Below are 115,343 nucleotides of genomic sequence, written 5' to 3' on the forward strand. Positions count from 1 at the left end.
CTAGTGATATGATCCAAAGTAATGATGCGAGTTCCTGAATTGATATGTGAGCCCGGCTCATTGAAACCAACGTGTCCCGTACGACCAATTCCTAACAATTGAAAATCAAGGCCACCTGCGTTTTTTATGTTCATTTCGTAATCAATACAATATTGATTTAACTCCTCAATAGCAACCGTTCCATCAGGTACGTGAACATTGTCTGGATGAATATCAATATGATTGAATAAATGTTGGTGCATAAAGAAATGATAACTTTGCTTGTTTTCTTTATTCATCGGATAGTACTCATCCAAATTGAAAGTGATTACGTTCTTAAAGCTTAACCCTTCCTCTTTGTGCATACGAACCAATTCTTCGTAAACTTTGATAGGCGATGATCCAGTGGCCAATCCTAACACACAATTCTCATTGCTTTCTTGTTTTGAGCGAATCAAATCGGCTATTTCTTGAGCTACTATTTTTGAAGCTTCCACTGAATTTTTAAAAATCTCGTTGTGGATTTTCTCAAATCGTGTTTCTTCGAATTTTCCTGCACTTTTGTAACTAATATCTGGCTTAATCTCTAAAGTGTTTTTCATTGTATTTAAATTTTAATTTTTTTTATTTGACTAAATAGCTACTCATGATTTTTAAATAACATTCTTATATTTTCAAATCTTTAGCTTGTTAATTTATTTGATTTTATGCATTATAAAACCGTTTTAGTATAAATATACATCAAATGTAAACGTAATAGTTCTAGCAAAAAAATAAAAAAAACAAACGGCAAGAGTTTATATACCAACGACAATATTCAATCAATAACAGGTGTTTTTTATCAAAAAACAATAAAAAACCACTCCTTCATTAACTAAATCTTTATTGTTTTCATAATTAAATCTTAACAAAATGATTGATGAATCCTAATTATTACTAATTCAAGGTATTCAAGAATCGAATAAAAATGGAATAAGTAATTTTGAAATTACTTATTCCATTTATTTTATTTCCTACTAGAAGTTTCCTCCAGTAGTATCCCACCATAATCTTGTGCCTCCTGTATCAGGTCCGCCTAATTTGGCTTCACCAGTAGCTACTCCAGCTTTATTTCCTGCAATTTCAGATTGTACAAAATTAACTCTACGTACTCCAAATTCGGTTGTGATTTTTCCTGCACTTTTGTTTACAACAACAGGCAATAATTTTGGATATCCTGTTCTTCTGTATTCAGACCATGCTTCTTGACCTTCTGGGAAACCAGCAATCCATTTTTGTGTAATGATCTTTTGCAATTTCACTTCGTTTGTAGCTGCAGCATCCCAAGCCACAGATACATTATTTACAGCAGTTCCATTGTTAGCTGCGTTTACAGGGTCCACATAATTAATTGGTAAACTTGCATTATCCGCAATGTAATTTGCTGCACCAGCAACTCCATGTTGTGCAAAAGATGCTGCAATACCTTGCTCATATAAACTTTGAGCAGTACCTCCCATGTTCCAACCTCTCAATGCTCCTTCTGCTTTCAAAAAGCAAACTTCCGCAAAAGACATCCAAACATAGACACTAGTTTTCCCAACTTTACCAACTCTTGAAAAATTAGTACGCAAATCTTTACCTACTGCTTGATCTCCTGAAATCTCGATACCGTTTCTAATACCTTTGTATTGTCCTGGGTATTGAGTAGAAGTATCAAAGAAAATCGCTAATCTTGGATCTTTGTACCCTACTAACATGGATTCCATATCTGCAGACATATTTACATCGCCATAAACATTACTACAACCATAAATACCAGTAGTAAATCCGCTATCATAAGAAAAAGTATCCTCTTGACTTTTGAAAACACCATATTTTTGTGCTACCGCTTTTTCAGCTTCCGCTTTAGCTAAAGTTGGATTTTTTTTCACGATACGCATTGCTAATCTCAAACGTAATGAATTAGCATACTTAGCCCATTTTGAATAATTTCCTCCATAAGAAGATTTATCCGAAGACACCAAAATAGATTTTTCTCCCGAATCTGCACTTTTAGACAATTCAGTTACAGCTTCATCTAATTCAGCAAACATTTGTTTGTACACTTCTTCTTGAGAATCGTACTCTTTCACAGCATCAGTAGTACTAAATTTAGAATAAACGATTGGACCATAAGTATCTGTAATTCTATGCATTGCCTGAACTTTCAAGACTAAAGACATAGCATAAATTTGATTGTACTGTCCTTTCTTTTTTGTTAAGTTCTCTACTTTCAAAGCATTAGCCATTACTTCCGTATAGGCTTTTCCCCAAGCCCATCCGTTCCAACCATCGATCAAGTTGTAAGTAGAGTTATTTGAGCCACCAGCAAAACCTGTTGGAATGGCTGCATAACCTGACCACAAATCGGCTTGTAGGTTTTGTTGAATTTGATAACTCCAAATTGGATCGTGATTCCAAACATTATTGAACATCACTTTTATTGGTGCATTGATATTTCCAAAATCTTGGGCTAAAATTTCACCTGTAGCCCCTGCAGTATTAGAATTTAATTCGTCAAAATCTCCAGTACAACTTACTGTCATAGATAATAAACTAAAACATACAGCTGCTTTTTTTATTGTATTTAATTTCATTGTTTTAGTATTTAGAAAGTTACATTTAAATTTAATCCGATACTTCTAGTAGAAGGTAAGCCAAAAATATCTACCCCTTGAAGACCTTCTCCTGTACTTAATGCAATATTTGGATCAAATGGAGCATCTTTGTAGATAAAGAATAAATTTCTACCTACAACTGACATAGAAGCTGACTGTAAAAATGGTAAACTTTTCACGTTGAATGTATAACCAAGTGACAACTCTCTTACACTAATGTTTGTAGCATCATAAACATACTCTCCTAAAGCACCATTTCTACCTCCTACTTTTGCATAATACTTCTCTGCAGCAATACTTGTTACTGGTGTTTTGCCATCAGCCGCAACTGCGTTCACTTTAACTCCTCCTGCATTTTTAGCATCACCAAAAGCTTTAGAAACTCCAGCTTGATCATTTATTGCTTGAGTCATACTCAAAACATTACCTCCAAATCTTCCATCAACTAGAACATTTAATGTAAAGTTTCCAACTTTAAAGTTATTAGCAAAACCTAACATAAAATCAGGATTAGCAATACCTACTTCTTTAAAATTCTGATCTACTTGTACATCACCATTGTTATCCAATAAAAGTCTTCCTTTATCATCTCTAACCGCGGTAAACGCTTCAATTACACCAAAAGGTCTTCCTTCAATTAATGAAAACTGATATCCATTACTACCTGGTAACGTTAAATTGATTCTTCCACCTAACTCAGCAGGAATATTATTCACTTTATTAGTGTTTTTAGAGAAGTTAACTGTAGAATTCCAAGAAAATTTCTCTCCTTCGATAACTTTTCCAGTTAACACCACCTCAATACCTTTATTTTCAATACTTGCTGCATTAAAGGCATAATTAGCATAACCAAAAGGATTCGTTGCTGGTGCTGGAACTTGAACGTATTGGTTTTTGGTGTCTGAATTATAGTAGGATATTTCAAAACCTAATCTATTATTAAACATTCTCCATTCAGTTCCTATTTCAAATTCTGATTTTAACTCAGGTTTCAAAGAAGATCCTGGTCTTGGTCCTACTGAAGGAGCTATAACATTACCCGCAATTATGGTAGCAACTGGAGAAGTAACACCAACAGGAATATCGTTACCTACTTGAGCATAAGTAGCACGAACTTTACCGAAACTAATCCATTCTGGCATTTCGGTCATTTGAGAAATGATGCCAGTCAAACCAACTGATGGGTAGAAAAATGACAAATTATCAGTATTTACAAGAGTAGATGACCAATCATTTCTGGCAGCAACATCTAAAAACAAATAATCTTTATAACCAAATGTACTTGTTGCAAATATAGACTGAACCTCTCTTTCAGCTCCTCCTATTTGTTGGTTCAATTTATTGTTTACAAAATTTCCAAGTGTAAACCAGTTCGTATTTACCAAACCTCCATTATTGATTCCTGAATTCAAAACAGTTGATTTGTTTGCTAATGTACTAGTAACACTAGTACCAAGTATTGCATTAAAAGTAAAGTCAGAATTAAAAGCAGTATTAATTCTTGCTATAAAATCACCATATTTTTGTGAACTTTCATTATTAATGTTCACATAAGTTCCATTTCTATTAACCAAAATTTCACTTGTTGTAGCATGCATTTTTTTATCAAACTCACTATTGATTTTATTATAACTAAATCTAGATGAAAGATTCAACCAATTGTTTACTTTGTAATCTAATGCAATAGATCCATTAAAGAAATTGTTGCTATCTATTGATTTTGCTTTATTAATTAACCAATATGGATTTTGAATGTATTCATTAATCACTGGATAATTTTGAGCATAAATATTTCTAACAGGATCAAAAACTTGATAGTTATTTTTCAAATTAGCAAAATCATTTCCAGCCCCTCTTGGTAATAAGTATGTCCCTAATAATGGATTAAAATACAACCCACTTATTGGTCGGTTTACAATTTCTTGAGTCGTATATTTAGCATCAACTGCTACTGTCAATTTGTTATCAAAAAACTTTCCAGTTTGTCTGATTCCAAAGTTATTTCTTTTCAAACTGTTTCCCGGCATAATACCATCTGCGGAAGTGTTGGCATAAGATAAATTAGTTGAAGCTACATCAGATGCTGATGAAAAACTAACTGAAGAAATTTGAGTATTTCCAGTTTCAAAAAAATCTTTTACGTGATCTCTAGTTTTTTCTTTCTCTCCTTTAAAGTTGTAATCATTTTGAAATTTAGGCAAATAAGCTGCCGTTTCAAAAAGTGTTACAGAAGAACCCGTTATGGTTGATTTTCCTTCTTTAGCTTTTTTAGAAGAAAGCAAGATTACACCATTTGCCCCTTGAGAGCCATACAATACTGATGCTGCTGCACCTTTCAAAACAGTCATTCCATCATAATCCTCAGGATTGATCAATGAAACAACATCACCACCATCGCGGTTACCACCACTTAAATCACCAAAAGTTTCATTAGGCTGACTTGAAGACCCATTAAACAAAGGAATACCATCTATAACATATAAAGGTTGGTTATTACTTACAGAAGAGTTTCCACGGATCGCTACTTTGGTAGATCCACCAGTACCACCCGCACTTCTCGTAACGGCTACACCAGCAATTTTACCTGCTATAGTATTGACAATACTTGCATCTTTTACTCTAGTAAACTCCTCTCCTTTTAGCTCTTGAGCAGCATAGGTGATTGATTTTTTAGATTTCTTGATACCTAATGAAGTTACCACCACTTCAGTTAAAGCAGTAGTAGATTCAGCTTTTAACACGATATCGAGTGTTTCTTCGTCACCTACAACTACAGAATTCGACTCATATCCTAAATAAGATATTACTAATGTTTTACCTTTGCTTACTTTGATGGTAAAAGATCCATCAAAATCAGTAGAGGAACCGTTTGATTCTCCCTGCACTTTAACATTTGCGGATGGAATTGGAGCTCCACTGCGGTCCACTACCTTTCCTTTGACTGTTTTTACTTGCGCGAGTACCAATTGCGAAGTAAAAATCAGCATAACGATTACTAAAATTTTTTTCATTTTTTTAAATGTATTTGTTAGTTATGGTGTAAATCTATTCTTAAGGTTTTGTTAAAAAAAATAAATTATACGAACGGATCTTTTTTTTAAACCAACAGCATTTTTTTTTCAATAATACGCGAAACGAAAACGTTTTCTTAACTAAAGATTCTCATCAAAAAACATCATACCTTACTTTTTACATAGAAAAAAAAGGTTTTTAACAACAAAATGAGTATTGTTGCAAAATATAAATAGCTCCAAAATAATAAACAACATATAATGAATAGAATAAAAAACTTAACATTTGACATAAAAATAAAAAACCATTTTTGGTTTTGGGGCATCTATTTTCTACTTAATTTTTTACGCTGGGGCGCCTACTTTAATGATTATGAATATTCGTTTAAGTCAAATGTTATAGAATTTGCTTTACACATTCCGCTGGTTTATTTCAATTTGTTTTTGTTGGTCCCGAGATATGTTTTAAAATCAAAATATTGGCATTATACACTTTCTCTCATCCTTTCTTTGGCAGTCATTTATATCCTAAAAACAGGACTAACCTATTTTTTAATTTCTAAAAATATATGGCCGGAAGCAAATCGAGATTACGAAGCTTTTGAAATCAATCATATTATTGCTGTTTGCATTGGTGAATTGTATGTGCTAGCCATGGCATCGTCAGTTTACTTGACGCTTACTTGGCTCAAAGAAAGAGAACGAAATAGAATTCTTGAGGAAAATCAATTTAAAATAAAACTCAAATACTTAAAAACTCAAATTCAACCTCATTTTTTCTTCAATACGCTAAACAATCTTTACGCACTTTCCCTAGAATCTTCGGACAAAGTGCCCAATGTTATCATAAAATTATCCCAATTAATGGAATATGTTTTGTACGATATTGAAGGCACCAAATTTGTTCCTCTAATAAAGGAGCTCGATTATATTCAAAATTATATCGAAATAGAAAAACTACGTTTTGAAAACGTACAAGTATATATCAATCTAGAAAACAATATAGAAAACGTCTTTGTCCCTCCGTTACTTTTGATTAATTTAATCGAAAACGCATTCAAACATGGTGGCGCCAATAATACTGACTTAAAAATTAAAATCAATTTCAAAATTATCAATGGAAATATGCTAGATTTTGAAATAATAAATAATTTTGTACATTCACAAAACGAAAACCATAAACACGGCATTGGTCTAACCAATACTAAAGAAAGATTGGAGTTGATTTTTAAAAACAAATATCAATTAAATCATCAAATCAAGTTTAATTTTTTTATAATTCGTTTACAAATTCCCATAAGCAATGAAGATTAAGTGTGTATTGATTGATGATGAACCATTAGCTAGTAAAGTAATACAAAACTACTTTGAAAACTTTCCCGAATTCGAAATCGTAAAAACATTTACCAATCCTATTGAAGCATTAGATTTCATAAACAATACTACCATTGATGCGCTTTTTCTAGACATCAACATGCCATTAATGTCAGGGTTTGAATTGATCCATTTGTATCATAATAAAAAAAATACAAAAATCATCATCACTTCAGCCTTTAGAGAGTTTGCTGCAGAAAGTTATGATTTAGATGTATTAGATTACCTAGTTAAACCCATTCCACTGCCAAGATTCATCAAATGCCTTTCGAAAATAACCAATGAATTTCAAAATAAAAACAGCCCAAAACATGACAACCATCGGGTTGAACCTCATATTTTTATCAAAGTAGATAAAAAAATGGTAAAAGTAAATATTGATGAAATTCTATTCGTTGAAGGCATGAAAGAATACATCAAGGTAGTTACCCAAGAAAAAACGTACATTACCCACAAATCACTCTCTTCACTAACTGATGAACTTCCAGAAGAGCGATTTATGCGTATTCATAAATCGTTCACAATTGCCATTGACAAAGTCAAAACACTTGAAGGCAATCGTATTCAAATTACTTCTTACACCATCCCAATTGGAAGAAACTTTAGCAAAGAAGTGAAAAATAGAATATTGGAATAAACCACCATCATTTGTGATCTACCTGCTCCTATTTTAATTGGTTTAACCAAAGAAAATACGTGTTATTGAAGAAAAAAGGTAGTTCATTTAAAAAAATGTAAAAAATAACCAAAAAATTTTTTTTTCGAAATCGTAAGAGATATATTTACGTCTAATACTTTGTTTAATTAAAAATAAAAATAAATACCTATGTCTAAGAATAAAAGTTATTTACTACCCATTGCAATGATGTTCTTTTTGTTTTTCATCATATCCTTTGTTACAGGCCTTCAAAACCCAATGGGAGGCATCTTAAAAGAACAATTTACTTTAAGTAATTTCGAATCCCAATTAGCCAATATGGCGGTTTTCCTTGCTTATCTTTTTATGGGAATACCCGCTGGTAAAATGATCGAAAAATTAGGGTATAAAAAGTCAGCGTTAATCTCATTAGTTATTGGATTTTCTGGTGTTTTAATTTTGTTTCTTGCTGGAAAAATAGAATCTTTCAATTTTTATTTATTTGGAGCATTTGTTTCAGGGTTTTCAATGTGTATCTTAAATGCAGTTGTAAATCCAATGCTATCCATTTTAGGTGACGAAAAAGGAGCCAATTCAAGACTTAACTTTGGAGGCGCACTAAACTCTTTAGGAGGAACATTAGCGCCAATTTTAGGAGGTGTGGTGGTTGGAAACATCCTTTCGCCAAAAATCTCCGATGCAAATCCTTTGTTATTTATGGCAATGGGAATTTTTGCTTTGGTATTCTTGGTTTTGTATAGCGTACAAATTCCAGAACCAGAAATTTCTGTTGCTGAAAAAGGAAATGAAAAAAATAGCCCTTTATCGTTTACGCACTTCAAAATGGGGTTAATTGCTATTTTCTTATACGTTGGAGTAGAAGTTTCGATCTCAAATACCACTTTGAATTACTTAATCAATGATCTGAAATTTGATAAAGGTGTTGCAGGATCTATTGTAGGATCTTATTGGTTACTTATGCTTGTAGGTCGTTTACTTGGAGGTGTTTTGGGTAAAAAATTCTCTAGTAAACAAATGTTGGTAACTGTATCTTCAGTAGCACTGCTTTTTGTGGTTTCCTCAATACTTATGGGTACAGGTACCTCTGCGTACATGCCTGCCTTTTCTGGCGAAACTTTATCTTTTAGTATGACTCAAGTTCCATTAAGTATTTTGCTTTTGGTACTTTGCGGATTATGCCTATCGGTTATGTGGCCTGGAATCTTCAATCTAGCCACTTCAGGTTTAGGAAAATACACAGCCCAAGGTTCTGGATTTTTTATGACAATGGTATTTGGTGGTGGTATTATTCCATTAGTACAAGCCTACGCAGTAGATGTTACAGGAAGTTTTCCTTCTAGCTACTGGATTGTTGTTTTAAGTTTAGTTTATATCTTATATTTTGCAGTTTCTGGATGCAAAAACATCAACAAAGATATTCCGGTTTAAAATTGATTGTACTAAGCGAAAAGTACATTACACTAAAAACTAAAAGAGCTCGAAAAAATTTCGAGCTCTTTTTTTTATAAAATATTCTAACAGTATTCTAATAGACCACTGGAGCAAAAACGGGGCGATCTCCTAATTTATCTCTTCCATTCAAGAAAGTCAATTCCATTATAAAGTTACACTGTACAATAGTACCGCCTAATCTTTCGACCAATTCACAAACCGCCTTAGCAGTGCCTCCTGTGGCCAAAACATCATCATGTATCAAAACCCTATCACCAGGCTGAATGGCGTCAGTATGGATCTCTAATGTATCCGTTCCATATTCCAAGTCATAAGAAGCCGAAATCGTATCAAAAGGCAGTTTATTGGGTTTACGAACCGGAACAAAACCAGCATTTAACTCTTGAGCAATTAAAGTACCAAAAAAGAAACCTCTACTTTCAACACCAACTACTTTATTTATTGCCTGATCTTTTAATGCCGCAACCAACACATCAAGGCATTTTTTACGAGCAATTGGATCAATTAACAACGGAGTTATGTCTTTAAATGAAATTCCTTCTTTTGGAAAGTCCTGAATATCACGAATATACTTTTTCATCGTATTTTTTTTTAATTTTTATACAAATTCATGCTTGCAATTTACACATTTATTCTTATATTTGCACCCGCAATCAGGTCATCAATCAAACATGATTAAATGACTAAAATGATTCAAAAGGCCTCGTGGCGCAACTGAATAGCGCATCTGATTACGGCTCAGAAGGTTACTGGTTTGAATCCAGTCGAGGTCACTAAAAAAAACGCAATTGTCTCTTGATAATTGCGTTTTTTGCTTTAAAACACTTCCTTTGTGCATGCCAAACTACAATCTAGATCAACATTACCAAAAAATCATTTATAACAGAGACGAATTAAATCACAATGAATTCGAATGTTGCACGTTTGAAAATTGTGATTTTACGGCTTGCAATTTTATGGATGTTACCTTTATTGATTGTGTGTTTACAAAGTGTAATTTTAATGGAGCACACATCAATCACGTGGCATTACGAACCGTTACTTTTAACCATTGTCAAATCAGAGAGGTTAATTTTGCAATGTGCAATAAACTAATTTTTGAAGTGCATTTTCAACATTGTGTATTGGACTTTTCAAAGTTTTACACTTTAAAACTAAAAGGAACCACTTTTATGAATTGTAGTTTAATTGCAGTAGATTTTATGGCAACTGACTTAACCGAAAGTATTTTTGATAATTGTGACCTGTACCGCGCCGAATTTGACAAAGCTATTGCCAACAAAGCGAATTTCAAAACAAGCTATAATTATACTATAGATCCTTCCAAAACCAAACTTAAAAAGGCAACTTTCAGTCTCAACGAAGTAAAAGGCTTACTTTTTAAACACGAAATTCTAGTAGATTAACTTTTTATTATTCGACCGTCTTGCATAGTTATTGTTCTATCTGAACGCTCTGCAAAATCATTATCATGCGTTACAATCAATAGCGTCTGTTTCTGCTCATGGGTCAATTGCTTAAAAATATCAAACACTAGGTCGCTGTTTTTTTTATCTAAATTTCCTGTAGGTTCATCTCCCATAATGATTAAAGGATCATTGATTAACGCTCTCGCTATAGCTACCCTTTGTTTTTGTCCACCGCTCAATTGATTCGGCAACTTCAAAGCATGTTCGTGCATGTCTAATGTTTTCAGATGCTCCATTGCACGATGCTCCACTTCCTTTTCAGAAAACTTAGCCAATTTCAATCCCGGAAGCATTACGTTTTTCAGCACATTATATTCATTGAGCAAATAATGAAATTGAAAAACAAAGCCGATTTTTTCATTGCGAATCAAAGCCAATTCTTTGTCGGATTTTCCAGTAATCAATTCATTATTCACAAACAATTGTCCATCATAATCTGTATCCATGGTCGAAAGCAAATACAACAACGTTGATTTCCCACAGCCTGATTTACCTACAATCGAAACAAACTCGCCATGATTGATACTCATATCGATTTCCTTCAACACTTGAAATTTTACAGGATCATAAAAATATTTACTCAATCCGATAGTTTGCAGTACTTTATTTTCCATTTTATTTTCCTCTAATAATTTCTACTGGATCTACTTTGCTGGCTTTTAAAGCAGGAAACAAACCTGCAATAGTCGTGGTGAACAACGCAAATACAATTCCGATGATATAATACAAAATATTGAAATTAATTGGATACGTTTTGACGGTTGGCAAAGCCGCAGTTTCAAAAGGAATCACATCAATAATTGAAGTAAAAATAAATCCAAAAATGAGACCAAAAATACCTCCAGCCAAACCAATAATTATAGATAACGAAACAAAAATCCACTTGACATCATTTCCTGAAAAGCCAGTCGCTTTCAAAATAGCAATACTGTCCATTTTCTCGTAAATCATCATGTTTAGAATATTGTAAATTCCAAAACCAGCCACTATCAACAATACAATTCCAACGGCATAGGAAATTATTGTTCGCACAGAACTTCCGGTCTCAAATTGTGAATTCGCCGTTTGATAATCGATAGTATCCAATTGATACGTCGCTTGCAATTCTTTGGCTACAAGGGGCGCCGAAGTCATATCAAACAATTTAATCTGAATATCCGTAATGTAATTTGTGGCTTCACCCAACATTTTTTGAGCCGTATCTAAAGAAGTATAAGACATAGTATCGTCTATTTCTGCAATACCAATTTGAGAAATCCCGACTACTTTTAAGGTTGCCAAATTCCCTTTGGATGTAGTAACTTTGATTCGGTCTCCAACAATTAATAGCATTTTATCCGCCAATCCTTTACCAATAATAATGCTATTGTTTTGCACCAAATCGGTTATCTTTCCTTCGATGATATAATCGCTGGTTTGAAACAATCTTTCTTCCGCCAAAATAGCTATCCCATTCACCACTCCAGAAATCTCAATAGTTCCCGAATTAAAAAAAACAGGAGCCACTACCTTTGGAGCAACATCAATGATTCGTTTGTCGTCCTTAAGAGCTTTAATAATTGGAATTCCGTTATATATTGATTTCCCTCTATCTTTAGGTTTGACCGAACGGATAAAGTTGGTAGTATTTTTATAATGATTTGATAAATCAATCGGTTGATTAGCCGTAGGTTTTATTTCGTTATACAAGCGAACATGAGGTGTTCTATTTAGCATCAATCCATCTAATAAATCATTGAGTCCATTCATAAAACTGACCAATGAAATAAACATAGCGATACTAAAGGTAACCCCAATTGCTGCCACAATGGTTTGTTTTAAGCGGGCACGCAACAAATGCAAAGCGATGTTTAAGATAAGTTTGTAGTTCATTAGTTCGGTTTATAAAGCGTTTCGTTGGCTTGTAATCCATCTAAAATCTCTACTTTTTTGTAATCACTTAAGCCGACTTTTACTTTTCGTTTTTCATCTTTATTCACTAAAACATACGTACCTTCTATTAGATACTCTTTCGGAATAGTGAGTGCCTTTTTTTTGGTTTGAATAACGATATTTGCTTCAGCTGTTAAATTAGGATACAACTTGGGCGGAGCTTTTATGAACTGCGCTTCTATCTTGAACGTTCTCGAACGCTCATCCATTATGGGATAAATTTTTGAAACTACTGCATCAAAAACAGTTCCTTTATAGCTATCCATAGTAACAACGATATTTTGTCCCAACACCACTCGAACCATATCGTTTTCATCCACATCTAATTCAAGAATAAAAGTATTGCTTTTCCCAATCGTAGCAATCGGTGTTTGGGGTGTCACCAAAGTTCCTTCTTTAACCGGCAAGTCGAACAATTGACCGTCAAATTCACTTTTTACAGCAAAATCACTTTGACTTTTTTGGCTAATTTTTAAATTGATAGCATTTTTACTTTGGTCATTTTGCAATTGACTTTTGAATTGTGCCAATTGTTTTTGAGCCATTTCAAAATTACTTTTCGAGCTTTTATAGGTTTGCACTACCCTATCAAAATCAATTTGAGAAATTCCTTCATACAGCAATGCTTTTTGATTCCTGTGATAAATAGATTCATCCAAAAGTAGTTTGTCTTTCGCCGCCAAAACTTTCAACTCTAATTCGGCAATTTTATCTTGAATGTAACGACTATCTTTTTTGCTCAATTCATACGCCAATAAAGCGTTTTGAGTATTCAAATCAGCTTTGTCGCTATCTAACTCAAACAATAATTGTCCTTTGCTGATTTTTTGACCAACTACCACTTTTGTTTTTTTCAAAATTCCACTTACTGTAGGATAAACAATGTATTGGTCCTTGGCTTTTATTACGCCAGAAGCATAAACACTTTCGGTAATATCGCTTATGGTAGGTTGAATTTCTTGAGATTCTTTTTTGGAACAATTTACGAGAAGTATCGAAAAAAAGGACACTACTACAACTACTTGTGAACGCATGGTATTTTGTTTATTAAGAAGAAAGTTACCCTATAAATATAAGGTTTTCTAGGTAGTATTTTATTATAATATAAAACAAATTAGTGATAAAAACTCCTTCTATATGGCTCGCTCCATCACATAATCTTCCATCAAGTAACCATGTTCTAGCTCGATATTTACCTCACTAATGATAGAAAAACCCATTCTTTCATAAAAAGCAATCGCTTTATTAAAGCGATTGACATTCAGACACAAGGTAAGAGAACCTTGCTTTCTCGCTTCAGTGGCGATATAATCTATAAGTACTTTACCTACTCCTTTACATTGGGCGGAAGGAAGTATATAAATTTTATGAATTTTAGTTTGTTTTTGATGGTCGTAATTCCATTCAAAAGAAGCAAAACCTAAGGTTTGATTTCCTTCATTTGCCAAAACAAAATGATGTCCTCTTTGTGACACACTTTCCTTTAATGCTGTATCATTATAAAAGGCACCCAACATATAATCTAACTGAGATTTTGACAAAATTTCACCATAAGCTATTGGCCATGTTTCGTAGGCAATAGAACGTATCGTAGCAAAATCGGTTGCTGTTGCTGGGAGAACTGTAATCATAAACGAGTAAATTGGAATTAGACTTAAAAATGGCTGCTATTATTTAAAAATTAACCATGAATGGTTTCGTTCTTTCCATAATTTGAGATGACAGATTCTTCAAAAGCCAACCATTCTCTCCAACGTTTCTCAACATCAATTCCGACTCCGTATTTTCTAGCATAGGTAATAAAAGTAGTGTAATGTCCCGCTTCACTTTCCATCAAATCACGATAAAAAGAAGCTAATTCTTCGTCTTGAATGTTTTCTGAAAGCACTTTAAATCGCTCACAGCTTCTTGCTTCAATCATGGCAGAAAACAATAATCGCTCGACTAAACCAGAAACGCGACTACCATCTATGCTCTTTTTCATGTAAGCATACAGTTCATTAACATAATCATCCTTGCGCTCTCTACCTAGTTTTAATCCTCTTTTAATGATAATGTTATGGACTTGCTCAAAGTGGTCAATTTCTTCTTTGGCTAATGCTAATAAGTCTTGAACCAAATCTTGATGCTCAGAGTTATTCGTTATAATCGTAATAGCATTTGTAGCCGCTTTTTGCTCGCACCAAGCATGATCCGTTAAAATTTCTTCAATATTTTTCTCAACAATATTTACCCATCTCGGGTCAGTTGGTAATTGTAAACGTAATACTCCCATTATTTTATAAATTAAAAGTTTAAAAATTGTTTAAAGAGTTAAAAGTTGTATTAAAAATGAAAAAAAGTTTAAAGTTTTGAAATGCTTTTAAACATCAACAAAACCTTAAACCTTTAAATTTTAAATTTTTAAACAAAAATTTAGAATACAAAAATTGCTCTTTCACTCATCATTTCATTGACTTGAGCAGCCACTTCTTCTATAACATCCTCGTTTGTATGATCCATTAATACTTTATCAATCATAGCAACAATAGTTTCCATATCTTCTTCAACTAAACCACGAGTTGTAATAGCTGCAGTACCTACACGGATACCTGAAGTTACAAAAGGAGATTTATCATCAAATGGAACCATATTTTTATTAACGGTTATTTCAGCTTTTACTAATGCATTTTCTGCGTCTTTTCCTGAAATATTTTTATTTCTTAAGTCAATCAACATCATGTGATTGTCTGTTCCTCCAGAAATGATTTCGTATCCTCTAGCAACAAATGCCTCAGCCATAGCTTTTGCATTTTTCTGCAATTGCATAGCATAAGTAAAGAACTCATCTTGTAAAGCTTCACCAAATGCAACTGCTTTAGCAGCAATAATATGCATTAATGGTCCACCTTGATTACCAGGAAAAACAGCTAAGTCTAATAATGAAGACATCATACGAATTTCACCTTTTGGTGTTTTGTGTCCCCAAGGGTTTTCGAAATCTTTACCCATCATAATCAAACCACCACGTGGTCCACGAAGTGTTTTGTGAGTAGTCGTTGTTACAATATGACAATGAGGAATAGGATCATTCATTAAACCTTTAGCAATCAAACCAGCAGGATGAGAAATATCAGCCATCAAAATTGCACCAACACTATCAGCAATTTGTCTAAAACGAGCAAAATCCATATCACGAGAATAAGCAGATGCTCCAGCGATGATTAATTTAGGCTGCTCTTTCGTAGCAATTTCTTGAATTTTATCGTAATTCAAACGACCAGTTTCCTTATCTACCCCATAAAAAACTGGATTGTACAAACGTCCAGAGAAATTTACTGGAGAACCATGTGTTAAATGCCCACCATGAGACAAATCAAAACCTAAAATTGTATCTCCAGGTTTCAAACAAGCATGATACACTGCTGTATTGGCTTGAGAGCCTGAGTGAGGTTGAACATTAGCATATTCAGCACCAAACAAAGCTTTTGCTCTATCGATAGCAATTTGCTCCACAACATCTACTACTTCACAACCACCGTAGTATCTTTTGCCAGGATATCCTTCTGCATATTTATTGGTTAAAACAGAACCTGCTGCCTCTAAAACTTCATCACTTACGAAGTTTTCTGAAGCAATTAGCTCTAATCCGTGTATTTGTCTCTCTTGTTCTTCAAGAATTAGGTCAAAAATTTGTTCGTCGCGTTGCATTTTTTTGTTTTTCGTTAATTATGGCGCAAAAATACAAAAAAACGTTTGGTTACATCTTAGATTATAATATATTTGGTGTGTAATTTTCAACAAATAATTAACACATTATGCCAATACTAGCAAATAACCCAAATAGAAAATCATGGCTTGAAGTTGCTTCAGATAGTGATTTTCCCATTCAAAACATTCCATTTGGAGTGTTTCTTACCAAAGAGAATATCGTAACTGTGGGTACGCGTATTGGTAATTACGCCATTGATTTAGGCGCTTTACAACAACTCAATTATTTTGAAGGTATCGAATTAACTGACGATATGTTCATGCAAGATACACTGAACGATTTTATCTCTGATGGAAAAAAAACATGGCGTTTAGTTCGTAACAGAATTGCAGAGATTTTTGACGCAACCAATCCTAAATTACGCGATAACGAAAAACATAAAGACATCGTTATTTTTAATGTTGATGAAGTTGAAATGCAGCTCCCTGTATTAATTGGTGATTATACCGATTTCTATTCTAGCAAAGAACACGCCACCAATGTAGGCAAAATGTTTCGTGACCCAGAAAATGCTTTACTTCCAAATTGGCTACACATACCAGTAGGATATCACGGTAGAAGTTCAACCATTATTCCTTCTGGCATTCCAGTACATCGCCCCATGGGACAAACTTTACCAAATGGCGAAACAACACCTGTATTTGGCCCTTCTCGTTTGGTAGATTTTGAATTAGAGACCGCTTTTATCACCACAGATGCCAATATCATGGGTGAAAACATCCCTGTTTATGAAGCCGAAGACTATATTTTCGGAATGGTTTTGCTAAACGACTGGAGCGCTAGAGACATTCAAAAATGGGAATATGTTCCATTAGGCCCTTTTCTAGCTAAGAATTTTGCTTCCTCCATATCACCTTGGATCATCACTCTTGATGCTTTGGAACCTTTTAGAACCAAAGGCCCAAAACAAAGTCCAGCGCCACTTCCCTATTTACAATCAAAAGGGAAACATGCTTTCGATATCAACCTTGAAGTTTCAATAACACCCAAAAATGGAGTGCCAAATATAGTTTCACACACTAATTTCAAATACATGTATTGGTCAATGTGCCAGCAACTAGCACATCATACATCTAATGGTTGTAGAGTTAATTCTGGGGACATGATGGGATCAGGAACCATCTCTGGACCAACTCCTGATAGTTTTGGTTCCATGCTTGAATTGACTTGGGGAGGAAAAGATCCTATCCAGATGAATGATGGAAGCGAAAGAAAATTTATCAATGATTTTGACACAGTAACAATCAAAGGATACAGTAAAAACAATGAAGTCCGAATAGGCTTTGGAGAAGTTTCCAACCAATTGCTACCTCCATTTGTTCGTAAATAATTGAATGTTATTTCAAAATATTAAATCCGTCAAAATTACTTGTCGGATTTTTTTTTGGCATTATCTTTGGCCTGTCCAAAAACAACAAAATCAAACCTTAACCTTTTGAAATTTCATTTAAGCATGAAGAAAATTACTCTTTTTATCGCACTAGTTGCGTTCGTCGCGAGCTGTGGCGTAAAACAAACCCAACAGCTAGTAAACACTGGCAATTATGACGAAGCTATCAATAACGCCTTATCCAACTTAAGAACCAACAAAGACAAAAAAGGGAAACAAGATTACATCTACCTACTCGAAGAAGCCTTTGCAAAAGCAAAAGAAAGAGATTTGAACAACATTCAGATGCTAAACATTGAATCAAATCCGAATCAAATCGAAAAATTGTACAACTACTACGTTCAATTAAACGATCGACAAGAAAAAATAAAACCCGTACTTCCTTTGTTTTTAATAAAAGAAGGTCGCAATGCTATTTTTCCTTTTGACAATTACAACAATCAAATTGTTTCGAGTAAAAATGCTTTAGCTGAATATTTATACAAAAAAGCGCTACAATTGATAAAAACCAATACCAAAGCGAACTTCAGAAACGCTTTTGAAGAATTGACCTATCTCAACAAAATTAGCCCTAATTACAGAGAAGTAAATCGATTATTAGACGAAGCCAAATTCAAAGGAACCGATTTTGTTTTGGTAAAAACGAAAAACGAAACCAACATGGTAATCCCAGAGCAGTTGCAGACCGATTTGCTGGACTTTAGTACTTACCAATTAAATAATCCTTGGATTGTGTATCACAGCACACCACAAAAAGGAAACAAATATGACTACAGTATGAATATTCTTTTCAGAAATATTTCCGTATCGCCTGAACAAATAAAAGAACGTGAATTTGTAAAAGAACGCGATATAAAAGACGGTTATAAGAAAGTAGTCGATGCCAACGGAAAAGTGGTACTAGACGACAAAGGAAAAGAAGTTTTGGTGGACAACCTTAGGAAAGTCTCAATACAGATTTATGAATTTCGTCAATTTAAATCCTGTCAAGTGACCGCAAAAGTTGACTTTATCAACACCAAAAACAATCAATTGATGCAGTCTTACCCTATCACAAGCGAGTTTGTTTTCGAAAATATTTATGCTACTTACAAAGGAGACAGAAGAGCTACGGATGAAAATTACTTCGCCACATTTGATCGTAGAGCCGTTGCTTTTCCATCAACAGAGCAAATGATCTTCGATACAGGAGAAGATTTAAAGTCAAAAATCAAAAATGTAATGAATACCAACCGCTTCGAGTAAAAAAGAAGCTATCCATAAAAAACAATTATTCCCCTTATCGGGCTAAAAAAAGTGATTTTGACTTTCAAAATCACTTTTTTTGCTTTTAAAAATAAATTTTATTTAATTTTAACAATTTAAAATAAAATTTGATTTTTTATAAAAATTATTATCGTAAATTTGCACCGATGAAAAAAACAAGTTTACATATAACTTCTATCTACCGGATAAACTTACTTTGCGCTTCTCCCGAGGTGCGGATGCTATAGCCTACAGTTTCCAAATAAGACTTTCTTACCTTTTATCCTTTCATTACTACCCCATTTGTCATATTTTTTTATTTCAAAATGGAAAAACAACAAAAACCAATTCTAACTACTAAGTAATTGTTATTAAAATAATTACAATAAAATAGTTGAAAATTTTATAGTACTTTTAATAGCACATTGACTATGATTGCATTACAAAAAAAAAGAAAACAATTATTTAACCATAATTCGAATCCAGAAATGAATATTTCTATAGTAGTAGCACAAAAAGAACACTATGTATTTGCTGAAGAAATTTGTGATACCATCGAAACCTCGGCCTTACTAAGAGGAACGGGAATAGCCAAAAGAACCCCAGAATACATCCAAAAGAAAATGGAAACCGAAAATGCGGTTATCGCCATAATCGATGGAAAATTCGCCGGTTTTTGTTATATCGAATCTTGGCAACACGGACAATTCGTAGCCCATTCAGGTTTGATTGTACACCCAGACTTTAGAAATTTAGGATTAGCCAAAAAAATCAAAACATTCGTTTTTGAGTATTCACAACAAAAATACCCAGAAGCCAAAGTTTTCGGTATCACGACTGGATTAGCAGTAATGAAAATCAATTCCGATTTAGGATACAAACCTGTTCCCTTTTCTCAATTGACTACCGACCCTACTTTCTGGAAAGGTTGTCAAACTTGCACCAATTTTGAAATTCTAAAAAGCAAAGACTACAAAATGTGTTTGTGCACAGGAATGCTGTATGACCCCAAAGAAAAACAAAAAAATCCACCCAAACACCCTTTCAATGTCCGGATTTGGAATCGTTTAAAAGAAATCAAACAAGCCCTTTTCTTAAAAAAATAATAGTTCAAAAAATAAAAAACAACGTTTTGTCAGACACAAAACATCAAAAGATATACAATGGAAAATAAAAAAGTAGTATTAGCCTATAGCGGAGGATTAGACACTTCCTATTGTTTAAAATATTTAAAAAACGAAAAAGGATTCGAAGTACATACCGTATTAATTAACACGGGTGGATTTGATGATGCTGAGCTAAAAGCCATCGAAGACAGAGCTTACGAATTAGGAAGCGCCAAACACGCCAACCTTACTATTCTAGACAAATATTATGACAAAGCCATCAAATATTTGATTTATGGGAATGTCTTAAAAAACAACACCTATCCGTTATCAGTTAGTGCTGAGCGTGTTTTTCAAGCTATCGAAGCCATAAAATACGCCAAATCTGTTGGAGCCACAGCCATTGCACACGGAAGCACCGGTGCAGGAAATGACCAAATTCGTTTTGATTTAATTTTCCAAACCATCGCTCCCGAAATAGAAATCATCACTCCTATCCGTGATTTAAAACTATCTCGTCAGGAAGAAGTAGACTATTTAGCCAAAAACGGCGTGCATTATTCTTGGGAAAAAGCACAATATTCTATCAACAAAGGCCTTTGGGGAACCAGTGTGGGCGGAAAAGAAACCTTAACTTCAGGACAACCTTTACCAAGTGAGGCTTACCCTTCGCAATTGCAAAAAGAAGGAGAAGAGAAAGTAACTTTAGAATTCCAAAAAGGGGAATTGGTTGCGATAAATGGCAAAGCAGATAAACCTTCTAATAATATTGTGGCCTTAGAAAAATTGGCTAGCGCTTACGCCATCGGGAGAGACATTCACGTGGGCGACACCATTATCGGTATCAAAGGAAGAGTTGGTTTTGAGGCCGCAGCCCCATTAATCATCATCAAAGCACACCATTTGTTAGAAAAACATACACTCGGCAAATGGCAACAATACTGGAAAGAACAACTGGGCAATTGGTACGGGATGCTATTCCACGAAGGACAATTTTTAGACCCAGTGATGCGCAATATCGAAACGTTCTTAGAAGACACGCAAAAAACAGTCAACGGAACCGTAACGGTCTCTTTAAAACCGTATCATTTCAGCTTAGACGGCATCGAATCACCAAACGATTTAATGAACACCGGCTTCGGTCAATACGGCGAAATGAACAATGCTTGGACCTCTGACGATGCCAAAGGATTCATCAAAATTCTTGGCAATGCGCAAAACATATTTTCATCTGTGAATCAAGAAACTTACGAATAGTATAATTACTGATTAGGATCGAAAGTTCAGGCATTTTTGGAGACATTAGTTCCCGCTATCCGTTGCAATCTTTGTAGGCTGAACCCCAGCCCACAAAGGATTTCCACTACTATCGGGGCTAAAAGAGAAAAAACGGGAACTTTTGAATAACAAACTTACATTTTAAAAACAAACCCTTAGCGCTTTGGCGTCTTTGCGGTGAAACAAAATAAAAATTATGATTACTATTGGAATTATTGGCGGTTCGGGTTATACGGCTGGCGAACTCATCAGAATCTTGATGTTTCATCCCAACGCCAAACTCGACTTTGTGTACAGCACCACCAATGCGGGAAAACCCCTTTCGGTAGCGCATCAAGATGTGTTGGGCGACATCGAAATGAATTTTACGGACACTATCAACCCTAATGTAAACGTTCTATTTCTGTGTCTAGGTCACGGAAAATCCAAAGCCTTTTTATCCGAAAATACATTTGCCAGCCATACCAAAATCATTGATTTAGGCAACGATTTCAGGTTGGAAAAAGACGAAGTGTTTGAGGGCAAAAAATTCATATACGGCTTACCAGAACTGAACAAAAAAGCCATTAAAAATGGACAATTCATTGCCAATCCGGGATGTTTTGCCACCGCGATTCAATTGGCTTTATTGCCTTTGGCGGAAGCCAAATCACTCAACAGCGATGTGCACATCAATGCCACAACCGGAAGTACAGGAGCTGGAGTGAGTCTTTCAGAAACCTCACACTTTAGTTGGAGAAACAACAATATGTCACATTACAAAGCTTTTGAACACCAACATTTGGGAGAAATTGGCGAAAGTTTGCACCAATTACAGGAAGATTTCAAAAACGAATTGATTTTTATTCCTAATCGAGGTGATTTTCCAAGAGGAATTTTTGCCACCTTGTATACCCATTGTGAGGAAAGCTTAGAAGATGTTGTGGCCAAATATGAAGCTTTTTACAAAAACGAACCATTTGTAACTGTTACCACTACCAACATTAATTTAAAACAAGTGGTTCAAACCAATAAATGCATCATTAGTTTGATGAAAAAAGGCAACCGAATTTTGATTACTTCGGTTATTGATAACTTAGTCAAAGGCGCCTCAGGTCAAGCCATTCAGAATATGAACTTGCTCTTTGGACTAGACGAAAGTACCGGATTGCATTTGAAACCAAGTGGATTTTAAAAAAATTGTTTCAAGTTTAAAAGTTTAAAGTTGCTCGTGTAACCTTAAACCTTAAACTTTAAACCATAAACAAAAAACAACAATGAACCTATTCGACGTTTACCCATTATACAACATCACACCAGTAAAAGCAGTAGACTGCACCATTACAGATGAAAACGGTGTGGAATATTTAGATTTATACAGCGGTCACGGAGTCATCTCCATTGGGCACACACAACCGCATTATGTGACGAAAGTAAAAGAACAATTGGACAATATTGGATTTTATTCTAACGCCATCCAAAATCCATTACAAGTAGAATTAGCCCAAAAATTAGGTGAATTATCAGGCTATGATGATTACTCTTTGTTTTTATGCAGCTCAGGAGCCGAAGCCAATGAAAACGCACTAAAATTAGCCTCTTTCCACAACGGAAAATCGAGAGTGATTGCTTTTGACAACTCTTTTCACGGAAGAACATCAGCAGCAGTTGCGGTAACGGACAACAAAAAAATTGTAGCGCCCATTAATGCTCAACAAGTGGTTACTTTTTTACCACTAAACCAAATTGATTTGGTAGAAACCGAATTACAAAAAGGCGATGTCTGCACCGTGATTATTGAAGGGATTCAAGGTGTGGGAGGTTTAGATGAAGGCACAACTGAATTTTTTCAAGCCTTAGAAAAACTGTGCAAACAATACGAAGCAGTTTTGATTCTAGACGAGGTACAATCGGGTTATGGCAGAAGCGGGAAGTTTTTTGCGCATCAGTACCATAACATCAAAGCGGATATCATTTGTTTGGCCAAAGGAATGGGCAACGGTTTCCCGATTGGAGGAATTTTGATTGCTCCACATTTTAAAGCGAGTTATGGCTTGCTAGGCACTACTTTTGGTGGAAGTCATTTGGCTTGTGCCGCTGGAATTGCCGTTTTGGATGTAATCAAGAGCGAGAAGTTAATGGATAATGTAAACGCCGTTAGCGAGTATTTTATGAAAGCCATCCAACAAGTGCCTGAAATCATCAAAGTGAAAGGAAAAGGATTGATGCTAGGCGTAGAATTTGATTTTGACGTGAGCGCCTTACGCAAGAAAATGATTGTAGAAAAACATATTTTTACAGGAAGTGCCAACAATAAAAACTTATTGAGAATTTTACCGCCTTTGACCATTACCACAGCCGCAATTGATACCTTTATCGTTGCCTTGAAAGAGTCGTTGGCTGAATTGAAATAAGAAACTGCGTGAGTATTCCTTGCCAGTCCGCTGCGTGAGGAATAGTCCTGATTTTTTCATCGGGAAGCGGGAAAACCGACCTACTGAGCCTGTCGAAGTATCGGGTGGGGCACGCTCAAAAAATTAACTAACCAAAAACTATGAATACACTACTAACCATCGAAAAGAGAAACGCCGTTTTAACCACGATGACGGCTTTGCTAGCGCAGGAACGAACGGCGTTGAAAAGTAGTAACCAACAAGATTTAGCCAATTATTCCGGAGAAGATTTGGCAATGGAAAAACGTTTGTTGGTCGATGATGCTAAAATTGACAGTATGATTTTGTCCTTACAACAATTGGCCAGTCAAGAAGACCCTGTGGGAAAAATTCGCTTCGAATTTGTTCACGATAATGGTCTTAAAATTTATAATAAGACTGCTGCATTTGGCACTATTTTAATTATTTATGAGTCTCGACCTGATGTAACAGTTGAAGCGGGTGGTATTGCTTTTAAGTCAGGAAATAAAATCCTTTTGAAAGGCGGCAAAGAATCATTATTGTCGAATCAAAAGATTGTAAGTCTTTGGCATCAAGCTTTGGAAAACAATGGTGTAGCAACGGATTGGGTAGAATACCTGAATTACGATAGAGCACAAACCCAAGCTTTTTTGGAAAAACCAACTCAAAAGGTCGATTTGATTGTGCCTCGTGGAGGAGAAAAACTAATTGAATTCACCAAAAAACACGCTACTTGTCCGGTGATTGTAAGTGGACGCGGTAATAATTTTGTGTACGTAAACGCCGATGCCGACTTAGATAAAGCAATGTCAGTTATTATTAACGCAAAAACCTCAAATATATCTGTTTGCAATGCTTTAGATAAAGTATTAATTGATATAAATTTACCGAATTGGGAAGTCTTTGCTAACCAATTAATTCGTGCTTTGCAGGAACGAAAAGTGACTGTTTTGGGAGATGCCACAATTGCCAAAACAACTCATATCCCTCAAATTGATTCAGACGAGATTTGGTATGAAGAATTTTTGGATTATAAAATTGTACTTGGCATTGTTTCTTCTAATCAAGAAGCAATAGCTAAAATCAATAAATATTGCGGAGGTCACTCAGCTGCTATCATCACCGAAAGTGAAACTACAGCCCAAGAATTTATGGATAACGTTGATGCTTCATCCGTTTACCATAATGCTTCGACTCGTTTTACCGACGGAGGGCAATTTGGTTTAGGCGGAGAATTAGCCATCAGCACAGACAAATTACACCAACGCGGCCCAATTGGTTTACAACATTTGGTCACCAACAAATGGTATATTTACGGAGAAGGACAGATTCGGTAGGGACAAGTCGCGACTTGTCCCTACATATCCCAACCCAATGCACAATCTGTTTGTAAAAAAATATAAAATGACAAAAAAAAGAATATTATTAAAATTAGGCAGCAATACCTTAACCAAGGAAACCAATCATATCTCGAGAGGAAAGATTGAGGATATTGGAATGCAAATTGCCGCGCTACAAGACCAATACGAATTCATTATTGTAAGTTCTGGGGCGATTGCCGCTGCCAAACAATTTGTTAAGCTAGACAATAATGACCAAGAAGTCTTTGTAAAACAAGCCTTAGCATCTATTGGGCAACCCCATTTGATGCGTATTTATCACGAAAATTTCAGTGATTTAGGATTGCATATTTCACAATGCCTACTCTCCTATTCTGATTTTGAGAAAGAACAATCCAAAGTCAATATCGTGAATACCATCAATGTTTTGGTCAAAAACAATTACATTCCCATCATCAATGAAAATGACACGGTGGCCACTGACGAAATCAAGTTTGGCGATAACGATAAATTAGCCGCTTTGGCAGCCGTATTGTTAGATGTAGATATTTTGATTATTGCTACCAATACGAATGGTATTTACACCAAAGCGTCTATTAACGATGCACTTCCATCAACGATTGAACTAGTAACCGATTTGTCTTTACTAGAAAAAGAAATAGGCGATAAAAAATCGTCTCACGGAACTGGAGGAATGCAATCTAAAATAGAATCGGCAGCCATTGCCAAAAAAGCCAATATTGAGACTTGGATTGTGAATGGCCTAGAAGATGATTTTATGCGGAAAGCGCTGCGGAATGAAATCCCTTTCACTAAAATTATTTAACTTAGAGCCACTAAAAATCACAAACTACAAATCCGCTTATTCAGCATTCTAATAAAGATAAAGCTATGAATTACACCTCAATAAAAGAAATCGATTCCCTAAAGAAATGGGTAAAACAAGCCCTTAAAATAAAGAAAGACCCATTAAAAAATCAAAGATTGGGTAAAGACAAAACATTGGTTATGCTCTTTTTCAATCCAAGTTTGAGAACGCGTTTGAGTACTCAAAAAGCAGCCATCAATCTAGGAATGAATGTGATGGTGATGAACTTTGGTACTGAAGGATGGACTTTGGAGTTCGAAGACGGCACAATTATGAATCAAGGTGCCTCAGAACACATTAAAGAAGCCGCCGAAGTCGTTTCACAATATTGTGATATTATTGCCATCAGAGCTTTTGCGGGACTAACGGATAAAGAAAAAGATAATGCAGAAACTGTGTTGAATGGTTTTGTAAAATATGCCACTGTGCCAATTGTCAATATGGAAAGCGCAACAGGTCATCCGCTACAATCCTTGGCCGATGCGATTACAATGGCCGAATTCAAAACCAAACACAAACCTAAAGTAGTGCTGACTTGGGCGCCACATCCAAAAGCATTACCTCAAGCTGTGGCCAATTCGTTTGTAGAAATGATGCAACTGCAAAGAGATATGGATTTTGTAATTACGCATCCAGAAGGGTATGAATTGAATCCTGAAATCACCAAGGATTCGGTAATAGAATACAATCAGAATAAAGCTTTTGAAAATGCTGATTTTATTTATGCCAAAAACTGGAGCAATTACAACGACTACGGGAAAGTGACCAATACAGATGAAAATTGGACCGTTACCGCCGATAAAATGAAGTTGACGAACAATGCCAAATTTATGCATTGTCTTCCGGTGCGTCGCAATGTTATTGTAGCCGATGAAGTGATTGATAGCGAAAACTCCATTGTGATTCAGCAAGCCCATAACAGAACCTATTCGGCACAATTGGTTTTACAAAAAATACTGAAAAGATTACCTAATAAAACCAAAAGTTTAGAGTATTAATTCAAAAGAATGGAACAACTAACAATAGTAAAAATCGGTGGTAATATTATAGATAATCCAGCCGAGCTAGAACAGTTCATTGCCGATTTTTCAAAAATTGAAGGCTATAAAGTGTTGGTGCACGGCGGTGGAAAATCAGCTACCAAAATGGCAAAAAGTATTGGTTTAGTCCCCCAAATGATAGATGGAAGACGCATCACCGACCAGCCTATGCTAGACGTTGTCGTGATGATTTATGCGGGCGAAATCAACAAAAATATCGTAGCACAATTACACGCAAATGGAACTAATGCAATGGGCTTTTCTGGGGCGGATGGCAATTTGATTCAGTCCACCAAAAGAAATCATCCCACGATTGATTACGGTTTTGTGGGCGATGTACAAAAAGTAAACACCTCTTTGTTAGAAACATTGCTAAAAAACGAGATAACACCGGTTTTTTGCGCTATTACACACGATAAACAAGGACAATTATTGAATACGAATGCTGATACGATTGCTAGTGAATTGGCCATTGCATTGTCGGAAGTTTTTAAAGTAACTTTGACGTATTGCTTCGAAAAATCGGGAGTTTTGTATGATGCAGAAGACGACACTTCTGTTATCGAAAACATCAATAAAGAACTGTATGACCGATTAAAAACAGAAGGCGCCATACATTCAGGGATGATTCCAAAACTAGACAATTGCTTTAACAGCTTGTCCAAAGGCGTTCATAAAATAAAAATTGGACATCACAAATTATTGAAAGACAACAACGCACTTTGTACCAGTATAACATTATAGATTACTAACAACCCTTTCAGAATTCAAAACTCTGAAAGGGTTAAATTAAAAATTTTGAAAACCATTACAACCCTTACACAAGAAGCCATCGCCTTACTAAAAGCATTGATTGCGACTCCTTCCTTTTCTAGTGAAGAGGAACAAACTGCGCTTTTAATTGAACAATGGTTCCAGCAAAATAACATTCCCTTTGAGCGGGAAAACAATAATATTTGGGCGTATAACCAACACTTTGATGCAGCTAAACCCACTCTTTTACTCAACTCCCATCACGATACGGTAAAACCCAACCAAGGCTATACCAATAATCCTTTTGAACCTATCGAAAAAGACGGGAAGTTATTTGGTCTCGGCAGTAACGATGCTGGAGGTTGTTTAGTGGCTTTATTGGCCACTTTTGTTCATTTTTATGCTCAAGAAAATTTGCCTTACAATTTGGTTATGGTCGCTTCTGCAGAAGAAGAAAGCAGTGGCAAAAACGGATTGAATAGCGTACTAAAACATTTACCAGAAATTGATTGTGCCATCGTGGGCGAACCTACATTAATGCAACTGGCCATTGCCGAAAAAGGACTCTTGGTTTTAGATGTAGTCGTAAAAGGTACCGCAAGCCACGCAGCACATCATAATCCTGACAATCCTATTTACAATGCGATGCCTATCATCAGTTGGTTAAACAGTTACCAATTCGAAAAAGTATCAGAAGTTTTAGGACCTGTAAAAATGACGGTAACCCAAATCAACGCAGGAAAACAACACAATGTAGTACCTGCTGAATGCCATTTGGTAGTCGATATTCGAGTAAATGATTGTTATACCAATGCGGAGATATTAGATACGGTTCGTCAACAAGTGAAAGCTGAGATTACACCGCGTTCTATGCATCTCAATGCTTCTTCTATTCCTCTTTCACACGGATTAGTACAAGCAGGAATCGCGTTAAGCCGCACCACCTATGGCTCTCCTACGCTTTCGGACCAATCGGTGTTGAGTTGCCAGTCGCTAAAACTTGGCCCGGGAGAAACCCTGAGGTCACACTCGGCAGACGAATTTATCTACATCAATGAAATCGAAGAAGGAATTGAATTGTACATTAAAATATTGACAGATTTTTTAAAAAATTAATTGTAGGGACAGGTCGCGACCTGTCCCTACAATTCAAAAAATAAAATAATATGAAACTCTGGGAAAAAGGAATACCAACCGACAAACAAATCGAACATTTTACGGTAGGAAATGACCGTGAATTAGATTTGGTTTTGGCCAAATACGATGCTTTAGGCTCTATCGCTCACGCTAAAATGTTGGCTCAAATAGGATTATTGGAACCAGCAGAAGCTGATGACTTAGTTTTGGCCTTACAAGATATAATTACAACTATCGAAAAAGGAGATTTCGAAATCGAAGACAGTTTTGAAGACGTACATTCCAAAATCGAGTATTTATTGACCGAAAAACTAGGCGACGCTGGTAAAAAAATACACACGGCACGTTCTCGAAACGACCAAGTGTTAGTGGATGTCAATTTATATTTGAAAGACGTTGTCATAGCACTCAAAGAACAAGTAAAAACGCTATTCGATTTGTTGATGGAATCCGCTGAACAGTATCAAAATGTACTATTACCTGGCTATACGCATTTGCAAATTGCTATGCCATCTTCCTTTGGTATGTGGTTTTCTGCTTATGCCGAAACCTTGATAGACGATATCACGATGTTGAATGCTGCCTTGAAAGTGGTAGATCAAAATCCGTTAGGTTCTGCTGCTGGTTATGGTAGTTCCTTCCCCATCAACCGAACCTTTACTACTCGGGAATTAGGCTTTGCCACTTTAAAATTCAATTCGGTAGCAGCACAAATGAGCCGTGGAAAATCTGAAAAAACAGTTGCTTTTGCTATGAGTAGCGTGGCTGCGACTTTGGCAAAATTCTCTATGGATGTGTGTCTATATATGAGCCAAAACTTCGATTTCATTAGTTTACCAGCGCATTTAACGACTGGTTCAAGCATTATGCCGCACAAAAAGAATCCAGATGTTTTTGAATTAATCCGTGGGAAATGCAATAAAATTCAAGCTTTGCCTTATGAAATCACTTTAATCACAAACAACCTTCCTAGTGGCTATCATCGTGAATTTCAATTACTGAAAGAAGGATTATTTCCCGCAATCCAAAATCTAAAAGCGTGTTTGGATATTGCCATTTTTTCCATCAAAGACATCAAGGTAAAAGACAACATTCTAGCCGATCCAAAATACAATTACCTATTTACTGTGGATACATTAAACGAAATGGTAGTAGCAGGAATGCCTTTTAGAGACGCCTACAAAGCGGTGGCAGAACAATTAGAAAATGGTACTTACGAATCACCAAAAGCTACCCAGCATACGCATGAAGGAAGTATCAATAATTTGTGTTTGAAAGAGATTAAAGAGAAAATGCTAAACGCATTTTAAAAAAATATGCTAAATAGCTAAAGCCGTTCTACTTTCTGTTAGAACGGCTTTTTTTGGCTCTTTGTAAAAAAAGAAAGAATAAGAGACTTTTAATGTGACTTCAAAACAAATAGCTTATTTTTGATTAAGCCAGAATCCAAATTATGAAAACAAATACTTACAAGAGTAAAATCGCTGCTACATTGCAAGAAAAAGGTTTTATGACCAATAAACAACTAGGGGCCGTTGAAGTATATCAAAAACTTGGCATTTTTTCTTTGCATACTGAATTAAGACTTCTCCTTTATTTATCAGTGCTTCTTTTTACCTCAGGAGTTGGAATACTAATTTATCAAAACATTGATTCTATTGGTCACGATGCGATAATCATCTGTCTTTTTTTGCTAATTGCCGTTAGTCTTTATTTTTGTTTCAAAAAAGCAAAAGGATTTCATAAAGAAGAAGTTGCCTTTGATAATCCAATCTATGACTATTTAGTCTTACTCATTGCCATTCTAAGTTGTATTTTCATCGGGTATTTACAATTTCAATATACGCTCTTTGGCGAAAATTATGGAATAGCAACGCTTGTCCCAACTATTATTAGCTTTTGTTATGCCTATTATTTTGATAACAAAAGTGTCCTTAGCATTGCAGTTTCCAGTCTCGCAGCTTGCATCGGTCTTACTGTAACGCCGCAGAAAGTTCTAGATACCGAATTTTATTCAAATGACCCCCTAGCATTTTCTGCCATTGGATTAGGACTATTGCTCATTTTATGGACAATTTACAGTTCAAAAATCAAATTGAAAATGCATTTTAATTTGATTTATCTGACTTTCGCTCTACATCTAATTTGTATTGCTACAATTAGCAAACTTTCAGAAAAAGAAGTTCCAATATGTTTTCTATATGCCTTGCTTTTAGGAGGAGCAACTTATTATTTTTACAAAATGAGCAAAGAATATGATGCCATTTCACTTTTTGTATTCGCTTTACTTTACGGTTATGTAGGCTTCAATGTGCTTTTATTCAAAGTAGTTGTTGCTATTGATTTTAATGGATTCTGGCAGCTTTTGATGTATTTGTTTCCTGCTTACTTCATAGGCTCTATCTTTTTATTTATTCAATCGGTAAAAAAGTTTAAACAACAAAAAAACAAGTAAAATGAGAGCTTACGACGAAAACAAATTAACGAACATCATTTTAATTGAGGAAACTGATACTTTTTTGAATGCTGATTTTATCACACAAGAACAAGCACATAGTATAAAAAACAATTTACCGGTTTTTAAGGCACAAAACAACCTACTCCTTCGCTCAGCATTTTTTATACTTGGAAGCCTGCTTTATGCTTCAATTTGCGGCACTATCTCAATCATTGGAGCACAAATTGGAGAATTCTATTTCCACTTTTGTTTTTACTTATTTGCAATTATAGGATGGGCAGGGGCAGAATTTTTAGCTCAAGAAAACTACAAAAATTATGGTGTTGACGACGCTTTTATTTTAGGAAGTATTTTAAACCTTGCTATTGCTGTTGGAATCAATTCAGAGTCTTTTGAACTTTTAATTGCATTCTTTGTTTCAATTAGTGCCTTACTGATGTATAAAAGATTTGTACACAACATATCCCTCCTAGTATTTTGTTTAGCAACAAAAGCAACCTTATTCTATGCTTTGTTGGAAATAGGGACTATTGGCAAGACCATTTTACCTTTTGTAACCCTAATCTTTGCGGTTGTGTGCTACTTTTTTACTAAAAGAAAACTGACACAACTAAATGAGCTCTATTATCATAAAGGATTAGTAATCACAAACAGTTTTTACCTCATCTTAGCCTATCTTTCTTGTAACTATTTTGTAGTTAGAGAACTCTCTGCAGCATTACTTGGAATGCAATTGGGTCCAGATCAAGACATTCCATTTGCTATTTTCTTTTACTTTTTTACAATTGCAGTTCCTATTCTCTATACTATGATTGCATTAAAAACAAAAGATCGTTACTTATTATGGATTGGTGCTTTGTGCATTGGTTTTTCCTTTTTTACGATTCGCTATTACCACTCAATTCTACCAGTTGAAGTTGCTATGACATTAGGAGGTATAATTCTTTTTGTAATTGCTTATTTTTCAATACAAAAATTAAAAGATAAAACAAGTGGAATCACATTTGAAGTAGATCGACTAACTGAGAAAAAAGATCTTAAAAGTGCTGAAGCATTAGTGGCTGTTGCTACGTTTGGAATAAAACCAGAAGCCAAAATAGAGGAATCGCCTATGAAATTTGGTGGAGGTGATTATAGTGGTGGTGGCGCTTCTGGAAGTTTTTAAATAAAAAAAGCACTCTTTTAAAATTTAAAAAAGAGTACTTTATTATTAGTTATTTAACTTCAAGCGCATCATAATATCAGTCTGCTCGTCATCGCCTAACTTAAAAATGTGTTCATCAAAAGCCACAAAACCATTTTTGGTATAGAATCGAATCGCTTTCACATTTTCTTCCCAAACACCAAGCCATACATACTCCACACCTTTTTCTTTGGCAATTGTGATGGCATTATCATAAAGCAATTGTCCCACATGCTTCCCGTGAAAGGCATTTACAACATAAATCCGTTCAATTTCAAGCGCTTTATGATCTTTTAACTCCGTTTGAGCTTCTGCAAAATTGATTTTCAAATACCCAATGATGTCATTTTCATGGATAGCAAAATAGAACTCAGAATCTGGATTATGTAACTCTAAAGTAAGCTTTTCAACAGAAAAACCTTCCTCCAAATAGTTTTTCATATTCTCCTCAGAATTGGAATCAGAAAACGTCTCCTGAAAAGTCTGTCTCCCTATTTTTTGCAATGCCCCAATTTCATGAGGCTTAACTTTTACAATTGAAATAGCATCCATAAATTAATAGAAAATATATTGAGACACTTAGGCAATGTATTTTTTCAAAACCAAGGCATCAATACTATCATGTGAGGTATCATAAATGGCTTTTCCGCCCTTAATCAAAATCAATTGAGGCGATTGATGTGGCACACCAAAACGAGCAGCAATTTCATTTGAAATCTCACGATACGTAATTAAATCCAAGAAATAGGCATTCATAACATCGTGCAAATCAAACTCGTTTTCAAATTGTTTCAAGGCAAATCGACTAATACTACAACGGGTACTGTGTTTGAAGATAAGTACAGGCTTTTCATTAGAAAGCGCCGTTAACTCGTCCAATTGTCCCATCGATTGCAACGGAATCCAATTGACTTTACTAACCGACTCTTTTTTTTCTTCTGAACTACCAAATATGGAATTAAATAGGCTCATTTTGTCTCTTTTTATGTCTTTTTGTCGTTAAATAATACTCAAATTCAAACAAAAACAGTCAAAATGTCCGTAAATTTATATTGGAATACCATTTGACGATTTTCAACAAAATTAGCTAATAATTCACAAACAATAATCATCAAATCCATCAATCATGAACATTAACAAATTTACCATCAAATCCCAAGAGGCCATTCAGCACTCCCAACAACTGGTGCAAAGCCTAGGGCAACAACAAATAGAAAACGAGCATCTGTTTAAAGCTATTTTTGAAGTTGACGAGAATGTAGCGCCTTTTATTTTGAAAAAACTAAACGTAAACGTGCCGTTGTTCCTTCAAATTTTAGACAGTCAAATTCAAAATTTCCCTAAAGTAACAGGTGGAGAAATTCAATTGTCTAGAAGTGCCAACACCGCACTTAACGAAGCCGAAATTATTGCCAAAAAAATGAACGATGAGTTCGTTAGTATTGAGCATTTAATCCTAGCGATTTTTGCTTCTAAAAGTAAAGTTGCCCAAATCCTAAAAGATCAAGGCGTGACCGAAAAAGGACTCAAAGCTGCCATAGAAGAATTACGCAAAGGCGAACGTGTCACCTCAGCTTCTGCGGAAGAAACCTATAATTCCTTGAACAAATTTGCCAAAAACCTCAACGAATTAGCCAAAAACGGCAAATTAGATCCCGTGATTGGGCGTGACGAAGAAATTCGTCGTGTCCTTCAAATTTTAACGCGTAGAACCAAGAACAATCCGATGTTAGTGGGAGAACCTGGTGTGGGTAAAACCGCCATTGCCGAAGGCTTAGCGCACCGAATCGTAGCAGGTGATGTTCCCGAAAACTTAAAAAACAAAATTGTTTTCTCTCTAGACATGGGAGCTCTTATCGCGGGTGCCAAATACAAAGGAGAATTCGAAGAGCGTTTGAAATCGGTAGTCAAAGAAGTCATTGCTTCTGAAGGAGATATTGTATTATTCATAGACGAAATTCACACGCTGGTAGGAGCTGGCGGTGGCGAAGGCGCTATGGATGCCGCCAATATTTTGAAACCGGCTTTGGCTCGTGGCGAATTGCGTGCGATTGGAGCTACCACTTTGGACGAATACCAAAAATACTTTGAAAAAGACAAAGCTTTAGAACGCCGTTTTCAAAAAATAATGGTAGAAGAACCCGATACCGAGAGTGCTATTTCTATTTTGCGCGGTATCAAAGAAAAATACGAAACACACCACCAAGTGCAAATCAAAGATGAAGCCATTATCGCTTCGGTGGAATTGTCGCAACGTTACATTACCAACCGATTCTTGCCAGACAAGGCTATCGATTTGATGGACGAAGCGGCTTCTAAGTTACGCATGGAAATCAACTCTAAACCCGAAGAACTCGATGTATTGGATCGAAAAGTCATGCAGCTAGAAATTGAAATCGAAGCGATCAAACGGGAAAAAGACGAAAGCAAGCTAAAAGTTTTAGGATTGGACTTAGCCAATTTAAAAGAAGACCGCAACGAAATTTATGCCAAATGGAAATCTGAAAAAGATGTGGTAGACAATATTCAGTTAGTAAAAACCGAAATCGAAAACTTCAAACACGAAGCCGAACGCGCCGAACGTGAGGGCGATTACGGAAAAGTAGCCGAAATTCGTTACGGTAAAATCAAAGAAGCGCAAGAAAAATTAGCTGTCCTTACCCATCAATTACAGGAAAATCAATCCGGAACTTCTTTGATTAAAGAAGAAGTAACTCGAGAGGATATTGCCGAAGTCGTAGCCAAATGGACTGGAATTCCAGTCATGAAAATGCTACAAGGAGAACGCGAAAAACTATTAAAATTAGAAGATGAGCTTCACAAACGCGTGGTAGGACAAGAAGAAGCCATCGAGGCGGTGAGCGACGCTGTTCGCAGAAGTCGTGCGGGTTTGCAGGATATGAAAAAACCCGTGGGAACTTTTCTATTCTTAGGAACTACCGGTGTGGGTAAAACTGAGTTGGCAAAAGCCTTAGCTGAATATCTATTCGACGATGAAAATGCCATGACCCGAATCGACATGAGCGAATACCAAGAACGTCACAGCGTGAGCCGATTGGTGGGTGCGCCTCCGGGCTACGTGGGCTATGACGAAGGAGGACAATTGACCGAAGCTGTGCGAAGAAAACCGTATTCTGTGATTCTGCTAGACGAAATTGAAAAAGCACATCCAGATACGTTCAATATTTTGCTGCAAGTGCTGGACGAAGGTCGATTGACGGACAACAAAGGACGCTTGGCCGATTTCAAAAACACCATTATCATCATGACCTCGAATATGGGAAGCCAAATTATTCAGGATAAATTTGAAAACTTAAATGGAAGTGTAGAGGCCGCGACAGAAGCCGCCAAAGTAGAAGTGTTGGGATTACTAAGACAAACCGTTCGTCCAGAGTTCATCAACCGTATCGACGAAATCGTGATGTTTACCCCGTTGACCAACGCTAATATTGCGCAAATTGTAGGCTTGCAAATGAAAAGTGTGACCAAAATGTTGGCACAACAAGGCATCACCATGGACGCTACTCCCGAAGCGATAAGCTATTTGTCTCAAAAAGGCTACGATCCGCAATTTGGAGCCAGACCAGTAAAACGCGTCATTCAGCGTGAAGTGCTCAACGAATTATCGAAAGAAATTCTGTCGGGTAAAATCACCACCGATAGTATCGTTTTGATTGACGCCTTCAATAATCAATTGGTTTTCAGAAATCAAACAGAATTGGTAAATTAATCAATGCTTACTAACAACTTCAACCTTGTCAGAGTTTTGAACTCTGATTGGGTTATTCAACAACACCAGTCGAAAGATTGGTGTTTTTTTTAGGAGCAGTAACACCTTTTTTCATAATAACTTTCCCTCCCGCTGTCCGCAGTATCTTTAGGGCTGAACCCCAGCCCTAAAGGATACTTGCTCCCATCGGGGCTGAATAGAAAAAATGCTTTGCATCACTACATTTTCAAAAGATTGATAGAATCAACTTAAACAAAATAAATACAAAATGACCCTTATTTTATTCCTATAATTTGGTGTTTTTCTTTAGATTTGCCTCACTCATTTGTAAACACATAGTCAAGCAAATAATTGGAGAAGAAATGCTTTTTATAAATCAATAGCCAAAAAATGGATATCGTCAAATTCAAAATCACCCCAAAAACCATCAAAGTAGAAGTACGTAATTCCAATAATTACGTGTTTAATTTTAACAGTGCGGTGGAAATCGATAAACAAGACCGAGACGTTTTATTAAAATTATACAATGCATTAGATCTTCTTTTCAAAAAAGAAACCACAAACGAAACCAAAAACTTTATCGCTCCCAATCAAACTAATATCTTAGATCAAATCAAAGAAGTGAGTGAAACAGAAAAGCCATAAATCAAAACAAATTAAAAATTAAACTAAATTAAATAAAAAATGGGATCAGGATTTTTTGCACTTTTAGATGATATCGCAGCAATAATGGATGATGTGGCAGCAATGAGTAAAATTGCTACCAAAAAAACAGCTGGAATTTTAGGAGACGACCTAGCTGTCAATGCCGAAAAAGCTTCAGGATTTGTTTCCTCACGTGAGCTACCAGTATTGTGGGCCATTACTAAAGGTTCGTTTTTAAACAAACTAATCATTCTTCCAATAGCCTTTGTGCTTAGTGCTTTTTCGCCTTTGGCCATTAAAGTAATTTTAGTTTTGGGAGGTCTTTATTTAGCCTACGAAGGTGCCGAAAAAATTTATGAATATTTCTTTCCGCATCATCATCACGAAGCTGAGATTTCATTAACCCAATCTTTTACCGAAGAAGAGATTCTTGCACAAGAAAAAGGAAAAATAAAAGCAGCTATTGTTACAGATTTTATCCTCTCTGTTGAGATTGTAATCATTGCCTTAGGAACCGTTTTAGAGAAATCAGTCCCCACTCAAATTGCAGTAGTGTCTATTGTTGCCATTATTGCTACTATCGGTGTATACGGTATAGTAGCTTTAATTGTTCGTATGGATGATATGGGATTCAAACTAATGCAACTAAGCAGTAAAGAAAATGGCTTTTTAACCAAAATTGGAAACTTTTTGGTAAACGCTTTACCTAAAGTCATTAAAAGTTTAGCCGTAATCGGAACTATTGCTTTGATTATGGTAGCTGGTGGAATTTTTGCCCACCAAATCGACTATTTACATCACGTGCTACCAAAAGTTCCTAGTTTCATCAAAGAGCCTTTATTTGGCTTAGTGTTTGGTGGAATTACACTACTTATCGTAACCATCATAAAGAAAATTTTGGGTAAAAAATAAACAAAACCTTTATTTTCAATTAATTACAAGTTAGCTTTTGTTTTATTTACAAAATAAAAGCTAACTTTATTTTTTATATTAATTTTAAAGAAGATGGCACAAAAAACTATCGAAACAGATCAAAATGTAGCTGATTTTATTGAAAAATTTGCCGATTCAGAACAAAAGAAAAAAGACAGCCAAAAATTAGTTGAAATTATGCAGGCTGTTTCTGGATGTGAAGCTATAATGTGGGGAGCATCAATCATTGGCTTTGGCAAATATCACTACAAATACGAAAGCGGACACGAAGGAAATGCACCGCTATTGGGTTTTTCTCCAAGAAAATCGGCGATTTCGTTATATGTTTTTACTGGACTCGAAGAGCACGAATCACTTTTAACAAGTTTAGGGAAATTCAAAAGAGGAAAAGCGTGTTTGTATGTAAATAAGCTCAGCGATATCGATTTGGATCAATTGCAAAAAATTATGAAAGCCAATATCGAATACTTAAAAACTCGGTTCGAGTTATAGCACTAATTCAAACTGAATTTTGGTAATCTTTCGAAATCATTATGACAGCTTACAATTCTTAGAATTATAATAAATAAAAAAAGCAACACGTTATTAAAAACGAAGTAACTAGATTCAGTCTCATGAAAAAAATAATTTTTGTTGTATTATCAACACTCTGCTCTGCTCTTATTTTTAGTCAAAATAAGAAAGAAAAAGATAGTTTATACATTGAAGCAGTAGAAAACAAACTACATCCAGATAAAGTTCTTCACGCCGAGCCCCTTTATATTGATTTAATTAGAGATTTAGGTGCCCGAAAAGGAGAAAAAGAATGGAACGTTGGATTTGAATTAAAAGACAACAATACATTTGATTCATACAATGGATTTGTAGAATACGAGTGGGCAGTCATCGATCGTTTAGGTTTAGAAATTGAGGTCCCATTCACTTTTTATTCTCCAAACAACAGCGGCGCAACCATTCCGAAAAATGCCATAGATGGATTAAAACTAGCTACACAATACTCGTTTTATGTTTCTGAAAAAAACAAAACCACACTGGCCATTGCTTACTTAAACGAATTCGAACTACCCAATTTTTCAGATTATGGCAAATCGAAAGCCATAATTGGTAACATTTACAATCCTTTTTTTGTTGCTGCAAAACGATGGGGAAACAATTTTCATACTTTACTTTACATTGGGCCAGTGATAGAACACGAATTTGAAAACAATCATATCGAAACTACGTGGCAAATCAATACTAATTTCCATTATATGATTCCTGGAACTAGTAACTTTATTGGAATAGAATTGAATAAAGAGATTCATAATGGTGCTTTCGATATGGTCATAAGGCCTCAAATGCGTGTTGGAATAATTGATAATTTATTGATTGGAATTGTAACTGGAATCCCAATAAGCAAAGAAAACGAACGCTTTAGTACTTTCTTACGACTCATTTATGAACCCAAAGGCATACATTAAAAAAAATAAAAAAAAATGCAATTCAAAACCAAATCCATCCGCCCATTTATAGGATCTAAAAACTTCGCGGAATCTAGACAGTTTTATAAAGAGCTAGGTTTTAATGAAAGTATTCTTTCTAGCAATATGAGTTATTTCAGTACCGAAAATTTTGGTTTCTACCTACAAGATGCTTATGTAAAAGACTGGATTGACAATACTATGGTTTTTATGGAGGTTGAAAATGTAGAAGAATTTTGGGAATCATTAGTAGCATTACACCTGACGAAAAAGTATCCTACTGCCAAATTAGTCCCTATTCGCCATCTCGACTGGGGAAAGGAATGTTTTTTACACGATCCTTCTGGTATTCTTTGGCATTTTGGAGCATTTAATCCTCAATAAAAAAAAGAATTCTATTTACAATTGCACTTCAACAAAACCAATGATAGCTTGATTACAAACCAAACTTTCATTTTACCTCATTAGAACTCTTTAGAAAAAATAACTACTTTTGCACTCTAAATTTTAAGTTATGCCTAATAAAAAATACAAAATAGCGGTTATTCAATTAAACCTCAACGATGTTGCTGAAAACAACTTAAAAAAATGTTTACACTGGGTTCGAGAGGCAGCAAAACAAGGCGCAGAGGTTATTTCGTTACCAGAATTATATAGCAGTCATTATTTTTGTCAAAGTGAAGACGTGGATAATTTTGCCTTGGCAGAACCATTGTACAGTACTTCATTTATCGCTTTTTCGGCATTAGCCAAAGAATTAGGCGTGGTAATCATTGTTCCTTTCTTCGAAAAGAGAATGGCGGGAATTTACCACAACAGTGCTTACATCATTGATACCGATGGAACCGAAGCAGGACTGTATCGCAAAATGCACATTCCAGACGATCCGCATTTCTATGAAAAGTTCTACTTTACGCCAGGCGATATTGGTTTCAAAGCATTCCCTACTCAAAAAGGAAAAATTGGAACCTTAATATGTTGGGACCAATGGTATCCAGAAGGCGCAAGACTAACTGCTTTGCAAGGAGCTGAAGTGTTGTTTTACCCAACCGCAATTGGATGGCATCCTTTAGAAAAAGAACAATATGGCGAAAACCAACACGGCGCTTGGATGAATGTGATGAAAGGTCACGCGGTAGCCAATGGTGTGTATGTAGCCGCAGCCAACCGTATTGGTTTGGAACAATACATCGAAGGAACAGCTGGAATTGAATTCTGGGGTTCGTCATTTATTGCAGGACCACAAGGCGAAATTTTAGCACAAGCTTCACACGATAAAGAAGAAATACTAATTGCTGAAGTTGATTTGGATTTACAAGAAAACGTACGTCAGAATTGGCCGTTTTTCAGAGACAGACGAATCGATGCTTTTGGGGATATTACTAAAAGAGCAATAGACTAAAGATGACTACAACCTCAAGAAGATTTCCCGCAGAATGGGAAAAACAACAAGGAATCCTATTATGTTTTCCACATAACGGAAAAGACTGGCCTGGAAAATACGAAGCGGTACAATGGGCTTTCGTAGAATTCATCAAAAAAGTAGCCACCTACGAAACTGTTTTTTTAGTAGTTGCCGATGAAAAACAACAAGAGAAAGTCACTGAATTGCTAACAATGGCTACCGTAAATTTAGAGCAGATATCCTTCATCATTCATAAAACCAATAGAAGTTGGATGCGTGATTCTGGTCCAATCATTGTGAAGAATGGTAATCAAAGAGAAGCCTTGAATTTCAATTTTAACGGTTGGGCAAAGTACAAAAACATCAATTTAGATAAACACGTACCGAGTAAAGTCGCTGAACATTTACAACTTTCCTTAACTCAAGTTACCTACAAAGGAAAGCCCGTAATTGTAGAAGGTGGTGCTATTGATGTAAACGGACGTGGTACCTTGTTAACTTCAGAAGAATGCTTAATGCATCCTACGATTCAGGTGCGTAATGAAAGCTTTACCAAAGAAGATTATGAAACCGTTTTTAAAGAGTACTTAGGCATTACCAATGTCATTTGGCTAGGAGATGGTATCGAAGGTGATGATACACACGGACACATCGATGATTTATGCCGATTTGTAAATGAGGACACTATTGTCACCATTATAGAGACTAATCCAGAAGACAGCAATTACAAACCTTTGCAAGACAACTTAAAACGTTTGCAAAATGCGAAACTAGAAAACGGTCAAGCACCTGTAATTGTTACTTTACCTATGCCGAAACGCATTGATTTTGATGGATTGCGTTTACCTGCGAGTTATGCTAATTTTTTGATTTTAAATAACTGTGTTTTAGTACCTACTTTCAATGATGCAAATGACAGAGTAGCTTTGAATATTCTTTCAGAATGTTTCCCTGATAGAGAAATCATTGGCATTAGCGCCATCGATTTTATTTGGGGATTTGGAACTTTACATTGCTTGAGTCAACAAATTCCTGAGTAATTTTTTACTTTAAAAAGATGAAAAACGAATGCTGCAATATCAATGAAGTAGTAGATGAATTTTATTCTTTTCTAAAAAATTATATTCTTAAGAAAGTACAAAATCCAACGGTGGCTGAAGACATCGTTCAAGAAGTGATGCTACAACTCATTGAATCGCATCAAAAAAATAGAGCCATTGCCAATTTAAAGGCTTGGTTGTTTCAAGTAGCAAGAAATACGATTCACGATTATTTCAACAAGAATAGCATCGACAGTATCGAGATTGATGAAATCCTTCTGGACAAAAACGCACAAGCATTTGAATTATCGGTATATGATTACATTATACCGATGATTCAATTACTTCCTAAAAAATATGCTGAACCTTTGTATTGGAGTGATATTGACAAAATCCCTCAAATCGAAATCGCCAAAAAACTGAATATAACTCTTTCAGCGGCAAAAATGAGAATTCAAAGGGCAAGAATCCAATTGCGAGAACTCTTTGTTGACAGTTGTGATATTGTATATGATGCGAATGGCAACTTTGTCACTTGCACTGTTAAAAAAAACTGCACTACCGTTCAAAATCACTTGAATGATTTTAAAGCTGAAGTAAAAAAATATTTTTTTTTTCAAAAAAAATGTGTCTTTTGCTTTATTTCAAAGACTACATAGTAGAGTTTAATCTTAAAAAACAATACTATGAGTACTGAAATCAAAATTTTACATTCGTCATGCTGTGGTACTAAATCACCAATTAAAGAACAATTAACAGCAATTGCAGAAAAAAACAATCTTGATATTTCGATCACCGAGTTATCCGATTTACAAGAAACTATGGCTTTTGGAACAATGACTTTTCCTTCTTTAGTTATCAAAGGAAAAGTTTATGATTACAAAAAAATAAATAGTGAAGAGTTACTAATATCCATTCTATAATACCTTGTAAAATGGAAACCTTAGCACAACTCCTCACCTATTTGGCCGATTTATTGGTTTATAATTGCTTGGGACTTAGCGGTACCGATAAATTTGGTGCTGCTTTACATTATTTCATTATCACTTTTAGCGAAATTTCAATTTTGGTGCTTCTGGTTACCTACCTTATGGGCATTGTAACCAATTATTTGCCATTAGATAGTATTCGGATTTATTTAGAAAAAAATAAAAAAACGGGGATTGGGAATCTAGCAGCATCAACTTTGGGGGCCATTACTCCATTTTGTTCTTGTTCTTCTATACCGCTTTTTGTTGGAATGCTTAAAGCAAGAATACCTTTTGGAATAACACTTTCATTTTTGATCACATCTCCATTAGTGAATGAAATTGCAATTGCACTATTTTGGGTAACCTATGGTTGGAAAGTGGCCGTGATATACATTATAACCGGAATCGTTTTAGGTGTTGTTGGAGGTATCGTATTAGAAAAATTAGGAATGGCTAAACATGTAGCCGATTGGTTAAAAACCCCCAACTCCTTTCAGTTATCACAAGAAGAAAACAATAGAACGCTTCTTCAACGTCTTCCTGAAATTAACACAGAAGCCATTCAAACCTTGAAAAAACTAGTGGTATATGTATTTATCGGCATCGCTATTGGTTCTTTTATTCACGGATATGTACCGCAATCCTTCTTTGAAAGTTATTTATCAAAATCCAATGTTTTTGCAGTACCTATTGCAGTTTTGGCGGGTATTCCACTTTATATTGATGCCGTAGGAGTTTTGCCTGTTTTAGAATCGTTGGTTAGTAAAGGAGTACCATTGGGAACTGGAATTGCATTTATGATGGGAGCCATTGGTTTATCCATACCCGAAACCTTACTGCTTAAAAAAGTAATGAAAAAAAAGTTGATCATTACCTTTTATTGCACCATCGGTATTGGAATGATGCTTGCTGGATTTATGTTTAATATTTTTTTTTAATACAAAAAAAGACATGCAGTACACCACATACTACAAGTCTTTTTTTGTAATATCAAAGCCTTTTACTCTCTTGTAAAAGCAATTTTTTCTGTTGGACTGATGATCATATCCACTCCCGTTTTAGCTTCATTAAATTGAAACGTAACACCCGCTTCTTTAGACTCAAATGTATCTTTTCCTATCTGAGATAAACCAAATTTTGGATAATCGGTAATTTCAGCAAATAGGACACTGTTTTTTTGTGTAAACTCAATTTTTAAAGGAGCTGCTTTAGTAGAGAATTTACCCAAATAACCATCCAAAATCACATCTTTTTCAATTGTACCTGAACTTGCATTCCAAATATTATTAGCAGTATTAGAATCAGGAAAAACGTAATCTGGATCTATCACAACACTTTCAATTTCCTCAGTTGAATTGTGCTGAAATGACCATTCTTTATTGCGCTGCCAAATTTCGACTGGCAATTTCACTCGTGTCACTTTACCACTTTTTGTTTTTACATCAATTACAATAGGCATCGCCATTTTTTCAAGGTTTTCGATCGTAATGATTGCTCCGTTCTTAGGCTCATTTTTCACGTATTTTACACTATTCACACTTTGATCCAAACGCCAATTGTTTTGAAACCATGCTCGCCAAAACCAATTCAAATCTTCGCCAGAAACATTCTCCATTGTTCTAAAAAAATCATCTGGTGTAGGATGTTTAAAAGCCCATCTTTCGATATACTTTTTAAAAGCGGCATCAAAACGTTCGGCCCCCAATACTTGTTCTCTCAAAATCACTAAACCTTCACTGGGTTTAAAATAACAAAGGATACCAATGTTCTTTTCTTTCATATTATCCGGAGAACTCATAACTGGTTCTAATTTCGGACTGGTCAACATTTCACTTATAGCATGCAAATCATTTGGTCTGTCCTTGAATTCACCTTTATTAAATTCAGCTCCACTTAATGAATTGATAAAAGTGTTAAACCCTTCGTCCATCCAAGCAAACAAACGTTCGTTAGAACCAACAATCATTGGAAACCAAATGTGTCCAAACTCATGGTCTGTAACGCCCCATAAATCTTTACCTTTGGATTCCCAACTACAAAAAACAATCCCTGGATATTCCATTCCGCCTTCGTTACCCGCTACATTTGTAGCAACTGGATAAGGATATTCTAACCATTTTTTAGAGTAATGCTCTATCGAACCTTTTACATACTCTGTTGAGCGTCCCCAAGCTGCATTTCCAGCAGATTCTACTGGATAAGCAGATAATGCCAAGGCTTTTTTTCCACTCGGTAAATTGATTTTTGCGCCATCTAAAATAAATGCAGCTGACGAAGCCCAAGAAACATCGCGGGAATTTTTAATTTGATAATGCCACGTTTTCGTAGCAGTTGTGGTGTTTTTTGCGGTTGCATTCACCTCGGCTTCGGAACGAATGACTATGGTTTTATCACTGGTTAATGCTGTTTTGTATTGTTTGAATTGCTCTGCAGTATACACTTCTGCTGGGTTCAACAACTCACCTGAACATACTACAAAATGATTCGCGGGTGCAGTAATTTTAACATCAAAATTACCGTATCCTAAGTAAAATTCTGAAGCACCAAGGTAAGGATGAACATTCCACCCTCTCACATCATCGTACACACACATTCTTGGATACCACTGCGCCATGGTAAAAATTTTTCCATTTTTGGTTCCCAAAACGCCCATTCTATCCGAACCTTCATTGGGAGCTATAAAAGAAAATTCAATAACTAATTTGACACTTCCTCCTTTAGCTGTAAGAGCTTCCGGCAGAAAAACTTGCATTCGAGTATCAGTAATTACAAATTTTACGTCGGTTGCTGTTTTAGCTTTTCCTGAAATAGCTTTAACGGATTTGATTTTAAAACCTCCATCAAAAACTTGTCCTTGGCCTCCATTTCTACTTCCTGTTAACGGAACAAGCGCGGCACCTCTAGAATCTTCTTTGAATAAATTTTGTTCTAAGTTCAACCACAAAAACTCTAACTTATCTGGACTGTTGTTGGTGTATGTAATTTCATCCGTCCCCACCACTTCATTGGTAGCGTCATTCAATTTTACCTTCAACTGATAATCCGCCCGATTTTGCCAATACTCAGGGCCTGGCTGACCACTAGCTGAGCGGGTAGGCGTTCCGTTTTTAGTATAAAAATTAGGACCAAACGTATCATGATAATCGTATTTTGATACGGTGCTTTTGCTTTCAGATGATGTAGGTTGCTGCCCAAAAACGGATAAAACCCCGAAAAAGAGCCCCAAGCATGAAATCCAATTTGCTTTCATAATGTGCATGTTTTTATTAGTATGAACACAAATTAAATGAAAAAATAATAGTTTTCACTACTAAAAATATATAAATTAAGATAATTCTTAAGGTTTCTAGCCATCTATTTCTACATGTATTGTAATATCAATATATTTACACCTCATTATTAAAAATAAACATCGTGACTACCATTTCTATAAGCAATTCAAAAATTACTGCTCAATTCAAAACATTGGGTGCCGAATTATTTTCTTTAAAAGATACAAACAACAAAGAATTCATTTGGGAAGGCAACCCAAAACATTGGGGAAAACACTCCCCTATTTTATTCCCAATAGTAGGCTCATTAAAAAACAATTCCTTTGAATACGAAGAAGCCTCTTATTCTCTACCACGCCATGGTTTTGCTCGCGAATTAACCTTTGAAGTAATTGACAAAAAAGAAGATAGTGTTCTTTTTTCATTACAATCCAATGAAGAAACATTAAAAAAATATCCGTTCTCGTTTGAACTTCAATTGAGCTATACCTTAATTGGTAGTTCATTACATTTAGGATACAAAGTCATCAACACTTCGAATACTGTGCTTCCGTTTTCTATAGGTGGACATCCTGCCTTTGCCTTACCCAAAGCTTTTGAAAAATATAGTTTACAATTTGATACTTCAAATTCACTAACCTATCATTTACTGGAGGAGGGCTTGATTTCAAATCAAACGAAAACCATAGAAATCCCAAATCAACAATTGAATTTGGAGTATCCGTTATTTGAAAATGATGCTTTGGTGTTCAAAAATATACCTTCAAAATCAGTAACAATTTTAGAAGAAAACCAACCCATACTCAAAGTAGATTATACCGATTTTCCAGATCTTGGCGTTTGGACTCCAGTAAATGCTCCTTTTATTTGTATTGAACCTTGGTTTGGTTATTCAGACACACCAAATAATTCAGGAAAAATTATTGAAAAAGAGGGCATTCAATTGGTCGAGCCAAATTCTTTTTTTCAGTCAAATTATACAATAACGCTCCTTTAAATTAAATAAAATGTTAACCATCAACTTCTCTCCTTTTCCGAATTTAGAAACCGAAAGACTCATCTTAAGAAGGGTTTCTACCGATGATATCAATGAGATATTTGCCTTGCGTTCGAATCCAGAAACTATGAAATACATCCCGAGACCATTAGTAACCAATGAAGAAGAGGCTTTGGCACACTTTAAAATGATTGATGATAAAATTGAAACCAACGAAGGCATCAATTGGGCAATTACCTTAAAAGGAAATAACACTATGATCGGACTCATTGGACATTATCGCATCAAACCTGAACATTATAGAGCCGAAGTTGGGTATATGATTTTACCTGAATATCATGGAAAAGGAATTACTACAGAAGCAGTTCAATGCGTAGTAGATTATGGCTTCACTAGAATGAAATTACATTCTATTGAAGGGGTTATTGACCCTGAAAATGAAGCTTCTCAGAAAGTTTTACAAAAATGTGGTTTCGTTAAAGAAGCACATTTTAAAGAAAATGAATACTTTGACGGTAAATTTATTGATGCGGTGGTATATAGTATATTGAACAAGTAAAAAAATGAAACAAGTTATCATCACCTTGTTTTGTCTATGCTCTTTTATGGGCTTTTCGCAAGTAACAAAAGATAGCGTGAATGCCGTTGAATTAAACGAACTAGTGGTTAGCGCTAGACGTTTTGCACAACCTAAAAAGAAAATGACACAGCAATTAGAAACGCTGTCCAAAAAGCAAATCGAGTTTCAAAATTTTCAAACCAGCTCTGATGCACTTGCGAATTCTGGAACATTGGCAGTTCAAAAATCACAACAAGGTGGCGGAAGTCCAATTATTAGAGGATTTGAATCCAGTAGAATTCTATTACTTGTAGACGGAATCCGAATGAACAACCTTATTTATCGAGCTGGTCATTTGCAAAATATTATCACCGTTGATAAAAATATGCTCGATAACATTGATGTGCTCTTTGGTCCTTCTTCTACCGTCTATGGAAGTGATGCAATGGGTGGAGCTATTTTTCTTCAAACCAAAAACCCCCGTTTACTTGACGAAAATGACAATAAAAAGTTTTCTGGAAACGTATTGTCTTCTTATAGCACTGTAAACGAAGGCAAATCTGGTCATTTTGATTTTAATTATGCTGGCAATCGATGGGCGAGCCTAACCTCTTTTTCTTATAATGAATTTGGAGATTTAAGAATGGGAAAAAACAAAAATGGTAACAATGCTTTCTTTGGAGAACGCCCTTTTTATGTAGTAACCAATAACGAAGTAGACACTCAAGTGGCTAACACAAATAAATACATTCAGAAATTCTCTGGCTACTCCCAATATGATTTTATGCAAAAAGTAGTTTTTAAGCAAAACGAATCTACTAAACATCAATTGAATATTCAATATTCCACTACTTCTGATATTCCAAGATACGACCGTTTGACGGACACGAATACATCAGGGAAATTAAGGTCGGCTGTTTGGAATTACGGTCCACAAGACAGATTTTTATCAGCCTATAAACTTGTAAAAAAAGACATTTTTGGCTCCACAACCTTGAATTTGAACGCTAGTTATCAAAAAGTAGAAGAAAGCAGGATTACCAGAAGTTTTGGTAGCGCCAATCAAACTTCTAGAATTGAAAAAGTAAATGTGTATGCTTTGACTTCTGATTTTAAAACTAAAATTGGCAATGGAGATTTGGTATACGGTGCCGACTTTTATTATGATGATTTACAATCAAAAGGAATTCGAAAAAACATCTTAACTGGCGCGGAATCCGTTACAGATTCCCGTTATCCTGATGGAAAAAACAATACACTTAGAGCCGAAGCATTTGCTTATTTCAATAATGACATTACTGATTTGACAACATTCAATACTAGCTTTAGAGGTGGTTATACACAATTGAATAGCGAAGCAAATACTAATTTTTTCAAACTTCCTTACACCACTGTAAAACAAGAAAGTTTTACCTACAGCGGAGCTATTGGAATTGCTCATAACCCTAGTAAGAATTTGAAATTAGCATTCAATTTAGCCTCTGCTTTTCGAGTACCGAATATTGATGATTTGGCTAAAATTTTCGAATCCATTCCCGGAAGAGTCATTGTTCCCAATCAAAACATAAAACCAGAACAATCTGTCACTGCTGATATGGGAATCACCTTTTGGGAAGGCAAACGGTTTCAACTAGAAAACACCTTCTTTTATACTCGTTTGTATGATGCTATCGTGACCTCACCTTTTGAACTCAATGGACAAAATAGTCTCATTTATGAAGGACAATTAAGTCAAATCTACGCGAATCAAAATCAAGGAAAAGGGGAAATTGTAGGGCTTTCCACTTCTCTAAAATGGTATTTGTTTCCAAAATTGCTTTTGTATGGTAACTTCAATTACACCAACGGAAGAGTTGAAAACAATTCAGGCCGCTTTCCGTTAGACCATATAGCTCCAACCTATGGAAAAGTAGGCTTGAGTTATGAAGCCGATAAGTGGATGGTGGATACCTATGTTTTATACAATGGCAAAAAAAGACTAAAAGAGTATTCTCCAAGTGGAGAAGATAATTTACAATATGCGCCAGCCAACGGAATGCCTGCTTGGGAAACCTATAATTTGAAAGGAGCGTATAAATTAATAAATAATCTTACCCTCTTTTCTGGTATAGAAAACTTATTGGACACACAATACAGAACTTTTGCTTCTGGAATAAATGCTGGAGGACGAAATTTTTATTTGGGAGGAAAGTATACGTTTTAACCAATTGAAATACCAAGTGTTGCTTTTTTTATATTTAAAAAACCAATGCTTGGTTATCATTAATCCATATTCGGCTCAGAATTTTCCCAAAAATAGATTTACCTTTACCGTAAATTAAACAAACATGAAAAAAACAATTGCATTTCTTTTATTATTAGTAGTCACAACAAGTTTTGGCCAAACATACGTCAAATTTAATGGTGCAACAGCTTTAGTTGGCGTTCCAAATATTGGGATTGAAACAAGCATTGGAAAAAAATTGACATTTAATTTTGATGTAATGGCTTCATTCTGGAAATCTTTTGATGGTCATCATCCTATGCAATTTTACACTTTTACTCCAGAGGTTCGTTATCACTTTAAAGAAAAATATAACGGCTGGTATTTTGGTGGACACGCAGGACCTGATATTTATAAAATTCAGAAATGGAATTATTGGAACACTAATAAATACGAAGAAGGATTTGGCTATCGATTAGGAGCTACCATTGGATATAACTTTAAAATCTCTGACAAGATTGTCTTAGATGCATTTGTTGGCGGTGGTTGGCATCAAGGTTTTTATAAAGGATATTACAATGATGGCACACCCGGACGCTATGAAAAGGCTAAAGATTGGAACAAAAGTGGCGAGTGGTTGCCGTATCGTGGTGGACTAATGCTCTCTTATAAATTAAATTAAAACTTAGAGAGCGATCGTATATACAACTCTTCTACTTGTTTGCGAGCCCAATCTGTTTTTCGTAAAAAGGTTAAGCTGGACTTGATACTTGGATTATTTGTAAAGCACTTTATTTTTATCAATTCGCTCAAAGTATCAAATCCGTATAAACCGACTAATTGCTCTACCATCTTTTGAAGGGTGATACCGTGTAATGGATCGTTTGATTTTTTATTTTCCATAAGGCAAATGTATAGCATTTTTGTAAAAAGAATTGTGCTTTCATTAATTTGTACCTAAATTTGCTGACCTATGCAAAAAACAGTCAACATACTTAATAAAAGAGCGCGTTTTGATTATGAAATAATCGAAACTTTTACTGCTGGAATTGTTTTGGCAGGCACCGAGATAAAATCCATTCGTTTGGGTAAAGCCAATATTACTGAAAGTTTTTGTGAATTTAACAACAATGAACTATTCGCTATCAATACCTATATTGAAGAATATGCCTTTGGAAACCAATTCAATCACAAAGCCAGAAGTGAACGCAAATTATTACTGAATAAACGAGAATTAAAATCCTTAGCAAGAAGTGTACAAGCCAAAGGTTTAACCATTGTGCCCTTAAAAATGTTCACCAATGAAAAAGGAATGGCAAAACTACAAATTGGCCTTTGCAGAGGTAAAAAAACATACGACAAAAGGGAATCACTCAAAGAACAAGACACCAAACGTGATTTGGATCGGATTAAGAAGGCTTTTTAATTTCACTATTCTTTTGTAATTTTCAAAGTTAAAATCATTATTTTTACTATACTAACCTTAAAAAAATGATTTTGAAAAAACTATTATTATCCTTACTCGCATTAACTTTTTTCAGTTGTGGAACCAATACTGCCATTGTTAACAGTTGGAGCGATCCGACAACAACTATTGAACAACAACATTTCAAAAAAATACTAGTTGTTGCATTAGTCAAAGACGAAGCTACTCGCCGAGTAACTGAAAACCGAATCTCTTCCTCCAATCCAGTATTTGTGACTTCTTTTCAATATTTGAATGGAACAAATTTAGAATTAAGCAAAGAACAAAAACTCAAAATCCTTAAAGATGAGAATTTTGATGGGGTACTTACCATGCGCTTGGTGAGCAAAGAAAAAGAGACCAATTATGTTCCAGGTACTAACACTTCTCTTTTTTATGGTGGCTTTAATGGCATGTATTCTGGTATCTACGGCTATGGTTTTGGCAATTGGTACGGAATGTATTCGCCTAATTTTTATACTCCTGGATACTACCAAGAAAACACCTATTATATGGTAGAAACCAATATCTTTTCCTTAAATCAAAACAAATTAATTTGGACAGGAACTACAAAATCTTCTAACGCATCAGACTTAGGGCTTAAAGTAGACGAAATAATGAAAACACTTTATGGTCAAATGATCAAAGACAAAACGGTCATTAAAAAATAAAAAAAAACGGTTAGTGAAAAATCTAACCGCTTTTTTTATCTAATTTTTATCTTCTAGCAAAGGAACAAAACGAAATTCTCCAAACTCATGTTTTTCAAATTGCGTAGCATTTTTCCTAATGAGCAAAGTCATAATTTGAACTTCTTCTCCCAAAGGAATAACTAACCTTCCTCCTATTTTTAGTTGAGCCATCAAAGGCTTAGGAATAAATGGTGCTCCTGCTGTAACAATAATACTATCAAATGGTGCGTGTAATGGCAACCCCTTGTAACCATCACCAAAAGACACATGCTTAGGTCTGATTCCTAATTTTCGGAACAAAACAGACGTTTTTTTAAACAATTCACTTTGGCGTTCTACGCTATACACTTTAGCTCCTAAAGCACATAATACTGCCGTTTGATACCCAGAACCTGTTCCTATTTCAAGTACTTTATCTTCTTTTTTTACTTCCAATAATTGAGACTGAAAAGCAACCGTGTAGGGCTGAGAAATGGTTTGATCAGCACCAATTGGAAATGCCTTATCTTGATAAGCATACGCCTCAAAACTAGAATCTAAAAAAAGGTGTCTTGGTATTTTTCCGATAGCCTCTAATACAGCCATATCCGTAATTCCTTTTTCTTTTAAAAGAGTAACCAATTGATTTCTAAGTCCTTGATGTTTAGCAGTATCTTTCAATGTTGTTTATAATTATTTCGGCAAAAATAAACTAAAAATTCAAATTCCAAATGGAAAATAAAACCAATTAAAAGTACAATTAACCAACTTTTATCAGTAGGATTTAGATAGATTACCATTGGTAATTCTCATTAAATTGCTATTTTTGTAAAAAGAACATTCTTATGCTAAAAATTGGAGTATTAGGTGCTGGTCACTTAGGAAAGATACATTTGCGTTTACTGCAACAGTCAGAAAAATATGAATTAGTAGGTTTTTATGATGAAAACCTTGAAAATGGCCAAAAGATAGAAAAAGAATTTGGTTACAAACAATTCAAAACTATAGCCTCTCTAATTCATGCTGTAGATGTGGTCGATATTGTAACCCCTACCTTGTCTCACTTTAAATGCGCCAAAGTAGCCATTAAGTCAGGCAAACACGTTTTTATAGAAAAACCCATTTCAAATACAGTTGAAGAAGCTCTAGAGATTATCGCCTTAGCCAAAGAGTATAATGTAAAAGGTCAAGTGGGGCATGTAGAACGCTTCAATCCAGCATTTATCGCAACTAAAAACATGATTGAAAACCCCATGTTTATTGAAGCCCACCGTTTGGCCGAATTCAATCCTCGCGGAACCGATGTGCCTGTAGTCTTGGATTTGATGATACACGATATTGATGCTATTTTAAGTGTAGTACAGTCGAAAGTCAAAAACGTAAGCGCAAGTGGTGTATCTGTCATTAGCGAAACTCCCGATATTGCCAATGCAAGAATTGAATTTGAAAATGGTTGCGTGGCCAATCTAACCGCCAGCCGTATTTCGATGAAAAACATGCGCAAATCAAGATTCTTTCAAAAAGACGCGTATATCTCGGTTGACTTTCTAGAAAAAAGATGTGAGGTAGTAAAAATGAAAGATGCACCAGAAGTCCCAGGTGATTTCGATATGATATTACAAAATGCAGAAGGCGTAAAAAAGCAAATCTATTTTTCTAATCCTGATGTCGCCCAAAACAACGCCATCTTAGACGAATTAAATTCCTTCGCAGACGCCATCAACAACAATACGACTCCTGTTGTTACCTTAGAGCAAGCAACAGAAGCCCTAAGTGTAGCCTATCAAATTATCGATTGTTTTAATAAGCAGTAAGCTTGAATGGAAAACAAATTAGAAATTAAATTCAGGAACCAAAAACAATCCTTTGAAATTATTGAGGAGGAAATTATAGTTGATTTAAAAACTTCAAAACATAAATTAAAATATAATGTTCCTCTCGAAGAAATTAAGAAAACTCATTTTGTAACTAAATCAAAGGAAGACGGATTCTTTTTAATTTCTCTATTCTCATTTATTTTAAATTTTTTACTTCTGAGTTATTTCATTATTGATAATTATAAATTAGGAAATATGTTCTTACAGAGTACTCTTTTAACAATTTCTCTTGTATTTATAGCAATCATTAAAGCCTTTTTTGACGGACATGATGAAAAACATTTAGATGCATCCAAGCTTTTGTATTTTATATATACAAAAAAAAATGCTACCGAAGTTGATCAGTTTATAGAATTGATTTACAACAAACAAAAAGACTGTTTTCGAAAAAAATATTTTGTAATTGATACGGTGCTTCCTTACAATGTCCAATACGAAAGATATCTTTGGTTATATACCAATAATTATATCAATGAATACGAATACGAAATCATAAAGGAAGACTTAGGTAAGTATTTCAATTTTAATCCAACCATTTAATTATGAAAACAATAGCTGTCATAGGTTCTGGCACCATGGGCAACGGAATTGCCCACACTTTCGCACAAAGCGGATTTACAGTAAAATTAATTGATGTTTCTGAAAAAGCATTAGATAAAGGAATGGCTACCATCGCTGCCAATTTGGACCGAATGGTAAGCAAAGGCAGCATTACAGAAGAAGACAAAGCCAAAACCATTACCAATATCATTACGTATACGGATATCAAAGACGGAGTAGTTGGTGTAGATTTAGTAGTAGAAGCCGCTACAGAAAACGTAGATTTAAAACTGAATATCTTCAAACAATTAAATGAAGTTTGTTCCCACAATACCATTTTAGCGACTAATACCTCATCAATTTCCATCACACAAATTGGAGCTGTGGTAAGTCATCCAGAGCGTGTTATCGGTATGCATTTTATGAATCCGGTGCCTATTATGAAATTAGTTGAAATCATTAGAGGATACAACACTTCTGATGAGGTTACCGAAATAATCATGAAATTGTCTGAAAAACTAGGAAAAGTTCCTGTTGAAGTAAACGATTATCCTGGTTTTGTGGCGAACCGAATTTTGATGCCTATGCTAAATGAAGCAATAGAAACATTGTACAATAAAGTAGCAGGTGTTTACGAAATAGATACGGTAATGAAACTTGGTATGGGACATCCAATGGGACCATTACAGTTAGCTGATTTTATTGGCTTGGATGTGTGTTTAGCCATTTTAAATGTAATGTACGAAGGATTCAAAAACCCAAAATACGCTCCTTGCCCGCTATTGGTCAATATGGTGCGCGCTGGAAAGTTAGGCGTAAAATCGGGCGAAGGATTCTACGATTACAGTGAAAGCAAAAAAGCAGAAAAAATTTCAAAAATGTTCTTGTAATTTTCTTTACTTGCACAAAAAAACAAACCCCAAAATCATTAGATTTTGGGGTTTCCTATTTTAAAATATTGTCTTACAACAAAGAATGACTAGTCATAACTTCAGGTTTCTCAACACCCATCAATTCTAAAATGGTTGGAGCAATATCCCCTAACACACCATCATTGATGTTTTTCAAATCCTTATCCACTAAAATAATAGGCACTGGATTTGTCGTGTGAGCTGTGTTTGGACTTCCATCAGGATTGATCATCGTTTCACAGTTACCGTGATCCGCAATTACAATAGTAGTATAATCATTAGCTAAAGCCGCTTCAATCACTTCTTTCACACAAGCATCAACTGCTTCACAGGCTTGGATGGCAGCGCTCATTACTCCTGTATGCCCAACCATATCACCGTTGGCAAAATTCAAACAAACGAAATCTACCTCACCTTTATGCAATTCAGGAACCAAAGCATCTTTCAATTCATAAGCACTCATTTCTGGTTTCAAATCATAAGTGGCTACTTTTGGAGAATTTCTTAAGATACGTGTTTCGCCCTCAAAAGGAACTTCTCTTCCTCCTGAGAAAAAGAACGTAACATGTGGATATTTTTCTGTTTCAGCAATACGAATTTGTTTTTTATTGGCTTTTTCTAAAACCTCACCCAAAGTTTCAGTGATGTTGTCTTTGTTGTACACCACTTTCACATTTTCATACGTTTCATCGTAATTGGTCAAAGTAACATAATACAAAGACAATTTGTGCATATTTTGCTCATGAAAATCTTTTTGCGATAAAGCTTCTGTCAATTCACGTCCTCTGTCTGTTCTGAAGTTAAAGAAAATAACTACGTCATCTTCTTCTATTTTAGCCAATGGTTGACCTGCTTCGTCTACAACAACCAAAGGATCTATAAATTCATCCGTCACATCTTTAGCATAGCTTTCTTCAATTGCTGCCACTGGATTTTGAGTAGCCGTTCCTGTTCCATTTACAACTAAATCATAGGCTAACTTTACACGCTCCCATCTTTTATCACGATCCATAGCATAATATCTACCTACAACCGACGCTAATTTAGCTGTTGTTGGCGCCATGAAATCTTGTAAATCTTGAATGTATTGTTTTCCTGATTTTGGATCTACATCACGTCCGTCAGTAAAAGCATGCACAAAAACATCTTGCAAACCATAAGTTTGTGATGCTTCAATTAATCCTCTTAAATGTGAAGTATGTGAATGCACTCCACCATCAGAAACTAATCCTAAGAAATGTACTTTTTTGTTGTTTTCTTTAGCATAAGTAAAGGCATCAACTAAAACAGATTCTTTAGCTAAAGTATGATTTGCCACAGCCAAATTGATTTTTGCCAAATCTTGATATACAATTCTACCAGCACCCAAATTCATGTGTCCCACTTCACTATTCCCCATTTGCCCCTCTGGCAAACCAACATTTAAACCATCGGTTCTAAGTTGTGCACTAGGATATTTTTCGTAAAGACTATTGATAAAAGGTACATTGGCATTGTCTATTGCAGACACCTTAGGATCAGGAGATTTCCCCCATCCATCAAGTATCATAAGGATAACTTTCTTGTTCATAATTATTTTTTTATCAAATATAAAGAATTTTGAAGCGCCGAAAAAGGATTCTAAAATTCGCTTTTTCATTTCAATCGATGTAGGTGATAAAAATTCACAAAAAAGACCCTAAAATTTCGATTTTAACTTTTTATAAACAAATTCTTCGCTTCATTATAATCAATAAAATAGCGTACACTGATCGATAAAGTGTGTTGCAATTTCTCATTGGTTAAAATGGTATTCAGATTATCGCTATAATTTTTATTGATAAGGTTCTCAAAATTAGCCGAACTGTTGCGATACAAAAACGAAACCTGACTTCCGGGTGCAAACCACCAAGAACAAGACAAGTCCATATTCCAAGAATAAAAACTTGAATTCTTATTCAGATTATACCCCATAAATTCAACCAATCTTCCATTGGGAGCTAGTTGAAGTATGTTTTTGTTTTCTGCATAAGACCAATATTGTCTCACCAATAAATTAAAATTAACCTGACTATTTATGGAATATTTCCCAGAAATATTATGAGAATAAGTAACTACATTTCGATTAGCAAAAAGAATCATTTTATCTAAAGAAGCGTCAATCGTATTCTCAACTTTATCAATATACCCTTTATTATTATTTCGTCTTGAAAATCCAAAATCATACACTACCGCCATTTTATCATTAAAACGATATCTTGGGCTCACAGTCACGCCGATAAAATCTCTTCCAGGTTCATCTGAACGAAAATACTCTGGATTAATATCAAAGGCAAATTTGTAGTTGTAATTACGAGAATAGTATGCCCAAAAGCCATAACTCGTAGGGGTGATGACATATCGACCTGACTGACGAGGTTCATAATAATCATAATTTTCAAAGGGATTAAAAACAATGCCAAGACCATATGAATTATTCTTTTTGGTTTCGATATTGGTGTTTATATTGATGTTATTGCCTTGCACCTGCCCTGTTTCTTTATTGAATTGGAGGAAATTATTATAATTCACTCGAAATCCATTGAAGTTTTTGGTCGGATTTAAAATTCTATAATTCGCATTTCCGTAAAAACTATAATAATTGGTTTGAAAATTAATCCCTAGATCGTTATTATCAAAGTCTTTGGTGTATAAATCTGTCCCCAAACTATAGCGATAATTCCCTGAAGTTTCGGCAAAATTAAGTTGTGTAGCTATGCCTTTTTTTACTATTTCATCATTAACATAACTGTATTTAAAATCACCCGACAAGTTATAGGTATTGGCTTTGGTATTCAAATCCCAAACTAGGGCCGAAACATTTCCATCTCTAAAACTTCCGTTTCTAGTTACGTTGGTATTGACAAAAGTGACTGATGAATTTTTACGAAATCGTTGATCCAAAACCAATACATTATAATTAGCCAAAGGCTCCACTAATTCTCTTCGAATCGCACCGGTTTTAGTGTTTTGCAAGGTTGAATTTGTTTTTTCGGTCACTGCATTCAACACGCCAATTCCTAATCCTCCTTTGGTTCTTCCCGATATTTTTAAAGCATTTAATAAATTTACACTGGCAGGGTTATCGATAATAATCTCATCTTTTTCTTTGGTTGGATACAAGGTTGGCGCACCCCCAATTCTTCTGGAGTATAATAAATTCCCTTTGCTAAACAAGTCAGTCCCTTCGGTGAAAAATGGTCTATTTTCATTGAATTGTTGTTCAAAAGGACCCAAATTTAAAATCTGATCATCGTATTTGGTTTGCCCAAAATCTGGAATTAAAATGGCATCAAGTGTAAATGCGTCGTTAATGCCGTATTTGATATCCAAACCTCCTTTCAACGTTCCTTTTGTTTTTTGTTGGTCGTTGGCATTTAAATAAAACGAAGAATAAGGTAATAAAAAAAGTCGTGTAGGGGTTTTAATATTTTCAATTCCGGTCAGTATGCCATTTTGTTGAGTAAAAGTCCCCAGTTTTGAATCGATAAAATTCCATGAATATTTTTGACGATCTCTTCGTATCTCTCTAAAGAAATTAACCCCCCAAGTTTGAATTTTCTCAGGCGAAAAACGTAAGGCAGCATACGGAATACGCATTTCAACTGTCCAACCAAAATCTGTAATAATCGCTTTGCTATCCCAAACCGCATCCCAAGAATAATCTTCACCATTAGTATCCGTAGTAATACAATCCGCTTGCCCATCGGCCGCATTGACAAAAAATTGAAAATCTTGTTGACCATCATTATAGCCATTTATAAAAACACCAAAAAGATCAGCCGTACCAAAATCGTCTCGTTTAGAAATTTCCTTTAGAATTTTTTGAGGCTGATCATCGAACATTTTAGCCGAAATATAAATGGCATTGTTATCAAACAAAACTTTTACTTCAGAACGTTTTTCAGGAGCTACTGCCTTTCCGTTATCTGGCTGAAACATAATAAAATCCGTGGCCGGCTGCACCGTTTCCCATACCTTCTCCTCTACTTTTCCATCAACAGTAATGGGTTCCGTAATCAACTTAGTAGCAATGCTCTTCTTTTGACCATGAGCAAAAAAAGAAAAAAACAAAACAAAAAACAGTACAATTGATTTCATAGGAATAGATTAAAAAGCCGAAACGAAACAGCTCCTTAATAGACATAAAAAAGAAAAAAATGTTACAGTTCTAGCAAAAAACCTTTTAAAAAAACAGGAATCAATTATTTAAAACCCAAAAAATGAAGAAAACATATTAAAATTTATTCTTTACCGTATTATAATCAATGAAATAACGCACGCTTACAGATAAAATGGACGTCAAGTTGTTGTTCCAAACATTTTTAAAATTTGTTGGAAAATCTCGCTCTACAAGATTTGTTCTTTCTAAGGCATAGTTTCGATATAAAAAGGACAATTGGCTACCAGGAGCAAACCACCAACTGTAAGAAAAATCAAAATTCCAGGAATTAAAATTTCGATCTTTATTTTCAACATAAGTAGTATTTGTAACAAGTCGCCCATCATTTTGTAAGCTAAAAAAATCATGATTCTTGGCATAGGACCAATAATATCTTGCCGTCAAATTAAGAGTCATCTTTTCGTTCAAAGCATATTTTCCGGTAAAATCATGCTGGAAATACTCTCTGTTTCGTTCTGCAAAAACTATAGCATCATCTGTTGTTTCAACCCAACCACGATCATTTTTTTTATTCAAATAATCCAAAGCATAGGCAAGTGAAAATTTATCATTAAAACGGTATTTTGGACTTGCAAAAAAACCATAATTGTGCCTGCCTTCTTCATCATACCAAGCACCAGAAACGGTAACATCCATAGTAAACGCATGATTCCTATTCATCTCAACACCAAAATAGGAAGACATTCTTTTGGGAATAAATACATATCTATTGTGTTCACGAGGCTCATAAAAATCATAATTAACGAATGGATTAGCAAAAAAGGCAAATTCAAAATAATCATTATTCAAATTTGTTCCTTTAATGAGTGCTTTGTACCACGCTTCTTGTAATTTTCCAAAAGTGTTTTGTACCTCGACATTCACTTCTTGTTCTACTTTGAATGTATTAAAATACCGTGTTGGATTTAGAATTCTATAACTACCATTCGCTAAAAAACCGTGGTAATTCGTAAAGAAAATAATACCCAAATCATTTACATCATAGTTTTCAGAAATATATTTACCAGAAAGCAAATAACGATATTTACCACTCGTCTTTGCAAAATTTAAAGACGTTTTAAAACCATTATAATCCTGAATATCATTAATGGTACTGTATTTAAAATCACCATAAAGATTATAACTATTGGCTTGAGTATTCAAATCAAACAACAATCCCGAAACATTGGCATCTCTAAAACTTCCGTTTCGAGTTGTGTTGGTATTAATAAAGGTAACCGATGAATTTTGATTAAAACGCTGGTCAAAAACCAATACGTTATAATTAGTCAAAGGTTCCAATATTTCTTTTCTTCTAAATTGAGTGATCGTGTCTTTTAGGGTGGCGAAAGTTTTTTCGGTAACGGCATTCAAAAAACCTACTCCGAGCCCTTTTTTAGTACGTCCAGAAATTTTAACAGCATTGATCAAATCAACAGTATTGGGATAATTATCGATGACTTCATTGTCTTTGGTCGTTACTTCTGTCGTGGATCCCAATCCAATTCGACGGGAATAAAACAAGTTTCCCTTGGTAAACATATCCGTCCCTTCGGTAAAAAAAGGTCTATTTTCTTGAAATTGTTGTTCAAAAGGCTCCAAGATTAAAATGGCATTATCGAACTTAGTTTGACCAAAATCAGGAACCAAAATAGCATCTAAAGTAAAAGAATCATTGATACCATATTTCAAATCTAAACCAGCTTTAAAAGTAGTTTCAGAACCAATATCGTTATGCTGATAATAAGCAGACGAATAAGGAATCAAAAACAATCGCGTGGGCGTATCAATATTTTCAATCCCTTCCAAAACTCCAGCTTGCGGAATAACCGCTCCAATGCTAGCATCTACTAAATTCCAAGTGTATTTTTGAACATCTCTTTTTATCTCTCTCATAAAATTAATGCCCCAAGTTTGCTTTTTGGCAGCAGAAAATCGCAAGGCTGCATATGGAATCTTCATTTCAACCGTCCAACCAAAACTGGTTTGTAACACTTTGCTATCCCAAATGGCATCCCAACTAAAATCTTCAAAGTCTTCTGTAGCCAAACAATCCATTTGAACACCAGCTGCACTTACAAAAAATCGAAAATCTTGTTGCCCATCATTGAAGCCATTAATGTAAACACCAAAATGGTCCGACACCCCAAAAACATCTCTATTAGTAATTTCTCGCTGAATTTTCAAAGGATCTTCATCGTACATTGTTGCAGCGATATAAATCGCATTATCATCATAAAGAATTTTGACTTCTGTTTTTTTACTTGAACTAATTGGCTTACCATTGTCGGGTTCAAACATCACAAAATCAGTAGCTGCTTCGGCTGTACTCCAAGCCTCTTCATTGAATTTTCCATCAACACTAATGGTTTCTTTAATAAAACTTGTGTGTAGTGACTTTTTTTGTGACCAAATTGTGCTATTTATTAAAAGCATCAAAAAAGGAATAAAAATGTATTTTTTACTCATAAAGCGAATTGATTTGGAGTAAATGTATGGATTTTAACACAAATACAACTAAAAACTACGCTTTTATCTTAAATAAAACCAAATACAACATCGACTAAGTGTTAAATTTTACCGACAAAATACATTTTAGCATTGTTTTATTGCTTAATCATAGTATATTTGCGACCACGACAATTCTTTCTAACTAAAAGATTTACAATGTATTACAACGTAGCTTTTCTCTTGTTATATTTATTCGGCAATAGCTTTTCTTTTAATTCCAATAGTGTAAAAGAGAGTAATTTTCTTCTTAATAAAAACAAAAAAACTAGTAGCTATAGATCTGACTCCCACACAATGATTGCATCGATCTATCAAAATTTAAATGCCAACCAATTTGAATTACCTAATTATGATAGTTTTGCAGAAGGACTAAAAGGCTACTACACTTTAAAAGAAAAAGGATTAATCAAAAAAGAAATCCTTACTCTAATTGATTTTAGTCTTTCAGCGAACACCAAACGTCTTTGGGTAATTGATTTGGCTACCAATACCATTTTACACCATTCACTTGTTGCGCATGGCAAGAATACTGGCGATGAATTTGCAACAAAATTCTCCAATCAAAATTCATCTTTCCAAAGCAGCCTAGGTTTTTATAGTACTGGCGAAATCTACCAAGGAAAACATGGCGCTTCATTAAAACTTGATGGTTTAGAAGAAGGACTCAATAGCAATGCTAGATCTAGAGCGATTGTCATTCACGGCGCTGACTATGTTTCAGATAAATTCATCAAACAAAACAAACGATTGGGAAGAAGTTTAGGATGTCCTGCTTTACCAAAGGAACTCAATATGCCTATCATTACCACTATTAAAGACAAATCACTTCTCTTTATCTATCATCCGTCAAGAAAAAAAGAAGAAAACAATCAAGCCTTAACGTCGTAAACTATCATACAACGCTAAATCATAGTCATAAATATCTTTTCTAAAAAAAAGCCGCCCTTTTTGGCTCCAAGCCGTCCAATACCAAACATGAAGGTTGTATTTTTTTTCAATTTTGATATAGTGTGTTTTTCTAGTTGCTACTACTGAATCCATTTTTTCTTTGGGCCATTGTTCTGAATGATTTAAAAAATATTCAGCCAATTCCAGCGGTTTCTCCACTCTTATACATCCCGAACTCAGCGAACGATTGCTCAAACCAAACAAATTGCGATGATTGGTATCGTGCAAATAAATACTGTGACGATTTGGAAAAAGTATTTTCATTTCCCCCAAAGTGTTATCGGGTCCTGGACCTTGCACATAGCGATAAGCATGCGGTTTTGTAGCATTCCAAGCATGGGGAGCAACCACTTCATTAGTACTACTATATATGGTGATATTTTTATTCAATAAATAATTCCTATTCTTTAACATAGCCGGCACAATGTCTTCCACTAAAATAGTTGGAGGTATCGTCCAAGTCGGATTCAATACAATTGTTCTTAAATACGAATCTAAAATTGGTGTCTTCCTTTTTGAAGTCCCAACTACAATTTTATGCACCAAAGTGGTATCTTGATTTTCAACCACCCACAATTTATAATCAGGAATATTTATAAAAACAGCATCTTCGTTCTGTAAAGCTTCAAACCATCTCCATCTTTCCAAATTAGCAATAATCTGTTTTTCTCTAATCGCTTTTGAAACATTCAATGCTTCAATAGTACCTTGTCCAATTACACCATCTTGCACTAAACCATGACGTTCCTGAAAACGTTTAATTGCCGCTAACGTCTGTCCATCGTATTTTGAAGTCAACGAATCCCTTGTTTTCAAATCTCCCCAATACCTGAGAATTTTTTTAATGGTTTTCATTTCAACCACATTATCATTAACTTGAATATTTTTAGAATATACTATTGGTGCAAATTCTTGATCATCATATTGACGAATAATTTTCAACGCTTCGAGTAACTGATGATAGACTTCAGTAGTAGGCCTGCACTTTTCGACTAAATCTTTGAAAGATTTTTTTTGAAAAGCCTCAGACAACAACAGATTGACATTAAAAGGAGTTTTCTTTAAATCCCAAGTATCATAGACAATTTTAGGATCAAGTTTACCGTTTTTTAATTGCGATAACAACTGTTGAATATTTGAGGTAATCAAAATATCATATTCAATTAATTCCTTTTCGGTCAAATCAGCATGTCTTTTTTCATATAATTCTAAAGTACTCCATTGATAATCATTTGGTACCAATCCATCAATATTTGATGTTTTAATCATCGAAAGAACTGTTTCACGTAAACTATCCGATTGCCAAACTGTAGAAAACCCCGCAGCACTGTAAAACTGAATTAAGGATTGATTTTTGGTAGCCATGACCAAAGAGCTATCGAACGGTATAGCATTGTTCTCAACTTTCAAGTCAGGTATAGGCGCTAAACTTGAGGTAACCACCGGAGTCGATTGCTCTTCAAAATAGTGCTTACAGCTAGTACAACATAAAAAAAATAGGATCAAGTAAAATGGTTTCATGTTGATTAGGGTATAAATCAATCAGCTATAGCATGAATAACAACAGCTATTTCCGATATCTGACAAATAAAAGACTTTTAATTCAAAAGAAATACAAAATATAACTTTTTAGTTTTAAAACAATTACAAAATTAACGGAATTTTATATCATTTTTTTGGTTTGAAAATTTGCAATTAAACGAAATGTTTCCCTATATTTGCACCTCAATAATGCGAAAGTAGCTCAGTTGGTAGAGCTCCAGCCTTCCAAGCTGGTTGTCGCGAGTTCGAGCCTCGTCTTTCGCTCTAAGCTAGAATTTTTCTAGTCGTTCTTAGAGTTTTTATTCAATTAACAACTCATTATTTAATGCGAAAGTAGCTCAGTTGGTAGAGCTCCAGCCTTCCAAGCTGGTTGTCGCGAGTTCGAGCCTCGTCTTTCGCTCTAAGCTAGAATTTTCTAGTCGTTTTTAGAGTTTTAATTCAATTAACAACTCATTATTTAATGCGAAAGTAGCTCAGTTGGTAGAGCTCCAGCCTTCCAAGCTGGTTGTCGCGAGTTCGAGCCTCGTCTTTCGCTCTAAAAAGCCGAAACAAAATTTGTTTCGGCTTTTTTATTTCTCTTAATTCAACTGACTTAAATCAGCTCCTGCACTCATTTCTACGGGCTCTTGATGTTGCAAAAACAAACGCGCACTCAAATTGCCTTTTAAAACCACCGAATCTCCTTTTACTTCTAGCCAACTTCCTTCTCGCAATCCCAATACAGGAACTGCATTAAAAGCATGAAATTCTTTAATCCGAGTTTCACGAGTTTCTCCCATGTGGGTAGAATCAGGCATTGGATCTAAATAATGTGGATTTAAATTAAAAGGAATCAATCCCAAAGTTTGAAAACTTGGAGGATATACAATTGGCATATCATTGGTGGTTTGCATACTCAATCCGCAAATATTACTTCCAGCACTAGTGCCCAGATAAGGCGTACCATTCTTAACAGTATCAGACAAGAGTTGCATTAACTCATATTGATACAGTTGTGACACCAATAAAAAAGTATTACCTCCGCCAGTAAAAATTCCTTTCGCCTGCTGAACGGCTTGCTTTTTGTCTTCAAATTCATGAATTCCTTGTACTTGAAGCTGAATTCTAGCAAAAGCCCCTCGTACTTTTGCCGTGTATTCGTCATGCGAAATACCTCCAGGACGCGCAAAAGGAATAAACAAAATAGTTTGACAACCTTCAAAATGATGTTGTAATTCTGATAATAAATAATCCAAATACTCTCCCTCGTGTAGCGTTGAAGTACTAGCTATGATAACTTTTTTCATTATAATAAATTTAAAGAGCTAAGATATTAAAATGAGCGCTATTTATTGTTGAAAAAACAGAATATCAAAAGACCAATTCTTCTTGTAAATTAACATATTTTTACCAATCTATTAGTGTTTTATTAGCAAGGACTTACAATACTTTTACTTCAAATCATCATCGGTACAAAAATGAGAATTTGGTTAGCTCTTTTTTTTCAAATATCAACTATAATACACTTGAAGGCTCAACCAAAAAACGAAGTAGTCCTTTCTGGTCGTATTATTAGCTCAAACACCAACACCGAAGATGTAGTTGTACGCAATGAAAATTCAAACACAACTACGAAAACAAATCAAAACGGATCTTTTCGTATCGCATGTAAAATGGGTGATGTTTTGAATTTTAGCGCTACTCACTTAGAAACCAAAAGAAAAAAAATAACCCTAAAAGAATATGAATCACAAACCGTTTTTGTAGAAATGACATCAAAAATCATTGCTTTAGACGAAGTAATCATTTCAACAAACCAAGCAATTACCGCCGAAAAACTACATATTATTCCTGAAAATCAAAAAAAATATACCCCAGCGGAAAGAAGATTAAAAACTGCGGGGGATTTTAAACCCATACATTTGTTAGCAATTCTAGGTGGAGGAATGCCATTGGATCCTGTAATCAATAAGATCAGTGGCCGAACCAAAAAATTAAAAAAGGAGCTTGAAATAGAAAAAAAGGAAAAAATTCTAGAACGCTTAAAAATACTTTATCCCAATGATTACATCCAAAAAAAACTAAGCATTCCAAGCAAGTACATCGATGCTTTTAGATATTTTTGTATTGAAGACAGTACGTTTGTCTCTCATTTCACTGATGGAAATCAAAAATTAACAGCATTAACACTATCAGAATTGGCCATTACCTTTAACAAAAACATACTGAGTGAAGAATAATTTCATACTCTTACTATTGCTTTTTTTCGCTATCCCACAACTTTTCGGTCAAATAAGTACAGAAAGAGTCGTTCAGGGACGAATTATGGTAGCATCCAATTTTATAGATGGGATAAATATCAAAAACGAAACCACCGGAGCCTCTACGTCAAGCCGAATTCAAGGTTTTTTTAGGATTCCGGCTAACGAAGGAGATGTCTTACTTTTTACTGCGGTTAATTTGGAAACCCTTACCAAAATTGTAACCAAATTAGATTTAATCCAAAAAGATTTAAAAATTGAAATGAATCTAAAAAGTATTGTTTTAAAAAACATCATTATTGGTGGAGACAATGATATTTCCCCTCAAAAACTTGGAATTCCAATGGCTACCAAACATTTCACCCCAGCCGAAAGAAAATTGCAAACCGCAACCAAAGGCAGTTTAGATGGGATTTTAAATGGTCTTTCTGGAAGAACCGAAATGCTCAAAAAAGAAGTAGTCATTGAAAGAAAACAAACATATTTAGAAAAATTAGAGTACTTATTTGAAGAAGAGTATTACACAAATAAGCTCAATATCCCGAAAGAATACATCAAAGGATTCCAATACTATTGCATTGAAGACATGGGATTTACCAACTCATTAAAAGCAAAAAACAAAACCATGAGCGAATTTTTGATCATTAAACTCGCTGAACAGTATATTCAAATCATTACTGATGAAAAAAACTAAAGCCAAAACACTATTCCTGTTCTTGAGCACACAGTTACTTCTGGGACAAGTACAAGAAGAGGGTAAAATGATCAAAGGAAAAATCATCACCAACTCTGGTATTTTTACTGAAATTGAAGTAGTGAACCTCGCTTCGGAAAAAAGCACAAAAGTAGATACCAACGGTGAATTTGAAATAAAGGTAAACATCGCAGATGTTTTGATATTTGCTTCTAAAAACTTTCAAGCCTATAAAAAGATCATCCATAAAGAGGATCTTTTAAATGATTATGTTACTATTAAAATGACTCCAAAAGCCATTGAATTAGATGAAGTAGTGATCAATCAATATGCTAATATTAATAGCCGAGCATTGGGCATAATCCCAAAAAACCAGCGAACTTATACTGTTGCTGAAAGAAGATTAGCCTCAGGATCTGGTGGCATAAGCGGTATAATCAATACCCTTTCTGGCCGAAAAGACATGCTCAAAAAAAACCTTGAAGTAGAAAAGAAAGAAACCAATCTAGAAAAAATAAAACGATGGTTTACGACTGAGGACTATCAAAAAACGTTTCATATTACCGATGATAAAATCAATGCCTTTCAATATTATTGTATCGAAAACAGTGCATTGGCAAAGCTTATAGAAAGCAATAACAAAGCACAAATTCTACTAGCAATGTTACAATTAGCCGTCACTTTTAACGAACTACAAACCAATGATCACCAAAACTAAAATCTTATATCTTTTTTTATTATTTGTGTCTCTTGCGTATTCCCAAGAACGAACAAGACTTCACGGAAAAGTTTCTACACAGTTTGGAGTAGTAGCCAATGGAACCGTTTTAAACTTGAACTCCAAAACAAGGCAACCTATTTCAGAGGTCGGATATTTCGAAATTTTAGCCAAACCAAAAGACACTTTACTTTTTACCGGTTTAGCCTGTTTGCCCAAAACAATAGTACTGAATACATCCAATTTCAATCCTGCCGTTTTAGAAGTAACGCTAGAAATGTTTGACAATGAACTCAAAGAAGTCATCATTCTCAATCAAAAGGAAATTCGCCCAACTAGTGCTAATTCTCAAAAATACGTTGACAAAAAGTACTTTGCCGATAAGCAATCGTCGCCAACAAACCCATTAATGCCTTCGTCCCCCATTCCAAACGGAACCGATTTAGTACGCTTGTTCAAAGAGTTCAAAAAAATTATTAAAAAGAAAGAACCTGTTTTAGAAGAAAAACAAAGAACGATAAATTTCTACAAGGAAGTAACTCGAAAAACGCCAACTTCTTTCTTTGTTAATACGTTAAAAATAAAAGAAAGTGAAATCTTGCTCTTTCTCTCTTTTTGCGAAAAAGATAAAAAAGCAACACAAGTCATTACTGAATATGATGATTTTTTTCTCTATGATTTTCTAATAAGTAAGAATATAGAATTTAAAAGTTTCAGTACTTTTGAGCAATGAAAAAAACAGTTTTAACCTTTGCCTTACTATTTCTAGCGCTAAGTCTATCTTCATTTGAACTTCATAAATTTTATGTTGCCATTTTTCAGGTGCAATTTGTTCCTGAGAAAAAAAGAGTGCAAATCACTTCTCGCATCTTTCTAGATGACATCAACCAAACTTTAGAAAAAAAATATCACAAAGCAACTCAAATTGGATTCGGCCCCGAAAAACCAGAAGAAATTGTTTTACTAAAAAAGTATTTTACTGACAACTTAGTAATAAAAATAAACGGGCAGTTGCACCATTTGAATTACCTATCGAGTGATGTTGAAGAAGATGTATTGGTCAGCTATTGGAGCATCACCAACATCTCAAAGGTCAAAAGTTTCAACATTCAAAATACAATTTTAATGGATGGGAATGCTGACCAACAAAATATCATGCATTTTACCGCAAACAACACCAAAAAAAGCTTGAATTTTACGGACTCATCCAAAACACAAATGTTAAACTATAACTAATTGTAGTGCCGTTTCGTTAAAATAATTATTTTCACCAGCTTAAAACGCCAAACTATATATGAAAAAAACCATCTTTCTTTTATTACTACCCGCAATACTTATTGCCCAAGAAAAAACCACCACCACAACCCAAAAACAACAAGGCGCATACGACACCAATAAATTTAGTCAAATGTACGATTTGTTAGCTACGCCAAATATGTTTCGTACAGCCTCTGGTGCACCTGGTCCGGCCTACTACCAACAACAAGCCGATTATAAAATTGATCTTGAATTAGATGACAAAAACGCAAAAGTAAGCGGAGCTGAAACCATTACGTATCACAATAACTCTCCCGATAAACTCGAGTATTTATGGTTACAATTGGATCAAAACCAAGCAGCCAAAAATTCGCAAACACCCTTAGCTGAAAACGAAAGAATTGAACAAGTACTAACACCCAATAAATTCACCAACGAATATTTAAAACAGGGGCTAGATCGTGGATTCAAAATAGAATACGTAAAAGATGCTAAAGGCAACCCCATGAAATACACCGTAAATCAAACCATGATGCGTATTGATTTACCTATTGCCATGAAACCTGGTGAAAAAATATCATTTTCAATAAAGTGGTGGTATAATATCAATAATTACCAACAAGATGGATTTCGATCAGGTTATGAATTTTTTGAAAAAGATGGCAATCGTCTATATGTAATTGCCCAATTTTATCCAAGAATGGCCGTGTACAATGATGTAGAAGGATGGCAAAATCAACAATTTTGGGGTACAGGAGAATTTGCGCTCCCTTTTGGAAATTTTGATGTAAATATCACTGTGCCTGCAGACCACGTTATGGAAGCCACAGGAGAATTACAAAATCCAGCCGAAGTTTTCTCCCCTGCCCAATTCAAACGATATGAACTAGCAAAAAAGAGTTTTGATAATCCCGTTATAATTGTTACTCAGGCAGAAGCAGAAGCAGCTGAAAAAGGCTTTGCAACACAAAAGAAAACCTGGAAATTTAGTGCTAAAAACGTACGTGATTTTGGAATAGCAACCTCTAGAAAATTCATATTTGATGCAATGGCTGTCCAGTTAGGTGGTAAAGTCGTTATGGCTACTTCTGTCTATCCAAAAGAAGCCAACCCGCTTTGGGAAGAAACCTCTACAAGAACTGTTGCGCATACCCTAAAGAGCTATTCCGCTCACACTTTTGATTATCCTTATCCAAAAGCAGTTTCCGTTTCGGCAGAAGACCAAGGTATGGAATACCCTATGATTTGTTGGAATTTTGGGCGTCCCGATGCTAACGGTGTCATCAATCCGCAGATTAAAAACGGAATGATTGGAGTAATTATTCATGAAGTAGGGCATAACTTCTTTCCAATGATTGTGAACTCAGATGAACGCCAATGGTCTTGGATGGATGAAGGTTTGAATACCTTTATGCAATACATGGCCGAACAAGAAATGGGTACTAACTTCCCATCAAGACGTGGACCTGCCAAAAACATTGTTCCTTACATGAGTGGTGATCAAAAAATGCTAGAGCCTATCATGAGCAACTCTGAAAGCATAATCAATTTCGGAAATAACGCTTACGGTAAGCCCGCTACAGCCCTCAATATTTTGAGAGAGACCGTAATGGGTCGTGAATTATTTGACCATGCTTTTAAAACCTATGCCAATCGTTGGAAATTCAAACATCCAACACCTGAGGACTTTTTCAGAACAATGGAAGACGCCTCTGCCTTTGACCTTGACTGGTTCTGGAGAGGTTGGTTTTACTCAACCGATGTTGTAGATATTGGCATTACAGAAGTAAAACAATATTACGTAACCGACACACCAACTACCGAATTAAAAAATTCCAAACTAAGAAAAGGGCGTTTCGGAGAAGAAAAAGGACCTTTTGTTTATTTAGTAAATGGAACAAATCAAGAATTAAAAGAAGCTGACAAGAAAGCGTTGAAAATCGACGAATTCAAATTGCTTTCGGATTATGTGAATGAAAAACTAACAGCCGAGGAAAAAGCATCATTAAATGCACCAAAATATTTTTATGAAGTGGCATTCAATAAACCCGGAGGCTTAATCATGCCAATTTTAGTGGAAATCACTTATGAAGATGGCACGACAGAAAATTTCAAATATCCAGCACAAATTTGGAGAAAAAACAACGATACAGCCAAGAAAGTATATGCTACTACCAAAGCAATCAAAAAAATTGAAATCGATCCAAAATTAGAAACTGCCGATATTGATGTCACTAACAATAGCTGGCCAAAAGCAGAAGTAAAATCAAAATTTGATTAATCAATTAAAGAACAATACGAAATAAGCCTGACGAACTCAGGCTTATTTTTTTTTAAAACAAATCGATTACACATTGGCACCAATACTAAATGGTTAAATAAAGAATAAAATTAAACACCCCATAAAAAGAAGACCCTACTCCATGCGTAAAAAGAAGTATTAATTTAATAAGTTTGCTTAAGGATAACAAAGCCGGAAGATCTATAAAAAATTACATCATGCCAATAGCTGAAAATTTACTAAAAATAAAGGAATCACTTCCAGAACAAGTAACACTAGTAGCGGTTTCAAAAACCAAACCCGTATCAGATTTGATGCAAGCTTACAATGCAGGACAACGTATTTTTGGCGAAAATAAAATCCAAGAAATGGTGGATAAATGGGAACAAATGCCCAAGAATATCGCTTGGCATATGATTGGTCATGTTCAAACTAATAAAGTCAAATATATGGCGCCCTTTGTTTCACTAATTCACGGTGTAGATAGCCTTAAATTATTAGTAGAAATCAACAAACAAGCGCTAAAAAACAACCGAATTATTGATTGCTTATTACAAATTTATATCGCCGAGGAAGAATCAAAATTTGGTTTGGACGAACAAGAATTACAACAACTCCTCTCCTCTCCTACTTTTACCCAAATGAAAAACATTAAAATTGTTGGACTCATGGGGATGGCAACCTTTACCAATGATCAAAACCAAATCAAAAAAGAATTCACCCACTTAAAATCTATGTTTGATAACATACAAAAACTGGAAACAACAAACTGCCAACTGAGCACTATTTCTATGGGAATGTCTGGCGATTACTCATTAGCTATCGAATGTGGTAGTACTATGGTTAGAATAGGAAGTAGTATCTTTGGCGGTAGATAATTATCAATGATTCTAGATTAAGGATATATGATGTATAAACTGATTACTATAAACTGAAAACTGAACACTGAATTTGTACGCAATACTTGACATAGAAACCACAGGAGGACAATTTAACGAAGAAGGAATCACCGAGATTGCTATTTATAAATTTGACGGTCACGAAATAGTAGATCAATTTATTAGTTTGGTTAATCCTGAAATCCCCATACAGCCTTTTGTGGTAAAATTGACTGGGATTAATAATGCCATGTTAACTTCGGCTCCTAAATTTTTTGAAATCGCCAAACGTATCATCGAAATCACTAACGATTGCATTTTAGTAGCACACAATGCTAGTTTTGATTGTAGAATATTACGAACTGAGTTTCGTCGTTTAGGCTATGATTTCAACATCAAATCATTGTGCACTGTTGAGTTGTCTCAAAAATTACTACCCGAACAACCTTCACATAGTTTAGGAAAATTAGTGCGAGCACTTGGCATCCCAATGGCTGACAGACATCGTGCGAGTGGCGATGCATTGGCTACCGTAAAACTCTTTAAACTTTTATTAGAAAAAGATATTGAAAAAACCATCATCAAACAGTTGATCAAAACTGAAATTGAGAAAGGAATCGCACCAAAACTCTTAGATATTGTTCAAAATATGCCCTCAAAGACGGGGATCTATTATATTCATAACGATAAAGGCAACCTGATTTATATTGGTAAAAGCCGAAATATAAAAAAGAGAATTAACCAACATTTTACTGGAAAGTCAAACAAGTGCAAGAAAATTCAAGCCGAAGTATTTACTGTAACGTATGAAGAAACCGGAAGTGAATTGATTGCTTTACTCAAAGAAAGTGAAGAAATCAAAATCAACAAACCCATTTTGAATCGTGCCCAACGTAAAAGTATTTTTCAATTGGCACTCTATTCCGAAAAAGATAAAAATGGCTACTTGAACCTAAAAATTCAAAAATACGATGGGCGAAAAAAAGAAATTACATCCTTTTCATCCTTGCAAGAAGCTAAAAACACAGTTCTTAAAATTACATCCAAATATCATCTTTGCCAGAAATTAACCGGACTATATCAAACTAAGAAAGAGTGTTTTCAATATACTATAAAAGAGTGTGATGGCGCCTGTGTTGGCGAAGTTTCAGCGGAAGACTACAACCAAAGAGTAGAACTTTTCATAAAAGAGCACGACTTTGAAAGTCAAAACATGATTATTCTTGACAAAGGACGCAAGTATAGCGAACGATCTGCGGTGCTAATAGAAAACGGTATTTACAAAGGTTATGCTTTTTATGACTTAAATTACCAAATCACAAATCCGGAGATATTGGCTAATATTTTAATTCCGATGCAAAACAATCGCGATGCTAAAAACATTATTCAGAGCCATATTCGAAAAAGCAAAACACTGAAAGTGATTCATTTTTAGAGATTCAAAACAATGAAATATTTAATTACTATTGTGGGGCCAACAGCTATTGGAAAAACAGCTTTAAGCATTCTACTGGCTCAGCATTATAACTGTGAAATTGTTTCGTGCGATAGTAGGCAATTTTTTAAAGAAATGCGTATTGGGACGGCGGTACCTTCACTTGAGGAACTCAAATCGGCTCGGCACCATTGTATTCAAAACAAATCTATTTTTGAAAATTATACGGTTGGAGATTATGAAAAAGAAGCGCTATCAAAAATAGACGAATTATTTACGACCAATGATTATGTGGTTTTTGTAGGAGGTTCTGGGCTTTATGTTGACGCGGTTTTAACAGGTTTCGATACTTTTCCTGAAATTGACCCTGCGGTGCGAACAAGCATTCAATTGCAGTATGAAAAAGAAGGTATAGCTTATTTACAAGAGCAACTAAAGGCGCTAGATCACTATTATTTTGAAAAAATAACGCTTGAAAATCCCCAAACACTATTGAATCCTCAGCGGATGATGCGTTTTGTTGAAGTGTGTATGGGTAGTGGAAAACCTTATTCTTCTTTCTTAAATCAAAAGAAAAACAACCGAAATTTTATTCCGATCATCATTGGTCTTGAAGCCGAAAGAGCTCTTATGTACGACCGCATCAATCAACGCGTGGATATCATGATCGAGGAAGGTTTACTGGATGAAGCTAGAAGTTTGTATCCTCATAAAGCCTTGAATGCTCTGCAAACGGTGGGTTATAGAGAGTTATTCAGCCATTTTGATGGCGAATGCGAGTTGGCATTTGCTATTGAGGAAATAAAGAAGAATACCCGACGTTTTTCAAAACGACAACTTACTTGGTTTAAACGAAAAGAAAATACTAAATGGTTTGATTTTACAACCGATAAAAATGTTATTATCGAACATATTGACTCAAAAATGACATAATAAAAAATCCTAAATGCTGCTCATTTAGCCCCGACAGAAGGGATAAACCTTGTGCACCGGGGTTCGGCGGACAAGTTTAGGAATGATGGCGGGTACGATGTTTATTAAAATGCCGAATGTTTTGCTCCTAATTTTTACGAATACACTTTGTTTACCTCTTAAAACTTTTTTGAATGCCTATATCCCCAAATTTCTCTTCGATCTTGTCTAAAGACTGGGAGATCAATTTTACACAATGTGCGCCTAATGGCTTTTTGAAATATACGGAATTATGCAATTTGTTGCAATTGACTGCGGCGGCACACTCAGAATTGGGTGGTATTAGTTTTGCCGACATGCAGGAGTTTCACCAAGCGTGGGTCTTGAGCAGAATGCGAGTTGAAATTGAGTCTTTACCTAAATGGGGAGACACGGTAACGGTGAGTACTTGGATAAATTCTCTCGAAAATTCGCGTTCCGTACGGGCTTTAGAAGTACATGTTAACGGAAAAAAAATTGTAGGATCAGAAACGTTTTGGGCGGTTTTTAATACTCAAAAGCGTCGACCTGAAGCCTTGGCCTTGCCTTATGAACATTTTGAGCTGTATCCGGATAAAAAGGCCACAAAGGATAGTTTTTCAAAAATAGACATTCATCACGAAAAAGAGATTTTGTTTGAAAAAACGGTTTGTCTTTCAGATTTAGACATTGTAAACCATGTTAACAACGTAAAATATTTTGAATGGTGCCTTGATTTGGTGGACACTGAGCTTATTTTAAAACAAAGATTGGATAGTTTTGAGATGAATTTTTTGAAAGAATTATCACTGAAGGATTCGGTTCAAATTCACGAAAATAGCAAAGAGGAGGAAACTATTTTTTCTATTACCAAAGAGGACAAAACCTGCTTTGCGTTGCAATTACATTTTAAATAAAAAAAAAGCTTCGAAACATTTCGAAGCTTTTTTTGTTATGCTGTAGTGTTACTTTTTACTACTAGTCTAAATCCTTCACCGTGGATGTTTAAAATTTCAACATCTTCGTCTGGTTTTAGGTATTTTCTTAATTTGGCGATGTACACGTCCATACTTCTTGAAGTAAAGTAGTTATCATCTCTCCAGATTTTGGTCAAGGCTAATTCTCTTGGCATCAAATCATTTTCATGCAGAATTAACATCTTAAGTAATTCATTCTCTTTTGGTGATAATTTCACCGGCTCTTCATCTTGAAAAGTCAAAAATCTCAATTTTGAATTCAAGTGGAATTTACCAATATTGAATTCAAATTGAATCTGATCTGTTTTCACTTCAGAAGATTTTCTTTGAATGATGGCTTTAATTTTCATTAACAACACTTCTGAGTCAAAAGGTTTGTTAAGGTAATCATCGGCACCTGCTTTGTAACCTTTCATCACATCTTCTTTCATCGTTTTTGCGGTTAAGAATATGATTGGCACTTCGCTGTTTTTTTCACGGATTTCTTTGGCAAGTGTGTATCCGTCTTTGTATGGCATCATTACGTCTAAAATACAAAGATCGTAACTATCTTTTTTAAACTTCTCAAAACCTTCCATTCCATTTTTAGCTAAAACAACCTCAAAGTCATTTAGCATTAAATAGTCTTTTAAAACAGCTCCAAAATTCAAATCGTCTTCTACAAGTAGAATTTTTTTATTTACATTTTCCATTTGCTAATTTATTAGTGGTATTTTTATTATAAAGGTACTCCCTTTTCCTTTTTCACTTTCTACGTATACTTGACCGTTATGGTCTTCTACTATTTGTTTTACATAGGCTAATCCAAGACCGTGCCCTTTTACATTGTGCAAATCGCCCGTATGCTCTCGATAAAATTTTTCAAATACTCTTTTTTGAGCGGCTTTGCTCATCCCAAGACCATTATCTTTAATTTTTATTAAAAGCATGTCCTTGATGTTTTCGGTATAAACATCAATTTTAGGTGGCCCTTGGGTGTATTTGATCGCGTTTTCTAAAATATTCACAATTACATTGGTGAAATGAAAATCATTTAATAAAACCGTAGTTCTATTGGCACCAAAATGCAATTTCAAACTTCCTTCTCTGTCTTCCAAAATCAAATTAACATGTTCGATAGCATCCTCAATGATTTCTTCTGCATTAGTGGACTCTTTAATAATATCCAACTCCTTTTTTTCTAATTTCGAAATTCGAAGTACGTTTTCTACTTGAGCATGCATTCGCTTGTTTTCTTCCCGAATCATTCCAAGGTACTTAAACACTTTTTCTTTGTCATCAATAATCTTTGGATTCCGAATTGCATCTAAAGCTAAATTTATCGTAGCAATAGGTGTTTTAAATTCATGTGTCATATTATTGATGAAATCGGTTTTGATCTCTGAAATTTGTCTTTGACGAATCAATTGATTCAAAGCCGATGTATAAGCAATCAAAATAATCAACGTAAAAATGACCGATAAAACGGTAATACTTACCAACTCTGACAATAAAAACTTCTTTTTATTCGGGAACGTTACCAATAACTTATACTTCTCTGTTCCTTCATTATCGGTGAAAATCGGCGTTGTATACGTTGCATTTTTCTCGTAGGTAAAATTCTCAGATCGAATTTTGGTTGCTAATCCATTACTATACACCCCAAATTCAAAATGAGTATTAACCCCATTTGCTTCCAATTCTTTTTTAATCAATTTAGTAAGAACGTCATTCGATACTCGTTCATGTATCGGCAAAGCGGCAGCAAAATCTTTATAGGTAATTTCTAATTGGGCATTATCTAAAATTGCTAAACTACCTGACTTTTCAATTTTCACATCAGGTATTAAACTTTTTTGATAGTCGTAATCATCAATACCATTGTTATTATAAATCTCCGTCTTTCGCTTGGAATTAAAACTTTTAAATTTTAAATCATCTTTTTCACCTGAAGAAAAAGTTGGATTAATATTATAGTCTTCAGAAATAATACTATTGGAATACACAATAGTTTTATTGGTTTTTTTATTCTTTTGAACTAGGGTGAATTCCAAAATATCTTCACGTTGAGGAATCTTACCTGTACTATCTTTTAGTTTATTAATGTTGTTGTAGAAATTATAAGCTTCTTGCTTTTCGAGTTTTTCGGCTACATTTCCAATTACTTGTTTGACATGAAATTTAAATTGCTCATCGTTATTGTTAAAGGAAGAGTTAAACCAATACACTTGAACAAGAATAATCCCAATTAGGGACAAACTCATTAACAATACCAATAATCTAAAAAACATTCTATTCATGCCACAAAATTAACATTTTAACAATATAATAAATAATGCATTAACCAAATATTAACAATTAATCCTCAAATTGTTGTTTCTATAAAATATTAAGAATTTTAACAACTTGCTTTTCTGTATTAACAAGGGAGTCATTATTAATTACAAATTGACTTTTTTCGAGGCGTTGTTCATCCGTCCATTGCGCCTTCATCCGTTGAATAATTTGTTCTTTGGAAGCAGCATCCCTTTGCATAACTCTTTGAATTCTAACAGATTCAGAAGCAATAACAGTAATTACAGCATGACATTTTGTATCGCCACCACTTTCAAATAAAATGGCCGATTCATAAATTACATAGTCAAAATTTTGATGATTTTCTAGCCAAGAAGCAAAGTGTCTGGCCACTGCGGGATGTACAATAGCATTTAACTGTTGTAATTTATCTTTGTCTGAAAAAACAAGAGAAGCTAATTTTTTACGATCAAGAACACCATTTTCAAATATAGTTTGTCCAAACGCTTTTTGAATGGCTAATAGAATACTAGGGTCTTTCATGACCTCTTTCCCAGCTTCGTCAGCAATATAAACAGGTAAACCATGCGCTTTAAAAATAGTCGCTACAGTTGTTTTACCGCTTCCAATACCACCTGTTAAGCCAATAATTTTGGTCATTTAAAGTTTAAAAAAAAGTTCAGGAAAAGCCTCCTGCGGTTTTTGTTTCAACACAATGATTTTTAAATACGAAAGCAAAAAACCTGTACCATAGCCCCAAAACTGTTTCCAAACGGCTACTACAGACAAATATCCAATTTTAATGTTTTTGTTTTGAATAGAAGAGGTAATAAAAAGTACTAGAAAATAAACAAAGTACAATTGCAGTAAAAAATCAAAATGTTGACTGAACAAATACAAAAACACTGATAGTAAAAAGCCTAGTATAAATAGACTTGGAAAAAAGAAGGTCAATTTATTGTATTTAGGATACCAGCTGTTTAAAATTGGTCTTGCTTTTCCAAATTTATTAACTTGGATTGAAAATTTTTCCCAATCTATTCGACGTTTATGATACACGTAAGCCGAAGGAATCAATTTAGTATCAAAACCTAATTCCCATAAACGAATCGATAAGTCGGGATCTTCACCAGGATGAATATCACCAAATCCTTTAGATAATTCAAAAGCCTTGCGCGACAATCCCATATTAAAACTTCTTGGCTGGAATTTTCCAATTTTTTCAGAACCGCCACGAATACCACCGGTAGTTAAAAAAGAAGTCATGGCAAAATTGATTGCTTTTTGAATGTCCGAAAAACTATCTAATGCTTTATCCGGCCCACCAAAACAATCTACATAGTGCTCTTGCAATGAATTAGACACTTCCTGTAAATAGTTCGAAGGAATAATACAATCCGAATCAAAAATGATAAAATAATTTCCTCTTGCTTTTTGCATACCAAAATTCCTAGAATCACCAGGCCCTGAATTGGGTTTAAAGTAGTAAGAAATATTCAATGAAGTAGCATATTTTTCGAGAACTTCCTGACATCGAATTGTTGAACCATCTTCTACAATAACAATTTCATAAACGTCTGGGTACTCCATTTTAGTTAAACTCATTAAAAGTTCATCAATTTCATCAGGACGATTATAAACCGGGATTATTAACGAAAAAAACATATAAAAAAAGTGGTATTAAACTTGTTGTTACTTTAAAAAGGGATGCAAAGATACTATTTATTCAAACATTTCCATTATTTCTTGACTGACTCCTACATTAGAAAATCCGCCATCGTGCATTAAATTTTGCAGCGTAACTTTTCGGGTAAGATCAGAAAAAAGTGTGACAGTATAATTAGCACAATCCAACGCAGAAGCATTGCCTAAAGGAGCCATTTTTTCAGCATAGTTGATAAAACCATTAAAACCTTTTACTCCATGCCCCGCTTTGGTTGCTGTGGGAGATTGCGAAATGGTATTGACTCTAACTTTGGACTTCTTTCCAAAAAAATAGCCAAAACTACGCGCTATAGACTCTAAAAAAGCTTTATTGTCTGCCATGTCATTATAGTCAGGAAAAACGCGCTGAGCTGCCATATACGACAAAGCTACGATACTCCCCCACTCATTCATGGCGTCTTTATGGTACAAAACCTGTAACACTTTATGAAAAGAAACAGCCGAAACATCCCAACCTTTTTGAGTAAAGTCATAATTCTGTTGCGTGTAATGATTGCCTTTACGCACATTGACAGACATACCGATAGAATGTAACACAAAGTCAATCTTTCCCCCTAAATGTATCATTGCTTGCTCTACTAAATTTTCCAAATCAGCTACCGATGTAGCATCAGCAGGAACAACTAGCGCTCCGGTTTTTTTCGCTAAAGCATCTATTGAACCCATTCTAATAGAAGCAGGCGCATTACTTAATACAAAAACACCACCTTCTTCATGGACTCTCTCAGCGGTTTTCCAGGCAATAGAATTTTCATCTAAAGCCCCAAAAATAATACCTCTTTTTCCTTTCAATAAATTGTACATATCTTGTGATTTTTTTCCAACAAAAAACACCTTATTTGATTTTACATTACATAAAACAAATAAGGTGTTACTCTTTTTTTATCAATTAAACGATACTTGAAACATTTACCATTTCGTTAGTATCCGCTTTATAATCTACTTGATCAAACTCGAAGCCAAAAAGATTATAAAAATCATGACGGTATCCTTCAAGATCACCAATTTCAGCAAGGTTCTCAGTAGTAGCCTGAGGCCATAATTCAGCAATTAAGGCTTGAACATCTTCACGCATTTCCCAATCGTCAATACGAATACGTCCTTTGTCATCTGTAGCAATTGCGTTTCCAGTAAACAAACGCTCGCTATACAAACGCTGTATTTGTTCAATACAACCCTCATGAATTCCTTTTTCTTTCATGATTTTGTACAACAAAGAAATATATAAAGGAATCACTGGAATAGCTGAACTCGCTTGTGTTACTAGGGCTTTATTTACAGAGACAAAAGCTTGTCCGTTGATTTCTTTTAAACTATCGGCAATAGTAAAAGCAGTAGCTTCTAGATGATCTTTTGCACGACCAATCGTTCCTTTTCTATACACAGCTTCCGTTAATGAAGGTCCTATGTAAGAATATGCTACTGTCATTGCACCATCAGCTAATAAATTTTCAGCTTTTAAGGCCTCAATCCACATACTCCAATCCTCTCCACCCATCACAGCTACAGTGTTTTCGATATCATCACCCTCACAAGGTTGAATCGAAATTTCAGATACATTTCCTGTATGAAAATCAACGGTTTTATTTGAATATACCCCGCCAATTGGTTTTAATGTAGAACGATGCAACACGCCAGTTACTGGATGTTGACGCACTGGAGAAGCCAAACTATACACCACTAAATCTACTTGACCTAAATCCTTTTTGATTAAATCTAAGGTTTGTTGTTTTACTTCATTTGAAAAGGCATCACCGTTAATACTTTTGGCATACAAACCCGCTTTATGTGCTTCTTTTTCAAAGGCGGCCGAATTGTACCATCCTGGCGATGCGGTTTTACCTTCTGCTGATGGTTTTTCAAAAAACACACCAATGGTAGCTGCATCAGATCCAAAAGCACTCGAAATTCTAGACGCTAATCCAAAACCTGTAGAAGCTCCGATAACCAACACTTTTTTTGCTCCTGCAATTGGTCCTTTTGATTTGATGTATTCTATTTGATTTTTTACGTTTTGTTCGCATCCTTCTGGGTGTGATGTCAAACAAATAAATCCTCTCATTCTTGGTTCAATAATCATAGTATTGGATTTTCTTTTTAAAAATATAAAAAGCTATTAATAAAATTTTGAATTGAAATTGCTTTTATTGATCGGCAAATATAGCCCATTTTTTTAGTTGAGCAAGGCTTTGGCGTGATTTAAAGCGGATTCAGAAATGGAGGCTCCCGAAAGCATTTGTGCAATCTCTACCACTCGTTCTTCTTCCGTTAGTAATCGTAATTCGGAGGTAGTTCCTTCTCCAACCGTAGTTTTGAGTACTTTAAAATGAGAATCCCCTTTTGCTGCAATTTGTGGCAAGTGTGTGATAGCAAAAACCTGCATCGAAGCACTCATTTGCTTCATAATTTCACCCATTCGAATAGCGATTTCACCAGAAACACCAGTGTCAATTTCATCAAAAATCAAGGTAGGCATTTTGGAATACTGTGCTAAAATTGCTTTTACAGCCAACATAATTCTGGACATTTCACCGCCTGAAGCCACTTTTTTAAGCAACCCGAAATCACCTCCTTTATTGGCCGAAAATAAAAATTGCAATTCATCTTTTCCATTGGCAAAATAAGTAGCACCAAAACTCAAATCAATATTAAAACGAACGTTTGGCATACCTAATTTATCTAGAATAAAAGTAAGCTTCTCTGTTAATATTGGTATAGAATCCATTCTTTTTTCATGAATCGCTGTAGCCAATACATCAAGCTCTTCTTCGTTTTTAGCAATAGTAGCTTTTAGCGATTCCATTTCAGACTCTAAATTACTAATTGACAACAAAGATTGATCTAATTGCTCTTGAATAGCCAATAGTTCAGCTACAGAATTGACTTGATGTTTTTTTTGTAAGTTATAAATCAACTGCAGTTTTTGATTGGTGTACTCCAATTTCTCAGGATCATTCAAAAGCTGCTCCGACTGTTGATCCAATTCGCTACTTATATCATCAAACTCAATAATCACACTATTGATTCGCTCTAGCAATTCTTGATATTTGATCCCAAAAGGTGCAACGCGTTGTAACGAAGATTTTATTTCTTTTAAGTGATGTAAAACCCCGATTTCTTCTTCATTAGCAATCAACAAGCATTTGTCTATTGCTTCCTTTATCACTTCTACGTTATTTAATCGTTCAAAATCCTCTTCCAATAGTTCTTGTTCTCCATTGACCAACTTGGCTGATAATAATTCTTCTAACAAAAAAGTATGGTATTCTTGCTCTTTGATCGACTCTCCCTGTTTTTTCTGCAATGAAGCCAATTGCGATTTACTAGATCGAAACACTTTCATCACCTCTTGATAGCTCACAAGTTCTGATTTATTATTTGCAATGGCATCTATAATTGCAAACTGCACTCCTTCTTCAGATAATTCTTGGGTTTGTTGCTGGGAATGTATATCGATCAAAAACAAACTCAATTCTTGTAATTCTTGAAGATTAACCGGACTATCATTGATAAAAGCACGTGATTTTCCAGAAGGTAAAATCTCTCTACGAATGATGGTTTCAGGCTCATAATCTAAATCATGAGCCTCAAAAAAAGGCTTAAGATTATATTTTGATATCTCAAAATGAGCTTCAATCACACATTTTTCGTTGGCATTTTTCAAAGAGGACAAGTCGGCTCTCTTTCCTAACACCAATCCTAAAGCGCCTAAAATAATAGATTTACCGGCACCAGTTTCTCCTGTTATGATAGAAAAACCAGAAGTAAAATTAATAGTTAATTGATCAATTAAAGCGAAATTCTTTATAGAAAGTGAAATTATCATTACAATAGGTTTTGAATACAGCTATTAATATAAGGCAAATATAAAGGAAAAAATTAGTACTTAATTTGCCCCCATTTAGTAGCATTCATTGGGGAAATTTTATTTAAAGTTTCTAACAAATCTGAAACAGTGATACTTGGACCACCTGAAAATATAGAAGCAATTTCATCCGCCTTTGCATCAAAGAAAACACGTGTCAAAAAAGCATTTGGACGAGTTTGATGGACTTTAGACAGATTTAAAATAGAAGTCTTTACTTTTTCTTTAGACAATTTCAAATCTGAACTCATTCCATCTAAACCTTGGTGATATTCAATTAACGCTTGACGATATGCTGCAAAAGTGGGTGATAGTAAATCATTAATCAGAAAAAAACGATTCTGCGTACCATCGGACTGACTCCATCCTTTGTAGCTACCTTGTTGAGCTACGTTTAAAATATTTTGTGCCGTCTCAAGATAGGAATTCCCACCAAAAGACTTAAACGTATCCATATTTAAACCCAAAATAATATAACTGTAATAGGCCAACACCGATACTAAATTAGAGTCGAAAACATTAGGATTATACACTAAGTTTTCAAACTCCACATACTTAAAATTAAAGTCTTTATCGTTATAATTAAATATTGGAGAACTATAAGTTGAATTAAATACCAAACGAGAAGACTGTACTTGTATTGTGCCTGAGAACTGATCAGAAGAAACCGCTGATAACGTAATAAACATAGAGCATTTTATCTTTTCATTTTGCTTTAATTCCTGACCAGTCCAATCGGTTTTGTTTACAAATTCATTGAGTGCAATTTCTAAATTCTTTATCAATTGCTGATTGGTATTGGTTACTTTTTGCGCATTGATTACAACTGAACAATTTAATTGCTGAGCATACAAAAAACTAGCATTGAATAGCACTAAAAAAAAGAAGCATAAAGATCTGTACATAATCAAGAGAATTTGTAAATTAAAACGACCAAAAAAACAAAAAAGTATATCTTTAGTAATGCTATTTCACTACTAAGTGTTCGCAAACCATCTTCATTATATCTTCTGCTACTGCAACTTTAGATTTTAATTCCATTGGAGTTATAGTACTATTTTTATCAATAAAGGTAACCTTATTCGTGGATTTACCAAAACCAGCTCCTGCATCTTGCAAAGAATTCAACACAATCAAATCAAGATTTTTCTTTTGAATTTTGAGCTTGGCATTTTCAATTTCATTTTCAGTTTCTAACGCGAAACCTACTAAAAATTGTTGTTGCTTAATACCTCCTAAAGCCGCAAGAATATCTTGTGTTTTTTCAAGTTCTAAAACAAATTGATCTGTGTTCTTTTTAATTTTTTGAGTTGCTACATTTTTAGGTCGATAATCTGCCACAGCTGCCGCTGCGATGGCAACATCAACAGTAGGAAAAATTTCCATGCAAGCATCGTACATTTCTTTTGCCGAAACGATTGGAAAAAGGCGTATGGAATCATATTCCGTTTGACAATGCGTAGGCCCAGCAACCAAAAAAACTTGAGCCCCTAAAGCAGCTGCTCTGTTCGCAATATCAAAACCCATTTTTCCTGAAGAATGATTACCTATAAAACGAACTGGATCAATAGCTTCATAAGTTGGTCCAGCGGTAATTAAAATTGATTTTCCACGCAAGGGTAACTGCTTTTCAATATCTTTTTCGATAAAAGTAAGAATGTTTTCAGGTTCAGCCATACGACCTTCACCAGAAAGTCCACTAGCTAACTCGCCACTTTCTGCTGGAATCATGATATTCCCATAAGATTGTAACTTTTGAAAACTCTGAAGTGTCGAAGGATGCTTGTACATATCCAAATCCATTGCTGGCGCAAAATATACAGGGCATTTAGAGGAAAGATAAACAGCAAGCAACAGATTATCACAAGTGCCATTGGCCATTTTTGACAAAGTGTTGGCCGTTGCTGGTGCGATAACCATTATATCGCCCCAAAGTCCAAGATCAACATGATTGTTCCATAACTCTTTGGCTTCTGGATTATGATCAACAGTATCGGCTACTTCTTTATCATAAAAAGTAGAATATACTGGGTTTTTGGATAAAGCGGATAATGTTAATGGGGTTACAAAATCCTTAGAAGCAGGTGTCATGACCACTTGGACTTGAGCACCTGCTTTTATAAATAGACGTACTAACGAGGCGGTTTTATAGGCAGCAATTCCACCAGAAACACCTAGTAAAACCTTTTTGCCTTTTAAAACAGACATCAGTACTATTATTTGTTTGTATCTCTGTGGTAAATTTTACCGTCTAACCATTCTTGTACGGCTAATGCGTGAGGTTTAGGTAATTTTTCATAAAATTTAGAAACTTCAATTTGTTCTTTATTTTCAAAAACTTCCTCAAGACTGTCATTATAAGTAGCAAATTCTTCAAGCTTTTCTGTCAATTCTTTTTTAATTTCAGAATTGATTTGGTTCGCTCTTTTAGCCATAATGGTTATTGCTTCATATACATTACCAGTAGGTTCTTCAATTACAGTTTTATTGTAGGTAATTGTATTTACTGGAGCATTCGTCTTCTTTAAATCCATGACTTTATTTTATTTAGTAAATTTTTGTAACTCGTTTTCAATTTTAGCCAACATTTCATCAGCTTTTTCTTTATATTCTGTATCGGCTTTATAGCGTATCAAAGTAGCATGAGCCAATTTAGCTGCTTGCAATCTTTCTTCCATTTTTTGCGAAATACTATTGATTGCTAGGTTATATGCCGAATCTAATTTATAATATAAAGCTTTCTCTTTATAGGTAGTACCTGGATAATCAGCAATAAAATTATCTAATGAAATCAATGCTGATTTGTAATCCATAATTTTATTATATCCAATAGCATTTTCATAAACCTTCTTTTCGATCTTTTCGTTTAGCGTACGCATCGTTGCATTAGCTTCTTTTAAATACTCCGAATTCGGATAATTATCTATGAAATTCTGCAACTTTTCAATGGCTTTAAAAGTATCCACTTGATCCAAACTGTACACTGGAGAAAGCATAGAGTAACATTTTGCCCCTAAAAAAGAAGCTTCTTGCACTTTCTCACTTCTAGGATAATTAGAAGCAAAACTTTCAAACTGATACCCAGCTAATACATATTGTTTGGTTTTGTAATAGGCTTGAGCATACATATAAAACATTTTCTCGGCCTGTGGCTTTCCACGATACGCTGGTGCAATTTGTTCAAAAAGTCGGATAGATTTAGAATATTTACCTGCATCATATAGCTTCTCAGCTAACTCATATTTCACTCCAACATCCTCGGTTTTTAAAGCTTTTTGATATTCTCCGCAAGAACCCAAAACTAGAGCAAGAATTAACAATGCAACTATTTTCTTCATTTAATTTTCTTTTTATTACAATTTAACACCAAATAGTTAAAAATCAAACACAACTTTGGCTGGCAAATTTAGTTATTAATTTAGCGACTACAAAATATATTTTTATTTAAAAAAAAGCTTACTTTTTAAAGTGCCTTTTTAAAACTTTTTTATAAAATCATGAATTCTTTTTGAAAGATTCTCATCAACCGAAACTAATGGAAGACGTACCACATTCTCTGCAATAGCAAATGCTTTAAAAACTTCTTTAATTCCTGCAGGATTACCTTGTTCAAAAATCATATCAATACTATCTGCTAATTTATAGTGTAAATCAAACGCAGCATCTACTTTTTTATTTAAACCAAGACGAATCATTTCTGAAAATTCTTTAGGAAAACCTTGCCCAATTACTGAAATCACTCCTGCTCCACCTGCTAAAACCATCGGCAAGGCGATCATATCGTCACCGGAAATCACCAAAAAATCTTTCGGTTTGTGTTGAATAATTTTCATAGCCTGAACCAAATCACCAGCGGCTTCCTTTATACCTATAATATTAGGGAAATCAAAAGCCAATCTCAGTACTGTTGAAGGCAACATATTGCTTGATGTTCTGCCTGGTACATTGTACAATACAACTGGGACAGGAGAAGCTTCAGCTATAGCTTTAAAATGCTGATAAATTCCTTCTTGGGTTGGTTTATTATAATATGGAGAAACCGACAGTATTGCCTGAAATGCAGATAAATCTCTAGTCTTTAATTCCTCAACTATTTGCAATGTATTGTTCCCTCCTACCCCTAAAACCAAAGGCAACCTGCCGTTGTTTGCGGTAACTATGGTTTCGATAACTAATTCTTTTTCTTGAGCGCTTAAGGTCGCGTTTTCAGCTGTGGTTCCCATAACCACTAAGTATTCAATTCCATTTTCAATAGAATAGTTTACTATAGTATTTAAAGCCTCAATATCAACGGAAAAATCTGACTTAAAAGGCGTGACTAAAGCAACACCGGTGCCTAATAATGCTTGCATAATGAAAATAAATGGTATTAGTTTGTATTAATTTGTTTCAAAACTCGAACAAATTCTTGCACGAATTGATTGTAATTGTTTGCATTTGTATTGATCATTAGATCATTCAACCTTTGGTTTGCGGCGTAAAAACCAACTTTAAACCGAGCTTTTGACTGATAAGTAATCCACTCGAGCAATCCATTGCTAGTTTCGTAGTAACTTAATAGGACATCAAAAGGATTTTGAACAAACTCATTGACACATTTCTCTTGAATTTTCATGTCGAAACTAACACTATTCCAACCAAAAACTGGATATTGACGTACTGACTTCAAATCTTTTGAGTTATTAAAAGCCAACACAGCAATGTTGTCACCATGAAATCCTTTCTCAATTAAGGCATTTATCAAAGCACTAGTTTCAGTAAAAAAAACCTCATCCACCAATATGCCAATCGTTTGCACCTTTTGTTCTACAGTAAATCCTCCTGATTTTAACAAGCTATTTTTTAACTTCTTTTTTAAGTAAAAATCTTTAAGATAATTGAAAAACATACTACTTTTACGGTGGCACAAAATTAATTAATAAAGTCACATTATACATGGTAAAACTAAAAAACTATATTCGAATTTTTAAACTTTTTGTTATATCCTTAACATTTTTTTCAATATTTTCATGCGCTTCAAAAACTTATCAAGTAACAAAGATTGAAGGCAAAAGAGTGTCTGTTACTAATGCTTTATCCCCTACTGAAAGTATTGAAAACTACATTAAACCGTACCGCGAAAATATTGACAAAGATTTGAACACCGTTTTAGCCTATTGTCCTGAAACACTAGACAAAAGTAGCGGCAAATGGCAAACTACAATTGGTAATTTAATGGCAGATGCTTGTGTGGATCGAGGCAATATTATCCTAGAGGCAAGAGAAAATAAAAAAATAGATATTTGTTTATTGAATCACGGTGGTATTCGAGCCGCATTGCCAAAAGGAAACGTTACTACAAGAACTGCCTTTCAAATTATGCCTTTTGAAAATAGTTTGGTAGTCATTACTTTAAAAGGAGAAACCGTACAAGAATTGATTCAATATTTTATCAAAACAAAAAAGCCACAACCCTTGTCGGGACTTACTTTTACCATAGACAAAAACGAGCAAGCCAAAGACATCAAGATAAATGGAATCCCTTTTGATCTTTCAAAAGAATATCAGGTAGCTACTAACGATTATCTTGCAAGCGGAGGTGACGAGATGAGTTTTTTCAAGAAAGGCATCAAAACTTACGATTTGAATTACAAACTACGCAATGTGTTAATTGATTATTTTAAAATGATAAAAACTATACCGGTTTTAAAAGACACTCGAATTACAGAAGAATAACTATCAGTTGTATCAAAAAAATAAATTATGAAAAGAAGAGATTTTATTCAAAAAACTGCTGCTAGTTCTGCTTTATTAGCCTTACCAAGCTTGCCATTATTAAGTTTTTCAAAACCTGATATAAAAAAAATCACCATACTACATACCAACGATGTACACAGTCATATCGATCCATTTCCAGCTGATGATCCTAGAAATGCTAATATGGGTGGTGTTTCAAGAAGAGCAGCTTTAATTGATTCAATCCGAAAAGAAAATCCTAATGTCTTGTTATTAGATGCTGGCGACGTTTTTCAAGGTACTCCTTACTTCAATTATTATGGAGGTGAATTAGAATTGAAATTAATGAGCATGATGCAGTACGATTTGGCTACTTTAGGCAATCATGATTTTGACAATGGATTAGAAGGGTTTTATGCCCAAATGCATCATGCTAAATTCGATTTTATTTCTGCTAATTATGATTTTAAAAATACTATTTTAAACTCACACATCAAACCTTATAAAATATTCCACAAAGATGGGATAAAAATTGGCGTTTTTGGTTTAGGAATTGAACTTCAAGGTCTAGTGGACAAAAAAAATTACAAAGAAACAGTGTACTTAGATCCAGTTGAAATCGCACAAGATATGACACGTATTCTTAAACATGAACAAAAATGCGACTTGGTAATTTGCTTATCACATCTAGGTTACGATTACAGAAAAGGTGCTGATGATGCTAAAATTTCAGATATAAAATTAGCTCAAAAAACTCAAGATATTGATTTGATCATTGGTGGACACACTCATACTTTCTTAGAAAAGCCAACCATTGTTAAGAATGCCATTGGCAATGAAGTATTAGTCAATCAAGTGGGCGCTTATGGTATCCACCTTGGACGCATTGACTTTTATTTTGATTCCAATAAACAAAATACCGCTAAAGGAAGAGCGATCGTTGTTTAACGATAGCTACAAATCAATTAAAATTCAACAAAGAAATACCTGTTATTGGGTATTTCTTTGTTTTAGAAAACCACCTCAACCAAACCTCACCATCTATACTTTTATATTGAATACCTCAGCAATATAAGAGACCAACACAAGTAGAAACATCTCTAAACAGTTAAAATGCAAGAGCTTTTCAAATTAAATCAAAAGTCATAACAGACAACTTTAAAGAAGTGATCTAAAAAATAGAATTTACTTCAACAACACACCATATGTCATTTAACTCATTAGGTCTATCTGATGCTTTATTAAAAGCCATCAGCAAAAAAGGATACACTACCCCATCGCCAATTCAACAAAAAGCTATTCCTCCAGTTTTAGAAGGCAAAGACGTATTAGCATCTGCACAAACAGGAACAGGAAAAACTGCGGGTTTTACGTTACCCATCTTACAATTATTATCTCAAGGCCAACACTTGCGACACCGCCCCATTAGGGCTTTAATATTAACTCCAACTCGAGAATTGGCAGCTCAAATTCTTTCCAACATCAAAGAATACAGTGAGTTTTTAGATTTACGAAGTGCAGTTATCTTTGGAGGTGTCAATCAAAATCCTCAAGTTAGTCAATTGCGTCAGGGTGTGGATATTTTAGTAGCAACTCCAGGACGTTTAATTGATTTACAAAATCAAGGCCTAATATCACTTTCCAAAGTAGAAATTTTAGTTTTGGATGAAGCAGACCGCATGCTCGACATGGGTTTCTTGCGAGATATTGAACGTATTTTAAAGATACTTCCTGTAAAAAGACAAAACCTAATGTTCTCGGCAACCTTCTCCAAAGACATTAAGAAATTGGCTATGGGTATTTTGCACCACCCTGTTCAGGTCGAAGCTACTCCAGAAAACACAACAGTAGAAGCGATCATTCAAAAAGTATTTCCAACTGCAAAAGAAAAGAAAACTGAATTGATTATTAAACTTATTTCCGAAGGCAACTGGAAGCAGGTTCTAGTCTTTACCCGAACTAAACAAGGCGCCAACAAGCTCACCGAAAGCATGATTAGTGCTGGTATTAAAGCTGCTGCTATCCATGGCAATAAAGGGCAAGGAGCTAGAACCAAAGCCTTAGCGGGTTTCAAAAACGGAAGTCTAACCGCTTTAGTTGCTACAGATATTGCAGCTCGTGGTTTGGACATCCCCTTGTTACCTCATGTTGTTAATTTTGAATTACCTAACATTCCCGAAGATTACGTGCACCGTATTGGTAGAACTGGACGCGCTGGAGCCAATGGCGAAGCGATTTCTTTATTTAGTCCTGACGAAACTGTTTTCTTACGAGATATCGAGAAATTGATTGGCATCAAACTGCCCAAAGAAAACATTAAAGGTTTTGAACCCGATCCCAATGCCTCTACCGAGCCCATCAAACAAGGACAAGGAAGACAACAGCGCCACTCTACTCCAAAAAAACCAAAAACAGATACTCCAAACAGAAGTAGTTCTACTAGTTTTGGTACGAGACGTCCTTCTCAAAATAATGACAGACGTTCTAATAGATAAGTAATTGATATTTTTCTTAGGAGCAGAAGGATTTCGTTTTTTGAAGAAAGCCTCCTCCCGCTATACTCTACAATCCTTGTGAGGGCTAAACGCAAGCCCTCACAAGGATTTTCGTTACTATCGGGGCAGTAAAGAAACCCAAAACCTTTGGTTGGAAGTATAACCCGAAAAGAAACAGTTTTTATCTATTTTTGTAAGTAAATTTTGTTATATTTGAAAAAACAAAGAGATTTTTTTTTGCTTAGTTACCCCGGTTGTTGGTGAGTAGTTGAAAAATTGTTTCGCTTATATACGAGTTATGCGACAGCCAAAAAAAACAGCCGAACTTAAAGATAACATTTAAAAAATGAACGAACATCTGAAAGAGTTACTAACTCCAGAAAACGTATTATCATATTCCAATGCCTGTTACAAAGTTTGTGAGATTCTTATAGAATTAAAAGATGAAAATTATAAAAGATTAATAATACCTAGCAGAGGTGCTTATCCTTTTTATAATGGAGCATTAACTTCGATAAACTTTCTAACAGATTCAAGAAGTGAAAGAATGAATTTTAATCTTCATTTCGACTTATGGTTATTACCATACACATCAGATTGGGGTCAAGCTGATATAAAAACAAACTCTAAAGCAGTTAGAAAATTTTGGTCAAAAATTCTTGCTGATTCTATTAGAAAAGAATCTACTCCTTACACCTTTTTTTACAATAAATTGGTTGACTTAATAGGTAGTAGATTAACAATCAATACAACAGATTTAAAAGTTGACAAGTATTATAAGAATAACAATATTGATAATGAAAAATTCATTTTCATAGATACTGCAATATCTGGAAAAGCAATTTGTGATATTATTGAATCTTTCTACGAATTTAATTTGACAGATTTTTTCATAATTATGATTACTGATTGTGATGGAAATAAATTAAAACCTGAATACAAAAAAATCATTGAAAAAGAAAAACAATTAAATAGATTAATTCAAATAAACGTTAAAAACATTTACTCTGAAGATGCTAGTCCTTTATTAAACACTGGTATATCGAGTATTGTTTTTCCTTCACTAATAGAAAGAGCTTACAACGAAATCGATGAGTTTAAAAAAAATCAATTTGTAGGTGCTGGTTTGTGGTTTATCGATTCAGTTTCTCATTTAAAAGAACTAAATCCAAAAATTAATGGAGTTAGAGGAATATTAGCTACATTAAATTACAGAGGTTTATCAAATATTTTTGGAAAAGAAGATATTTGGTTTGAAGAATCTACAAAAGATGAAGTTGAAAATATGATTAAAAGATTAGGCAATTTTAATTTGTTAGACGGAAGTTCAACTAAAGAACTCATTTACGATAGAATATCATCAAGGAAAACAAAATTTGAAGAAGATGTTGACGTTTCTAGTTCTCATATAATTAGGATTAATTTACATCAAGACATAATTACGGAATTGATTAAACCAATTAAATACAAATAAACTACACATAAATGATTTACTAATACAACAAATTATAAACTGGAAAATAAAAACTAATGTGGCCGTCGCATAACAAGCGTTTGGTAAGATTGCGAATTTTGTAGTAAATACACGTTTATTTCTCGCAAGAAATTTTATCTTTGATAGAAAATAATCGGTTCCGAAGTTCGCAACCTCGCCAAGCGCCGGAACGTTGGCAGTAATCTTACCAAAAAACAGGAGAATTCAAAAATAACTAATTACACAGAATTCATTTATGACAATGATAAGTCGGTTGGGATTTAAACCAAACAAAATAAAAAATATTAAATCAGAAATACTGAAATCAACAAATGAAATTACAATCGTAATTCCAGTTAAGAATAATCAAAAAGGAATTGAATTATTTTTAGAAGAATTTTTAAAAACTCAAAAAATAGAAAATTATCCTAATGAGATAATAATAGTTGACAATAATTCTGAACCAAGTTTAAAAATCGAAAAAAATAATTATCCTTTTTCTCTGAAAATTTTAAGTTGCACTAAAATTGGACCTGCAAGCGCAAGAAATTTTGGAGTTAAAAACTCAAGAACAGAATGGATACTTTTTACTGATAGCGATTGTATTCCAACTGAAAATTTATTAATAGGATATTTGAAAAAACAAAATAATTCGGTTGGATACGCTGGAAATATTATTTCTGAAAGTAGCGATTTAATTTCAAAGTATTATGAAAATCAAGAAATACTTATTCCACCAGAAGTTTATGAAAAAGGAAAAGAACCAAGACCAGATTATTTAGTAACAGCAAATTGTTTGGTTTGGAAAAAAGCGTTTGAAATCGTTGGAGGTTTTAATGAAGAAATTAAAATTGCAGGGGGTGAAGATATTGATTTAGGATTTAAACTTTTAAATATCGGTCAGCTTTCATATGCTTTAGAAAGTATTTCAAAACATAATTTTGGAGGTGGAATAAAAGATTTTAAAGAACGATTTATTCGTTATGGATTTGGAAACAAAATTATAAGCGAAATATATAATTTAGATTTAGAACCAAAATTATTTAAACCAAATAAAAAAACTTTAGCGAATTATTTTTTAGCGTATTTACAATATAAGTGGTTAAAAAAAGGATATAAAAAGAAAATTAGTTAAACAAAAAAGACTACTGCCAACAGTTAGGGTTTCGTTGCGGCTGCAAGCCGAACAATGAAACCCGTGTTGAACGGAACCGCTCTACTTCCATGATACTATGGGTTTATCGAAAAAATTTTATAGAGAATACAAGAGGCAACTGCGCCTCTTTTTTTTGGAGAGTAGGTTTTCATTGGTTTTTCTAGTGTTTTCCTTCACTTTTAGACATACAACCCTAACGCGCGGATTTAAAAAAAAGTCTCTCAATAATACGATAGCCAGGATTTGCACACGAACGAAGTGAACTGACGAAGTAATCCCTGCCCACATAGTATAACAACAAACTCAAAGTAAAGGCAAAGTCTCAAGAATAGATCAAAAATTCTAAAATGGTAACTCAGTTTCTCTTAATTCTTCAAATAGTAGTTTTACAAGACAATAACATTTTATAGTATTAATTAATCATTCATACTTTTTCAAATCTAGAGTAAGAATAGCCCCTACTCTACTAAACTCTTCATTAATCTTTGCATTCAAGATGAGTTGCTCATTGGTTATGGGATGATTAAAAATTAACTGATGCGCATGCAACATCATTCCTTTGAGGTCATAATTTTCTAACCATAACTTATTTTGTTTGTTACATCCATGTGGCCGACTTCCTAAAATGGGATGAAAAATATGTTTGAAATGTTTTCGCAATTGATGCATGCGTCCTGTTTCAGGAATCGCTTCTACCAAACAATATCGCGAGGTGGGTTTATTGTTAAATGCTAACGCAACTTCGGCATTTTGCAAACGATGAAAATAGGTTATTGCAGTTTGTTTAACCTCATCATCATTTATTAAATCATAATCTATGGTAAGCTCCTCGGGCGACCAACCCCGTAAAATGGCCAAATATTTTTTTTCGACTTCGCGTGTAGCAAAACGATCATTCATAATTTTCAAAACCTCTTTATCCAATGCAAACAACAAAACCCCAGAAGTTTTGCGATCCAACCGATGAATAGGATACACATGTTGCCCTCCTATTTGATTTCTCAATTCTTGAATAGCATAGACTTTTGCATCGCGTGCATAAAATGATTTGTGGACCAACAACCCACTTGGCTTATTAATGGCTATAATAAATTCGTCTCGATAAAGAATTTCTAACATTTGGCAAAAGTAAAAGAGATTACTATTGAAATCTCTTTTACACCTTATTTATTTCTAAGCCTTTCTCGTATTTTCAAGAGCCCACAAATCTGCCATCAAAAATCGTTAATCAAAAATCTTAAATCCATTTTAACCCAACCACCCATCTCTATCCAAACTTCTATATTGTATCGCTTCGGCTATATGCGAAGCCATTACATTGGGAGACGCTTCAAGGTCAGCAATAGTTCTAGAAACTTTCAAAATTCTATCATAAGCTCGTGCCGAGAGATTCAAACGCTCCATGGCCGTTTTCAACAACTCTTTTGACGCAGCATCCAAAGCACAAAACTCCCGAATATGCTTCGTGTTCATTTGAGCGTTATAATGAATGTTTTCTAACGATGCAAAACGTTGACTTTGCAATTCTCTAGCAGCCGTAACTCGTTGTCTAATATCCACACTACTCTCAGCTTTTCTGTCATCCGACAATTTCTCAAAAGGAACAGGAGTTACTTCAATATGAATATCAATTCTATCCAAAAGCGGTCCGGAAATTTTACTCAAATAGCGTTGCATTTCATGTGGAGAAGACGTTTGAGGAGCACTAGGGTCATTAAAAAATCCACTCGGACTTGGATTCATACTCGCTACCAACATAAACGAGGAAGGATAAGTCACTGTAAACTTTGCTCTAGAAATCGTTACTTCCCTATCTTCCAAAGGCTGACGCATCACTTCTAAAACATCTCTTTTAAACTCGGGCAATTCATCCAAAAACAACACCCCATTATGCGCCATCGAAATCTCACCGGGCTGCGGATAACTTCCCCCACCTACCAAAGCCACATTCGAAATAGTGTGATGCGGACTCCTAAAAGGCCTTTGATTCATTAGTCCCACTTCTTTCAATTTGCCTGCAACACTATGAATTTTAGTGGTCTCAAGTGCTTCTCTGAGTGTCATTGGAGGTAAAATACTAGGCAAGCGCTTCGCCAGCATCGTTTTTCCCGCTCCAGGAGGTCCAATCAAAATGATATTATGCCCGCCAGCAGCAGCGATTTCCATACAACGCTTAATACTTTCTTGCCCCTTCACATCCGAAAAATCAAATTCAGGAAAATCTAAGGTTTTATAAAATTCTGCTCTTGTATCAATTCTAGTGGGTTCAAGCGTTCCTTTTCCTTCCAAAAAATCAATAACTTCTTGTACATTTTCGACGCCATACACATCCAATCCTGCAACTATAGCAGCTTCTTTTACATTTTGCTTTGGCAGAAAAAAACCTTTAAAACCCTCTTCTTTGGCTTTTATAGCAATAGGCAATGCACCTTTAATAGGTTGTAAACTTCCATCCAAAGACAATTCACCCATAATGACATACTCGTCCAAAACAGCAGTAGAAATCTGAGTGGAAGCCACTAAAATACCCACCGCCAAGGTCAAATCGTAAGCAGAACCTTCTTTTCGTAAATCGGCCGGAGCCATATTAATCGTAATCTTTTTTCCGGGCAAGGCATACCCATTATTTTTGAGCGCTGCCGCAATGCGATAACTACTTTCTTTAATCGCATTATCTGGCAAACCCACCAAATGATAGCCTACCCCATTATCAATATTAACCTCTACAGTGATAGTTGTAGCTTCGACTCCAAAAACGGCACTTCCAAAAACTTTAACGAGCATATAAATAATCTTTTGAATAAAAGTAAAATAAAAATAGACACCACAACAGTAATAAACTTGTTAAATTTAAAAAGTATTCTCAAAAACTTAAAAAAATAAGCTACAAAAAAATAAAATTTTAGCATAAAATAGTATTCACCTATAAAACAGACGTTAAAATTTAAATAGCCCTTCCAAGTGTTATTAATTTTAGTATTTTTAAAAAAATTAACTAACCCATTATGAAAAAACTTATAATCCTACTCTTTTTTGGTGTTTTTGTAGCAAAAACACAAGCACAAGAGTACTTTCCGAATAACGAAAGTATTCCAAACAAAAACAATTATTACACTGCTTTTACCAACGCAAAAATCTATGTTACCCCTACTCAAGTCATTGAAAAAGGAACTTTACTCATTCAAAATGGTAAAGTAGTAGCATCAGGAAACTCAGTTGCTATCCCTAAAAACGCGATGATAATTGACGCTGAAGGAAAATCAATTTATCCTTCCTTCATCGATATGTATACTAGTTTTGGTGCTGAAAAACCAAAAAGAGCGGCATCTGGCGAAAGAGGTTCTTCTTATGACACCAAACGAGCAGGCTATTATTGGAACGAAAATATTCGCTCAGAGATCAACGCTTACGAAACTTTCGCTTACGACGAAACCAAAGCTGAAGAATTATTAAAGGCTGGGTTTGGCGTAGTAGGCACTCACATTCAAGATGGAATTGCCAGAGGAACTGGAGCCATAGTTGCTTTGAATAACAGCGATAAAACCAATCGAATTTTGAGCAACAAAGCCAGCCAACACTTTGGTTTTACTCGTAGTGTAACTACCAATCAGTCCTACCCTTCTTCTTTGATGGGAATGATGGCTTTGCTTCGCCAAATGTATCACGACAAAGAATGGTACAAAAATGGAAATGCAACAAACAAAGACTTATCCTTAGAAGCTTTGATTGCTAACGAAAAATTAGTTCAAATTTTTACAGCAGAAGACAAATTGAATAGTTTAAGAGCCTCAAAAATTGCAAAAGAATTTGGCTTAAATTATATCCTCAAAGGTGCTGGAAACGAATTTGAACGCATTCAAGAAATCAAAAAAACGAATGCTAGTTTTATCATCCCGATTAACTTCCCAGAAGCTTACGATGTTTCAAATCCGTTCAATGCGAACCAAATGGAGTTGGCCGACTTACGTTTTTGGAATCAAGCACCTAGCAACTTAAAAGTACTATCTGAAAACGGAATTACTTTCGCATTAACTACAGATAAATTAAAAAAGATAGAGGACTTTAGAGGGAATTTATTAAAAGCCATTCAATTTGGCTTTGACCCGACCAAAGCGTTAGAAGCTTTGACTACTACTCCAGCTGCTTTACTTGGAAAAAGCAATGAAATTGGAAGCTTAAAAACAGGAAGTTATGCCAACTTCATCATTACCTCTGGTGCTATTTTTGACGAAAAAACCATCGTTTTCGAAAACTGGGTACAAGGCAATAAATATGTGATTAACGATTGGACTGTAAAAGATATTCGTGGAGAGTACGATTTGACCGTAAGTAATGAAACCTATAAGTTAAAAATTGAAGGAGAAGTTGCCAAACCAAAATCAGATATTACAACCGCTGATAAAAAGAAAGTAAAATCGAATTTGACTTTTGCGAATCAATGGGTTACGCTATTAATCAAATCTAATGACGATGTAAAAACTAATTTTTCAAGATTAAATGGCTTGGTAGACACTACCGAAAACTTATCTGGAAAAGCCATTTTAAACAATGGCTCAGAAGTGACTTGGTATGCAAAAAAAACTGCGCCATTTAAGATTGTAAAAGACTCAAGCGCCGTTGAAAAACCATTCGCGGTTCAGCCTGTTACTTATCCAAACATTGCTTACGGAAATACTGAAATCCCAAAAGCACAAACGCTATTGTTCAAAAATGCAACGGTTTGGACCAACGAAAAAGAAGGAATTCTAGAACAAACCGACGTATTGGTTAAAAACGGTAAAATTGCTGCCATTGGAAAAAATCTTTCAGATGGTGGAGCTACTGTCATTGATGCCAAAGGAAAACACTTAACTAGCGGTATCATTGACGAACACTCTCACATTGCTATTTCGAATGGTGTAAATGAGGGCGGACACAACTCAAGTGCTGAAGTAACTATCGAAGACGTAGTTAACTCCGAAGACATTAATATTTACAGAGATTTAGCAGGTGGTGTTACTACATCACAATTACTACACGGTTCCGCTAACCCAATCGGTGGTCGCTCGGCAATCGTAAAATGGAAATGGGGAATGGAACCAGAAGAATTGTTATACAAAAACCAACCAAAATTCATCAAATTTGCCTTGGGTGAAAACGTAAAACAATCCAACTGGGGCAACGTAAATCCAACTCGTTTTCCTCAAACACGTATGGGAGTAGAACAAGTATTTACGGATTATTTCCAAAGAGCCAAAGAATACGACTTAGCTTGGAAAAAATTCAATGCAAGCGGCAAAAAAGACAAAGCAAAAGCACCAAGAACCGATTTGGAATTACAGACTTTAGCCGAAATTTTGAACAACAAACGATTCATAAGCTGTCATTCTTATGTACAATCAGAAATCTTGATGTTGATGAATGTGGCAGACAAAATGGGCTTCAAAGTTAACACCTATACCCACATTCTTGAAGGATACAAAGTGGCTGACAAAATGAAAGAACACGGTGTTGGAGCCTCAACTTTCTCTGACTGGTGGGCTTATAAATTCGAAGTAAACGATGCTATTCCACAAAACGGTCCGATTATGCATAACCACGGATTAGTAGTAGCCTACAATTCAGATGATGCAGAAATGTCAAGAAGATTGAACCAAGAAGCTGCAAAAGCAGTTAAATATGGTAATATTTCTGAGGAAGAGGCTTGGAAATTTGTGACTTTAAATCCTGCAAAATTATTACACATAGACGACAAAGTAGGAAGTATTAAAGTAGGTAAAGATGCCGATGTAGTACTTTGGAACAACAATCCTTTGTCTATTTATGCCAAAGCAGAAAAAACGTTAATCGAAGGTGTAGTATATTTTGACAGCCAAGTAGATGAAGCCAAAAGAGCTGCAAATGCTAAAGAAAGAGCTCAATTGATTGGTCAGTTATTGTTAGAAAAAAACAAAGGAATGGCCACACAAACTCCTAAAAAAACAATCAAACCTGAGTACGAATGCGATACAATGGAAGAATTGTAATCCAAACTAGTATGCACTACGAACACCAAATTTTAAAAAAGATGAACATAAAAATAGCACTTTTATTGGCCACTCTAGGTTTTTCAACACTTAGTCAAGCCCAACAAATACCTGCGCCACCACAATCTCAATCGATACTTATCCTTAATGCCACAGCTCATTTAGGAACAGGTGAAGTTATTGAAAATGCAGCCATTGGTTTTAAAGATGGAAAAATTACTTTGGTAGCCAATGCACAACAAATAAAATTAGCCAAAGATGCGTACAATACAACAATAGATGCCACTGGAAAACACGTATATCCGGGATTTATTGTACCCAATTCAACTTTGGGATTGGTAGAAATAGACGCGGTAAAATCTTCGGATGATGAGGAAGAAATTGGAACTTTTAACCCCAACGTTAGAAGTATTGTGGCCTACACTGCCGATTCAAAAGTGATTGAAACCGTTCGCCCAAACGGAATTTTGATGGCTCAAATCACACCAAGAGGAGGACGAATCTCTGGTAGTTCTTCTATTGTACAATTAGATGCTTGGCACTGGAAAGAAGCACTAATAAAAGAGAACGATGGTATCCACATTAATCTTCCTGCTACTTTTAGAAGAGGTGGCTGGTGGGCAGAACCAGGTTCTATCGAGCCAAATAAAGAGTACAACAAACAACTGCAAGAATTAAATGCTTTTTTCAAAAGTGCGAAAGCTTATTTAGGCGGTACCTCAGACAGCAGAAATTTAGTTACTGAAGCTACGAAAGGCCTATTCGACGGAACTCAAACCTTGTTCATTCACGCGGATGAAGAAAAACAAATAACGGATGGTATTCAATTAGCTCTTGAGAACGGAATTAAAAAAATGGTGATTGTTGGCGGATTTGAAGCCTATAAAGTAGCGCCACTTTTGCTTAAAAACAATATTGGTGTACTTTTAAGAAGAATTCACGATATGCCTACCAACGAAGACCAAGATATCGATTTACCCTATAAAATGGCCAAAATATTAACTGATAAAGGAATTCTGGTTGGTCTAGAAAATAGCGGAAGTAAAGAAAGAATGAGTTCAAGAAACCTTCCCTTTTTGGCAGGAACTTGTGTAGCTTATGGCTTAGACAAAGAAAAAGCGTTACAATTAATCACTTTGAATACCGCTAAGTTATTAGGCATTGACCAACAATGTGGTTCATTAGAAGAAGGCAAAGATGCTACACTTTTCATCTCAGAAGGCGATGCTTTAGATATGAGAACTAACAAATTAACCCATGCCTTTATCCAAGGAAGAATGATTAGTTTAGCGACGCATCAAACAAAACTTAGTGATAAATACAAAGCAAAATACAATCAAAAATAAACACTATGGGACTATTCAATGCCATTTTAGGAAACGCCTCAGAAGTAACTATCGAAAGTGCTTCTAAAGAGTTTGAACCAATATTAATTGAAGGCGAAGTAATCGAAAAAGCCTTTAGATTACTAAAAGATATGTTTGTTTTTACCAACAAAAGATTAATACTAGTCGAAAAACAATTAGTGGGTTCAAAAGTGGATTACTTATCCATTCCCTACCAAAACATCAAAAAATTCTCTAAAGAAAGTGCCGGAATCTTAGACATGGATGCCGATTTAAAAATTTGGCTGAACAACGAACCTATTCCTATTACCAAACAATTTGGTAAAGGTGGCAATAATATCAACGAAGTATATCGTATTTTGAGTGAGCATACTTTATAAATAAAGGTTTTTTTTTTTGAATTTAAAAAGGAGACATTTCGCAAAATGTCTCCTTTCTTTTTATACAAAAAAGAGAACATCAAGGCCTTGACCACTCAAAATTTTACTTTTTTTCATTTAAAGAAAAAAAACTCGCATTAATAAAATGCAAAATAATTCATCAAAAATAAAAACTACCCTTAAAATTCAAGGGGGTAAACTATCAAATTAATAAAAATTAATTTTTAATTATGATTTTTTATAGGGGTTTAAAATGATTTTATATTTTTAGCCTATAATTAAACTAAAACTAAAAAATATGCGAAAAATTATTTTGAGTGTGATACTGATCACAATTTTGGTATTATCCATTTTTTCAATCTATTTCCAAACCGAAGCTGCAACATTAGGCGCTCACGTGGTAGCCTTAAAATTAGATACCGGTGATACCGCATGGATGATTGTTGCCTCAGCTCTAGTACTATTAATGACACCAGGTCTTGGATTTTTTTACGGAGGTATGGTTGGCAAAAAGAATGTAATTAGTACTATGTTACAGAGTTTCATGGCTATGGTCATTGTTACTGTATTATGGGTAGTAGTTGGATTCGGATTATGCTTCGGTCCTTCTGTAGGAGGAATTATTGGAGATCCTTCAAGTAACTTTATGTTTCAAGGAGTTAACGCTTCAACCGCTTGGGAATTAGCACCAACTATCCCGTTTATATTATTTGCCTTCTTCCAAGCCAAATTTGCGATTATCACACCCGCATTAATCACTGGCGCATTTGCAGAGCGTGTTCGCTTCTGGGCTTACTTATTATTCATGGTTTTATTCATATTATTCATATACGCTCCATTATGTCACATGACTTGGCATCCTGATGGATTATTCTTCGGATGGGGAGTTTTAGACTTTGCTGGAGGAACTGTAGTTCACATGAGCGCTGGATGGGCTGCTTTGGCAGGTGCCATGTTCTTAGGCAAAAGAAAAGTACAAAAAGTCAACCCAGCTCGTATCACTTATGTATTACTAGGAACTGGTTTATTATGGTTTGGCTGGTTTGGTTTCAATGCAGGTTCTGCAGTTGGAGCTAGTGGCTTAGCTTCGCAAGCTTTGGGAACTACAACTGTTGCTGCTGCTGCTGCCGCTATGACATGGGTGTTTTTTGATAAAATTCAAGGACATAAATTATCAGCTATGGGTGCGTGTATTGGAGCTGTTGTTGGTCTAGTAGCCGTAACACCTGCTGCAGGTTTCGTAACTATTCCTCATGCAATTGCCATTGGAATCATTGCTAGCGTGGTAAGTAATGTTGTTTGTAGCAAATTCCCTAAAGGAAAAATTGATGACGCTTTAGACGTATTTGCTTGTCATGGTGTTGGTGGTATGGTAGGAATGCTTTTAACTGGTGTTTTTGCATCAAAAGCAGTAAACCCAATAGTTGGTGACAACGAAGGTCTTTTATTTGGTGACGCAACTTTATTTTTAATTCAATTAAAAGCTTTGGTACTAGTGTCTGTTTTCGCTTTTGCTGCTTCTTATGCTTTATTCTTTATTGTAAACAAAATTACTCCATTACGTGTAAGTGAAGATAAAGAAGAACTAGGATTAGACATTTCTCAACACGGAGAATTTCTATAAACTACAATGTCCCAAAAACCAAAAAAATAGCTGTTTCAAAAGAGACAGCTATTTTTTTTATTTCAAGTATGTAGCAATTACAATCTTGATTTTGCGATAAAAATTTAAGTAATCAAGACCACACCAAAAACAACCTTCTTGAATAAGTTGTAAACCACAGGTAAAATCACCAATTTTCATCTCAATTTTCTACTTTTGTAAATTGAACACTATACAGATGAATATCAAATTAATCACTATTGGAAAAACGGATAATAAATCACTTCAAACTTTGATTGATGATTATACCAAAAGATTGTCTTTTTACATCAAATTTGAACTTGAAATCATTCCAGACATTAAGAATGTAAAAAACTTATCCGAAAGTCAACAAAAAGAAAAAGAAGGACAACTTATTTTATCCAAAATATCACCAACCGACCAACTACTACTTTTGGACGAAAATGGCAAAAAATTTTCAAGCGTTGCATTTTCTCTTGAACTTCAAAAAAAAATGAATTCAGGTATTAAAACCTTGGTTTTTGTAATTGGAGGCCCCTACGGATTCTCTGATACGGTTTACGCAGCAGCACAAGGCAAAATATCTCTCTCAGACATGACCTTTTCGCATCAAATGGCTCGACTTTTCTTTATTGAGCAATTGTATCGTGGCTATACTATTTTGCGAAACGAACCCTATCATCATCAATAAATTTTAATTCTTATAAAAAAAGCTGTCCGAAAATTACTTCTTGGACAGCTTTTTTTGTTGCTTTATGAATACTACGCTTAATTCTATCTAGCACGGAATTTTGCGTTAGGGATTACTTCACTTATACTATTTTCATAGGAATTCAGCGAACTTCGTTTGCAGTGAAAATCCTTTTTGAGGCTTTTTCTGCCTCAAAAAGATTGTAACGTAAAGCCCGACTCTTGTGGTAACGCCCAAAAAGTACGATTTAAAAAAAACTTTGTGCTGAAATATCAATGTATTACAATATATAATCGGTATTAATAAAATTGGATTCTTTACTATTCAATAATTCTTGCAGAATTGCATTGTTATAGGCATTGTCTTTAGAAGCCACAAAGGTGCGGATAGAGAAAGAACGCAAAGCATCATGAATACTCAAGGTACCTACAGCAGAATCTTTACGACCTGTAAATGGAAACACATCCGGACCTCTTTGACAAGAACTATTCAAATTCACTCTACACACTAAATTAACCAAAGCATCAATTAGCGGGGCAATGGTTTTGATATCTTGACCAAAAAGACTCACTTGTTGTCCATAACTAGATGCTGCCATGTCATTTAAAGGTTCTTGAATATCTTTGAAAGTCAAAATAGGAACGATAGGACCAAATTGCTCTTCGTGATATACACGCATGTCTTTATTTACTGGAAAAACAACCGCTGGAAAAATTGAATTCTCTGTTCTTCGACCTCCTTTTGCATTGATCACTTTAGCACCTTTTGCGGTAGCGTCATCAATTAATTCTTGAATATAATTTGGCTTTTCTACTTCAGGCAGTGGTGTTAACATTACACCTTTCTCCCAAGGATTTCCGTATTTCAATTCATCGACTTTGGCTGCAAAACGAGCATTAAACTCTTCTGCAATAGATTCGTGTACATATAACACTTTCAAAGCGGTGCATCGTTGTCCATTAAAAGAAAGCGATCCTGCGATACATTCTTGAATTGCTAAATCCAAATCGGCATCTGGCAAAACAATTGCTGGATTCTTGGCTTCTAATCCTAAGATTAAACGTAAGCGATTCTTGTTGGGATGCTGGTCCTGTAAAGCTATCGCAGATTTACTATTTCCAATCAGAGCCAACAAATCTACTTTACCGGATTGCATTACTGGCGTAGCCACTTCTCGGCCTCTACCATACAAAATATTAATAACCCCTTTTGGGAAACTATTTCTAAACGCTTCCAACAAAGGAGATATTAACAAAACACCATGTTTTGCTGGCTTAAAGATTACAGGATTCCCCATTATCAATGCAGGAATCAGCAATGAAAAAGTCTCATTTAAAGGATAATTGTAAGGACCTAAACAAAGAACCACTCCTAATGGCCCTCTTCGTACCATTGCATTTACTCCCTGTACTTTTTCAAAATGAGCACTGTGACTATTCAATTCCTTAAGACTTTCAATGGTATCATAAATATATTCTACCGTTCTATCAAATTCTTTTTCGGAATCCCCTAAGGATTTTCCTATTTCCCACATCAACAACTTGACAACTTCTGTTCTGGTGCTTTTCATTTGCCCCACGAAGTTTTCCATACACTTAATACGATCCGAAACTTTCATAGTAGGCCATAAACCTTGCCCATTTTTGTACGCATTATAAGCCGCATCAACTGCCTCTAGGGCTTCTGTTTCACCCATAAAAGGTATAGATCCCAATAAAGTAGGCTCATAATTTGGTGTAGAAGAAATGGTAGAATAAACTGGAGTTGTTTTCCCTGTCCACTTTTTCAATTCTCCATTCACCAAAAAGGTGTCTTGATGTATTACATTTTTTATTTGATATTCTTCAGGAATCATAGTCATTACTTCATTTTGTTTAAATTGATTTTTTTTGATGGAGCTTCAATACTTCTTATTCTGGAGCAACCACCTCGCCATTCCAGTCCAAAATACCTCCCATTAAATTGAAAGCATTTTCAAAACCTAGTTCGTTCATGATTTCACAAGCCTTTGCACTTCTTGCTCCCGAACGACAATATACATAGTAGCTTTTGGTTTTATCTAACGCTTCAAGAGCCGAAATAAAAATGGGACCTTGATGAATATCAATATTTATAGCTGATGCTATAATACCATCATTGTATTCTTGTTCAGTTCTTACATCTAGTATAACTGCATTTGAATCGGCTTCTAATTGCTCAATCCAATCTTCTTGTGTTAAATTCATAGTTGTCTTTTTGGTAAAAATACAATGTTTTACAAAAACAAAAAGGGGCAAAATTGTTAAATGGATAATAATTCAATGAAAACGATATCGTAAAATACAAACAATAATAAAACTTATTTTTTTGCCATTTTACAAACAATAAAGCAAAATAAATCCCAAATTTTAAAACTCTTATTTAAAAAATAACAGATTATCAATTGCATAAGCAAAAATCAACAAAAATAGCACTAAATTATTTCCATTATATTTGTATGGACAAGAACAACCAATCCGTATTTTAAAATGAGTACCCATATAAAACAAACCTTTCCTTCTTTTTCTAATTCATTACTTGAGCAAATTGACCAAAATGCAAAAGAACAAGTTTTTCCGGCAGGAACAGTAATCATGCGCACAGGACAATACATTAAAAATACAATGCTTGTCATTAGTGGTAAAATTAAAATCTACCGTGAAGATGAGGATGGTGGCGAATTTTTCATGTATTATTTACAACCCGGTCAAGCTTGTGCGCTTTCAATGGTTTGTGCCACACGAAGCGAAAAGAGCCAAATAATGGCCAAAGTAGTCGAAGAAGCCGAAGTCATAACGATACCTTTGAGCTTAATGGACAAATGGATGATGGAGCACCGCTCTTGGTACGAATTTGTTGTAGCCACCTATCGCAACCGTTTTGAAGAAGTTTTAGAAGTATTGGACAGTGTGGCTTTTAGAGCGATGGATGAACGCTTGGAATTTTACTTAAAACGTCAAGTAGCCTCATGCGGATGTAACGATTTAAAATTATCACATCAAGAAATTGGTAGTGATTTAAACACCTCTAGAGAAGTAATTTCTCGACTGCTAAAAAAAATGGAACAAAGAGGGTTGTTAAAACTTCATCGCAACCATATTGAACTTTTGACTTTATAAAACCAATTACAACTCTATACACAAATATACCATAAAGATTCATAGACAAACCCATAGTTTACCTATTGTTTTTTCTTTTAGCAACATGTCACTTATTTGAGACAATCGACAACAAAATACGACACTATACTAAGTGTATTGTTGTCATTGCCCAGTAATGTGACTAAAATTACACTATCCACCAAAGTAAAGTAACATCTTTGCATCATAAAATCTAATTATGGAATATATCGGCTATTTAGCGTCTATTATTATTGGTTTATCCTTGGGGCTTATTGGAGGTGGAGGATCTATTTTGACCATACCAATTTTGGTATATTTATTCAAAATCAACCCGGAATTAGCCACTAGTTATTCTTTATTTATTGTTGGGTTATCTTCCTTATTTGGGTGTTTTAGCCATTATCGAATGGGGCATTTAAAAATCAAAGCCGCTTTGTATTTTGCAGTACCGTCAGTGGTTTCTATCTTGATAATAAGAGAAGTCATTTTTCCAAAAATCGCTTCAACCTTATTCTCGATTGCAAGTTATCAAGTCTCAAAAGACTTTTTAATTATGATTGTTTTTTCGGTTTTAATGATTTTAGCCGCCGTTTCTATGATCCGAAAAAATCTTCCTGAAATTACAGCTACAACCACCAATTACTCACAATTGAGTTTTATTGGTTTTATTGTTGGCATTATTACGGGCTTTTTGGGCGCTGGTGGCGGTTTTTTAATCATACCCGCTTTACTTTTTTTTGCTAATCTCCCCATGAAACAAGCCGTTGGCACTTCATTGTTAATTATTTTTATTAATTCAGCCATTGGTTTTGCAGGTGATGTATATATAGGCACGCCAATCAATTATGCTTTTTTACTAACCATCGCTGCGATGGCCTTTATCGGAATTTTGATAGGTACGCGACTCTCTAAAAAAATAGATGGCACCAAACTCAAACCTCTTTTCGGCTGGTTCATATTAGTAATGGGAATTTACATCATTTCAAAAGAGCTCTTTTTTTAGTCATAACTTAGTAACATTTATCACATTATTTATCAAAATTCAATGCTACTTTTGTATAGCAAATAAATCCAAATACCATGCAAATAGAACAAATTTATACCGGTTGCTTAGCGCAAGGAGCGTATTACATTACTTCAAATGGCGAAGCGGCCATTATAGACCCGTTACGTGAGGTACAACCCTATTTATCTCGTTTAGAACGCGATCGTGTACAGCTAAAATACATTTTCGAAACTCATTTTCATGCAGATTTTGTATCAGGTCACCTAGATTTAAGTAAGGCTACTGGCGCACCTATTGTTTATGGACCCACTGCTAAACCAGAATTCGAGGCGCTAGTTGCCAAAGATCATCAGGTTTTTGAAATCGGAAACATCAAAATCAAAGTATTGCACACCCCTGGTCACACCATGGAAAGTTCCACTTACTTGCTGTTGGATGAAAACGGCAAAGAACACGCTATTTTCTCTGGCGACACCTTATTTATTGGCGATGTTGGACGCCCAGATTTAGCTCAAAAAGCAGCAGCAATGACACAAGAACAATTGGCTGGTATTCTTTTTCATTCTTTAAGAGACAAAGTAATGACCTTGCCTGACGATGTTATTGTGTATCCCGCTCATGGCGCCGGCAGTGCGTGTGGCAAAAACATGAGTAAAGAAACCGTTTCCACCATTGGACAACAAAAAGCGACCAACTATGCTTTGAGAGCTAACATGACCGAAGCTGAATTTATCAAAGAGGTAACCGATGGATTATTACCTCCACCCGCTTATTTCGGAATGAACGTTGCTATGAACAAAAAGGGATACGAAAGTTTTGAAAAGGTATTACATAATGGAATGAGAGCGCTATCGGTAGCCGACTTTGAAAGAATAGCCGAAGAAACTGGCGCTTTGATTTTAGACACCCGAAACAATGGTGATTTTTACAAAGCCTTCATTCCACAATCCATAAATATAGGCATTAATGGTGATTTTGCTCCTTGGGTAGGTGCAATGATTGCCGATGTACAGCAACCTATTCTTTTGGTAACAGAACTCGAAAAAGAAGAAGAAACCGTCACTCGATTAAGTCGTGTAGGTTTTGACCAAATTTTAGGGCACTTAGAAGGGGGATTTGAATCGTGGGTAAAAGCAAATAAAGAAATTGACACCATTAATAGAATTACTCCTACGGTGTTTGAAGAAAAATTAAATACGGCAAACGACCTAATCATAGACATTAGAAAGGAAAGCGAGTACAGTGCTGAGCATGTTGCAGAAGCCTATAACAAACCCTTGTCTGCTATCAACGATTGGATTACAACTATAGATCCGAAACAACATTTTTACATGCATTGTGCCGGTGGTTACCGAAGCATGATTGCTGCCTCAATCTTACAAGCACGCGGCTTTAGAAACTTCACCGAAATTGAAGGGGGCTTTAATGCTATTGCCAAAACAACGGTCCCAAAAACAGATTTTGTTTGCCAAAGTAAAGTGTTGAAGTAAAAATAAGACAATAGATTAAAAACCAAGAAGCAAAACAAGTGAGGAAAATATAATTGAAACTCCCACACTTATTTTATAATACACTGAAATTAAACCATTAACTCAATCAAAGTATCATGAAAAAAAACATGGGAATAACCGATAAAAGAATTCGAGTGTTGATCGCAATTGTAATTGCTTCGCTTTATTATACTAAAGTGATTGACGGAACCATGGCTATAGTATTATTAGCACTGGCTATTGTGTTTTTGTTGACTAGTTTTATTAGTTTTTGTCCATTGTATTTACCCTTCGGGATATCGACCATTAAGAAAAAATAAGCATGAAAGACTTGAATTGTTGCGTAACGAGTTGCGAGAAACCGTTAGACGAATCCTATTGGAATATGCAATACCAATCTCAAACTACAGGTTGGGATTTGGGCGCGGTTTCGCCTCCTATTAAAGAATATATCGATCAGTTGAAGGATCCCAGTATTTCGATACTAATTCCGGGCTGTGGCAATACGTATGAAGCTGAATACCTCTTAGAAAAAGGGTTTACCAATATCACCGTAATTGATATTGCGCCAACTTTGGTTGAAAAATTAAAACGAAAATTTAAAAATACTACTGCTATACGAGTACTTTTGGGTGATTTTTTCGAACTTCAAGATCGTTATGATTTGATTCTGGAACAAACTTTTTTCTGTGCTTTGCCCCCGCACATGCGTCAGCAATACGTTTGGAAAATGCATCAACTTTTGACAGAAAATGGCAAAATAGTAGGATTATTTTTTAATCGTGATTTCGAAATAAGTCCGCCTTTTGGCGGCAATCAGAAAGAGTATGAAAAATTATTTGCACCAGCTTTTGATCTAAAAACACTCTCGGTGTGTGTAAACTCGGCTTCACCAAGAGCTGCTACAGAACTGTTTTTTATTTTTCAAAAAAAGGCAAAAGTAATTGTACAATACTTTACACTACAAGGTGTTACTTGCTCGAATTGCACTAAAACGATTCTTGATAAAATACACGCTATTCCGGGTGTAATTGATGCACAAATCAATGCTTCTTTTTCGGATTTGATTGTCACTAGTACCAATGAAATTGCATTAAAAACCCTAGTTGACTTACTAGCCTATGAGCCCGAATATAGTATTGCATTACAACTGTAAATTGGAGTATTAGCATAATGCTTTGTGTTCTTTTATACAAAAAGTCTATCTTTTAGAGTAGAACAAGAATGAGTTGATACCATTTAACAATAGTGATTTCAATAACAGATAGAAAAAATGATACTAGAAAAGCAAATTGTATCTCTATAACCCCGGTAGGAGCGGCATCCTTTGCTTTTTTGATTAAAAAAAAGCAAAGATATAGCGGATAACGGGACGATGTTGCCTAAGAAGCCTCATATGCCCGTTTCAAAAAATTAATAAAAATTACACTTTAAGATAATAATGAAGAGACAATTATTTAGCAACTGGCACTTGATGCGCTGGATTAGATTGGCTTTTGCCTTGTTTTTGTTAGGAGAGGCGTATGCTACACGAGAATGGTTTTTTATCATTTTCGGCTTGTTTTTCCTGCTTCAAGCTTTGTTTAACGCAGGTTGTGGTGCCAATGGTTGCGCTATGCCAAAAAAATAATTTGAGATACCATGAATAATTTTCAACAACTGATAGCTTCAGACCAAGCTGTTTTGGTCGATTTTTTTGCTACTTGGTGCGGGCCTTGTCAAATGCTAAGTCCAATTTTGAAACAAGTAAAAGAAACACTTGGAGAACGCATTACGATTATCAAAATTGATGTGGATAAAAACCAAGCGATCGCTTCGCAGTTTCAAGTACGCGGGGTACCCACAATGATTTTGTTTCAAAACGGTAAGCAATTGTGGCGTCAATCGGGTGTGGTAAGCAAGGACGAATTGATCCAAATTATCATAGCGAAAAGCAACACATGAGCAAGCAAGGAATTGTGGCCGCCGGGATTGGAATTTTGGTGGGCTTAGTAGCTGGTTATTGGTATTATTCGGCTATTGGATGTGCTTCTGGAAGCTGTTCTATCACCTCGAATCCTGTCAATAGCACCTTGTACGGAGGACTCATTGGAGGGCTAATCGGAAGTTTTTTTGAGAAAAAACGAACAAAATAGGGTTTTCTCAATCGTTTTCTTAAGTTTTTATTGCTATATCTCAAAAAAAAATGAAACTTTCTGTATTCTGATTTATCTTTGTGTGTATAAAAAACACAGAAAATGGACGTAGAAATTTTAGCTCGTATCCAATTTGCCTTTACTATTGCCTTTCATTATATCTACCCCCCGTTAAGTATTGGTCTTGGACTTCTTATTGTACTTTTTGAAAGTATTTACCTAAAAACAGGAAACAAAGAATATGAAATTCTGACTCGTTTTTGGATTAAAATCTTTGCCTTAACCTTTGGAATTGGTGTGGCTACAGGAATTATCATGGAGTTTGAATTTGGTACCAATTGGGCCGTTTATTCAAGGTACGTTGGAGATATTTTTGGAAGTGCTTTAGCTGCCGAAGGATTATTCGCATTTGGATTAGAAAGTACCTTTTTGGGGATTTTACTTTTTGGTTGGAATCGAGTAAAACCTTGGGTACATTTGGTTTCAACTATTGGTGTGTTCTTAGGATCTATGTTTTCGGCCGTTTGGATTGTTGTGGCTAACTCTTGGCAACAAACTCCAGCAGGCTATCACATTGTAGGTGAAGGACTCAATGCCCGAGCTGAAGTCACTGACTTTTGGGCAATGGTTTTCAATCCTTCTAGCGTAGACCGATTAATTCATACTTGGCAAGGCGCTTTCTTGGCTGGTGCTTTTTTAGTGTTAAGTGTTCATGCTTATTACTTGCGAAAAGGACGTTTTGTAGCTATTTCAAAAAAAGCTTTTCCTATTGCTTTGGTTGTGGCCACCGTTTTCTCTTTCGCCCAATTACTTTCTGGTCATAGCTCAGCTGATGGTGTAGCGGTAAATCAACCCGCAAAATTAGCAGCCATGGAAGGGCATTTCGAAAAAGAAGCCCCAGCAGACCTATATCTTTTCGGTTGGGTAAATAAAAAAGATCAAACTGTAACGGGACTAAGTATTCCGGGAGGTTTATCCTTTTTAGTACATCAAGATTTTGAGGCGCCCATAAAAGGTTTAAACGATTTTCCTGAAGAAGATCGACCAGGGCAAATCAACGCCGTATTTCAGTTTTATCATATCATGATTTCTATTGGTATGTTCTTGATTGCACTTACCTTTTTTGCCTGTTATAAATGGTACCGAGGCACATTGTATGAAACAAAATGGCTTTTAGGTGTTTTTGCTTACGCTGTACTCTTACCACAAATTGCCAATCAAGTTGGGTGGTTTGCAGCCGAAATGGGGCGCCAACCTTGGGTGGTGTATGGCCATTTAAGAACCAGTCAAGCGTTTTCTCAAGAAGTTTCATCGCAACAAATTCTATTTTCTTTGATTCTTTTTACCTTGGTGTACACACTTTTATTGCTTTTATTTATTTATTCTGTAAATAAAAAAATAAAACACGGCCCTTACGAACATTCAGATATTGCTTTAAATTAACCCTTTTTATTACAAAACAAATGGAATATTTTTTAGGTATTGATTATCCTACCCTTTGGTATTTAGTTATTGGCTTATTATTTTCTGGTTATGCTATTTTAGAAGGATTTGATTTTGGAGCGGGCGCTTGGCATTTATTTTTCAGAAAAGACATCAGTCGTCGAATTGCCATCAACGCCATTGGTCCTGTTTGGGATGCGAATCAAGTTTGGCTGGTTATAGGTGGAGGCGCATTATTTGCTGGTTTTCCGGTAATGTATGCCACCATGCTTTCGGCAATGTATGTTCCGTTTATGATTTTTTTATTTTTTAATATTTTACGCGCTGCAGCCATCAAATTTAGAAGTGCTGAAGAAATGCTCTGGTGGCGTAAAACTTGGGATATTATATACTGTACCTCTAGCAGTATGATTGCTTTTTTACTTGGAGTTGTTCTTGGAAATATTTTACAAGGATTAGCCTTAGGACCCAATTTTAGTTATAAAGGTGGAGTGATTCTTTCATTTTTGAATCCCTATGCTATCATGGTTGGGTTTACCACCCTATCATTATTCATGACGCAAGGTGCTATTTATTTGTTGCTAAAAACCGAGGGTACACTACATCAACGATTAACTTTTCTATTAAGAAAAGGAATGATTTTTTTCATTGTTAGTTTTGGTATCACTTCTTTGTACACTCTGATTTTTATTCCTGGAGTAACCGAAAATTTCAGACAAAATCCACTCTATTTTGCTGTGCCTGTAATTTCATTTTTAGCCGTAGCCAACGTCCCCCGATTGGTTTCAAAAAAAGAATACATGAAAGCATTAATATTTTCGTCGTTAACTATGTCTTTATTGCTAATGTTGGTGGCTCTTCACCTCTACCCAACCTTGCTCTTATCAACTATTAATCCAGAGTATAGTGTTACTATTTACAATGCTGCATCGTCTCAAAAATCATTAGGGATTATGCTTACCATCGTTGCCATTGGTGCGCCGCTGTTAGGAGCATATTTCTTTTTTCTCTATAAAACCTTTAATGGAAAAGTAAAATTAGACGATACTAGTTATTAATCAATATAAGATATTATTGAATCCATTTTTGAATAATTTGTTGAAAATCTTGTACCAAAATAGGTTTAGAAAGATAGTCATTCATGCCAAATTCAATACATTTTTCACGCTCACCATTTAAGATTCCAGCCGTTAAAGCAATGATAGGAATGTTTTTATATTGCGGTAATTTTCGGATTTCGGCAGTAGCCTCATAACCATTTTTCAGGGGCATTTGAATATCCATTAATATCAAATCAAAAAGTTTGTTTTGAGCTAACTGAATCGCTTCGTCTCCATCATTTGCCTCAGAGATGATAGCATTTGGAAATATTTTTTTTGTCAGTGTTACAGCCAGATAGCGATTTACTTTGTTATCTTCTACAATCAAGACCTTAAAATCATCCCAATTGATTTCATTCGTTTTCTCCATTACAATAGTATCATAATTATTTTGTGTCTGATTTGGTAATTCCTTCAAATTTACGGTAAAATAAAAAACACTTCCTACTCCAACTTGGCTATTTACCTTAAGCTCACTTCCCATTAATCCTAATAACTGATTGCAAATCGTTAACCCAAGACCTGTCCCACCAAATACTCTTGAAGTTGTGGT

General features: G+C 34.9%; 107 protein-coding genes and 4 tRNA genes (1 of these 111 running past the window's edge). 73 read left to right on the top strand and 38 right to left on the bottom strand.

The window, feature by feature from the left end:
• From AO58_RS16975 to AO58_RS0105540, 3 genes are all read right to left on the bottom strand, one after another.
• Positions 1 to 581: 6-phosphogluconolactonase (locus AO58_RS16975; RefSeq protein ID WP_035717412.1), on the bottom strand; the 581-nt coding region annotated here is incomplete at its 3' end.
• Positions 582 to 995: 414 nt separating this feature from the next.
• Positions 996 to 2,597, bottom strand: a complete 1,602-nt coding sequence (locus AO58_RS0105535; RefSeq protein WP_024980751.1) for a RagB/SusD family nutrient uptake outer membrane protein — start codon at positions 2,595 to 2,597, stop codon at positions 996 to 998.
• An 11-nt stretch (positions 2,598 to 2,608) separates the two neighbouring features.
• A complete protein-coding gene (locus AO58_RS0105540) occupies positions 2,609 to 5,629 on the bottom strand; it encodes a carboxypeptidase-like regulatory domain-containing protein (protein ID WP_024980752.1) in 3,021 nt (1,006 codons plus the stop codon).
• A gap of 261 nt (positions 5,630 to 5,890) precedes the next feature.
• Here AO58_RS0105540 and AO58_RS0105545 point away from each other — a divergent pair, with 261 nt between their 5' ends.
• From AO58_RS0105545 to AO58_RS0105555, 3 genes are all read left to right on the top strand, one after another.
• Positions 5,891 to 6,943 (top strand): sensor histidine kinase, encoded by a 1,053-nt coding sequence (locus AO58_RS0105545; protein WP_024980753.1) that lies wholly within the window; start codon positions 5,891 to 5,893, stop codon positions 6,941 to 6,943.
• Positions 6,933 to 7,640 carry a LytR/AlgR family response regulator transcription factor gene (locus AO58_RS0105550; RefSeq protein WP_024980754.1) on the top strand — a complete coding sequence of 236 codons (708 nt, stop codon included), beginning with the start codon at positions 6,933 to 6,935 and terminating at the stop codon, positions 7,638 to 7,640. Before AO58_RS0105545 ends, AO58_RS0105550 begins: the two co-directional genes overlap by 11 nt.
• A 189-nt stretch (positions 7,641 to 7,829) precedes the next feature.
• Positions 7,830 to 9,089 (top strand): MFS transporter, encoded by a 1,260-nt coding sequence (locus AO58_RS0105555; RefSeq protein WP_024980755.1) that lies wholly within the window; start codon positions 7,830 to 7,832, stop codon positions 9,087 to 9,089.
• A 97-nt stretch (positions 9,090 to 9,186) separates the two neighbouring features.
• Here the strand turns inward: AO58_RS0105555 and AO58_RS0105560 are convergent, their stop codons facing one another.
• On the bottom strand, positions 9,187 to 9,693 hold the full coding sequence (locus tag AO58_RS0105560; protein ID WP_024980756.1) for an adenine phosphoribosyltransferase: 507 nt from the start codon (positions 9,691 to 9,693) through the stop codon (positions 9,187 to 9,189).
• A gap of 119 nt (positions 9,694 to 9,812) precedes the next feature.
• Here AO58_RS0105560 and AO58_RS0105565 point away from each other — a divergent pair.
• Positions 9,813 to 9,886, top strand: a tRNA-Arg gene (locus tag AO58_RS0105565).
• A gap of 63 nt (positions 9,887 to 9,949) precedes the next feature.
• Positions 9,950 to 10,519, top strand: coding sequence for a pentapeptide repeat-containing protein (locus AO58_RS0105570; protein WP_024980757.1), 570 nt, complete (start codon positions 9,950 to 9,952; stop codon positions 10,517 to 10,519).
• Here the strand turns inward: AO58_RS0105570 and AO58_RS0105575 are convergent.
• The 6 genes from AO58_RS0105575 to glyA form a co-directional block, all read right to left on the bottom strand.
• Positions 10,516 to 11,196 (bottom strand): ABC transporter ATP-binding protein, encoded by a 681-nt coding sequence (locus tag AO58_RS0105575; RefSeq protein WP_024980758.1) that lies wholly within the window; start codon positions 11,194 to 11,196, stop codon positions 10,516 to 10,518. The genes AO58_RS0105570 and AO58_RS0105575 overlap by 4 nt on opposite strands.
• Before the next feature lies 1 nt (position 11,197).
• Complete coding sequence (locus AO58_RS0105580) at positions 11,198 to 12,454, bottom strand: ABC transporter permease (protein ID WP_024980759.1); 1,257 nt, start codon at positions 12,452 to 12,454, stop codon at positions 11,198 to 11,200.
• A complete protein-coding gene (locus AO58_RS0105585) occupies positions 12,454 to 13,548 on the bottom strand; it encodes an efflux RND transporter periplasmic adaptor subunit (RefSeq protein WP_024980760.1) in 1,095 nt (364 codons plus the stop codon). Before AO58_RS0105585 ends, AO58_RS0105580 begins: the two co-directional genes overlap by 1 nt.
• Positions 13,549 to 13,647: 99 nt before the next feature.
• Positions 13,648 to 14,145: a GNAT family N-acetyltransferase gene (locus AO58_RS0105590; RefSeq protein WP_024980761.1), complete on the bottom strand. Its 498-nt coding sequence runs from the start codon at positions 14,143 to 14,145 to the stop codon at positions 13,648 to 13,650.
• A 50-nt stretch (positions 14,146 to 14,195) separates the two neighbouring features.
• The gene (locus AO58_RS0105595) at positions 14,196 to 14,789 is read right to left on the bottom strand and encodes a MiaE family protein (RefSeq protein WP_024980762.1); all 594 of its coding nucleotides are present in this window, start codon (positions 14,787 to 14,789) and stop codon (positions 14,196 to 14,198) included.
• Between the two features lie 140 nt (positions 14,790 to 14,929).
• The gene (gene glyA / locus AO58_RS0105600; protein ID WP_024980763.1) at positions 14,930 to 16,204 is read right to left on the bottom strand and encodes a serine hydroxymethyltransferase; all 1,275 of its coding nucleotides are present in this window, start codon (positions 16,202 to 16,204) and stop codon (positions 14,930 to 14,932) included.
• Between the two features lie 107 nt (positions 16,205 to 16,311).
• Here glyA and fahA point away from each other — a divergent pair, with 107 nt between their 5' ends.
• The 14 genes from fahA to AO58_RS0105670 all read left to right on the top strand — a co-directional run bounded on the left by fahA (position 16,312) and on the right by AO58_RS0105670 (position 32,438).
• Complete coding sequence (gene fahA / locus AO58_RS0105605) at positions 16,312 to 17,595, top strand: fumarylacetoacetase (RefSeq protein WP_024980764.1); 1,284 nt, start codon at positions 16,312 to 16,314, stop codon at positions 17,593 to 17,595.
• 123 nt (positions 17,596 to 17,718) lie between these two features.
• Positions 17,719 to 18,900, top strand: coding sequence for a hypothetical protein (locus AO58_RS0105610; RefSeq protein ID WP_024980765.1), 1,182 nt, complete (start codon positions 17,719 to 17,721; stop codon positions 18,898 to 18,900).
• Between the two features lie 488 nt (positions 18,901 to 19,388).
• On the top strand, positions 19,389 to 20,006 hold the full coding sequence (locus AO58_RS0105615; protein WP_024980766.1) for a GNAT family N-acetyltransferase: 618 nt from the start codon (positions 19,389 to 19,391) through the stop codon (positions 20,004 to 20,006).
• 57 nt (positions 20,007 to 20,063) lie between these two features.
• On the top strand, positions 20,064 to 21,263 hold the full coding sequence (locus AO58_RS0105620) for an argininosuccinate synthase (RefSeq protein ID WP_024980767.1): 1,200 nt from the start codon (positions 20,064 to 20,066) through the stop codon (positions 21,261 to 21,263).
• Positions 21,264 to 21,480: 217 nt separating this feature from the next.
• The gene (argC, locus tag AO58_RS0105625) at positions 21,481 to 22,458 is read left to right on the top strand and encodes an N-acetyl-gamma-glutamyl-phosphate reductase (protein WP_024980768.1); all 978 of its coding nucleotides are present in this window, start codon (positions 21,481 to 21,483) and stop codon (positions 22,456 to 22,458) included.
• Positions 22,459 to 22,540: 82 nt separating this feature from the next.
• Positions 22,541 to 23,677: an aspartate aminotransferase family protein gene (locus tag AO58_RS0105630; RefSeq protein ID WP_024980769.1), complete on the top strand. Its 1,137-nt coding sequence runs from the start codon at positions 22,541 to 22,543 to the stop codon at positions 23,675 to 23,677.
• A 140-nt stretch (positions 23,678 to 23,817) separates the two neighbouring features.
• Complete coding sequence (locus AO58_RS0105635) at positions 23,818 to 25,014, top strand: glutamate-5-semialdehyde dehydrogenase (RefSeq protein WP_024980770.1); 1,197 nt, start codon at positions 23,818 to 23,820, stop codon at positions 25,012 to 25,014.
• A 67-nt stretch (positions 25,015 to 25,081) separates the two neighbouring features.
• Positions 25,082 to 25,843 carry a glutamate 5-kinase gene (gene proB / locus AO58_RS0105640; RefSeq protein ID WP_024980771.1) on the top strand — a complete coding sequence of 254 codons (762 nt, stop codon included), beginning with the start codon at positions 25,082 to 25,084 and terminating at the stop codon, positions 25,841 to 25,843.
• Between the two features lie 65 nt (positions 25,844 to 25,908).
• Entirely contained in the window at positions 25,909 to 26,883 is a 975-nt protein-coding gene (locus tag AO58_RS0105645) for an N-acetylornithine carbamoyltransferase (RefSeq protein ID WP_024980772.1), read from the top strand.
• A 9-nt stretch (positions 26,884 to 26,892) separates the two neighbouring features.
• Positions 26,893 to 27,669 (top strand): acetylglutamate kinase, encoded by a 777-nt coding sequence (gene argB / locus AO58_RS0105650; RefSeq protein WP_024980773.1) that lies wholly within the window; start codon positions 26,893 to 26,895, stop codon positions 27,667 to 27,669.
• 54 nt (positions 27,670 to 27,723) lie between these two features.
• Entirely contained in the window at positions 27,724 to 28,794 is a 1,071-nt protein-coding gene (locus AO58_RS0105655; protein WP_024980774.1) for a M20 family metallo-hydrolase, read from the top strand.
• Positions 28,795 to 28,844: 50 nt separating this feature from the next.
• Positions 28,845 to 30,125: an argininosuccinate lyase gene (argH, locus tag AO58_RS0105660; protein ID WP_024980775.1), complete on the top strand. Its 1,281-nt coding sequence runs from the start codon at positions 28,845 to 28,847 to the stop codon at positions 30,123 to 30,125.
• A gap of 143 nt (positions 30,126 to 30,268) precedes the next feature.
• Positions 30,269 to 31,270: a DUF2157 domain-containing protein gene (locus tag AO58_RS0105665; protein ID WP_024980776.1), complete on the top strand. Its 1,002-nt coding sequence runs from the start codon at positions 30,269 to 30,271 to the stop codon at positions 31,268 to 31,270.
• 1 nt (position 31,271) lies between these two features.
• Entirely contained in the window at positions 31,272 to 32,438 is a 1,167-nt protein-coding gene (locus tag AO58_RS0105670) for a hypothetical protein (protein WP_024980777.1), read from the top strand.
• A gap of 45 nt (positions 32,439 to 32,483) precedes the next feature.
• Here the strand turns inward: AO58_RS0105670 and AO58_RS0105675 are convergent, their stop codons facing one another.
• Positions 32,484 to 33,008 (bottom strand): GNAT family N-acetyltransferase, encoded by a 525-nt coding sequence (locus AO58_RS0105675; protein ID WP_024980778.1) that lies wholly within the window; start codon positions 33,006 to 33,008, stop codon positions 32,484 to 32,486.
• A gap of 27 nt (positions 33,009 to 33,035) precedes the next feature.
• Entirely contained in the window at positions 33,036 to 33,428 is a 393-nt protein-coding gene (gene ytxJ, locus AO58_RS0105680) for a bacillithiol system redox-active protein YtxJ (protein ID WP_024980779.1), read from the bottom strand.
• Between the two features lie 154 nt (positions 33,429 to 33,582).
• On the opposite strand from ytxJ, the gene clpB reads away from it, so the two are divergent.
• The 11 genes from clpB (at position 33,583) to AO58_RS0105740 (ending at position 43,578) form a co-directional block, all read left to right on the top strand.
• Complete coding sequence (gene clpB / locus AO58_RS0105690) at positions 33,583 to 36,186, top strand: ATP-dependent chaperone ClpB (protein WP_024980780.1); 2,604 nt, start codon at positions 33,583 to 33,585, stop codon at positions 36,184 to 36,186.
• 390 nt (positions 36,187 to 36,576) lie between these two features.
• Entirely contained in the window at positions 36,577 to 36,831 is a 255-nt protein-coding gene (locus AO58_RS0105695; RefSeq protein ID WP_024980781.1) for a hypothetical protein, read from the top strand.
• Positions 36,832 to 36,870: 39 nt separating this feature from the next.
• A complete protein-coding gene (locus AO58_RS0105700) occupies positions 36,871 to 37,743 on the top strand; it encodes a DUF808 domain-containing protein (protein ID WP_024980782.1) in 873 nt (290 codons plus the stop codon).
• Positions 37,744 to 37,836: 93 nt separating this feature from the next.
• Positions 37,837 to 38,256: a DUF1801 domain-containing protein gene (locus tag AO58_RS0105705; RefSeq protein WP_024980783.1), complete on the top strand. Its 420-nt coding sequence runs from the start codon at positions 37,837 to 37,839 to the stop codon at positions 38,254 to 38,256.
• A 122-nt stretch (positions 38,257 to 38,378) separates the two neighbouring features.
• Positions 38,379 to 39,224, top strand: coding sequence for an HAEPLYID family protein (locus tag AO58_RS16980; RefSeq protein ID WP_035717413.1), 846 nt, complete (start codon positions 38,379 to 38,381; stop codon positions 39,222 to 39,224).
• Positions 39,225 to 39,239: 15 nt separating this feature from the next.
• Positions 39,240 to 39,608 carry a VOC family protein gene (locus AO58_RS0105715; protein WP_024980784.1) on the top strand — a complete coding sequence of 123 codons (369 nt, stop codon included), beginning with the start codon at positions 39,240 to 39,242 and terminating at the stop codon, positions 39,606 to 39,608.
• Positions 39,609 to 39,738: 130 nt separating this feature from the next.
• Positions 39,739 to 40,626, top strand: a complete 888-nt coding sequence (locus tag AO58_RS0105720) for a carbon-nitrogen hydrolase (RefSeq protein ID WP_024980785.1) — start codon at positions 39,739 to 39,741, stop codon at positions 40,624 to 40,626.
• 2 nt (positions 40,627 to 40,628) lie between these two features.
• Complete coding sequence (locus AO58_RS0105725) at positions 40,629 to 41,669, top strand: agmatine deiminase family protein (protein WP_024980786.1); 1,041 nt, start codon at positions 40,629 to 40,631, stop codon at positions 41,667 to 41,669.
• A gap of 17 nt (positions 41,670 to 41,686) precedes the next feature.
• Positions 41,687 to 42,328 carry a sigma-70 family RNA polymerase sigma factor gene (locus AO58_RS0105730; protein WP_024980787.1) on the top strand — a complete coding sequence of 214 codons (642 nt, stop codon included), beginning with the start codon at positions 41,687 to 41,689 and terminating at the stop codon, positions 42,326 to 42,328.
• A gap of 27 nt (positions 42,329 to 42,355) precedes the next feature.
• Positions 42,356 to 42,592: a thioredoxin family protein gene (locus AO58_RS0105735; protein ID WP_024980788.1), complete on the top strand. Its 237-nt coding sequence runs from the start codon at positions 42,356 to 42,358 to the stop codon at positions 42,590 to 42,592.
• 11 nt (positions 42,593 to 42,603) lie between these two features.
• Positions 42,604 to 43,578, top strand: coding sequence for a permease (locus AO58_RS0105740; RefSeq protein WP_024980789.1), 975 nt, complete (start codon positions 42,604 to 42,606; stop codon positions 43,576 to 43,578).
• A gap of 62 nt (positions 43,579 to 43,640) precedes the next feature.
• On the opposite strand, the gene AO58_RS0105745 is transcribed toward AO58_RS0105740, so the two are convergent.
• On the bottom strand, positions 43,641 to 45,899 hold the full coding sequence (locus AO58_RS0105745; protein ID WP_024980790.1) for a M1 family metallopeptidase: 2,259 nt from the start codon (positions 45,897 to 45,899) through the stop codon (positions 43,641 to 43,643).
• Between the two features lie 155 nt (positions 45,900 to 46,054).
• Between AO58_RS0105745 and AO58_RS0105750 the strand changes: the two genes are divergently transcribed.
• The 4 genes from AO58_RS0105750 (at position 46,055) to AO58_RS0105765 (ending at position 50,353) form a co-directional block, all read left to right on the top strand.
• The gene (locus tag AO58_RS0105750; protein WP_024980791.1) at positions 46,055 to 46,909 is read left to right on the top strand and encodes an aldose 1-epimerase family protein; all 855 of its coding nucleotides are present in this window, start codon (positions 46,055 to 46,057) and stop codon (positions 46,907 to 46,909) included.
• Positions 46,910 to 46,919: 10 nt separating this feature from the next.
• A complete protein-coding gene (locus tag AO58_RS0105755; protein ID WP_024980792.1) occupies positions 46,920 to 47,468 on the top strand; it encodes a GNAT family N-acetyltransferase in 549 nt (182 codons plus the stop codon).
• A 4-nt stretch (positions 47,469 to 47,472) separates the two neighbouring features.
• Complete coding sequence (locus AO58_RS0105760; RefSeq protein WP_024980793.1) at positions 47,473 to 49,671, top strand: TonB-dependent receptor plug domain-containing protein; 2,199 nt, start codon at positions 47,473 to 47,475, stop codon at positions 49,669 to 49,671.
• Between the two features lie 124 nt (positions 49,672 to 49,795).
• Positions 49,796 to 50,353, top strand: coding sequence for a DUF3575 domain-containing protein (locus AO58_RS0105765; RefSeq protein WP_024980794.1), 558 nt, complete (start codon positions 49,796 to 49,798; stop codon positions 50,351 to 50,353).
• On the opposite strand, the gene AO58_RS0105770 is transcribed toward AO58_RS0105765, so the two are convergent.
• Complete coding sequence (locus AO58_RS0105770) at positions 50,350 to 50,574, bottom strand: VF530 family protein (RefSeq protein WP_024980795.1); 225 nt, start codon at positions 50,572 to 50,574, stop codon at positions 50,350 to 50,352. The two genes, AO58_RS0105765 and AO58_RS0105770, sit on opposite strands and share 4 nt — an antisense overlap.
• Positions 50,575 to 50,644: 70 nt before the next feature.
• Between AO58_RS0105770 and smpB the strand changes: the two genes are divergently transcribed.
• Positions 50,645 to 51,097: an SsrA-binding protein SmpB gene (gene smpB / locus AO58_RS0105775; protein WP_024980796.1), complete on the top strand. Its 453-nt coding sequence runs from the start codon at positions 50,645 to 50,647 to the stop codon at positions 51,095 to 51,097.
• Positions 51,098 to 51,162: 65 nt separating this feature from the next.
• The gene (locus tag AO58_RS0105780) at positions 51,163 to 51,807 is read left to right on the top strand and encodes a hypothetical protein (protein WP_024980797.1); all 645 of its coding nucleotides are present in this window, start codon (positions 51,163 to 51,165) and stop codon (positions 51,805 to 51,807) included.
• Positions 51,808 to 51,846: 39 nt separating this feature from the next.
• Here the strand turns inward: AO58_RS0105780 and AO58_RS0105785 are convergent, their stop codons facing one another.
• Entirely contained in the window at positions 51,847 to 52,488 is a 642-nt protein-coding gene (locus tag AO58_RS0105785; protein ID WP_024980798.1) for a protein-L-isoaspartate(D-aspartate) O-methyltransferase, read from the bottom strand.
• 164 nt (positions 52,489 to 52,652) lie between these two features.
• On the opposite strand from AO58_RS0105785, the gene AO58_RS0105795 reads away from it, so the two are divergent.
• Genes AO58_RS0105795 through AO58_RS0105805 form a run of 3 tightly spaced genes read left to right on the top strand, consistent with a single transcriptional unit; the run spans position 52,653 to position 55,114 of the window.
• Entirely contained in the window at positions 52,653 to 53,621 is a 969-nt protein-coding gene (locus tag AO58_RS0105795; RefSeq protein ID WP_024980799.1) for a Gfo/Idh/MocA family oxidoreductase, read from the top strand.
• Between the two features lie 6 nt (positions 53,622 to 53,627).
• Positions 53,628 to 54,224, top strand: a complete 597-nt coding sequence (locus AO58_RS0105800; RefSeq protein WP_024980800.1) for a hypothetical protein — start codon at positions 53,628 to 53,630, stop codon at positions 54,222 to 54,224.
• A 2-nt stretch (positions 54,225 to 54,226) separates the two neighbouring features.
• A complete protein-coding gene (locus AO58_RS0105805; RefSeq protein WP_024980801.1) occupies positions 54,227 to 55,114 on the top strand; it encodes a 3-hydroxyacyl-CoA dehydrogenase family protein in 888 nt (295 codons plus the stop codon).
• A gap of 73 nt (positions 55,115 to 55,187) precedes the next feature.
• On the opposite strand, the gene gpmI is transcribed toward AO58_RS0105805, so the two are convergent.
• The 3 genes from gpmI to AO58_RS0105820 all read right to left on the bottom strand — a co-directional run bounded on the left by gpmI (position 55,188) and on the right by AO58_RS0105820 (position 61,784).
• On the bottom strand, positions 55,188 to 56,705 hold the full coding sequence (gene gpmI / locus AO58_RS0105810) for a 2,3-bisphosphoglycerate-independent phosphoglycerate mutase (protein ID WP_024980802.1): 1,518 nt from the start codon (positions 56,703 to 56,705) through the stop codon (positions 55,188 to 55,190).
• A gap of 122 nt (positions 56,706 to 56,827) precedes the next feature.
• A complete protein-coding gene (locus AO58_RS0105815; RefSeq protein WP_024980803.1) occupies positions 56,828 to 59,254 on the bottom strand; it encodes a DUF5916 domain-containing protein in 2,427 nt (808 codons plus the stop codon).
• Between the two features lie 136 nt (positions 59,255 to 59,390).
• Positions 59,391 to 61,784, bottom strand: coding sequence for a DUF5916 domain-containing protein (locus AO58_RS0105820; protein WP_024980804.1), 2,394 nt, complete (start codon positions 61,782 to 61,784; stop codon positions 59,391 to 59,393).
• A gap of 198 nt (positions 61,785 to 61,982) precedes the next feature.
• Between AO58_RS0105820 and AO58_RS0105825 the strand changes: the two genes are divergently transcribed.
• Positions 61,983 to 62,714, top strand: a complete 732-nt coding sequence (locus tag AO58_RS0105825; protein WP_024980805.1) for a murein L,D-transpeptidase catalytic domain family protein — start codon at positions 61,983 to 61,985, stop codon at positions 62,712 to 62,714.
• Here AO58_RS0105825 and AO58_RS0105830 read toward each other — a convergent pair.
• The gene (locus tag AO58_RS0105830; protein WP_024980806.1) at positions 62,703 to 64,295 is read right to left on the bottom strand and encodes a L,D-transpeptidase family protein; all 1,593 of its coding nucleotides are present in this window, start codon (positions 64,293 to 64,295) and stop codon (positions 62,703 to 62,705) included. The two genes, AO58_RS0105825 and AO58_RS0105830, sit on opposite strands and share 12 nt — an antisense overlap.
• Positions 64,296 to 64,507: 212 nt before the next feature.
• On the opposite strand from AO58_RS0105830, the gene AO58_RS0105835 reads away from it, so the two are divergent.
• The 3 genes from AO58_RS0105835 to AO58_RS0105845 all read left to right on the top strand — a co-directional run bounded on the left by AO58_RS0105835 (position 64,508) and on the right by AO58_RS0105845 (position 64,851).
• Positions 64,508 to 64,580 (top strand) — tRNA-Gly (locus AO58_RS0105835).
• Between the two features lie 63 nt (positions 64,581 to 64,643).
• Positions 64,644 to 64,716, top strand: a tRNA-Gly gene (locus tag AO58_RS0105840).
• A gap of 62 nt (positions 64,717 to 64,778) precedes the next feature.
• Positions 64,779 to 64,851 (top strand) — tRNA-Gly (locus tag AO58_RS0105845).
• A gap of 43 nt (positions 64,852 to 64,894) precedes the next feature.
• Here the strand turns inward: AO58_RS0105845 and pepE are convergent.
• On the bottom strand, positions 64,895 to 65,602 hold the full coding sequence (gene pepE / locus AO58_RS0105850) for a dipeptidase PepE (RefSeq protein WP_024980807.1): 708 nt from the start codon (positions 65,600 to 65,602) through the stop codon (positions 64,895 to 64,897).
• 219 nt (positions 65,603 to 65,821) lie between these two features.
• Between pepE and AO58_RS0105855 the strand changes: the two genes are divergently transcribed.
• From AO58_RS0105855 to AO58_RS0105900, 10 genes are all read left to right on the top strand, one after another.
• On the top strand, positions 65,822 to 66,535 hold the full coding sequence (locus tag AO58_RS0105855; protein WP_162150395.1) for a carboxypeptidase-like regulatory domain-containing protein: 714 nt from the start codon (positions 65,822 to 65,824) through the stop codon (positions 66,533 to 66,535).
• Positions 66,525 to 67,250, top strand: coding sequence for a hypothetical protein (locus AO58_RS0105860; protein ID WP_024980809.1), 726 nt, complete (start codon positions 66,525 to 66,527; stop codon positions 67,248 to 67,250). The genes AO58_RS0105855 and AO58_RS0105860 overlap by 11 nt, the downstream gene beginning before the upstream one ends.
• Complete coding sequence (locus AO58_RS0105865; protein ID WP_024980810.1) at positions 67,237 to 67,968, top strand: peptidase associated/transthyretin-like domain-containing protein; 732 nt, start codon at positions 67,237 to 67,239, stop codon at positions 67,966 to 67,968. The genes AO58_RS0105860 and AO58_RS0105865 overlap by 14 nt, the downstream gene beginning before the upstream one ends.
• The gene (bamP, locus tag AO58_RS0105870) at positions 67,952 to 68,701 is read left to right on the top strand and encodes a BamP family beta-barrel-assembly machinery protein (RefSeq protein WP_024980811.1); all 750 of its coding nucleotides are present in this window, start codon (positions 67,952 to 67,954) and stop codon (positions 68,699 to 68,701) included. The genes AO58_RS0105865 and bamP overlap by 17 nt, the downstream gene beginning before the upstream one ends.
• Positions 68,698 to 69,204: a DUF6702 family protein gene (locus tag AO58_RS0105875; protein WP_024980812.1), complete on the top strand. Its 507-nt coding sequence runs from the start codon at positions 68,698 to 68,700 to the stop codon at positions 69,202 to 69,204. The genes bamP and AO58_RS0105875 overlap by 4 nt, the downstream gene beginning before the upstream one ends.
• Before the next feature lie 58 nt (positions 69,205 to 69,262).
• Positions 69,263 to 71,506 carry a M1 family metallopeptidase gene (locus AO58_RS0105880; RefSeq protein ID WP_024980813.1) on the top strand — a complete coding sequence of 748 codons (2,244 nt, stop codon included), beginning with the start codon at positions 69,263 to 69,265 and terminating at the stop codon, positions 71,504 to 71,506.
• 218 nt (positions 71,507 to 71,724) lie between these two features.
• Positions 71,725 to 72,384: a YggS family pyridoxal phosphate-dependent enzyme gene (locus tag AO58_RS0105885; protein ID WP_024980814.1), complete on the top strand. Its 660-nt coding sequence runs from the start codon at positions 71,725 to 71,727 to the stop codon at positions 72,382 to 72,384.
• Between the two features lie 73 nt (positions 72,385 to 72,457).
• The gene (locus AO58_RS0105890) at positions 72,458 to 73,819 is read left to right on the top strand and encodes an exonuclease domain-containing protein (protein ID WP_024980815.1); all 1,362 of its coding nucleotides are present in this window, start codon (positions 72,458 to 72,460) and stop codon (positions 73,817 to 73,819) included.
• 12 nt (positions 73,820 to 73,831) lie between these two features.
• Entirely contained in the window at positions 73,832 to 74,752 is a 921-nt protein-coding gene (gene miaA, locus AO58_RS0105895; protein WP_024980816.1) for a tRNA (adenosine(37)-N6)-dimethylallyltransferase MiaA, read from the top strand.
• 173 nt (positions 74,753 to 74,925) lie between these two features.
• Positions 74,926 to 75,666, top strand: coding sequence for an acyl-[acyl-carrier-protein] thioesterase (locus AO58_RS0105900; protein ID WP_024980817.1), 741 nt, complete (start codon positions 74,926 to 74,928; stop codon positions 75,664 to 75,666).
• Positions 75,667 to 75,701: 35 nt separating this feature from the next.
• On the opposite strand, the gene AO58_RS0105905 is transcribed toward AO58_RS0105900, so the two are convergent.
• The 13 genes from AO58_RS0105905 to AO58_RS0105965 all read right to left on the bottom strand — a co-directional run bounded on the left by AO58_RS0105905 (position 75,702) and on the right by AO58_RS0105965 (position 88,478).
• Complete coding sequence (locus AO58_RS0105905) at positions 75,702 to 76,418, bottom strand: response regulator transcription factor (protein WP_024980818.1); 717 nt, start codon at positions 76,416 to 76,418, stop codon at positions 75,702 to 75,704.
• 3 nt (positions 76,419 to 76,421) lie between these two features.
• Positions 76,422 to 78,005, bottom strand: coding sequence for a sensor histidine kinase (locus AO58_RS0105910; protein WP_024980819.1), 1,584 nt, complete (start codon positions 78,003 to 78,005; stop codon positions 76,422 to 76,424).
• Positions 78,006 to 78,084: 79 nt separating this feature from the next.
• Positions 78,085 to 78,660, bottom strand: a complete 576-nt coding sequence (gene coaE, locus AO58_RS16985; protein ID WP_035717415.1) for a dephospho-CoA kinase — start codon at positions 78,658 to 78,660, stop codon at positions 78,085 to 78,087.
• Positions 78,661 to 79,665, bottom strand: a complete 1,005-nt coding sequence (locus tag AO58_RS0105920) for a glycosyltransferase family 2 protein (protein ID WP_024980820.1) — start codon at positions 79,663 to 79,665, stop codon at positions 78,661 to 78,663.
• A 57-nt stretch (positions 79,666 to 79,722) separates the two neighbouring features.
• A complete protein-coding gene (locus tag AO58_RS0105925) occupies positions 79,723 to 80,529 on the bottom strand; it encodes an enoyl-ACP reductase FabI (RefSeq protein ID WP_024980821.1) in 807 nt (268 codons plus the stop codon).
• A gap of 85 nt (positions 80,530 to 80,614) precedes the next feature.
• On the bottom strand, positions 80,615 to 81,805 hold the full coding sequence (gene fabV, locus AO58_RS0105930) for an enoyl-ACP reductase FabV (protein WP_024980822.1): 1,191 nt from the start codon (positions 81,803 to 81,805) through the stop codon (positions 80,615 to 80,617).
• A 93-nt stretch (positions 81,806 to 81,898) separates the two neighbouring features.
• Positions 81,899 to 83,551 (bottom strand): DNA repair protein RecN, encoded by a 1,653-nt coding sequence (recN, locus tag AO58_RS0105935; protein ID WP_024980823.1) that lies wholly within the window; start codon positions 83,549 to 83,551, stop codon positions 81,899 to 81,901.
• Between the two features lie 53 nt (positions 83,552 to 83,604).
• The gene (gene porD, locus AO58_RS0105940) at positions 83,605 to 84,495 is read right to left on the bottom strand and encodes a type IX secretion system protein PorD (protein WP_024980824.1); all 891 of its coding nucleotides are present in this window, start codon (positions 84,493 to 84,495) and stop codon (positions 83,605 to 83,607) included.
• Positions 84,496 to 84,556: 61 nt separating this feature from the next.
• Positions 84,557 to 85,798 (bottom strand): bifunctional phosphopantothenoylcysteine decarboxylase/phosphopantothenate--cysteine ligase CoaBC, encoded by a 1,242-nt coding sequence (coaBC, locus tag AO58_RS0105945; protein WP_024980825.1) that lies wholly within the window; start codon positions 85,796 to 85,798, stop codon positions 84,557 to 84,559.
• Positions 85,799 to 85,806: 8 nt separating this feature from the next.
• A complete protein-coding gene (locus AO58_RS0105950) occupies positions 85,807 to 86,124 on the bottom strand; it encodes a DNA-directed RNA polymerase subunit omega (RefSeq protein ID WP_024980826.1) in 318 nt (105 codons plus the stop codon).
• A 9-nt stretch (positions 86,125 to 86,133) separates the two neighbouring features.
• Entirely contained in the window at positions 86,134 to 86,928 is a 795-nt protein-coding gene (locus AO58_RS0105955; protein WP_024980827.1) for an outer membrane protein assembly factor BamD, read from the bottom strand.
• A 138-nt stretch (positions 86,929 to 87,066) separates the two neighbouring features.
• Entirely contained in the window at positions 87,067 to 87,942 is an 876-nt protein-coding gene (gene dapA / locus AO58_RS0105960; protein ID WP_024980828.1) for a 4-hydroxy-tetrahydrodipicolinate synthase, read from the bottom strand.
• 17 nt (positions 87,943 to 87,959) lie between these two features.
• Positions 87,960 to 88,478, bottom strand: coding sequence for a DUF6913 domain-containing protein (locus AO58_RS0105965; protein WP_024980829.1), 519 nt, complete (start codon positions 88,476 to 88,478; stop codon positions 87,960 to 87,962).
• Between the two features lie 47 nt (positions 88,479 to 88,525).
• On the opposite strand from AO58_RS0105965, the gene AO58_RS0105970 reads away from it, so the two are divergent.
• The 5 genes from AO58_RS0105970 to AO58_RS0105990 all read left to right on the top strand — a co-directional run bounded on the left by AO58_RS0105970 (position 88,526) and on the right by AO58_RS0105990 (position 94,409).
• A complete protein-coding gene (locus AO58_RS0105970) occupies positions 88,526 to 89,305 on the top strand; it encodes a 5'-nucleotidase C-terminal domain-containing protein (RefSeq protein ID WP_024980830.1) in 780 nt (259 codons plus the stop codon).
• 27 nt (positions 89,306 to 89,332) lie between these two features.
• Entirely contained in the window at positions 89,333 to 90,253 is a 921-nt protein-coding gene (locus AO58_RS0105975) for a bifunctional metallophosphatase/5'-nucleotidase (protein WP_024980831.1), read from the top strand.
• Between the two features lie 257 nt (positions 90,254 to 90,510).
• Positions 90,511 to 91,800 carry a DEAD/DEAH box helicase gene (locus tag AO58_RS0105980; protein ID WP_024980832.1) on the top strand — a complete coding sequence of 430 codons (1,290 nt, stop codon included), beginning with the start codon at positions 90,511 to 90,513 and terminating at the stop codon, positions 91,798 to 91,800.
• 346 nt (positions 91,801 to 92,146) lie between these two features.
• Positions 92,147 to 93,274, top strand: coding sequence for a hypothetical protein (locus AO58_RS0105985; RefSeq protein WP_024980833.1), 1,128 nt, complete (start codon positions 92,147 to 92,149; stop codon positions 93,272 to 93,274).
• A gap of 256 nt (positions 93,275 to 93,530) precedes the next feature.
• On the top strand, positions 93,531 to 94,409 hold the full coding sequence (locus AO58_RS0105990; RefSeq protein WP_074917676.1) for a glycosyltransferase family 2 protein: 879 nt from the start codon (positions 93,531 to 93,533) through the stop codon (positions 94,407 to 94,409).
• A 441-nt stretch (positions 94,410 to 94,850) separates the two neighbouring features.
• Here AO58_RS0105990 and AO58_RS0105995 read toward each other — a convergent pair whose 3' ends face one another.
• Positions 94,851 to 95,549 carry a pseudouridine synthase gene (locus AO58_RS0105995; protein WP_024980835.1) on the bottom strand — a complete coding sequence of 233 codons (699 nt, stop codon included), beginning with the start codon at positions 95,547 to 95,549 and terminating at the stop codon, positions 94,851 to 94,853.
• A gap of 129 nt (positions 95,550 to 95,678) precedes the next feature.
• Positions 95,679 to 97,214, bottom strand: a complete 1,536-nt coding sequence (locus AO58_RS0106000; RefSeq protein WP_024980836.1) for a YifB family Mg chelatase-like AAA ATPase — start codon at positions 97,212 to 97,214, stop codon at positions 95,679 to 95,681.
• A gap of 221 nt (positions 97,215 to 97,435) precedes the next feature.
• Between AO58_RS0106000 and AO58_RS0106005 the strand changes: the two genes are divergently transcribed.
• The 5 genes from AO58_RS0106005 to rlmH all read left to right on the top strand — a co-directional run bounded on the left by AO58_RS0106005 (position 97,436) and on the right by rlmH (position 104,476).
• Complete coding sequence (locus tag AO58_RS0106005; protein ID WP_024980837.1) at positions 97,436 to 100,435, top strand: amidohydrolase family protein; 3,000 nt, start codon at positions 97,436 to 97,438, stop codon at positions 100,433 to 100,435.
• A 41-nt stretch (positions 100,436 to 100,476) separates the two neighbouring features.
• Positions 100,477 to 101,781, top strand: coding sequence for an amidohydrolase family protein (locus AO58_RS0106010; RefSeq protein WP_024980838.1), 1,305 nt, complete (start codon positions 100,477 to 100,479; stop codon positions 101,779 to 101,781).
• Positions 101,782 to 101,786: 5 nt separating this feature from the next.
• On the top strand, positions 101,787 to 102,161 hold the full coding sequence (locus AO58_RS0106015; protein ID WP_024980839.1) for a PH domain-containing protein: 375 nt from the start codon (positions 101,787 to 101,789) through the stop codon (positions 102,159 to 102,161).
• Positions 102,162 to 102,459: 298 nt separating this feature from the next.
• Positions 102,460 to 103,785, top strand: coding sequence for an ammonium transporter (locus AO58_RS0106025; RefSeq protein ID WP_024980840.1), 1,326 nt, complete (start codon positions 102,460 to 102,462; stop codon positions 103,783 to 103,785).
• A gap of 217 nt (positions 103,786 to 104,002) precedes the next feature.
• On the top strand, positions 104,003 to 104,476 hold the full coding sequence (gene rlmH / locus AO58_RS0106035) for a 23S rRNA (pseudouridine(1915)-N(3))-methyltransferase RlmH (RefSeq protein ID WP_024980841.1): 474 nt from the start codon (positions 104,003 to 104,005) through the stop codon (positions 104,474 to 104,476).
• Between the two features lie 280 nt (positions 104,477 to 104,756).
• Here rlmH and AO58_RS0106040 read toward each other — a convergent pair whose 3' ends face one another.
• Together AO58_RS0106040 and AO58_RS0106045 are read right to left on the bottom strand one after the other, a co-directional pair.
• A complete protein-coding gene (locus AO58_RS0106040; protein WP_024980842.1) occupies positions 104,757 to 106,337 on the bottom strand; it encodes an NADP-dependent glyceraldehyde-3-phosphate dehydrogenase in 1,581 nt (526 codons plus the stop codon).
• Positions 106,338 to 106,386: 49 nt separating this feature from the next.
• A complete protein-coding gene (locus AO58_RS0106045; protein ID WP_024980843.1) occupies positions 106,387 to 106,701 on the bottom strand; it encodes a rhodanese-like domain-containing protein in 315 nt (104 codons plus the stop codon).
• Positions 106,702 to 106,983: 282 nt separating this feature from the next.
• Here AO58_RS0106045 and AO58_RS0106050 point away from each other — a divergent pair, with 282 nt between their 5' ends.
• The 10 genes from AO58_RS0106050 (at position 106,984) to cydB (ending at position 114,748) form a co-directional block, all read left to right on the top strand.
• Complete coding sequence (locus AO58_RS0106050; protein ID WP_024980844.1) at positions 106,984 to 107,613, top strand: Crp/Fnr family transcriptional regulator; 630 nt, start codon at positions 106,984 to 106,986, stop codon at positions 107,611 to 107,613.
• 220 nt (positions 107,614 to 107,833) lie between these two features.
• The gene (locus tag AO58_RS0106055; protein ID WP_024980845.1) at positions 107,834 to 108,619 is read left to right on the top strand and encodes a sulfite exporter TauE/SafE family protein; all 786 of its coding nucleotides are present in this window, start codon (positions 107,834 to 107,836) and stop codon (positions 108,617 to 108,619) included.
• Between the two features lie 77 nt (positions 108,620 to 108,696).
• Positions 108,697 to 110,112, top strand: coding sequence for an MBL fold metallo-hydrolase (locus AO58_RS0106060; RefSeq protein ID WP_024980846.1), 1,416 nt, complete (start codon positions 108,697 to 108,699; stop codon positions 110,110 to 110,112).
• Between the two features lie 116 nt (positions 110,113 to 110,228).
• Complete coding sequence (locus tag AO58_RS0106065) at positions 110,229 to 110,432, top strand: YgaP family membrane protein (protein WP_024980847.1); 204 nt, start codon at positions 110,229 to 110,231, stop codon at positions 110,430 to 110,432.
• Between the two features lie 2 nt (positions 110,433 to 110,434).
• On the top strand, positions 110,435 to 111,268 hold the full coding sequence (locus AO58_RS0106070; RefSeq protein WP_024980848.1) for a methyltransferase domain-containing protein: 834 nt from the start codon (positions 110,435 to 110,437) through the stop codon (positions 111,266 to 111,268).
• Positions 111,269 to 111,553: 285 nt separating this feature from the next.
• Complete coding sequence (locus AO58_RS0106075) at positions 111,554 to 111,742, top strand: hypothetical protein (protein ID WP_024980849.1); 189 nt, start codon at positions 111,554 to 111,556, stop codon at positions 111,740 to 111,742.
• Positions 111,743 to 111,753: 11 nt separating this feature from the next.
• Entirely contained in the window at positions 111,754 to 112,056 is a 303-nt protein-coding gene (gene trxA, locus AO58_RS0106080) for a thioredoxin (RefSeq protein WP_024980850.1), read from the top strand.
• Positions 112,053 to 112,247, top strand: coding sequence for a hypothetical protein (locus AO58_RS0106085; protein ID WP_024980851.1), 195 nt, complete (start codon positions 112,053 to 112,055; stop codon positions 112,245 to 112,247). The genes trxA and AO58_RS0106085 overlap by 4 nt, the downstream gene beginning before the upstream one ends.
• 102 nt (positions 112,248 to 112,349) lie before the next feature.
• Positions 112,350 to 113,690: a cytochrome ubiquinol oxidase subunit I gene (locus AO58_RS0106090; protein ID WP_024980852.1), complete on the top strand. Its 1,341-nt coding sequence runs from the start codon at positions 112,350 to 112,352 to the stop codon at positions 113,688 to 113,690.
• A gap of 20 nt (positions 113,691 to 113,710) precedes the next feature.
• Positions 113,711 to 114,748 (top strand): cytochrome d ubiquinol oxidase subunit II, encoded by a 1,038-nt coding sequence (gene cydB / locus AO58_RS0106095; RefSeq protein ID WP_024980853.1) that lies wholly within the window; start codon positions 113,711 to 113,713, stop codon positions 114,746 to 114,748.
• A gap of 13 nt (positions 114,749 to 114,761) precedes the next feature.
• Here cydB and AO58_RS17545 read toward each other — a convergent pair whose 3' ends face one another.
• Positions 114,762 to 115,343, bottom strand: partial view of a PAS domain-containing hybrid sensor histidine kinase/response regulator gene (locus AO58_RS17545; RefSeq protein ID WP_024980854.1) — the 3' end only. Its footprint extends 1,365 nt past the window's final position; the window shows 582 of its 1,947 coding nt (coding positions 1,366-1,947); the start codon falls outside the window, past its right edge; its stop codon occupies positions 114,762 to 114,764.

Source organism: Flavobacterium succinicans LMG 10402 (assembly GCF_000611675.1).
Classification (GTDB): Bacteria; Bacteroidota; Bacteroidia; order Flavobacteriales; family Flavobacteriaceae; genus Flavobacterium; species Flavobacterium succinicans.

Excerpts from the sequence above, each read along its gene's own strand:
- AO58_RS0105535 (WP_024980751.1), bottom strand. The coding sequence starts at position 2,597 with ATGAAATTAAATACAATAAAAAAAGCAGCTGTATGTTTTAGTTTATTA.
- AO58_RS0105540 (WP_024980752.1), bottom strand. The coding sequence starts at position 5,629 with ATGAAAAAAATTTTAGTAATCGTTATGCTGATTTTTACTTCGCAATTG.
- AO58_RS0105545 (WP_024980753.1), top strand. The coding sequence starts at position 5,891 with ATGAATAGAATAAAAAACTTAACATTTGACATAAAAATAAAAAACCAT.
- AO58_RS0105550 (WP_024980754.1), top strand. The coding sequence starts at position 6,933 with ATGAAGATTAAGTGTGTATTGATTGATGATGAACCATTAGCTAGTAAA.
- AO58_RS0105555 (WP_024980755.1), top strand. The coding sequence starts at position 7,830 with ATGTCTAAGAATAAAAGTTATTTACTACCCATTGCAATGATGTTCTTT.
- AO58_RS0105560 (WP_024980756.1), bottom strand. The coding sequence starts at position 9,693 with ATGAAAAAGTATATTCGTGATATTCAGGACTTTCCAAAAGAAGGAATT.
- AO58_RS0105570 (WP_024980757.1), top strand. The coding sequence starts at position 9,950 with ATGCCAAACTACAATCTAGATCAACATTACCAAAAAATCATTTATAAC.
- AO58_RS0105575 (WP_024980758.1), bottom strand. The coding sequence starts at position 11,196 with ATGGAAAATAAAGTACTGCAAACTATCGGATTGAGTAAATATTTTTAT.
- AO58_RS0105580 (WP_024980759.1), bottom strand. The coding sequence starts at position 12,454 with ATGAACTACAAACTTATCTTAAACATCGCTTTGCATTTGTTGCGTGCC.
- AO58_RS0105585 (WP_024980760.1), bottom strand. The coding sequence starts at position 13,548 with ATGCGTTCACAAGTAGTTGTAGTAGTGTCCTTTTTTTCGATACTTCTC.
- AO58_RS0105590 (WP_024980761.1), bottom strand. The coding sequence starts at position 14,145 with ATGATTACAGTTCTCCCAGCAACAGCAACCGATTTTGCTACGATACGT.
- AO58_RS0105595 (WP_024980762.1), bottom strand. The coding sequence starts at position 14,789 with ATGGGAGTATTACGTTTACAATTACCAACTGACCCGAGATGGGTAAAT.
- glyA (WP_024980763.1), bottom strand. The coding sequence starts at position 16,204 with ATGCAACGCGACGAACAAATTTTTGACCTAATTCTTGAAGAACAAGAG.
- fahA (WP_024980764.1), top strand. The coding sequence starts at position 16,312 with ATGCCAATACTAGCAAATAACCCAAATAGAAAATCATGGCTTGAAGTT.
- AO58_RS0105610 (WP_024980765.1), top strand. The coding sequence starts at position 17,719 with ATGAAGAAAATTACTCTTTTTATCGCACTAGTTGCGTTCGTCGCGAGC.
- AO58_RS0105615 (WP_024980766.1), top strand. The coding sequence starts at position 19,389 with ATGAATATTTCTATAGTAGTAGCACAAAAAGAACACTATGTATTTGCT.
- AO58_RS0105620 (WP_024980767.1), top strand. The coding sequence starts at position 20,064 with ATGGAAAATAAAAAAGTAGTATTAGCCTATAGCGGAGGATTAGACACT.
- argC (WP_024980768.1), top strand. The coding sequence starts at position 21,481 with ATGATTACTATTGGAATTATTGGCGGTTCGGGTTATACGGCTGGCGAA.
- AO58_RS0105630 (WP_024980769.1), top strand. The coding sequence starts at position 22,541 with ATGAACCTATTCGACGTTTACCCATTATACAACATCACACCAGTAAAA.
- AO58_RS0105635 (WP_024980770.1), top strand. The coding sequence starts at position 23,818 with ATGAATACACTACTAACCATCGAAAAGAGAAACGCCGTTTTAACCACG.
- proB (WP_024980771.1), top strand. The coding sequence starts at position 25,082 with ATGACAAAAAAAAGAATATTATTAAAATTAGGCAGCAATACCTTAACC.
- AO58_RS0105645 (WP_024980772.1), top strand. The coding sequence starts at position 25,909 with ATGAATTACACCTCAATAAAAGAAATCGATTCCCTAAAGAAATGGGTA.
- argB (WP_024980773.1), top strand. The coding sequence starts at position 26,893 with ATGGAACAACTAACAATAGTAAAAATCGGTGGTAATATTATAGATAAT.
- argH (WP_024980775.1), top strand. The coding sequence starts at position 28,845 with ATGAAACTCTGGGAAAAAGGAATACCAACCGACAAACAAATCGAACAT.
- AO58_RS0105665 (WP_024980776.1), top strand. The coding sequence starts at position 30,269 with ATGAAAACAAATACTTACAAGAGTAAAATCGCTGCTACATTGCAAGAA.
- AO58_RS0105670 (WP_024980777.1), top strand. The coding sequence starts at position 31,272 with ATGAGAGCTTACGACGAAAACAAATTAACGAACATCATTTTAATTGAG.
- AO58_RS0105675 (WP_024980778.1), bottom strand. The coding sequence starts at position 33,008 with ATGGATGCTATTTCAATTGTAAAAGTTAAGCCTCATGAAATTGGGGCA.
- ytxJ (WP_024980779.1), bottom strand. The coding sequence starts at position 33,428 with ATGAGCCTATTTAATTCCATATTTGGTAGTTCAGAAGAAAAAAAAGAG.
- clpB (WP_024980780.1), top strand. The coding sequence starts at position 33,583 with ATGAACATTAACAAATTTACCATCAAATCCCAAGAGGCCATTCAGCAC.
- AO58_RS0105695 (WP_024980781.1), top strand. The coding sequence starts at position 36,577 with ATGGATATCGTCAAATTCAAAATCACCCCAAAAACCATCAAAGTAGAA.
- AO58_RS0105700 (WP_024980782.1), top strand. The coding sequence starts at position 36,871 with ATGGGATCAGGATTTTTTGCACTTTTAGATGATATCGCAGCAATAATG.
- AO58_RS0105705 (WP_024980783.1), top strand. The coding sequence starts at position 37,837 with ATGGCACAAAAAACTATCGAAACAGATCAAAATGTAGCTGATTTTATT.
- AO58_RS16980 (WP_035717413.1), top strand. The coding sequence starts at position 38,379 with ATGAAAAAAATAATTTTTGTTGTATTATCAACACTCTGCTCTGCTCTT.
- AO58_RS0105715 (WP_024980784.1), top strand. The coding sequence starts at position 39,240 with ATGCAATTCAAAACCAAATCCATCCGCCCATTTATAGGATCTAAAAAC.
- AO58_RS0105720 (WP_024980785.1), top strand. The coding sequence starts at position 39,739 with ATGCCTAATAAAAAATACAAAATAGCGGTTATTCAATTAAACCTCAAC.
- AO58_RS0105725 (WP_024980786.1), top strand. The coding sequence starts at position 40,629 with ATGACTACAACCTCAAGAAGATTTCCCGCAGAATGGGAAAAACAACAA.
- AO58_RS0105730 (WP_024980787.1), top strand. The coding sequence starts at position 41,687 with ATGAAAAACGAATGCTGCAATATCAATGAAGTAGTAGATGAATTTTAT.
- AO58_RS0105735 (WP_024980788.1), top strand. The coding sequence starts at position 42,356 with ATGAGTACTGAAATCAAAATTTTACATTCGTCATGCTGTGGTACTAAA.
- AO58_RS0105740 (WP_024980789.1), top strand. The coding sequence starts at position 42,604 with ATGGAAACCTTAGCACAACTCCTCACCTATTTGGCCGATTTATTGGTT.
- AO58_RS0105745 (WP_024980790.1), bottom strand. The coding sequence starts at position 45,899 with ATGCACATTATGAAAGCAAATTGGATTTCATGCTTGGGGCTCTTTTTC.
- AO58_RS0105755 (WP_024980792.1), top strand. The coding sequence starts at position 46,920 with ATGTTAACCATCAACTTCTCTCCTTTTCCGAATTTAGAAACCGAAAGA.
- AO58_RS0105760 (WP_024980793.1), top strand. The coding sequence starts at position 47,473 with ATGAAACAAGTTATCATCACCTTGTTTTGTCTATGCTCTTTTATGGGC.
- AO58_RS0105765 (WP_024980794.1), top strand. The coding sequence starts at position 49,796 with ATGAAAAAAACAATTGCATTTCTTTTATTATTAGTAGTCACAACAAGT.
- AO58_RS0105770 (WP_024980795.1), bottom strand. The coding sequence starts at position 50,574 with ATGGAAAATAAAAAATCAAACGATCCATTACACGGTATCACCCTTCAA.
- smpB (WP_024980796.1), top strand. The coding sequence starts at position 50,645 with ATGCAAAAAACAGTCAACATACTTAATAAAAGAGCGCGTTTTGATTAT.
- AO58_RS0105780 (WP_024980797.1), top strand. The coding sequence starts at position 51,163 with ATGATTTTGAAAAAACTATTATTATCCTTACTCGCATTAACTTTTTTC.
- AO58_RS0105795 (WP_024980799.1), top strand. The coding sequence starts at position 52,653 with ATGCTAAAAATTGGAGTATTAGGTGCTGGTCACTTAGGAAAGATACAT.
- AO58_RS0105800 (WP_024980800.1), top strand. The coding sequence starts at position 53,628 with ATGGAAAACAAATTAGAAATTAAATTCAGGAACCAAAAACAATCCTTT.
- AO58_RS0105805 (WP_024980801.1), top strand. The coding sequence starts at position 54,227 with ATGAAAACAATAGCTGTCATAGGTTCTGGCACCATGGGCAACGGAATT.
- gpmI (WP_024980802.1), bottom strand. The coding sequence starts at position 56,705 with ATGAACAAGAAAGTTATCCTTATGATACTTGATGGATGGGGGAAATCT.
- AO58_RS0105815 (WP_024980803.1), bottom strand. The coding sequence starts at position 59,254 with ATGAAATCAATTGTACTGTTTTTTGTTTTGTTTTTTTCTTTTTTTGCT.
- AO58_RS0105820 (WP_024980804.1), bottom strand. The coding sequence starts at position 61,784 with ATGAGTAAAAAATACATTTTTATTCCTTTTTTGATGCTTTTAATAAAT.
- AO58_RS0105825 (WP_024980805.1), top strand. The coding sequence starts at position 61,983 with ATGTATTACAACGTAGCTTTTCTCTTGTTATATTTATTCGGCAATAGC.
- AO58_RS0105830 (WP_024980806.1), bottom strand. The coding sequence starts at position 64,295 with ATGAAACCATTTTACTTGATCCTATTTTTTTTATGTTGTACTAGCTGT.
- pepE (WP_024980807.1), bottom strand. The coding sequence starts at position 65,602 with ATGAAAAAAGTTATCATAGCTAGTACTTCAACGCTACACGAGGGAGAG.
- AO58_RS0105865 (WP_024980810.1), top strand. The coding sequence starts at position 67,237 with ATGAAAAAAACTAAAGCCAAAACACTATTCCTGTTCTTGAGCACACAG.
- bamP (WP_024980811.1), top strand. The coding sequence starts at position 67,952 with ATGATCACCAAAACTAAAATCTTATATCTTTTTTTATTATTTGTGTCT.
- AO58_RS0105875 (WP_024980812.1), top strand. The coding sequence starts at position 68,698 with ATGAAAAAAACAGTTTTAACCTTTGCCTTACTATTTCTAGCGCTAAGT.
- AO58_RS0105880 (WP_024980813.1), top strand. The coding sequence starts at position 69,263 with ATGAAAAAAACCATCTTTCTTTTATTACTACCCGCAATACTTATTGCC.
- AO58_RS0105885 (WP_024980814.1), top strand. The coding sequence starts at position 71,725 with ATGCCAATAGCTGAAAATTTACTAAAAATAAAGGAATCACTTCCAGAA.
- miaA (WP_024980816.1), top strand. The coding sequence starts at position 73,832 with ATGAAATATTTAATTACTATTGTGGGGCCAACAGCTATTGGAAAAACA.
- AO58_RS0105900 (WP_024980817.1), top strand. The coding sequence starts at position 74,926 with ATGCCTATATCCCCAAATTTCTCTTCGATCTTGTCTAAAGACTGGGAG.
- AO58_RS0105905 (WP_024980818.1), bottom strand. The coding sequence starts at position 76,418 with ATGGAAAATGTAAATAAAAAAATTCTACTTGTAGAAGACGATTTGAAT.
- AO58_RS0105910 (WP_024980819.1), bottom strand. The coding sequence starts at position 78,005 with ATGAATAGAATGTTTTTTAGATTATTGGTATTGTTAATGAGTTTGTCC.
- coaE (WP_035717415.1), bottom strand. The coding sequence starts at position 78,660 with ATGACCAAAATTATTGGCTTAACAGGTGGTATTGGAAGCGGTAAAACA.
- AO58_RS0105920 (WP_024980820.1), bottom strand. The coding sequence starts at position 79,665 with ATGTTTTTTTCGTTAATAATCCCGGTTTATAATCGTCCTGATGAAATT.
- AO58_RS0105925 (WP_024980821.1), bottom strand. The coding sequence starts at position 80,529 with ATGTACAATTTATTGAAAGGAAAAAGAGGTATTATTTTTGGGGCTTTA.
- fabV (WP_024980822.1), bottom strand. The coding sequence starts at position 81,805 with ATGATTATTGAACCAAGAATGAGAGGATTTATTTGTTTGACATCACAC.
- recN (WP_024980823.1), bottom strand. The coding sequence starts at position 83,551 with ATGATAATTTCACTTTCTATAAAGAATTTCGCTTTAATTGATCAATTA.
- porD (WP_024980824.1), bottom strand. The coding sequence starts at position 84,495 with ATGTACAGATCTTTATGCTTCTTTTTTTTAGTGCTATTCAATGCTAGT.
- coaBC (WP_024980825.1), bottom strand. The coding sequence starts at position 85,798 with ATGTCTGTTTTAAAAGGCAAAAAGGTTTTACTAGGTGTTTCTGGTGGA.
- AO58_RS0105950 (WP_024980826.1), bottom strand. The coding sequence starts at position 86,124 with ATGGATTTAAAGAAGACGAATGCTCCAGTAAATACAATTACCTACAAT.
- AO58_RS0105955 (WP_024980827.1), bottom strand. The coding sequence starts at position 86,928 with ATGAAGAAAATAGTTGCATTGTTAATTCTTGCTCTAGTTTTGGGTTCT.
- dapA (WP_024980828.1), bottom strand. The coding sequence starts at position 87,942 with ATGCAAGCATTATTAGGCACCGGTGTTGCTTTAGTCACGCCTTTTAAG.
- AO58_RS0105965 (WP_024980829.1), bottom strand. The coding sequence starts at position 88,478 with ATGTTTTTCAATTATCTTAAAGATTTTTACTTAAAAAAGAAGTTAAAA.
- AO58_RS0105970 (WP_024980830.1), top strand. The coding sequence starts at position 88,526 with ATGGTAAAACTAAAAAACTATATTCGAATTTTTAAACTTTTTGTTATA.
- AO58_RS0105975 (WP_024980831.1), top strand. The coding sequence starts at position 89,333 with ATGAAAAGAAGAGATTTTATTCAAAAAACTGCTGCTAGTTCTGCTTTA.
- AO58_RS0105980 (WP_024980832.1), top strand. The coding sequence starts at position 90,511 with ATGTCATTTAACTCATTAGGTCTATCTGATGCTTTATTAAAAGCCATC.
- AO58_RS0105985 (WP_024980833.1), top strand. The coding sequence starts at position 92,147 with ATGAACGAACATCTGAAAGAGTTACTAACTCCAGAAAACGTATTATCA.
- AO58_RS0105990 (WP_074917676.1), top strand. The coding sequence starts at position 93,531 with ATGACAATGATAAGTCGGTTGGGATTTAAACCAAACAAAATAAAAAAT.
- AO58_RS0105995 (WP_024980835.1), bottom strand. The coding sequence starts at position 95,549 with ATGTTAGAAATTCTTTATCGAGACGAATTTATTATAGCCATTAATAAG.
- AO58_RS0106000 (WP_024980836.1), bottom strand. The coding sequence starts at position 97,214 with ATGCTCGTTAAAGTTTTTGGAAGTGCCGTTTTTGGAGTCGAAGCTACA.
- AO58_RS0106005 (WP_024980837.1), top strand. The coding sequence starts at position 97,436 with ATGAAAAAACTTATAATCCTACTCTTTTTTGGTGTTTTTGTAGCAAAA.
- AO58_RS0106010 (WP_024980838.1), top strand. The coding sequence starts at position 100,477 with ATGAACATAAAAATAGCACTTTTATTGGCCACTCTAGGTTTTTCAACA.
- AO58_RS0106015 (WP_024980839.1), top strand. The coding sequence starts at position 101,787 with ATGGGACTATTCAATGCCATTTTAGGAAACGCCTCAGAAGTAACTATC.
- AO58_RS0106025 (WP_024980840.1), top strand. The coding sequence starts at position 102,460 with ATGCGAAAAATTATTTTGAGTGTGATACTGATCACAATTTTGGTATTA.
- rlmH (WP_024980841.1), top strand. The coding sequence starts at position 104,003 with ATGAATATCAAATTAATCACTATTGGAAAAACGGATAATAAATCACTT.
- AO58_RS0106040 (WP_024980842.1), bottom strand. The coding sequence starts at position 106,337 with ATGACTATGATTCCTGAAGAATATCAAATAAAAAATGTAATACATCAA.
- AO58_RS0106045 (WP_024980843.1), bottom strand. The coding sequence starts at position 106,701 with ATGAATTTAACACAAGAAGATTGGATTGAGCAATTAGAAGCCGATTCA.
- AO58_RS0106050 (WP_024980844.1), top strand. The coding sequence starts at position 106,984 with ATGAGTACCCATATAAAACAAACCTTTCCTTCTTTTTCTAATTCATTA.
- AO58_RS0106055 (WP_024980845.1), top strand. The coding sequence starts at position 107,834 with ATGGAATATATCGGCTATTTAGCGTCTATTATTATTGGTTTATCCTTG.
- AO58_RS0106060 (WP_024980846.1), top strand. The coding sequence starts at position 108,697 with ATGCAAATAGAACAAATTTATACCGGTTGCTTAGCGCAAGGAGCGTAT.
- AO58_RS0106065 (WP_024980847.1), top strand. The coding sequence starts at position 110,229 with ATGAAAAAAAACATGGGAATAACCGATAAAAGAATTCGAGTGTTGATC.
- AO58_RS0106070 (WP_024980848.1), top strand. The coding sequence starts at position 110,435 with ATGAAAGACTTGAATTGTTGCGTAACGAGTTGCGAGAAACCGTTAGAC.
- AO58_RS0106075 (WP_024980849.1), top strand. The coding sequence starts at position 111,554 with ATGAAGAGACAATTATTTAGCAACTGGCACTTGATGCGCTGGATTAGA.
- trxA (WP_024980850.1), top strand. The coding sequence starts at position 111,754 with ATGAATAATTTTCAACAACTGATAGCTTCAGACCAAGCTGTTTTGGTC.
- AO58_RS0106085 (WP_024980851.1), top strand. The coding sequence starts at position 112,053 with ATGAGCAAGCAAGGAATTGTGGCCGCCGGGATTGGAATTTTGGTGGGC.
- AO58_RS0106090 (WP_024980852.1), top strand. The coding sequence starts at position 112,350 with ATGGACGTAGAAATTTTAGCTCGTATCCAATTTGCCTTTACTATTGCC.
- cydB (WP_024980853.1), top strand. The coding sequence starts at position 113,711 with ATGGAATATTTTTTAGGTATTGATTATCCTACCCTTTGGTATTTAGTT.